This window comes from Methylophaga sp. UBA3192, assembly GCA_002363955.1.
In the GTDB taxonomy this organism is placed as follows: Bacteria; Pseudomonadota; Gammaproteobacteria; order Nitrosococcales; family Methylophagaceae; genus Methylophaga.
Window position 1 is genome coordinate 710074 of sequence record DEXE01000003.1, and the last position, 99610, is coordinate 809683.

Consider the following 99610-nt stretch of genomic DNA (forward strand, 5'->3'; position numbering starts at 1 on the left):
GTATCCTTCAGTTTGCAAAAAAGTTATGAAGTCGGTGGTCGGTCCTGGTCTTTTGTTGGTCAGCCTGATCAAGAGTTTGTCAGTACCATTTCACGCAATAACCGCTTAATAACCTGGCTAATCGGCAGTGTTATCTCGTTATTATTTGCTTTGGTGATTGCCGCAATTGCTAAAAGCCGTGCAAATGCCATTCGTATAGCCTCTCAAATGACTCAATCATACCGGCAGAATGCCCGGCGTCTGGCGCTGGCAACTGAAGCCGCTGAAATCGCGATTTGGGAGTGGGATGTGGAAACCAATGTCATACTGTTCGACAGTATGGCTAGCACGGTGTTTGGTTTGCCAGCCGGATCCGACCGATTGGACTACAGTGGCTTTGAGAAGTTGATTCATGAGGCGGATCTGCTTGCTTTTCGCGTTGCTGTAGAAAAAGCCATTCAACAGCATAAAGCGATCGAAATCCGTTTCCGAATTCATCATGGCGATGAGGTTCGGATGTTACACACTTCTGCAGAGTTGTATTTTAATGAGGCGGGTCAGCTTTTATCGTTGGTTGGCGTAAGCTACGACATCACCGAAGACTGGCAACATCAGAAATTGATTCTGGAAACCGAGCAACGTTGGAAACATGCTCTGGAGGGTAGCGGCGCCGGCGTCTGGGATTGGGATGTTGCCAATAATGTTGTGGTGTTTTCAGATAAATTACTGGATATGCTGGGCTATGCTCCGGGCGAAATCATTGGTGATATGGAGCATTGGATGAATTTAATTCATCCTGAGGACAACGAAAGGGTATCTGCTGATATCAACAGTATGCTCAGTGGTGCAAAACCGGAATATCGTAATGAGCATCGTCTTCTCAGCAAAGATGGCAGCTGGAAATGGGTGCTGGGAAGTGCCACGGTAGGTGAACGTGATGCGCAGGGAAATCCCATTCGTGTCATTGGTACCAAAACCGATATTTCATGGCGGAAACAGGCTGAGCTGGCACTGCAACAAAGTGAAGAACGGTTCCGTAATGCATTTGATACCGCAGCAATTGGTATGGCGATTGTCGGTCTGGATGGTCGTTGGGTAGAAGTAAATGGCGCGCTCTGTCGTATGCTGGGATACAGCGAAGAAGAGTTGATGGATAAAACATTTGTCGATGTTACCCATCCAGACGATCTGGACTTGGATATGGACTATGTTCGAAAGTTACTCAATGGTGAGCTCGAACACTATCAGATGGAAAAACGTTATTTCCATAAAACCGGTGATGTGATTTTTGTATTACTCAGCGTTTCGCTGGTTCGGAATGAAAAAGGCGAGGTCATTCATTTCATTTCACAGATTGAAGATGTAACCGCTCGCAAATCCGAGTCGGATCGTATTCGTCAAATGGCCTATCACGATACATTGACAGGGTTACCGAATCGTCGCTTGTTTGACGAGCGTATCAGCCATACATTAGCCCATGCCAAAAGAGTGGGATATCCCATTGCGCTCATGTTTGTTGATATTGATCACTTTAAACAGATAAATGATCAGCATGGACATGATGTGGGGGATGAGATCCTTAAATCGGTAGCCGACAGAATGACGCATTGTTTAAGGCAGACCGATACGTTAAGCCGGGTGGGTGGCGACGAGTTTGTGATTCTGTTGACAGAAATTAAAAAGCCGGATGATGCTAAAAAGGTCGCGGGACATATTCTGCAAGCGGTTTCTGAGCCGTTGCATGTGCAGACTCATGACTTTCGTATTTCACTGAGCATCGGTGTCGCGATCTTTTCAGGTGATGATCAAACCGAGACGGTCAGTGAGCTAACCAAAAAGGCTGATCTGGCTTTATATGAGGTAAAAGCTGCCGGACGCAACGGGGTGCAGGTATTTGGTTCAAATCACCTTTTCTCTCAACCGGGACTGTCAGAACAGTAGTGTTAATCGGAATCCTGTTCTGCTGTCAGCTTGGTTAATTTCCTGCGTAACAGGTTGGCGAACATATTCAGTTTGGGTTTTTCGTCACTGGAGAAAGCAATTGGCCGGATATGTTGCATCGCATGGATACCAATTCTGGCCTGATAAAGACCCACGCCAAATCCCTGTGCCACGCTGCCGAGAATTTTGCCGCCTAGTCCGATACCCACCTGTTCAGAGAAAAAGCTGATGCCGGCCTGACTGGCATAACTGCCCAAGGCTATTTTGGCGACGCGAAGGTTTAAACGCCATTGAGCCAGACGATTTAATCTTACGCCATAAACGATATTTATCTGATTGATCATTTTCAGTGTTTTCCAAACCACCAGTAACGAATCTACTACAGCGAGCTGGCTGACGGCGATCAGTGCGGCACTGCTTATGCTGGTTCGTTCAATAATGCTGATGGCCTGTTTATCGAGCTGTTTATAAAAATCCTCACTGATACGATTGACCACTTCGCTATCATTCAGATAATCCGGCAGCCTTTTAATACTAGGCGTTAACATTTCAGCCTGGGGTTGGTCCTGATAGAATTTTTCCAGCGAATGCAGCCATTTTTTTGCATTGCCAGTATGTTGTTCATGCTTTAATCGTGCAGCCTCTTCCCGAATCAGATCTGCCTGTTTAAGGTGTTTCTGGTTTCGGCGGAACACCAGTAATTGCTGCATCACCAAGCCAGCCAGAAACAGTGCAAAAGCACTGAATGTTATTCCAAGTACTTTACTTTGTTGCCACAGCATTTGAGCAAAATCAGCAATGTCCCACGCCAGCATAGTGATTAATACAATAAACAGCGTGATGATCAACCACTTTAAACCGCGGTTGCGCCGGGCTGGAATCAGCAAACTATCGTCAAAATCAAGCAATGGATCGGCTTCAACCGAATCGGGAAGTATCGTTTCGTTATTTTCAGCAATTACCTTGAAAAAAGTTTCGGTTTTATCCGAAGTGTGCGGTGCCTGTTGCTGGGGTCTGGATTTAAAATAATCGTCTGTGGAAGTCATTAAAATTTATCTCCAATCAGATCACGCAGCACTTTATCCATGCGGATATGCGCCAGACGGCCGCCAATCAACAAATCAGGATTTACAGGCGCTCTCAGAACAGGTGGATTCCATTGCGATAATTGCTGCCATTGCGTTGCATCAGGCAGTTGATCCGGAATAGGCGGATGACGCAGTTCACCATATTGACCATCCAGCAATCGGGCTGTCAGGTGATCACTGTGATCGTGGGTACTGCGAACAGCTGCAGCAATTTCGGTTTCAATTTCAATACGATTTCTGATCGATTGCGGGCAGATATGGCTGATGATTTCATCACATAGCCGACGTAAGGATTCGTGCTGATTCATTAAAATCCGGTCTGGTTTAGATGCCAGAAACAGAATTTTCTCTACCTGAGGGCTGAACAGTCGATTAAGGAATGCATTATTACCAACACGATAGCAGTCTATAATTCGACTGAATGCGATCACCATATCGTCGAATTTTTCCTTGCCACCGCTTAATGCTTTTAATACGTCTATCAATACTACCTGTCGGTCTATGCCACGAAAAAATGTTTTGTAAAAAGGCTGAACAAACGCTTTAAGGTAGGTTTTATAACGTTGCTCCATGACTTTGTATAAAGAGTCATCGGTCGCTTTATTCAATTGTTGTTCTGAAAGCGTTTGCAGATTAAATAATGGGATAAACACCGGAAAGTCTCTGCTGTCAGACAATAATGACCGTCCGGGTTGGATAAAGGTCAGCCCGGCTGTTTTACAGGTCACCAGAAAATTCCGGTAACGGACAAACAATTCATTAATCTGCTGCTCATCAAAGGTCGCGAGCGGATCCAGCGTATTCAATTCGGCTTCCAGATTTTCCGCCAGTCCGTGACGGATCCCTTTCGAACATAATGCGGCAGTGTCCAAACTCCATTGACGATAATCCTGTTGCAACATGGCGATATCCAACAGCCACTCTCCGGGGTAATCACGCAACTCCAGGGTAAATCGCCGGGTCTCTCCGGTAAACGTGGGCAACATGGATTTTTTTTTGTATTCAATGACCAGACGACAGCCACTTATATGCGTTGTTGAGGGCGGCCAGAGTGGCGGATCATCAGCTAATGCCCGGATGCCCTGCTGATAATCAAACAAAGGCAAATCATCCAACGCCTGTAACTCCACACCGAGTAAGCGTTCATCTCTGGCAGGCAGGAAACCACCTAAATGGGCATGATTGGAATATTTAAGCTGGTGAATAAGACTGGTGATAAAAGTGGACTTGCCACTACCGCTGAAACCAGTAATGCCAATACTCAGGTGTTTATCCAGGCTGCGCGCGACCCATTTACTGGCTTGCTGATCTATTCCATCAATGGTTTTATTGAGCCGCAGGCCGAGTTTTTCAATCTTTGAGTTCATAGTCATCAGCTTACATCAGTCTTTAATGCTCTGTCTGACTTAAGAAACAGACAACGAGGATGAGCGTTTATCATGGTACATATTGTTATCGGCATACAGAATCAGCCCATCGGCATCTTTACCATCATCCGGGTAACAAGCGATACCAATACTGGCACTAATCGTTAACATGATGCCTTCATTCAGTTCGTAAATAATCGATAAGTGCTGACGAAGTTTGTCGGTGACTTGTCGGGCTTCTTCAATATTGCTGTGACTGAGAATAACAGCGAACTCATCACCTGCCAGTCTGGCGGCTGTGTCTGACTCGCGAATTGTTTCCCGAATACGTTGTGCCACCAGAATCAATAACAAGTCTCCATTCAGGTGGCCGTAAGTATCGTTGACCATTTTGAAATCATTCAGGTCAATATAAAGCAGACAAAATGATTGCTGATACCTTGCAGACTCAACAATGGCTTGATTCAGACGATCATAAAACAATACCCGATTGGGTAATTGCGTCAGACTGTCATGCGTGGCTTGCCATTGCAGCGCATTTTCGGATTTTTTACGCTCGGTAATATCAATGACCACGACCAGCATTCTGTCCTGATTGATCGGGGATGTTCGCGCCATGAAAAAATGTTGCTGGCCCGATATATTCAGCTCATATTCGTAATAATCACCTTCCCCGGTACCCAGGGTTTTTTGCAGCGCCAGTAATGTCCGTTGTGCCAGAAAGTCAGGTAAAGTCTGGCTGATATGCTTGTTGATGAAGTCTTGTTCCGGTATCAGCAATGGCACCCCATCACCTTGTTCAAAATCAATGATGTTGCCATTTTTATCAATGGTAAACAGCAGATCAGGGATGGCTTTAATAATGGCCTGATTGCGCTGATAGCTCTGTTGAAGGGCGGCTTTACTTTCGAGAAGCTGTTGGTTGGTTTCCAGACGACGCCGGATTAACCAGGCAGAAGTGAGGATCAGCACAATTAATGAAAAAGCGGTCAGAGCACTGTTACGCAGATGCGAAAATCGGTAGTGAGCTATCAACTCATCTACTACGGCACGATTCTCACCAACAAATACGTGGAGCCGCCATTTAGGCAGTGTCTGGTATGCAAACTGATAATTGCTGCTGCCGTGCTGGTAAATGCCTTCACCAGTTAAGGGCAGGTTGTCTGTTTCGGTGTGTTCTTTAACATAGTCCATTGTTTGTCCGGCCTCAAAATCCCGGAACGGTACACGGAATACTATTTCACCTTCTTCATGCACAATCGATGAAAACAATTGGGCATTCACACTGATCCCACTGAGTGCAAGTGAAAAGGTTTTAATATCGATAACAGCGGCAATCACACCCTGAAATTTGTCATCAGAATCATAAAGACCACGACTGATAACCATGACCGGATCTTCATGTCCACGTCCGGGCAACATGGGTTTTGAGGTGAAAACACTATCCGTTTTTAAAGCCTGATGTACTTTAAAATAGTCGCGCCCCGATAAATCCAGCTGGCTACTCTGATGCTGGGGAAACCGTAACAAACCATCAGCATTAATATGCAATAAAGCCTGCATTTCAGGGTTGTTTCGGGAGTACTGCTCCAGCAGGTAGGTGTGGGGCTCTGGATGGTTTATAAAATCAGGATGCGAGCTGATCAGTTTCAGGGTTTGATCAATGGCTTCAAGTTTGGATTCCAGCAGCTGGGTCTGCATCAAAGCCAGCAATTGATTACGTTGAGCAATTTGTTGATTGGCCTGCGAAGAGTAAGCGGATAACTGTTGTTGATAATTGTTAAAAATAATCAGCAGCGTGAGGATAATCACCGTTACAGTGTAAAGCCATAATTTGCCGTTAATCGGGGAACAGAATCTGAAAAGGGATCTATCGGACATAGAACACCGTTTAAAGACTACATTGGCAAATGACAGAAAATAAACGCCGATCAGTGAAGAATTTTTGATAGTTACAAAACAATTGTGCGATCCCGGTCAGCAATAGGGTGAATTTCTGGCTCAAATATATCATTGAATTAAATAATGAATTAGCCTTGACATAGTTAGGTGGCTAACTATATGCTTACTTACATGTTACAAGTTAAAGATATTCCCAACGCTGAGATATTGCAGAAGTTTGCGGATCGTTACCCGCAAACTGATATTAAAAGTGTGATGACTTTTTTGAATCTGCTGCGTGTAGGTTCAGATCTATCGCATGGACTGAACAGCTATCTGGCTGGATATGACTTATTACAGGGTCGATGGTGGGTTTTGTTATTGCTTATGCGTGAGGATGATCTGAGTTCAACACCATCCTTGCTTGCTGAAAAAGCCGGTGTGTCGCGCGCTACGATGACGGGTTTGTTGGATGGTCTGTTACGCGAGAAATTAATCAGCCGGGTGCATGGCCGGCGGGACAGACGTCAGATTTTGATACGTTTGACAGCTAAGGGCCAGGCTAAACTTGATGAAGTGATGCCGGGGTATTATCAACGAGTCAATTTATTAATGCAGGCGCTGACCGAAACTGAAGCGCTTAACCTGATGTCGTTATTGGAAAAGATATATCAACGACGGCATGTTTTTGAAGATGATCCTATCTTGAATAAATAATCCACAAAGGAGTAACCATGAAAATATTAAATCGTTTATTACCACTGAGCCTGCTTATCCTGACGGTAAGTGCGTGCAGTAATCCAACAGCTGATTATGATGCGCAGGAAGTTGTTAATTCTGCGAATGAGCAGTGGAATGCTGCTTTTAATGATAGCGATATTGACGCGTTAGTTGATCTCTATGCTTCACAAGCCACATTATCCCCTGGTGACGGCAATGTACTAAACGGGCAGCAGGAAATCGCCGCATTGTTTCAGGGATTTTTTGACAATGGCTTGCACAACCATAAGATTACGACCATTGCCACTTATTCTTCAGCAGGTCAGGTTAGTCAATTAGCTAACTGGTCTGCCGATGTCGAAGGTGAAGAGGGCGAAACTATGACATTTAATGGTGTTTTAATGACTGTCCTGCAGCAAAGTGATCAGGGCGAATGGGAAGTCGTTTCACATATCTGGAATATGGCTGAATAAATTAAGTTGTATTTCTCAGAAGAAAAGAGCCAGTCATCATGTGACTGGCTTTTTTTATGGCTATCAGTGATTCGTTTCAAAAATTTGCTTAAGCGATAAAAGCTATGCTAAAAACCTTAATAAATATATGGTTTTAGTATAAGGATTTTATTTGTGAGCGCCTTACTTAAACATCAAAGACACTCGCTATTGGAACTGCTGTTTGATCGGGTGCATGAAGGCATTATTATCACCAATGCCGATAATATTATCGTGGATGTAAACGATACCCTATGCGAAATAACCGGTTACAGCAAGGACGAGCTCATTGGTCAGCAACCCAATCTGCTTAGCTCGGGTAAACAATCTAAAGCCTTTTACAGTGAAATGTGGCAAAGCCTGTCTGAAAACGGTTTCTGGCGCGGAGAGGTATGGAATCGAAAAAAAGATGGGTCGTTTTATGCCGAGATACTGACAATTCATCGTAGCATCGATCCGCTTAGCGGTGAATTGTTCCATCTTGGACTGGTTTCTGACATTACCATGCTCAAGCAGCATCAGGCCGAGTTGGAACGTTTGGCACATTACGATGCGTTGACAGCTTTACCTAATCGCAATCTGCTGGCAGATCGGTTTGAACAGGCCATCGCCCACAGCAACCGAACGCAGACTCTATTGGCCGTATGTTTCCTGGATCTTGATAATTTCAAACCGGTAAATGATGAACTCGGTCATAACGCCGGTGATGAATTATTGATTGAAGTCGCACAACGTATCAGGACAATGCTACGGCAGGATGATACGGTATCGCGTTATGGTGGGGATGAATTTGTCATGCTGCTTGGCGAAATTAAAAATCGCCAGGATTGTGAGCAATTACTGCACCGGTTAACCGACGAGTTGAGCCGGCCATATCAAATTGAAAATAAAACCATCCGCATCAGTGCCTCGATTGGCTATACCGTTTATCCGTTTGATCAGGGCTCCATGCAGACCTTGATAGAGCATGCTGATCAAACCCTCTATAAAGCCAAGCTGGATGGTAAGAAAACTTTCCGTATGTACGAAACAGGTAATGAAGCCTGGCGGGATGAAAAAAACGAACAGTTATATGCTATCCGGCGTGCATTGACTGAGAACGAATTTCAATTATTCCTGCAGCCGAAAATCAATATGTGTAGCGGTGAGGTGATTGGCTTTGAAGCATTAATTCGCTGGCAACATCCGGATAACGGACTAATGTTCCCACAAGATTTTTTGCCATTAATCAATGGCACCTCACTGGAAATACAGTTAGGAGAATGGGTCATTCGGCAGGCTTTACACTATTTACAGCAATGGCAGGCCCAGTCAAAACCATGGCATATCAGTATCAATCTGTCAGCTTATCATCTGGGGAGTAATGGATTTTTACAAAGACTTAATGAGATCATTGCTGAGTTTCCAACAGTGGATTTACAGTACTTCCAGTTTGAAATTCTGGAAAGTCATGCATTGGATGATCTCAGCCTGATTGTTGATGTGGTCCGCCATTGCCGTGAAGAATTCAATATCAAAACGGTGCTGGATGATTTTGGTACAGGTTACTCTTCCCTTAGCCATATCCGTACGCTACCAGTATCCGCTGTGAAAATTGATCAGACGTTTGTCCGCAATATGCTGGCCGATGTCGATGATTGTAAAATTGTGGAAGGCGTGATTGCTTTGGCCAGATCTTTTGATTTGGAAGTTATCGCCGAAGGCGTCGAATCAGTGCGACATGGGCAGATATTATTGTCCATGGGGTGCGAGCTTGCTCAGGGCTATGTGATTGCGAAACCGATGCCGGCTGCACACATTGCTGACTGGCAGCAGCAATTTACATTGCCTGAGGATTGGCTCAGTTACCGCGATAGTCGGCAACATATTAAATGGACACAATTAAACTTGTTTTGTCTGTATTTACAATTGAGTCTGGAAAGTGTCGAGCTTCGTTTTGAAGCGGAGCTGGATGATGTGAACTTATGTCCAATTATCTCGATCAAACAATCTCACTGTGGTGTTTGGTTGGACCGAACTGAAAACCTCCAATTAATTGATATGGAAAGCCTGCAAATTCTGAAAGAAAAATACAGAAGCTTTCATCATCTGTTAACCATGACTCTCAAACTCTACCAGGCTGGGAAAAAACAAAGTGGCCTGCAAAACCTGCATTCACTCAGATCACGTTACCAAGACATCTATGAATATATTCAATCGATTATGAGCGCTTTTCAACCTGGTGAGATAACGGCTTCAAAATCTCAATATGCAACAAACCATTAGAACTTGTTGATCTTTCATCTCCACCTTGTAAGACGGAAAAATAGCCGCCAGCAGTGGTGGATACGAAAGATAAATAAGCCCTAGGATTATGTTTGCAGATTCTCTATGATTGAAAACTTTGTTTTATAACGAGCCGCCAGGAATGCAGAATCGGAAACGACTTTTCACGCTGACAATCAGTTCACTGGTTTTGCTGGGGTTTATGGCAACGAGTCTGATTGGCTATTTCGTTGCCCGCGATTCCACCAGTGATCAGCTGCAAAAGCAGATGCTGCCGCTGACCAGTGATAACATCTATTCTGAAATCCAGCGTGATCTGTTACAGCCATTATTAATTTCTTCACTGATGGCGAATGATACTTTTCTGATTAACTGGGCCGAGACCGGTGAACAGGATCCCCAGCAACTTTCAGATTATCTGGCGCAGATTCAGCGTAAATACAATACGATTACCGCGTTTTTTGTCTCAGAAAAAACCCGTAACTATTACCATCCAAAGGGCATTATTAAGCAGGTTGATGAGACTGACCCGGCTGACAGCTGGTTTTTTAAAACCCGTCAGATCAATACCGATTACGATATCAATATCGACTGGGATACTGCAGAACCCAATCGTATGAGTATTTTTGTCAACTATCGTGTGATGAATCAACAAGGTGAGTTAGTCGGTGTCACCGGGGTCGGCCTGTCAATGGAATCGGTGGCACAGTTAATTGAAAACTATCAGCGACGCTATGGCCGGGAAATCTATTTTGTTGATCGTCAAGGCGAAATCACCTTGCGTAGCAGTCAGTTTCAGAATGATATCTACCTGCAAAATAAAGACGGTTTAGATAAGTTATTTCTGCAGATCCTCAGTAATCCCAGTGCTTCTGTAACTTATGCGGCCAAAAACGGTAACACTATTTATTTAAACAGCCGTCTGGTACCCGAATTTGACTGGTTCTTGATTGTTGAACAAATCAATGACCCGGCGGCCGATCGCATTGAAACCGCTTTATGGATCAATATTGCTGTGTCCCTGGCAATCAGCATCTGCGTGTTGCTGGTTGCCCATTTTACTTTACGCGGTTATCAGCGCCGTCTGGAGATGATGGCCACCAAAGATAAATTAACCGGAGCCACCAGCAGACAGGTATTTGACTGGGTATTCAATAAAGCACAAAAAACCGCACTGCGTAAGGACTGGTCTTTATCCATGATTGTGCTCGACATCGATCATTTTAAAATGGTCAACGATAAATACGGTCACCAGTTTGGTGATCAGGTGCTCAAGTCGGTCAGTCGACTGATAAAACAGAAAGTACGTGATGTTGATACCTTATGTCGCTGGGGGGGAGAAGAGTTTTTATTGTTGCTGGAAAACTGTGATCAGCAACATGCTGCAAGAGTGGCCGAAACAATACGTGAAGCTGTCAGTGAACATCAGATTCGGATTAAGGATGAAACTGTGAGTGTGACCATCAGTGCCGGCGTGGCCGAGTATCAATTGGGTGAAAGCATGGATAATCTGATTGAGCGCTGTGATCACGCTATGTACGAATCAAAAAATAAAGGTCGTAATCGTATTACCGTTTATTAAGCGATCTCTAATTCACCATCTTTGTGCGTAGTGCACCGTTTTGCACCACAAAGTTGCATCCTACTTACCTGTTTAAATTTAATTTTCAATAAAATCAAAAGGTTACTTGTTGGCACAGTGCTTGCTCAAGCATGATTAATCGAAATGCAGGAGCGATCCATGAAAGAAAAGTTAGTGCTGATAGGTAATGGTATGGCCGGTGTTCGTACACTGGAAGAATTACTGAAGTTAGCGCCTGAAAAATACGATATCACTGTTTTTGGTGATGAGCCTTACGGTAACTACAATCGCATCATGTTGTCACCTGTGCTGGCGGGCGATAAAACGATTGACCAAATCATGATTAATGACCGTCAGTGGTATGTTGATAATGGCATCACCTTGCATGCCGGTAAAAAAATTACCCATATCAACCGTGTCAAACGCCAGGTGGAAACCGCAGAAGGCGAAGTATTTGAATACGATCGTCTGTTGATGGCGACCGGTTCTCGTCCTTTCATGCTGCCATTGCCAGGCCGTGATCTTCCCGGGGTTATCAGTTTCCGCGATATCGCTGACGTTGATAACATGCTGGAGACGGCCAAATCTTATAAAAAAGCCGTGGTTATCGGCGGCGGTCTGTTGGGGCTGGAAGCGGCGAATGGTTTGATGATTCAAGGCATGGAAGTCACCGTGGTACATATCGCAGATGTATTAATGAATCAGCAATTGGATAAACCGGCATCAGATTTGATGTTAAATGAATTGCAGGCCAAAGGGCTTAACTTCCTGATGTCGCACGAAACAGCCGCGATTGAAGGTAAAAAACGGGTTGAAAAAGTTGTCTTTAAAAATGGCACAGAAATCGATACCGATCTGGTCGTTATGGCTGTTGGTATCCGTCCGAACATAGAATTAGCCCAGTCTGCCGGCATCCATTGCGAACGAGGTATTGTGGTCGATGACACCATGCAAACCTTCGATCCTAAAGTCTATGCTGTCGGCGAATGCGTGCAACATCGTGGTGCGACATTTGGCCTGGTAGCACCGTTGTTTGAACAGGCAAAAGTCTGTGCCAATCATCTAGCTCAAATGGGTATTGCCCGTTATGTCAGCTCCATTACGTCGACCAAACTCAAAGTCACCGGCATTGATCTGTTTTCTGCAGGTAACTTTATTGGAGATGAAAGCACTGAAGACCTGGTATTCAAAGATGCTGCCCGCCATGTCTATAAAAAGCTGGTCATTCAGGATGACAAACTGATTGGTGCCGTTTTATATGGTGATACGGTTGATGGTGCCTGGTACTTCCAGTTAATGCGTGATGGCACCGATGTGTCCAGCATTCGGGAAAACATGCTGTTTGGTCAGCATCATATTGGTGATTCCGGTCATGGTGCGACAAACTCTGTCGATGGCCTGCCCGATGATGCCGAAATCTGTGGCTGTAACGGTGTTTGTAAAGGCGATATCGTCAAAGCCATCAGCAAACACAGCCTGTTTACTCTGGATGAAGTGAAAGCGCACACCAAAGCTTCGGCATCATGTGGTTCCTGTACCGGTCTGGTCGAACAATTGCTTGCCTCAACCCTTGGCAGTGACTTCAATGACACACCGAGCAAAAAAGCTATGTGTGGTTGTACCAGCATGAGTCATGGTGAAGTGAAAAACGCCATTAAAGAACAGGAATTAAAAACCATTTCGGATCTGATGACCGCGCTGGAATGGAAAACTGCCGATGGCTGTCACTCTTGCCGTCCGGCGTTGAACTATTATCTTCTCAGCACCTGGCCGGATTATCAGGACGATCCGCAGTCACGCTTTATTAATGAACGGGTTCACGCCAACATTCAGAAAGACGGCACTTATTCGGTGGTACCCAGAATTTGGGGCGGGGTAACTAATGCCAATGAATTACGTGCCATCGCCGATATCTCCGATAAATATAAAGTGCCCACCGTCAAAATTACGGGTGGTCAGCGTATTGATTTACTCGGTGTGAAAAAAGACGATCTGCCGAAAATGTGGGCGGATCTGAGTGAAGCCGGTTTTGTCTCGGGCCATGCCTACGGTAAATCATTACGTACTGTTAAAACCTGTGTCGGTTCAGAATGGTGTCGTTTCGGTACACAGGATTCAACCGGACTGGGCATCAAGGTCGAAAAAATGACCTGGGGTTCATGGACACCGCATAAGTTCAAGATTGCTGTATCGGGTTGTCCGCGTAATTGTGCTGAAGCCACCATCAAAGATTTTGGTATTGTCTGTGTGGACTCAGGTTATGAACTGCATGTCGGCGGTAACGGTGGGATAAAGGTTCGTGCGACCGATTTCCTGTGCAAAGTCGCTACTGAAGAGGAAGCGATGGAATACTGCGCGGCCTTTATGCAGCTTTACCGTGAAGATGCTCACTATCTGGAACGTACCGCGCCATGGATTGAGCGTGTCGGTCTGAAAAGCGTACAGGCTAAAGTGGTTGACGATCACGATAACCGCAAAATATTGGCACAGCGTTTTTATGAGTCACAGGAAAAGTCACAGGATGATCCATGGGCAGAACATGCGGCCAAACAGCGTGAAAATTATATTCCCATCAAGCAAGTAGGTTGAACAGATGCAAAATTGGACTGAAGTAGGACCGGTAGAGAGCGTACCGAAAAAGGGCTCACGCGTGATGACCACACCGGATGGGGATGTGGCCATTTTTCGGACCAGCTCAGATGAGGTGTTTGCCCTGTTTGATCAGTGCCCGCACAAAAAAGGCCCCTTATCGCAAGGGATTGTTTACGACAAACGGGTCGCCTGCCCATTACATAATTGGGTTATTGATTTAAGCAGTGGGGAAGCTACTGGCCCGGATGAAGGCTGTACCCGTGCATTTGAAACCAAAGTCGAAGACGGCCTGATTTACATCTCACTCTGAGGATTGACTGTTGGCACAACAAGCAACACAAACAACTTGTCCCTATTGCGGCGTCGGCTGCGGCGTATTGGCTGCACCACAAGCTGACGGTGTAGTTGCCATAAAAGGCGATCCGGCACATCCGGCGAATTTAGGGCGTTTGTGTTCCAAAGGTTCTGCTTTGGGTGAAACCGTCGGGCTGGATAACCGTCTGTTATATCCTCAGATAAACGGCAAGCGGGTCGACTGGGATACCGTGCTGGATCATGTCAGTGATAAGTTGAAAAACATCATTGATGAACATGGCCCGGATTCGGTCGCATTTTATGTGTCGGGGCAAATCCTCACCGAAGATTACTATATGGCCAACAAGCTGATGAAAGGCTTTATTGGCAGCGGCAATATCGAGACCAATTCACGTTTGTGTATGTCCTCGGCAGTAGCCGCCCATAAACGGGCCTTTGGCAGTGATACCGTGCCATGCAGTTATGAAGATCTTGAGCAGACTGATCTGCTGGTGATTGTTGGTTCGAATACCGCATGGTGTCATCCGGTATTGTTTCAGCGAATTACTCAGGCCAAACAGAATCGACCCAATATGAAAGTGGTGGTGATTGATCCACGCAAAACTGCCACCTGCGATATCGCCGATCTGCATCTGCCATTACGTCCCGGTGCGGATGCATTTCTGTTTAACGGATTGTTGAATTATCTGAAACAGCATGACTGCGTGGACTGGCATTATCTTGAACAACATGTGGAAGGCTTCGCCTCATCATTAGACTCGGCCAGCAAAACAGCGGCGAACATCCCTCAGGTAGCACGCCAGACAGAACTGTCAGAAGAAGATGTGGCTAAGTTTTATCAATTGTTTGCCTCGACCGAAAAAACCATCACATTATTCTCGCAAGGCGTTAATCAATCGACCAGCGGTACTGATAAATGTAATGCGATTATTAACTGTCATCTGGCAACAGGTCGGATCGGCAAGGTCGGTATGGGGCCGTTTTCCATCACCGGACAACCCAATGCGATGGGCGGACGGGAAGTCGGCGGACTGAGTAATCAGCTGGCAGCCCATATGGAAATCGACAAGCCGGAACATCATGAACGCTTGTCACGTTTCTGGAACACCGATAGGCTCACCAAAACCGCCGGTCATAAAACCATTGAGATGTTTCAGGCGATCGAGCGTGGCGACATCAAGGCTGTCTGGATCGTAGCAACCAATCCGGTGGTGAGCATACCGGATGCCGATCAGATCAAAAGAGCATTAACACAATGCGAATTGGTTATTGTCTCCGAAATTGAAAAACAAACCGACTGTACCGAATTTGCCGATGTGTTGTTACCCGCTTTGGGCTGGGGTGAAAAAGATGGCACGGTCACCAATTCAGAACGCCGTATCAGTCATCAGCGGGCTTTTTTACCGGCTCCCGGAGAAGCCAAAGCCGATTGGTGGATGCTTAAAGAAGTCGGTAAACGACTGGGCTTTGCCGAGCAATTCCAGTTTGAAACGGCGGTAGATGTGTTTCGTGAACATGCGAGGTTATCGGCCTTTGAAAATGCGGGGCAGCGGGATTTTGATATCAGCGCGCTGGCCAATATCACCGAACAGGAATATGCCGCTCTGCAACCTATTCAATGGCCGGTGACCGATAATGCCCCGCAAGGCACCGCCCGGATGTTTACCGACAATCATTTTTATACAGCGTCCGGCAAAGCCAGAATGATTGCGGTGGAGCCACATTACCCACAAAACGAAGTGGATGATGTGTATCCGTTAGTGCTTAATACCGGTCGCATTCGGGACCAATGGCATACCATGACCCGCACCGGTCGGGCACCCAGACTAAATGCCCATATCAGTGAGCCGATGATTGACATGCATCCGGTAGATGCCGGGCATTGGCAGATCCAGAACAAGGCATTGGCACAAGTCGAGAGCAAATGGGGACGTTTGACCGGACGGGTCAATTTAACTCAGGAACAACGGCCGGGCAGTATTTTTGTGCCGATTCACTGGAATGGACAATTTGCTTCACAAGCGCGTGTCGATACCCTGGTTGCACCGATTACCGATCCGATTTCCGGTCAGCCCGAATCTAAACATACCCCGGTGAATGTACGACCCTTTTTACCACGCTGGCATGGTTTTATTTTGTCTCGCCAACCCTTGAGTCTCACTGAAACAGCCTATTGGGTGAAGGTCAAAGGCCAGCAGTTCTGGCGTTATGAACTGGCCGGTGAAAATTGGGTGGAACAACCACTTGAGTGGATTCAGAATCTTACCGAGCAACAAGGTGAATGGCTGGAATTCAGTGATCAGCGAGCGGGGCGCTATCGTGCCGCCAATATTCTCGATAATCAGTTACAAACGGTGATGTTTCTGGCGGCGGACCATCATCTGCCGGAGCGCGGCTGGTTGTCACAATTATTTACTGAAGAAACCCTGGATGGAGCTGCCCGGCAAAGCCTGCTGGCAGGCCGTCCGGGTCCCGGACAACAGGATAAGGGAAAAATGGTCTGTGCCTGTTTTGGTGTAGGTGAAACCACAATTAAAGACACAATCCGTCAAGGTGAGGCCAAATCTGTGGAAGATATCGGCCGTTGTCTCAAAGCAGGAACCAACTGTGGATCCTGCATTCCCGAATTAAAACAGCTGTTAGCAAACTCCTGACGGTTGTTGGCAGAGACTTGTTTCTGCCTGAAAAAATTGACGAGCGGTCTGCATTTACGATGATGCTTTCCACTCTGAACCGCCCTGCGCGTATGCAGCCACAACGACGTGGCAAATCAATCTTTATTTTTTGATATTTCGGTTGCCGAACCAAGGTTCCGCGACCCGTAAGTTAAGGAAAGATCATGTCAAAATTACCTACATATACTGCAACGACGTTGATGGCGAGCTTGATTGGCACATTACCAATCACAGCAGTTTCTGCAGAGAAAGACAGTTTTTTGGAAGCACTGACCGGCGGTAAAGTCAGTTTCTCCGCCCGTGCCCGTTATGAGTCAGTCAAACAGGATAATGACCTGAAAGATGCCGATGCATTTACCGTGCGTTCAACGTTGGGTTATGAAACCGGTCGTTTAAACGGTTTCGGAGCTTTTATTGAATTTGAGAATGTGACCGATTTAGGTGGCGATAACTACAACAGTACGACCAATGGAGAAACCGACTATTCGGTGGTCGCTGATCCGGATGGTACTGAAGTAAACCAGGCTTATCTGAGTTATCAGGGCTTTGATACCTTGGCAAAATTTGGTCGGCAGCAAATCACTTATCGTGATGCACCATTTCATCGTTATATCGGTAATGTGCTATGGCGGCAGAATCATCAGACGTTTGATGCATTTTCCATCCAGAACAAGTCATTACCTGATACCCAGCTGAGCTATGCTTTTGTAAATAAAATCAATACCATTTTTGGTGATGATCGTGATTTTGGCATCATTAAAAATGGTGTGATTGATGTGAAAGCACATCTGTTTAATGCCCAGTACAGTGGTCTACCATTTGGCAAGCTCGAAGGTTATGGTTATTTGCTGGAGTATGAAGATGCTGAGGCCACATCTTCTAAAACGCTTGGTGTGCGATTCAGTGGTGCCCCTGCGATAAATGATGCCTGGAATCTGATTTATACCGCTGAATATGCACGTCAGAGCGACTATAAAAGCGGGACGATGGATGATCAGGATTATTATCTGGCAGAACTCGGTGCCAAACATAAAGGCTGGATGGCCAAACTGTCTTATGAAGTTCAGGAAGGTGATGGTACAGACAGTTTTAAAACGCCGCTGGGCACCAATCATGCGTTTCAGGGCTGGGCAGATCAATTCCTGACTACACCGGCACAGGGACTCAAAGATACCTATCTGACCGTGGTTGGCAATGTATTTTTCGACGCGAAACTGATTGTTTCATATCACGACTTTGAGACTGATCAGGATAGTCTGGATGCCGGAAATGAGCTGGATATCCTGCTGGAAAAAAACTTTAATCAGCATTACACCGTGGGTGTGAAATACGCTGATTACAAAGCAGATAAAGAGTTTCCATCGCTGGTGGATACGGAAAAATTCTGGGTCTACGGACAAGTTAAATTCTGATATCTCCTCGGCTGATTGTTGGCCAGGCCAGCCCTGATCAGGGCTGGCTTTTTTTTGCCTTTATTCCAGGGTCTGTTGTTCTTTCAGATCAGTCTCTGTTGGGACTGAAAATGCACCAGTCAAGGCAGGAGCAATGCCGTTCATCCGGGGGGCATAAGTGTTGTATTTTCAGCCATACCCCGTAGGGCTGAGACGATTTTTTCGCCTTGTTCGACAAAAAAATAGCCTACGGCAGAGGTGGATCTGAAAGATCAGCAGACCCAGGGTTTTCGCACCAAAAATAAGCAACTCGTTGTTTATTGCAACCCATTTTAATGCATGGTGTGACTTGGGTGATTCTTAATATATTGAAAAATATAGTGTTTTCCTCTGGCACAGCTTATGCAATGTCTCTGGTGTTGCCACACAAAGAAGGAGGCTACAACCATGGGATACCTAGTTGATTTTTTCTATTTGATGAAAGAGTTTTTCAAACTGCTTTTCTTGGTGTTGATTTCTCCACTGGGCCTAATGGCTGGTTATCTTTTCAGCTGGGAATAATGGAATAAAGATTAGTTGAGAGTCAGACTATGATAGTCAACCCCACCATAGCAGGTGCATTAACGGTAGCGGCATGCTTCGCCGCTACCAAACAATGGACGGTAAGTGTTCGTGATCAACGGCGTGTAAAACATGCCATTTCACAATTGGTTCGTCTCAAGCAGTTAATTGACCTCAGTCAGCAACATCGCGGAACCAGCAGTGCGGTTTGTGCTGGTAATGCCTCCCTCGCAGGCAAGCTGGTTTTCCTGCAAACAGAAATTGATCAATTTATTCAGGCCAGCGAAAACACCGATATGCAAACACTGCCGCAATGGCTGTCGTTTGTCGATCACTGGCCGCGTCTTAAAAAGCAAATCCAGGAACGCAGACTCACTTCACATCAGGTTATTCGTCAGCACAATGCCATGATTGACGGGCAATTGTCGTTGTTTGATGATCTCAGTCGTTTATACAATCTGCATCACTTCATGCTGGATAACATCACCCGCTTGTCCGAACTCTGCCTAGATACACTGCGTGCGGCTGAAACCCTGGGACAAATCCGTGCTGTGGGATCAACCCTGTGTGCCCGTGGGCAGGGCGGTGGTGCTGAGACCATGATGTTGTCTTTTCAACGTTTAACTGCCAACGGCAGAATTGCTGAACTGCTTAGAGAAATGGGTGGGATTCGGAATAAGGATTTGTTAAAGATACTTGCGGGCCAAAGCGACAAAATTGAGCGTGATACTGCTCTGTTATTACAGACGATAGATCAACAAGTGCTGATGGAAGGCGCCATTACGTTATCAGCCGATGATTTTTTTAAAACGGCTACCCGTGCCATTGAAACGGTACTCAATGTGTTTTCTCTTATCATTAATTATGCTGCGGATAATCATGCGAAACTCAACTGACATCACAACACAAAGTTTTAATTCCACATTGGTGTGCGATCGGTCAGATATTGCACAGCAATTAGTCGAACAATTGAACGGCACCATGTTCGAGGTGACCAACCAGTCGGCTTCTCTTCCTAAACTTGCGATGAAACAACTCGAATTCACCGGCATGTTCATTCTGGCAGTGCGAAACTGCGACAGTGACATGATGGCGCTGGTTGATATGTTGCTCAGGCAGCAACCCATGCCGGTGGTGATCTTTACGGATACCTATGATGCACAGGTCGAAAAACAAGCCATTCAGCTTGGAGTCAGTGCGTATGTGGTTGATGGTTTGCAACCGCATCGGGTGCTGCCATTACTCAGCACGGCACGCAATCGCTTTTTGCAACAACAAACGATGCGTGAACAAGTGCAATCACTGGAAACCAAACTGGCGGAACGCAAGATTATTGATCGAGCCAAGGGTGTGTTGATGCAGCAGCGTCAGTGCAGTGAGGATGAGGCTTATCGTCTGTTACGCACTACAGCGATGAACCAGAACATGCGTCTGGCTATGCTGGCAAAACAGGTGCTGGCCACAGCAAACCTGCTGGAAACTCATCCCCAAACCTGAAGCAAATCAATAAATTTGTCTGGTGTTGCACCATCTGGGTGCCAGACATTTTAATTAGCCCCAAATCGACGCAAGTTGCAGCAATGAGCTATATAGGGATCTATTTTAACTAACTGAAATATATGATTTTTTAAATAGGTATGTAGTTGGCATATTAACTGCAATGTGGACTCAAGACAATCCAATGCTGGATTGAAAACTGTAACCGGAATGGATTTTTTCTGGTATCCGGGCAACGCCGCCGTTTTCTGTCCCATGACTTGTTTATTTCGCATCATCTTATTAACAGATGTCTGAACTAAACAGTTTTAAGTTGGAGCTAACTATGTCTTTACCCCATAAGAATTCAAAACCTATGCGTCGATGGCTGTCTGCCGTTGCGATAACTACTGCTATCAGTTTTTCCTCTGCATTAGTTGCCGCCCCCGGAGAACTGGAAAAAGAAGACCTTCGTCTGGGCTTTATCAAACTCACCGATATGGCGCCATTGGCGATTGCTCAGGAAAAAGGTTTTTTTGAAGATGAAGGTCTGTACGTCACCCTGGAAGCTCAGGCGAATTGGAAAGTATTGCTGGACGGTGTAATCAATGGTGCACTTGATGGTGCACACATGCTGGCCGGCCAGCCCCTTGGCGCGACAATAGGCTATGGCACCCAGGCTGACATTATTACGGCATTCAGTATGGATCTGAATGGGAATGCCATTACCGTTTCCAATAAGGTTTGGGAGCAGATGAAACCCCATATTCCCATGCAGGAAGATGGGAATCCACAGCATCCAATCACTGCTGAGGCATTGAAGCCGGTCATTGAATCATTCAGGCAACAAGGTAAATCATTCAATATGGGCATGGTGTTCCCCGTATCGACCCATAACTATGAATTACGTTACTGGCTGGCGGCTGGTGGTATCCATCCCGGTTATTATGCCCCGCATAAAGGTGACAGCAGCGGTCAACTCCAGGCAGAGGCTTTGTTATCTGTCACACCTCCACCGCAAATGCCCTCGACCATGGAAGCTGGCACCATTGATGGTTACTGTGTGGGTGAGCCCTGGAATCAGCAAGCTGTATTTATGGGGATTGGCGTACCCGTCATTACCGATTATGAAATATGGAAAAATAATCCGGAAAAAGTTTTTGGTGTTAGCCAGCAATGGGCTGATAAACATCCCAATACCCATATCGCCATGGTCAAAGCGTTGATTCGTGCTGCACATTGGCTGGATGCCGAGAACAATGCCAATCGTCCTGAAGCGGTGGAGATTTTGTCCCAGAGCTATTACGTCGGTGCCGATTATGATGTGATTGCCAATAGCATGACGGGTACCTTTGAGTATGAAAAAGGCGATAAACGCGATATTCCGGATTTCAACGTGTTTTTCCGTCACAACGCGACCTACCCATACTACAGTGATGCTATCTGGTATCTGACACAGATGCGCCGTTGGGGACAGATTCCTGAGGCCAAACCGGATAGCTGGTACACCGATATGGCCAAGAAGGTATATCGCCCGGACATTTATCAGATTGCCGCAATGGAACTGATTGAAGAGGGCAAGTTAAGTGCAGCCGATTTTCCTGATTTTTCGACTGAAACCGGTTTTAAGCCGGCACAGAATGAGTTTATTGATGGCATTGAATATGACGGGACAGCACCTAATGCTTACCTGGAAAAATTTGCTATTGGCCTGAAAGGAGAGGAGCAGGCGGATTAATCGCCTGCTTTTCATAACACGGACAAAGATGAACTCTATGAAAGATAAACTTATATATTTTCTGGAAATGACGGGGCTGAACTGGTTCGTACCACTGGCGAAAATCGCCGGTGGGGAACCGGCCGGGTTCCAGTTTCAACAGCTGGTCAAAATGATTGGTTTACCGTTACTGGCCATGTTGGCTTTTTTAATGTTCTGGCATGTAGGCGCGGCTAAAGTGGATACCAGTCTCGGACAATTACCGGGGCCGGTTCAGGTTTGGGAACAGGTTAAGGTGCTTAATCAGGAGCATCAGGCCGAACGTCAACGGGCCAGCGACTTTTATCAGCGTCAGGCAGAACGCAATGCGGAAAAGCTGGCCAAAAACCCGGAAGCTGAGATTCGGGTTCGGGACTTTACGGGAAGACCCACTTTTGTCGATCAAATCTGGACCAGTCTGTTTACCGTATTTGTTGGCTTTCTATTAGCCAGTCTGATTGCCATACCAATAGGGATTGTCAGTGGCCTGAGTCAGAATCTTTACAACGCCATCAATCCGCTGATTCAGATTTTTAAACCTGTATCACCGTTAGCCTGGTTGCCCATTGTGACCATGGTGGTCAGTGCGGTGTATATTTCTGCCGATCCGATGTTTTCCAAATCCTTTATTACCTCGGCGATCACCGTCATGTTGTGTTCTTTGTGGCCAACGTTGATTAACACTGCAGTCGGTGTGTCATCTATTGATCGTGACTTATTGAATGTTGGCAAGGTGTTACGACTAGGCTATTTCACCACGGTATGGAAGATCGTTATTCCTTCCTCTATTCCGATGATTTTTACCGGTTTGAGAATTTCTCTGGGTATTGGCTGGATGGTACTGATTGCTGCAGAAATGCTGGCACAGAATCCGGGCCTGGGTAAGTTTGTCTGGGATGAGTTTCAAAATGGCAGTTCCAATTCGCTTAGTCGGATTATGGTGGCGGTGCTGGCAATCGGTCTGATTGGTTTTGTATTGGATCGCATTATGCTCACACTGCAGAAATTTTTCTCATACGACAAAACCGCGAATATTCGATAGGAGAATATGAAAATGGCTAGTTATTTAAATATCGATCATGTCAGCATTGATTTTCCAACGGCTAATGGACCGTTTCGCGCGTTGGACAATGTGAATATCCAAATCAACAAAGGTGAGTTTGTCAGTATAATTGGCCATTCCGGCTGCGGTAAATCCACGGTGATGAATATTGTCGGTGGTTTGTATCAGGCGACAGAGGGGGGGGTGATTCTGCAAGGCAGGGAAGTCAATGAACCTGGACCAGATCGGGCCATTGTGTTCCAGAATCATGCCTTGTTTCCCTGGCTGACCTGTTATCAGAATGTCGAACTGGCGGTGAAATCAGTGTTTGGCAAAACCCGTAACCGTCAGCAGATTCGTGACTGGACCTCGCATAATCTGGAACTGGTGCATATGACGCATGCCAGGGATAAACTGCCAGCAGAGATTTCCGGTGGTATGAAGCAGCGTATCGGTATTGCCAGGGCATTGGCGATGGAGCCAAAAGTGTTGTTAATGGATGAGCCATTCGGTGCTTTGGATGCGTTAACCCGGGCGCATTTGCAGGATTCGCTGATGGAAATTCAGTCAGAATTAAACAACACCGTTATCATGATCACCCATGATGTCGATGAAGCCGTGCTCCTATCTGACAAAATTGTGATGATGACCAATGGTCCGGCGGCCAGTATAGGCGAGATTATGGAGGTAAAACTTCCCCGACCAAGACAAAGACTGGCACTGGCGGATAACCCTGATTACAACCATTATCGTTCTGAAGTGATTAAATTTTTGCATCAAAGGCATGCCAGAAAAGTCGCCTGATGCGTTTTGAATAAGCTATAAAACGCCTAGGCATGGATGCAAATGTGAATCACACCTGCCCAATTTGGGCAGGTGTGATATTTAACAAAACTTCTCGGTGAAATGGCCGCTATATATGTTGTTAAACACAGTTGTATTCCAATCCATGAATAAAGGTATGCCTATGCAGCAGTTGCATGATGCTGAACAAACCAGTCTGTATGTGACGGCTGATTTTCACCATTTAACGTTGAGCAGTCATTTTCAGCCTATTTTCAGCATCTCACATCGTCGACCGGTCGGCTATGAAGGCCTGATTAGAGCGGTTGACCCGCAAAAACAGCCACAAACGCCTCTGGAGTTACTGGCTATCCCCCAAAACGGCGTGGAAAACCTATCCCTGGATCGTCTCTGCCGCCGGCTGCATATGCATAATTTTGCCCGGCAACCGAATGGTGAAGCCTGGTTGTTTTTAAATCTGAATTCACAATGCCTTGTGTCAGAACGGCCGGATGCCGGCTTTATGAATGCGTTATTTGAACAGACTGGTATCGCACCACAACGGGTGGTTATCGAAATTCTGGAAAGTGAAATTGATGACCGGCAATACTTACGCAGTCTGATTCGCCACTTCCGTCAGCTTGGCTGTCTGATAGCCATTGATGATTTTGGTGCCGGGCATTCCAATTTTGATCGTATATGGGAGCTGGAACCGGATATTGTCAAAATAGATCGCAGCATGATTCGTGGCGCCGGGACTTCCAGCCGGGTCGAGCGTATTCTGACCGGTGTTGTCTCGCTGATCCATGAAGCGGGTAGTCTTGTGGTAATCGAGGGGGTGGAAACCGAACGGGAAGCGTTAGTCGCCATCGCAGCAAATGCCGATATGATCCAGGGCTTTTATTTTGCTAAACCACAGCAGCGTATTACGCCAAACCTCAAGTTTGCTGAAGACATTGATCATTTATTGAAAATACAGCAACGCCAGCGCTTTAAAAACAGCCACCAGATGAATCAGGATTTCAAAAAAATAGAGACACTGTTCCGTCAGGCGGTCAGTGAGTTTTCCATTACCAATGCGTTTGATACCAGCACCCATATTCTATTTAAGGAAAAACGCGCCGTACGATGTTATCTGTTGGACGAAGTTGGTTTTCAGATGGCACGTAATGTTTATTCCCCACATTATCAACAGAAAATGGACGCTCGTTTTACCCCTTTGCTGTCTGGTGATAATGCCAATTGGTCCCACAAACACTATCACTTCCGCGCGATTGAGCATCCCGGTGAAATGCAGGTCAGCCGTCCATATCTGTCGGTTGCTGACTCAAGAATGTGCATAACCGTCTCTCAAACGGTCGTGGTGCATAACAAACTGTACGTGTTCTGCTGTGATCTGGATTGGCAGGACGATTAATTCGGTCAACAAGTGGTGGCTTAATGAGCCGGCGAAAACAGGGGGAGGGGGGGAATGCTGGAGGTCATCAAAAAATACCGCTTTTTTTTACTGCCACTTGGTTTAGTAGCGTTTTTTGATATTACCCTGCTGGCAATGAACTACGGCCTTTCTGCTCAGCTTGAAGCCTCATCAATCAATATCAATATTGCCGGCAGACAACGCATGTTGTCACAGAAAATGACCAAGTCCCTTTTACTGATGCATTATCAGCAGAAACAGGGAATAGATACGCAAGCGGCACATCAGGAGCTGATGGATGCCATGGAGTTGTTTGACCAGACCTTAACAGCCATGCGCTATGGTGGTGAAACGCTTAGCGCTGACAGCCAGCCGATTCGGGTCAAACAATTCAACGAAACCGTTATTCAAAAAACGCTGATGCAATCACTGGCATTGTGGGAACCACTGTATCGTTCGATTCAACAAATGCAGCTCAGCGAATCAGCGTTGGAGGAACTGGTTAATGCGATGGTGGCGGATAATCTGCAATTGCTGGCGTTAATGAATAAACTGACCAACCAGCTGGAAACGGCTGCCAAACGCCAGACTTATCTGCTGCGAGGTCTGCAGACCATTATTGTTATCCTGATTCTGCTGTCATTTGCCATGGCCATTAACCGCTTGATACGCCGGGAACAGTATTTCAGCAAACTGATGGAAAAAAGCTCAGATATTGTTATCGGCATTAACTCCGCGACCAGCCGTATTACCTTTATCAGTGCGTCGGTGAAGTTACTTTTACAACGCGATGAAAGTTATTATCTGGGCCATCCTTATCACCGGTTATTTAGTCAGGAATCGGCCTCGCGTATTTCACATTTGCTACTGCTTGCCAAAAAGTTTCGCCCCTTGCCTTATAACCGCTGTGAAGTGCAACTGATTCGGGCTGATAATGCGTTAATTGATGCCGAAATGCTGTTGCAGCTTAATCGTAGCGAAGATGGCCGTACGATTGAGCTAAGTGCGGATATTCGTGACATCACCGAACGTAAAAAACTGGAACTGGCGCTGACTGAGATGGCCCATAAAGATAGTCTGACCGGACTGGCTAATCGGGCACAGTTCAGTTTAATGGCAGAGCAGGCCATTTTGCAGGCACAGCGTAAAAGCAGCTCGTTGGCCATGATGTTTATTGATCTGGATAATTTTAAATCAGTGAATGATATTTGCGGGCATCATGTCGGTGATGCGTTGCTGGTTGAAGTCGCGCAGCGGATAAATCAGCGCTTACGCGCATCGGATACGGTATTTCGAATTGGCGGAGATGAGTTTGTGGTGTTGCTGAGTGATGTGGCGCAGAATCAGCATTTGCAAACCGTTGGCGATAAAATCATAGCAGCGCTTTCCGAAAAAATACTGATCGATAACTGCCCTTGTCAGATAGGCGCCAGCATTGGAATTGCCCGCTATCCGGAAGATGGTGAAAACATAGATGCCTTGTTAAAGGCCGCTGATGAGGCTATGTATCGCGTCAAACAATCCGGCAAAAATGCTGTAGCTTTTGTTGCCTGATGGTCTGCACAGCTATGGTGCGCGTTCAGTCAGTTTGATTTAAACAGGTGCATTGGATACCTTTTTAACTGCTTGGATAACTATAAAATCAATAACTTAGAAGTTGGCATAATTCCCGCTTAAGTCGCTCACCAATGTTGGTCAAACGTTCTGAAGTGAGAACTCGATGTCTGCCTCAAATTTAAAATTTTTATCCTTCAGCGGTAACAGCCGCATCTTACATCTTAGCTGGATGGCCTTTTTTATCAGTTTTGTGGTCTGGTTTAACCATGCACCGCTACTGGTTTCAATTAAAGAAACGCTTGGCCTCACCGACCAGCAAATTAAAACCTTATTAATCCTCAATGTTGCTCTGACTATTCCCGCCCGGATTGTGGTGGGCATGCTGGTCGATAAATATGGCCCCAAAATCATGTATTCATTACTGCTGGGTATTTCCAGCATGTTGTGTTTCTTTTTTGCGATAGCCGACAGCTTTGAGCAAATGGCGCTGGCACGTTTTATGTTGGGTTTTGTCGGCGCTGGTTTTGTTATCGGTATCCGGATGATTTCAGAATGGTTTCCTGCCAAACAGGTCGGTCTGGCAGAGGGCATTTATGGTGGCTGGGGTAACTTCGGATCTGCAGCGGCGGCAATGAGTCTGCCGACCATCGCATTGATGTTTGGTGGTGATGAAGGCTGGCGCTATGCCGTGGCTTTGACCGGTTTTATCGCATTGGTTTATGCGTTTATCTATTACAACAGTGTGTCAGATACACCCAAAGGTTCAACCTATTTCAAACCGAAAAAATCCGGGGCGATGGAGGTCACCAGTAAAGGGGATTTTCTGCTGTTAATTCTGATGACCATTCCGATGTATGGCGCGCTGGGGTTGTTAGCCTGGAAACTGTCACCAAACGGGGTTTCATTACTGACTGAGTCGGTGACCATGTTGATCTATGGTGGACTGGTGTTACTGTTTCTCTATCAGCTTTATCATATCTATCAGGTCAACAAATCCATATTTCACACGCCTGTTCCAGAGATTCACCGTTATAAGTTCAAACAGGTGGCAGTGCTGAATCTGGCGTATCTGGCAACGTTTGGCTCTGAACTGGCGGTCGTATCAATGTTACCTTTATTTTTCAGCGAAACCTTTAATATCACTGTAGTGCAGGCAGGTTTGCTGGCCTCTGGTTTTGCCTTTATGAATCTGGTGTCACGACCTACCGGTGGTTATTTCAGTGATAAATTGGGGCGTAAACTGACGTTGACCATTTGTCTGGCAGGGCTGGCCGTCGGTTATTTTGTGATGGGTCTGATAACGCCGGAATGGTTTATTGTGTTGGCCGTATTGGCGACCATGTGCTGTTCGTTCTTTGTACAGGCAGGTGAGGGGGCGGTATTTGCCGTTGTACCTTTAGTACAACGTCGTTTGACCGGACAAATTGCCGGTATGGCGGGTGCTTATGGTAATGTCGGTGCATTGCTGTTTTTGACGGTATTGTCGGTAGTATCTGCTCAGTTATTTTTCTGGGTCATTGCGGCCACGGCCTTAGTCACCTTAATTGTGGTGCAGTTTATGGATGAGCCGCGCGGCCAGATGGCAGAAGTGTTACCGGATGGCACCGTGCAAATGATTGATGTGCATTAATAACGGGATAAGCTCATGCTGAAAGTCCGTTGTGGGCAATATTCTCAGGCTGGCGTAAAAGCTGAAAATCAGGATGCGATTGGTTTTTATGCCCCGGAGAATGCCTTACTGCTGGAGAGCAAAGGGGCCATCTGCGCGATTGCCGATGGCATCAGCAGCAGTGAGCAGGCACGTGAGGCCAGTCATGCCGCAATAACCGGATTCATTGCCGATTATTTCAGTACGCCGGATACCTGGTCGGTCAAGCAGTCAGGCGGTAAGGTCTTAACGGCGATTAATGTCTGGTTGTGCGGGCAGAGCCATCAGTTTCGGGAAATATCACGGGGCTTTGCGACCACATTTTCTGCGGTGATCATCAAATCGGTGACTGCACATCTGTTCCATGTCGGTGATGCCCGAATCTATCTGTTTCGCAACAATACGCTGGAACAACTGACGCAGGATCACCGCATCAAACTTGATGAAGGTAAAGAATATTTGGGGCGTGCGCTGGGTGTTGATTACGCGCTGGAAATTGATTACAAACATCTCAGTGTCGAGCAAGGCGATGTGTTTGTTTTGATGACTGATGGCGTTTATGAATTTGTTGCTGACAGTGTCATCAAACAGCAGTTGAGCGCAACCGAAGATCCTGAACAATCTGCCAAAATGTTATGTGAACTCGCGTTACAAAATGGCGGCCAGGACAATGTCAGTTGTCAGCTGTTTTGCATTGATGCCCTGGCTGATCCCAAACCGGATGAAGTCTATGCCAAGTTAACGGCGTTACCGTTTCCTCCCGAATTGTATGAAGGTGTCATCCTCGATGGTTATCGGGTATTGCGTGAATTGCATGCCAGTTCGACCAGTCAGTTGTATCTGGCCATTGATACCGAAACCAATCAGAAAGTGGTGTTAAAAACCCCATCCGTCAATTTCGAGGATGATCCGGCGTATCTGGAGCGTTTTCAGCTTGAAGAATGGATCGGCCGTCGAATTGATAACCCGCATGTGGTGAGAATTGTTGAACAGCCGCGTCCACGGCGTTTTTTATATTACGTAATGGAATATATCGCTGGCAAAACCCTGCAACAGAAACTGGATGATGAAGGACCGCTAAGTCTCGGTGAAGTCAGGCAACTGCTACCGCAACTAATTTCCGGACTCAGAGCCTTCCATCGACTGGATATGCTGCACCAGGATCTCAAACCCGGCAATATTATGCTGAGCGATGAAGGTGTGGTAAAAATCATTGATTTTGGCTCCACCCGCATCGCCGGAATTGCCGATGTAGCTTCGCCGATTAAACGCAAAAAATTACTGGGAACCCGGGAATATACGGCACCCGAATATCTGTTGGGTGAACAGGCCGGAGTACAGGCCGATCAGTTTGCCCTGGGATCAATTCTTTATAATCTGCTCAGTGGCCAACTACCTTATGGCAAGCATTTTGAAAAAGCCATTAATCGTCAGCATCTCAGTCGACTGAACTATCAACCGTTAACACAGCTGCAAGCAGAGATCCCGGTATGGGTGGATAAAGCCATTCAAAAATCCGTTCAGCTAAATCCGCAAAGACGCTATGAAGTTTTATCCGAGCTGCAAACAGATCTGACAAAACCTAACCCGGCATTTTTACAAGATGAATATGTCCCGTTGATTGAACGTCATCCGCTGCGGTTCTGGCAAATGCTCACTATTTTAAGTGTGCTGTTTAATCTGATATTGCTTTATCTTTTAGTGGGCTAATCAAATCAGCCTTAAAGCTGGAATTCAAGCTGACCAATCTTTATCAGCCGAGATACAAAAAAGCCGGGAATCATCCCGGCTTTTTGATTGCTTTGATTAAATTTACTTAATCGGCAGGAAATACAATTTTCCAGCTTTCATATCGGGCATCAGAATATGTTTGCCATCTGCTGATAAGGCAATATCGGCAGCGGATTCATATTCATCAGTGATAAGTTGGGGTGTCGCTTTGGGTTCAGCCAATTGCCACACCTGGCCACCTGCCCAGTCACTGATATACAGGAAACCATTGGTATCCCTGACCAGGCCATCCGCCCCGCCGAAGCCGCTGTTTACTTTAGTGGCTTTGCCGTTGGCGATATCCAGCTGGAATAAGTCACCGGTACCAAAGTCGGCTACCAGCATTTTGTTATAGCCATCCATCAGCAGACCATTAGGCCGTTTAATACCGGATTTGGCATTAATGATTTCGCTGACCTCACCTTCGGATGAAATTTGATAAATACCAGCATCTTTGCCGTCATCGTCACCACTGTCAGAGACATAGATATTGCCATGACCATCTATTTCAACATCATTCAGGAACACGGGTTTGCCGGGGAAGCCATCGGCTTTCACCATTATCTCGTGCTGACCGTCGAGACTGATTTTCACCAGTTGATCCACATCGGCGACAAACAGCGTGTTGTTAAACAGGTCGATACCTTTAGGATCATTAAGACCATCAACCAGTGTTTCAGTGCTGCCATCGGTATTTACAACAGTGACTTTGCCATCGCCTGGTTTACCAAATTCGCCGATTTCGGTAACAAATACCCGGCCATCCGGATGTGCGATAGCCGATTCGGGCATCACCAGTCCTTCCACTGTTTTGCTCGAATGAGCTGAGGTTGCGGTGCTGGCTGAGACAGTTTCTTCACCGTAACTGACACGGTAAATCACGCCATTAAAATCATCTGAAACCAGCACTGAACCATCGGGTAACTGCAGCACGTCTGTCGGGCGTCCCCAGGCTTCACCATCGATTAACCAGCCATCAATAAAAGTTTCGTGACCACTGACCTGATTACTATCATCAAAGGTTACACGAACCAATTCATAACCCACTGGCTCGGTACGGTTCCAGGAACCATGCTGGGCAATAATGACATCGCCTTTAAAGTCTTCTGGGAACATGTTGCCGGTATAAAACTTCATGCCCAATGCGGCTGTATGGGCTTGAAACTCGGCTACCGGAAAGGTGACATCTTTCGGCGGAGTTTTGTCTGCCCAGTCTTCGTGGCGTTCTTTACCACCGGCATAATATGGGAAGCCAAAGTGCATGCCTTTTTCGGGAGCGGCATTCAGTTCACCTGGCGGGATATCATCACCCATCATATCGGTATTGTTATCGGTGAAATACAACACGCCAGTGTCCGGCTGGAAATCCATGCCAACTGAGTTACGAATGCCTTCTGCATAGATCTCGGCATCACTGCCATCTGCATTCATCCGGATAATGGTGGCCTCGAAACCTTCGACATCACAGATATTGCAGGGTGCACCAACGGTGACATAAAGCTTACCATCAGGCCCAAAGTCAATATAACGCCAGCCATGATGGGCTTTGTCAGGCAGCTCTTCATATATGACTTCACGCATTTCCTTGAATGGCAAGGTCAGGTCAAAGCCGGGTGCAGCATAACGGGCAATGCGGTTCTGTTCGGCAATATAGAGATTCCCCTGGTGCATAGCGACACCATTGCCGACTTTAAGATCATCAAGAATCGTGACCACTTCATCGGCTTTACGATCCTTATTGCGATCCACAACAGCATAGGCTTTGGGGCCGCGGGTGCCGACAAATACGGTTCCGGTGGATTGGCCGAGAGCCATTTGGCGGGCACCGGGCACTTCGGCATAGACCTCAACTTTAAAGCCCTCTGGTACATTGAGTTTATGCAGATTTTTTTCGACATCTGCGGCACCGGCAAAGCTGCCTGTGCTGATTAGACCAAGCGAGGCAAGGGTTAAGGCACTTACGGTTTTGAGGTTAAACTTCATGGTGTTCCTCCATTGTGAAGATTTCAGATATTCGATGTGGTGACAATAATTTTGCCGACTTGTTGATTGGATTCCATGTATTGATGCGCAGCAACAATGTCATCCAGTGAAAATGTCTTGGCAATAATAGGTTTTAGATGGCCTGCAGCGAGTCCTTTTTCAATAAATTCCACTCCGCGTTGCAAGCGTTTGGCATCCTGGCTGATTTCGAACAGGGTATAGCCGCGAAACGTCAGTCCTTTTCCTAACGCAGCAAACAGCGGGAACGGGGAGCTTTCTGTACTGAGTGCGCCGTAAACGAAAATTTGTGCAAATTGGCCACAGGCATCGGCTAATTCATTCAATGCGGGGCCGGCAACGGGGTCAAACACCATATCTGCACCTTTGCCGCCCGTTATCAGCGTAACCTGCTCAGCGATTTGCTGGGATTCACTGACAATAACGTGTTTGGCGCCATGTTTTAGCAATAGTTCTTTTTTATCCGCGGTACGGGTAATCGCAACCGGGATCGCGCCTGCCTGATTGGCTATCTGGATGGCCGCCAGCCCGACACTGCTTGATGCGGCCGGAATTAACAATGTCTGACCTTCTGTTAGCTGACCAATATCAATTAATGCGCCCCAGGCGGTGAGATATTGCATCCACACTGCTGCAGCTTCTTCATCGGAAATATTGGCAGGTTGCCTGACCAGTGCGTGAATCGGCAACACAGCTTTTTCAGCATAGGTGCCGTATTGGTTCATTGAAAAAGCCGGGATGACATTCACCTTGTCGCCGATTGAAAACTGGCTGACATTTGGCCCCACCTGTTCGATGATGCCAGAAGCTTCATAACCCAGTCGGGCAGGGAGTTGAGGTGTTTCCAGATACTGGCCATTACGAAACATGACTTCAGCGCGATTAAGACCGATGGTGTTAACTTTGACGAGCACTTCATCGGCTTGCGGAGCCGCCAAATCCATTTCATCCAATTGTAAAACCTCTGGTCCACCCGTTTGGTGGAAACGAGCAACTTTGCTCATGCTCATATAAAAATCTCCATTAATTCTGTGGTTTTGTTAATACGTGTTGAAATAAGGTATCGATGAATGCTTGAAGCGGAGCGGTGCTGGAATGCATTTTGGCGCGAAGAACGGCACCTTGCCATCCGGATAACAGAAACTCTGCAAACTGTTCTGTATTGGTATTCCGGGGCAATTCACCACAATCAATTGCGGCCTGCAGGCAAACGATGAATTGTTGTTTCCAACCTTCAAAGACCTGATCAAGGCGGAGTCTGAACGTTTCATTCTGGCTGGATAATTCCTGGCCGAGCGTGCCAATCAGGCAACCACGTTTGCATTTTCCTTCGCGGATTGTGTCCAGACCGTTTTCCAGATAATCACGAATACGTTGTAGTGGTTGGACGTTTTCATTGGACAGAAAGGCATCAATTTTTTCGGCATAATCCAAAGCGAACTCATCAATCACCGCCAGCCCGAAATCTTCTTTACTGGCGAAATAATAATAAAAAGAGCCCTTGGGTACACCAGCCGTTTTCAACACCGTATTTAATCCGGTGGGATTAAAACCATGGCTTCCCAGCACTTCAGTGCCAACCTGACTTAACAATTTTTTTGTTTCTGTGCGTGTCATAATTAGACCAGTCGTCTAGTAAATTTCTGATCATAATAGACCGGTCGTCTAGTAAACGCAAACCATCACAAAATAATCCGTTTTGTGTTGCTGTTCTGATTAAATCAGCATGAACTAAATTTCATATAAAAAGCTCATAAAGGTTTAAGCTGGGTTTTTGTTTCAGAATTCAGCAAGCAAATAACAACAAGGAGATCGTAAATGGGCACTAAAACATTCAAATATCTGCCATTGGCATTGTTGCTAGGGATGGCTATCAATCCTGTTATGGCCGAGGAAAGAGAGAAGTCGACAGTCGAAAAAATTGTTGATGTGCAACATGATTTATTTAATGGGCCGCGTGAGGGTTTACGTTCTAATCACACGAAAGGTGTCGTGCTAACCGGTGAGTTTCATCCCGCTGAGTCCGCACGTCAAATTACTTCTGCAGCCCATTTACAAAAGGATCCATCACCTGTAGTTGTGCGTTTTTCCAATGCGACAGGTTTTCCGGATATCGCTGACAACGATCCTAAGGGACTGGCAAAAGGCATGGCGATGCGGATTGATCTGGGAGACGAGGAATACACCGATATGGTACTCAGTTCAGTGCCACGTTTTCCCGTGGCGACTCCTGAAGCCTTTCTGGAAATGCTCACGGCAGTAAGAGATTCTGCTACTTCAGATGCTGAAACCAAACCTATCCAGCAGTTTTTAGCTGATAACCCCAAAGCCAAACATTTTGTGGACTATCCCAAGCCACTTCCGGCCAGTTTTGCCAACCTTTCCTATCACGGCATAAATGCGTTTAAATTTACCAATACTGAAGGTGAGTCGGTTTATGGTCGCTATATAGTAATGCCACTGGATGGTGTTAAAACGCTGGAAAAAGCTGATGCCGAAGCACAAAACGCAAATTACCTGATGAATGAGATTCGTGAGCGATTACCACAGCAAGCTGCTAAGTTTCGCTTATCAGTGCAACTCGCTGAGGACGGTGATGAAGTAAACGATGCGACTGTAGTCTGGCCAGATGATCGTCAGGTGGTCGAGTTAGGTACTATCGTGATCGAGGCGGCGATGGCGGATGCTGCAGCTTATGAAAAAGCGACTATGTTCAATCCCTTGGCCTTGCCGGAAGGTATAGAGCCTTCAGCGGACCCGATTTTACTGGCCAGACCCGGTGCGTATGCGGTCAGCTTTCAACATCGTATGGATTAATCATTATTCAGAGCTGGCTAAAATTGCAAAAACGCACCCATTAAAACATTCAAAGAGGATTGTTATGACACAAGCATCACAAACGTTAAGAGAGATCGTAGGCTTAGGACATCAACCCGCCAAACTGAGTGATTCGGCGTTAATTATGATCGATTGTCAGAATACCTATCGAACCGGTGTTATGCAGCTGACCGGGGTGGAAAAAGCCATTGTTGAGGCTAAAGCGTTACTGGAGCGTGCAAGAGCACTGAATATTCCTGTTATTCATATACAACACGATGGCGGTGTTGGCTCACCCTACGATTTAACGACAGAGCTGGGACAGATATCCAACGAAGTTGCCCCCAGAGATGGGGAATACGTTATTACTAAAAACTTTCCCAATTCATTTATACAGACGGAACTGGATGAGCGGCTAAAATCATTGAACATTGAGAATATTGTGTTGGCCGGTTTTATGACGCATATGTGCGTCAATTCCACAGCACATGGTGGTTTTAATCTGGGCTATAAACCGACGGTCGTGGCCAGTGCCACGGCCACACGCCCACTGCAGGCTGCACATGGTAAGGTTATATCGGCTGAACTGGTTCAGGATGGTGCCATAGCATCAACCCGGGATTTATATGCCGCTGTGGTAGATAGCATTGCTGATTTGCCAGATTAAGCGATACTAAAAAGCCCGGTAGTGGATTTAACTACCGGGCTTTGTATTAGTTTTCAAAAGGGACTGGAACGGGGGTATTCGCTGTGGAAGGCGGCAATTGCGGAATGGCAAATTGCGGCTGATCGCCCGTCAGGGTTTTCAAAAATGCAGTGATATTTTTGATGTCCTGTTCTTTCAGTTCCTGACCTAACTGTAATCTGGCCATGACATCCACAGCATCTTCCAGTTTCCAATATGCACCATCATGGAAGTAGGGATAGGTCAGCTCGACGTTGCGTAAGGTGGGCACTTTAAATGAAAAACGGTCGGCATCTTTTCCGGTGACAGCAATACGACCTTCTGCAGGATTTTCGGTCTGGTAGGGCTCCATGATCCCCATCCTCTGGAATGAACTGCCTCCTACGGCTTCACCGTTATGACAGGCCACACAGCCGATTTGTTTGAACTTTTGATAACCGGCAATTTCCGTATCAGTTAACGCATTGTCGTTACCTTTAAGCCACAAATCAAAACGTGAATTGGGGGTAACCAGTGTTTCTTCAAAGGCGGCAATAGCATTGGTGACTTGATCCAGAGTAATGTCATCACTGCCATAAATTTTATTGAACTCAGCCACATATTGTGGAATCGAACGCAATACATCGATGGCCAGAGAGTGACTGAAAGCCATTTCCATGGGATTGGCAATGGGACCAGCAGCCTGTTCCTGTAAATCGGCTGCACGACCGTCCCAGAATTGTGCGAGATTCATACTCGAATTGAGTACGGTAGGAGAGTTAATCGGGCCTTGCTGCCAATTATGTCCAATCGAAGTTGGAAGATTATCACTACCACCCATACTGAGGTTGTGGCATGAATTGCAGGAAATAAAACCGGAACGTGACAGTCTGGGGTCAAAAAAAAGTTTTTTCCCGAGTTCAACTTTATCCGGTTCGGTAATAATAAATGTCTGGATGGGTTTGATTGGTTCATTTGCCAGACGATCAGCCATAACAGGAGATATATTCAGCATGCTGAACAGTCCCACTAACAGTATTTTATGCATCCCGCACCTCTATCCACCAATTATTGATAGTTTGATTGTAGGTGGAGCAATAATTTGCTGTAGGGTAAACGGGCACAGAATTGATCTGGATCAATAGATCCATCAATCATGATGAGGCATATCAGTTCGTTATTAATTGCTATCATGACAAAAAAATAATTATAGAGAGAAAAGAAAATGCGTTTAAAAGACTTCATCTGGATGGGAGGGTTGCTGGCGGGTATTTCCTTTCCGTTATTAGCTGCAGAACATGAATGGCCGGTCTATGGTGGAAATGATCTGCACCAGCGTCATAGCAAGTTGGTACAAATAAATAAAAGTAATGTGACGGGCCTGGTCGAAGCATGGGAGTTTGATACAGGTATCAACGATACCTTTCAGGCAACACCGGTAGTGCAGGATGGCGTAATGTACGTTTCCCTGCCATTCAATGACGTGGTCGCACTGGATGCAGGCAATGGAAAGCAGTTATGGCGTTATCAGCATGATCTGGACAAGGATTATCCTATTTGCTGCGGATCGGCTAATCGTGGGGTGGCCGTTGCCAATGGCATGGTATTTACCGGCACCATTGATGCGAGATTAATCGCTCTGGACGCTAAAACCGGTAAAAAACGTTGGGATCATCAGGTAATAGGGGAAAACACGGGTATCAGGGAAGATGTCAGCAAACTGGATGATACTGAGCTTGGTAGTGTTTCAGGGACCTCAGGTGCGGGTATTAATATGGCACCAATGATCTATCAGGATACTGTCATTATCGGCATCACGGGGGTCGGTTATGGGTTGCATCTGGATGCTACAGACTCTGACTCACCCTTGGGCACGGTTGTGGGTATTGCCGGAAAATTTGGTCGTCGTGGTTTTATGGCTGGCTATGATATTCATACCGGTGAGCAGAAGTGGCAGTTTGACACCATTAAATCAGAGAACTGGGAAGGAAACTTCGTTACCAAAACGGCTGATGGCATTGAATTACCTCGTGATATTGCCAAAGAAAAAGCGGCGATGAAAGAACATGCTGATGCCTGGCGTTATGGAGGGGCCTCGGCCTGGAGTACTCCGGTTATTGATCCCTATACCGGGATTCTGCATTTTGGTACAGGCAATCCTTCGCCACAAATGGAAGGCTCTTCGAGGCCCGGAGATAATCTCTACAGCAGCTCATTACTGGCACTTGATGCGAAGAGTGGTGATTACAGGTGGCATTATCAACAGGTGCCGCATGATAGCTGGGGCTATGATGTCGCCAGTCCACCGGTATTATTTGATATTACGATTAAAGGACAGCCTGTTCCGGCGATTGGTCAGGCAGGAAAAACCGGCTGGTTTTATGTGCATGACAGACGTAACGGTAAGTTTCTCTATAAAAGCGACGCTTTTGTCCCGCAGAAAAATATGTTTTCACTGCCCAGTGCAGAGGGCACTATTATTTATCCCGGCGTAATGGGCGGTGCGAACTGGTCACCTGTATCAGTGGATGCCCGCAGACGCCTGGTGTTTATTGCCGGTATTCACTGGCCGGTGGAATATAAACTACATCAACAAGCGGCGGCAGAGGGTAAGGAAGCCGTGCGTTACTCTTCAATGTCGCCATTAAACACCCCGGAAAAACACGGTTTATTGACAGCAATTGATTTAGATGACGGCAAAATTGTCTGGCAGGTTAAAACTGAAAATCCATTGATTGGTGGGGTATTAAGTACCGCCAGTGGCTTAGTGTTTACCGGTGAAGGCAGTGGTGAACTTATGGCTTTTGATGCTGATTCCGGGGACAAACGCTGGAGTGCTAAAACCGAAGCAGGCGTCAATGCGCCGCCTATTAGCTACAGTATTGATGGCAAGCAACATATTGCTGTCGCAGTAGGTGGTAACCGCTTATTTGGTTTTAAAACCGGACAGAAAATCAAGGTCTGGCGTTTACCCTGAATTGATACCTGTTTCACTATTGTCACCATATCTCTCAATAAGATTTTTATAGATGAATACATTTGGAAACTTTGAATAGATGAATGGTATCAAGGCCAGGGTGATCCTGCTTTGTACCAGCCTGATTTTATTAACGGCCTTCACTATGCAGCTCAGTCATGGTTGGTTTATTCATCAGCATAATCAACGGCAGATTCATGAGCAGGTTGCCAATGCCTCGCATTTCCTGCATCAATACATTGATAGTCGTGAAACCAGCTTGCGTTATTCAACTGAAATAATAATTCAGGATTTCGGCTTCCGGGAAGCCCTTGCTACCAAAGATTTACCGACAATCAGCAGTATGCTCACGAATCATGCTCAGCGGATCCAGGCTGACCTGATGCTGTTAGTTGATAATGAAGGAAAGCTGGTTGCAGCGAATGAACTGAATTTTCCGTTAACGGAACTGGTTAATCTCAATTGGTCTGCATTGCAAAAAGTTTCTGGTCAGGGTCAGTTTGCAGAGATCAATAACCGTTTATATCGTTTGTTCAGTCTGCCGGTAAAAGCGCCTCATCAAATCGCAATGGCGTTTATTGCGTTTGAAGTGACCATTCCTCTGCTCGAGACATTAAAGGTTAAGACAGGGCTGGATATTATTTTTCAGTCCTCTCAGTCGGAGTTGTTTTTAACGACATTAACCATAGATAAAACTGAATTTGAAGAATACTTACTAAAAGATACTTCGCCGAATCTATGGTGGAAAAGGTCGCAATATTTATTGGAGCAGTCGTTCCTGCAAAGCCCGTTGGATCAGCAAATTGAATTGTTTTTACTGGCAGATTTATCAGTTTTTTACCGGGTTTTGGACCGGTTAAATTACTCGTTACTGGCATTAACATTTTGTATCGTATTATTGGCAGTGATTCTGAGTACACTGCTGGCCCGTCGATTGGCAAATCCATTGTCCAGCCTTTATCAGGATCTTACTTATCGGGCAACGCATGACCATTTAACTAAACTGTTAAATCGACATGCTGCTATTGAACGTATTTCTGAAGAGCTGATACGTTCCTCGCGCAGTGACAAAATCTACTGTGTGGCTCTGTGTGATATTGATAACTTCAAAAAAATAAATGATACCTATGGTCATGCCGTGGGTGATGAGGTGTTACGCCGGTTTGCATCCCGTTTAAAAACCACATTACGTCATTACGATGTGCTGGGGCGGTTTGGTGGCGAAGAATTTTTAATTGCCTTGCAATTAAAGCCTGATGAAGCAACGGCATCTTTTGAACGTTTGAGAACAATTATCGACTCGGCACCGATTGTCGGTGGTTCACACTTAATTCCGGTTACGATGAGTTGTGGGGTGTGTTTATTGTGGCCGGAGGAGGCCGTGCCGCCGATAGATGTGATTTTGCAGGCTGCCGATACGGCTTTATATAAAGCAAAAGATCATGGCCGTAATCAGGTTATATTTACGCATGTTCCACAGTTTCCAATGGTCGAAGCAGCCATTGAAGATGAAGTGTAATTAAAGATAGATAATTTCTTTGCGTAATGGCGCGAGTCGGGCAATCAGCTGATTTTGAATACGGTGTGGAATGCCTTCAGTGTCCATGGCATTAATTAATAAATCCACCATATGGTTAAAGTCTTTTTCATTGATATTCATACCGGTATGAATATCCACCATGTTATCGCCGGTGTATTTGCATGGACCATCGCTGATTGCACAAAAATGCTCTATCAGGTTTTCCTTAAAACGACTGACACTGGCTTCAGCGAAATAATGAAATATTTGCTTGTCTTGTCCAATCTCCTGCACCAGGTTTTCCACGATATTCTCAATGCCAGACTCTCCACCTAACTTTTTGTATAACGTGGTATCTGGAGGGCTGGCACAAGCTGATATCATCAAACAAAGTGCGACGAGAACGCTATATCGATATTTTAATGACATCAAAAGTAACCTGTAACAGAAAAATACGGGCCTTTTTGGTTTTTTGCTCCGGCGATTTCACCTAAGTCCAGCCAGGCGGCAGTTACGCTGATAACCTTATTGGGAAACCAGGCGATAAAGACATTAGACCAATCATCTTCTTTTAAACCCAGATTATCGGGTTTTTGACGGTATTCAACGCCTAACGCTAAATGTCGGCTGAATAATATTGCAGTGGAGGCTTCCCAAAAAACTTCACGCTGATTATCTCGCCCAGCATTACCGAAACCTAACAATCCAGTTTGATTGGCTTCTGTGGAGCGGGCAGTGATATTCCATAGCCAGTTATAACCAGCTATCGCGCCAAGATGCAGCTTACTTGCCGACAGATAGATATCGGTACCGGAATCTTCATCAGCGCCTAACAGATACGCCACAGTCGGATCATCAAGTTTTTTATGCTGCATGCCCAGACTGATTTGCGGGAAACGACTGTAGACAATATCGCCATAAAGTCGTGCTTTAATGCCCAGGACGCGTTGCTTGATATTCAGATTTAAGGTATCAACATGAAATTTCTGTTTGGCGACAGAAAATTCAACGCGATCATAAAAAGACGCTTGAGCACCACAGACATGCAAGTCGTAATGATCAACATTGGCACCACTACAGAATACGTTGGCAGCAATTTCATCACGGCTGCCATATCCGGCCAACTGTGCCCATGGAACAAAACCACCCCCGGCAGAACCTTCAATTGTGGAAATTCCGGGGGTGGCAATTAATTTGCCATCAGCAGCATAGAGCTGACTAGTGAGTGTTAATGTCAGCAGGAACAGAATAAGTGGCATTATTTTCACCTAACCAAGCGACAAGATCATTGGCATCTCGTGGTTTACTAATTAAATATCCCTGCACGCTATCGCAATCCATTTGTGTTAATAATTCATAACTGGCGCTGTTTTCAACGCCTTCAGCGACCACTTTCAGGCCGAGAGAGTGTGCCAGAAAAATAGTTGAGGAGACAATTTTCTGATCGGTATGTGATGTATCCAGATTTCTGATGAAACTCATATCCAGTTTCAGTTCATCGACTGGCAGAATTTTCAGTTTGGACAAAGAAGACTGACCAATTCCGTAGTCATCAACAGCAATTTTATAGCCCGCTTTTTTAAGACTTTTAAGTACCTCAATACCTAATGCTTCGTCATACATGATATCGCGTTCAGTAATCTCAATGGTGACCAAGTCTGGCGGTATATTGTATAAACCGAATTGGGAATGCAGGAAGCGGCAAAATTCTGGATGTGCCAGATCTTCAGCCGAAACATTGATAGCGGCTTTGAGGTGTAACCCCATATCACGCCAGATGGCCAGTTGCTTTAGTGTTTGCTCGATGACCCAGTGACTGAGCTCAACAATCAGACCAGATTGCTCGGCGAGACCAATAAATTTATCCGGTGCGATGCGTCCTAGCCCCGGACGATGCCAGCGGATCAGTGTTTCAACCGTGTCAATTCTGCCATTGCTGAGTTCAACTTTTGGCTGGAAATTCAAGAATAATTCATTATTGCCGGGTTGTTTGAGTAAAGTTTGCAATGCTTCGATAATCGATAACTCTTCAAGATGTTCTTCATCTTCGCCCGGGGTATACACATGAATGGATGTGCGATTGATACGAGCATGATCCGCTGCAATCCTGACCCGGCGCAGCATGGTTTTGCTGTCAGTACCATCCGCAGGATAACAGCAAACACCAGCATAAAACTGAGCCGTCAAACTGATATTACTGATCTGAAAAGTCTGGGCCAGACTGTCCAGTAAAGATTCAACAATTTGCTTTGGACTTTGGCCTGGCATTAACTGGATCACTGATAAAAACTCGATACCTTCCAGTCGGGCATTGGTTTTATTTCCCGAGGTTTTGAACTGATTAAGGCGAGTTGCCAGTGCGTTGAGAAAAGCATCAGCGACTTCCGGTCCCAGTCGATCATTGATTTGCCTGAAATTTTGAATATACATCGCTACCACAATACACTGACTGTAGTCACGCATAATCGTGGTAAGCGTGCTGCGCATCGTGTGAATATTAAATAAACCGGTCAGGACATCATGTCGGGCTTGCCAGGTGACAACTTGTTCACGTTGTTTTATCTCTTCCCCCATATGGCGAAAAGCGACTGTTAAATCACGGACTTCACTGCTGGAGCGGCCTGGATCACGCCAGGCATCGTAATTCCCTTTGGCAAACTGGTGAGCAATTTCAACCAGTCGGGCTAAAGGTGTGGTCAGTTTGTGCGCGATGATCATACTGATAATAATGGCTGCCACTACTACCAGTAAAACAGTGAGCATGAGCTGTTTTGCCAGATCATCATATTGCTTATAGATCGGTCTTAAATCCGTGGTTAGCAGTATGCTGACAGGGTTTACGCTACTGGTGGCCGGTAACACTTCTGAATTGATAAAGGTTGGTCTTTGCAGCCCAAGCCATCTGCTTTGCATGGCATTCATCTTAGCAGCGAAATCTTCATCAGAATCAAGGCTATCCAGAGTGGAATAAACCGGCTGGTCGTTTTTAAGCAGGGTGATCTCCAGATCGGTAAGATGCTTCAGTTCATTCAGTGTGGTTTGATTCAACTCGAAACCAAGCAGACTAAACGCTATTGTTCTGGGGGCCATCACGGGCAACAGGATTAATTCATAGATTCGATCATTCAGCATCACAATATGTGCGACACCCGGTTTTTCCATCAGATCTTCCACTATCTGCCGTAGTAAGGTCTGATCGTAATGATTTGAACGACTGCTGGAAATCAACTGACCTGATAAATCGGTCAGTAACATTAAATCAGCTTTAATACGTGCGCCATGATTAGCCAGTACGCTGGCGATTGTATCGCTGTCACTGGATGCCACAGCCTGCTTAAAACCGAAATCTGCTGTCAGTACTCTCGCTGAATTCACCAGATTGTTTTCGTTGGAACGTATGTATTGACGCAGAATATTTTCTGCCTTGATGGTGTTCTGCTGTATCTGATGCTGATTAAACTTATTTGCAGACCACCAGGATATCGACTGAATAACCAGCGTCGACACCAGTATCAGTGAGAGGGCAAATAACAGAATTTGCGTGCGTAATTTAGTGATGCCCAGCCGCACCGAATGTATCCTCAAATGACTCGCGTGGGGGAGGAGGCGTCAACTCCAGCTGGATAATATATTCTCCCGGAGTATTTTGAATTAACGGATCTATTTCAACGGTTTTCCGGCTTTCGGCACCATTAGTTGTATATGGGTGCCATATACTTATCAGTGGCTTTGGTGCTGTTGTGTTAATAAAGGCGATGCCCTGCTCGGATGAGGTAACAACCGTTTCATGCTGGGCAACATAAATATAGCCGATCATGGCGTCATGAATATTGCAGCCGACCACAACTATGCCGGGGCTTTCAAAGAGTATTGGCTTTTCGGGTTTGTCCGCATAAAGCTTGAGTTCAAATGTTTTAGCTTTGGAAAATGAGTAAACGTGATGACGGATATTGTCACTGTTAGGAAAATCAACAGTCTCTCCCTGCTGAATAATAATCTGTTCAGGAACAAAGGTTTTATCTATCTGATCCATGACGGTTACAGAATCTGGTTCACCATGACTTTCAGAGGAACTAAGCACTTCAATTATGGCGTTGGGGACAGCCTGTTGATTCTGATCAATTATTTTTAACGTAATTGCATCAGCCCGTGCAGCCAGTGTCATTGATGTGAACAATATGCTCACAGAGAACAAATAAATGAGTCTCAAATTTAAACCCCATAGGTCTTATGTTAAGAACTGATTACAAGAACCTTATACCAGTCCCTGTTCGAGCATGGCATCCGCGACTTTGCGAAATCCGGCAATGTTGGCGCCAAACACTAGATTACATGGTTGATGAAACTCTATGGCTGTTTCTGCACAGCGTTGATAGATACCTTGCATAATCACCTGTAGTCGTTTGTCCACTTCAGCAAATGACCATTGGGTCATACTGGCATTTTGTGCCATTTCAAGCTGGCTGGTGGCGACACCACCGGCATTGGCTGCTTTAGCTGGAGCATAATGAATTCCGGCGGCGATGATTTCTGCCTGTGCATCAGCGGTACAAGGCATATTGGCACCTTCAACAATACAGGTAATGCCATTCTGACAGAGCGCTTTAGCATCTGCCGCCGAGACTTCATTCTGAGTAGCGCATGGAAAAGCGGCATCTGCTTTTAATCGCCATACGGCATGGCCATCTTTTGGATATTCTTTTATTGGAATAAATTGAGCATCCGGGTGAGATTCCAGATAGTTGATTAATGAAGTTCGTTGTGTTTCTTTTAATTCCCTGAGTAGAATCAGATCAATACCTTTCTCATGATAAATCGTCCCGGTACTATCAGAGCAGCTAACCGGCAATGCGCCACATTGATATAGCTTTTCGATGGTATGTATGGCTACATTTCCCGCTCCGGATACCAGACATCTTTTACCATCCAGAGTGTCATCGTTAGCTTGCAACATATTTTCAGTGAAGTAGACCAGACCATAGCCCGTTGCTTCAGGACGTACCAGTGATCCACCCCAGTTGAGCGACTTGCCGGTCAGTACACCTTCAAAATGACGATTCAAACGTTTGTATTGGCCAAAAAGATAGCCGATTTCGCGTTTTCCGACCCCAATATCACCTGCAGGGACATCAATGGTCGCACCGATATGACGATGTAATTCGGTCATATAGGCCTGACAGAAACGCATGATTTCGTTATTTGAGCGGTTTTTAGGATCAAAGTCCGAACCGCCTTTACCACCACCAAGCGATAGACCTGTCAAAGCATTTTTAAAGATCTGCTCAAACCCCAGAAATTTAACCGTGCTGGCATTTACCGAAGGATGAAAACGGATTCCGCCTTTATAGGGTCCGAGTGTAGAGCTGAATTGGACGCGATAACCCTTGTTGACCTGCACGTTACCTTCATCATCCTGCCAGACGACCCTGAACATGATCTGACGTTCCGGTTCGACAATACGTTCAATGATATTTTGTTGCAGATAGATCGGGTTTTTGTCGAGTAAGGGGCGAATAGACTGCAGGATTTCTTCGGTGGCCTGATAAAACTCGGGCTGACTTGGGCTGCTTCGTTGCAGCTTTTTCATCGTCGTCTCAATATAAGACATTCATACCTCTGTGTTTGGGGTTAGTGCTCAGTTATGGTGATAATTTAACAGAAGCAGCCAAGCTTTTCAGACTTGGTAAGGTGTCAAAGGTTCGTAATGTCGTAATGGATGGATAGTTTACAGATACAAACTAAATTTTTTATCAGCAACCTTTATCAATCTTGATGGCATCTTCAGTCGTCTCTTAGGTACAAGTTTTATGAATTAATCTACCAATTCATTATTTTTTCATGTAGATAAATAACAATGCATATCAAACTCACAGTGTTGAACCACAGGTTACACTTTCGCACTAAGTAATCGTTAAGTAGTAGATACCTGAAGTTGACTTATAAAATATGATCATATTACTCCAGGTAAATATTTATTTTAAGAATATAGGGTTAAATATAAAGATCGCATTTTTCTGAAGTAATGCTGGATCAGTTAATGAGGTTTAAAGATAAAATATTTCTATATTTTTAACTAAAAAATACGGCTGGTTTACGGTTTATTAAAATATATTAATTTAAAATATTTTTCTTATATTGGTTTTTTCTGTATTGAAATAGTAAATAATTCCCCAGCTTAAAAATATAAGAAAACTTGATTTCTAATCTGATTGGCTGGGGGGTGAATCTAAATACTGTTCTGAGCAGACAATGATTTTTCTGAATAATTATTATTGAAAGTATTTTGAAAATAGTTATCAGAAATTAAATTTTCAAAAACCATATGCCAATCTTCCATGGATAAATTGTTGGATATGAAGCTAAACTCAATTTCAGGCCCTGGTTGAACAAGCGGCTTATAACGTGTCCCTTTCATACAAAGTCCCGCCATAGATTCTGCTATGAAAGCAACACCTGTGCCCGCAGCAACAAATCCAAATATAGCATTACAGCTATCAGCCTCTATTATAGCGTTCGGGGAGAACTGGGCAGCCATGCAGCATTCAAGTATATGGTCATATAAGCTGGGGTTCTGGGGCTTTGGAAAGAGGATTAATGTTTCATATTGAAGTAGTTCGATCGGTATTTCATTTAGTGAGTTAAAAGGGTGGTTGTCCGGTATCATCAGCCCCATTTGTTCAGGGCGTATGTTTATAGTCAGAAGGGTTTCGTGCTTCGGTTGAGCCATAATGAAGGCACAATGGATGTTATTGTTAAGTACTTTATCAATCAGTTCTGTCGTATTCCCTTCAGAGAATATCAATTCATAGTTTTCCAGTTTATCTGTGATTTCGCGTATCATTTCAGGTAAAAAACTGCTCATTGCAGCACATGTATAACCTAATTTTAATTTTTTCTTTTTTGTTAATGAAGTGAGTGACTCTGTTATTCCATTCAGGCTTTCAAAAACTATTGGTAATTTATTTTTTAGCTCTTCACCTTCAGGAGTTAATTTAACAGTGTTATTTTCTCTGATAAAAAGTTGGCATTTTAATGCTTCTTCAAGTTGTGATATTTTTCGAGAAATTGCAGGCTGAGATATAAACAGATTTTCTGCTGCTTTGCTGAAACTTTTTTCTTTCGCTATTTCAAGAAAAGCTCTTAGTTGTTTCAGGTCATAATTGAACTGATAGCTTTTTGTTATACGTTGATTCATTTTTGGTATTAGACCTTTTGTTTAAAGAAAATATAGCCTTGGAGGGCGCTTAATTCTGTTTTAAATGCCAAGGCTATAAAATGAAGATTAATGAACCGGTTACGCAAGTTGAAGAATCTTATAAAAGTGATGCAAATATACTTACCACTACAAATAGTAAGGGAATTATTACCTATGTCAATCGGGATTTTGTCGATATAAGCGGTTTTACTGAAGAGGAGCTGGTTGGTAAAAGCCATAATGTAGTAAGACATCCCGATATGCCCCCTGCAGCCTTTGCTGCTTTGTGGGAAAAGGTAAAATCCGATAAATCGTGGATGGGGATGGTCAAAAACCGTTGCAAAAATGGTAACCACTACTGGGTTGACGCTTATGTCACTCCGATAATGAAAGATGACGGAACACGTGAATATCAATCAATAAGAAGAAAACCCCGAAGAGAAAATGTTGATCGTGCCTCCAGACTCTATGAAAAACTCCGTAAAGGCAAAAAAGTTGCAGAGCTTAAAAACTCCATTTCAATAATCTTCAAAATAACGGTATTGATATTTTTGCTGATGATGATCCAGGTTATTTCAAGTCTGTTTTTTCAGAGTTGGCTATCAATTACTATTATTTCGCTGGTCTGCATCACTATTGCCGTTGGCGGGGTATATATCCTGCTAAGCCCCTTAAAAAGCATTGTTTCCAACGCGCGGAAAATCATAAATGATCCTGTGGCAAGGTATATTTACAGTGGGCGGCGCGATGAACTGGGCGATATTGCGCTGGCCATGAAGTTTCTGGAATCGGAAACAGCTGGATTAATCGGTCGTGTTGCCGACAGTGCAGCAACCATGGGCTCAAACACTTCTACATTAGGTGGTGCGATCAAGGCTTCCAAAGGTTATGCAGAACAGCAGTTTAATGAAACGGAACAGGTCGCTGCAGCAATAAATGAAATGTCGGCAAGTATCCAGGAAGTTTCACGCAATGCCCAGAGCAGTACATTAATTGCCAACAAAGGTGTGGAGGAAGTCGAAACAGGCAAAAAGGTTGTGCAAATAAGTGTCGACCTGATGCAGACATTGCGTGCAGGAGTAGAGCAGGCTGCCGATACTATTAAAGCTTTGGAAAAGAGTAGTAATGATATCGCTATTGTTCTCGACGTCATTAATGATATTTCGGAGCAAACCAACTTGCTTGCATTAAATGCGGCAATTGAAGCTGCCAGAGCAGGGGATGCCGGGCGTGGATTTGCCGTAGTCGCTGATGAGGTTCGCTCTCTTGCCAGTCGTACACGCAGTTCAACAGAAGAAATTCGTGTAATGGTGGAGAATCTTCAAAATAATTCAGCGACAGCTGTTAAAGCAATGAATGATGGTTTGAAACAGGCAGAAACCTGCGTGGGTCACAATCAGGATACCGTCAATTCCTTTGCCAACATTTTAGATGTCATTCAGCAAATTAATGATATGACCATGCAGATAGCATCTGCCGTAGAACAGCAAAGTGCCGTTGCTGAAGAAATCAGTAAAAGCATTCACAACATCAGAGATTCATCAGGGAATAATGTGAAGGAAGCAGATAACACGGTTTCAATAAGTACACATATGTTGTCATTAGCAACAAACTTTGAATCACTGGCTGCTCAATTCTGGGCAAAACAAACTAATTCATAACTATCATTAATAACGGGGTAAGAAAATAGTCCGGAGTCCATTATGTTCGATCTGAAAAATCAAGGGTTTCTCTTGATGCAACTGTTTCAAAAAGCCCAGGAAGGAATGATTATTACGGATGAAAAAGCACGTATTCTTGCTTGCAATGAAGCGTTTTGCCAGATTAGTGGTTTTAGCGAACAGGAATTAATTGGACAAAATCCCAGCATACTCAGCTCAGGACGGCAGGACAAAGATTTTTACACGAACATGTGGCTCACTATTGAAGAAACCGGCTTTTGGGAAGGTGAGGTATGGAACAGGAAAAAAGATGGTTCTTTCTATGCTGAATTGCTGAGTGTTAATAAAGTCAGTGTTCCTGGTACTGATAATGTCCACTATCTGGGGATGATGTCTGACATAACAAAAATGAAAGAGCATCATGCAAGCCTTGAAAAGTTAGCCCACTATGACGCTTTGACCAGTTTACCCAACAGAAACTTGCTGGAAGATCGCTTTAATCAGGCTGTTGCCAAAGCAAATCGAAATCATGAAATGTTGGCGGTTTGTTTCCTGGATCTGGATGATTTTAAACCGGTCAACGATACTTATGGACATCATGTTGGCGATTTGCTGCTAATAGAACTGGCTGAAAGAATAAAATCCCAGCTGAGAAAAGAAGACACTGTATCCAGGTATGGCGGGGACGAATTTGTCATTTTGCTGAGCGAAATTCACAGTCGGGCTGATTGTGACGCGATACTTCAAAAACTTTTGCATGCTGTCAGTCAGCCATATCAGCTTGTTGAAGGACGTCAAATAACCATCGGGGCCTCGATTGGTTACACCCTTTATCCTTTTGACAAAGGATCTTTGGGGTCATTAATAGAGCATGCTGATCAAACCTTATATCAGATTAAAAATGCAGGTAAATCGGCTTTTTTAATGTATGGTGACACGGAAAAGGTTAAGGAAATTTCGAAAGGTTCGTATAGTCACGCGGCCATATTTTCAGCGATAGATGATGAACAGATGCGTTTGTTTTTCCAGCCGAAAATTGATATGACCTCTGGCGACATTGTTGGGTTTGAAGCGCTTGTTCGCTGGCAGCACCCATCAAAAGGTCTTTTATCTCCGATTGAGTTTCTGCCCTCTATAAATGAGTCTGAAGTGGAAGTTCGTTTAGGCCACTACGTTATAAGAGAGGCTTTAAAATGTCTGGCGAATTGGCATAGCTACGGTTTAAAACTTCGTGTCAGTGTTAATCTTTCTGCATATCATCTTGCAAGAAATTCATTTATAAAAAATCTTGAAGTTATTTGTAATGAGTTTCCAGACCTTGATTTGAGCTACTTTCAAATTGAAATACTGGAGAGCCATGCTTTGGATGAGTTATCCTCAATTCAGACAGTTATCTCGGAATGTGAAAAAAAGTTTAATATTTCGATGGCTCTTGATGACTTTGGTACTGGATATTCATCCCTGAGCCATATTCGAACGCTCTCTATAAAAACAATCAAAATAGATCAATCTTTTGTCCGAAATATGCTTAATGATGCTGATGATTATAAGATTGTTGAGAGTGTCATTTCGCTTGCGAACTCCTTTAATATCGAAGTGATTGCGGAGGGGGTAGAGTCGCTCAAACATGCTCAGATCCTTTTGTGCATGGGATGTAAGATCGCTCAAGGTTATGCTATTGCCAGACCTATGCCATCAGAGAGTGTGCTGGATTGGGCATGCAACTTTTATATGCCAGAAGTCATTGTTATTGAGAACAGGAAAAATGATTGTTTAAGAACTTCTCAATTAAGATTGTTTATGCATTTTCTTGAAATAGAAGTTGAATTTTTGAAAAGTAATATCAAGTCTAAAACCAGTAGCAATTTCCCCTTAATTTCATTGACACATAGCCATTGTGGATTTTGGTTAAAAAAAGCTAAGAGCATTCAGTTTATTGAAGAACTCCATGTGGAACAGTTGGAAAACCAATATTCAAAACTGTTGAAATTTATTTCCAATATCCATGTTTTATATCAATGTGGTGACAGGCAATCGGCACAGATTGCGTTTCAAGATATAGAAGAAGAATATAAAACTCTGATCGAGGCAGTAAATAATTTACGAAACAGATAAATTTCTTCGGGTATGCTTTGGCAGCCTAACAAGCCCTGGAGTGCGGCAGCTGAATAATTTTCAGCGGCAGATGGCAGAAAATTAACCATCTGTTCCGGATAGTTTATTCGCTAAAAGGATTAAAGAAACAGAAAAATGGTTTGGCACGTGGAAAAATCTTTTTGGATTAGCTTTTAAGATGAGAGAGTAAAATCCAGCAAAATTTCCGGAGCAAAAAAAAGCCTCAGAAGCGATGCTTATGAGGCTTTTTTTAATATATGGAGCCGGAGATAGGACTTGAACCTACGACCCACTGATTACAAATCAGTTGCTCTACCAACTGAGCTACACCGGCAACAAGAGGCGCATTATACAAACAGTCCGTGTGGCGTGCAAGCCTGAATCACGTGTTAAATAAAATGCTGAATCGATTATTTACTTACATTCGTATGAAGGTAAACAGGCGATTTCAATAAAGTGGGGTGAGTGATGGGGCTCGAACCCACGACCACCGGAATCACAATCCGGGGCTCTACCAACTGAGCTACACTCACCACAGAAATCTATTCAGAAAGTTACTCAAATAACTGGGTGACTTTCAGGAAGTCGACAATTGTACTGCCTTTATTTTTCTGGTCAAGGGAAATTGAGGTCTTAGGGGCTGTTTATCTTTCAGAGCCACAACTGAGGCCGCTATGAAAGCTCAACAGGCACTAAGCCAAATCCAGATCGATTTTCTTTTCATCCAGATCAACGCGTACCACTTTAACCCGAATCGAATCACCCAAACGATAGGATTTACGCGTTCTTTCACCCATTAATCGATGACCACTGGCATCAAACTGGTAATAATCATTTTTAAGGGCCGTGACATGAACCAAACCTTCTATATATATATCACTGAGTTCAACGAATAAGCCAAAGCCCGTTACCCCGCTAATGACACCTTCATGTACTTCACCAACACGATCACGCATATATTCGCATTTGAGCCAGTCAGCGACGTCACGAGTGGCTTCATCGGCGCGACGGCTGGCCATGGAGCAATGCTCGCCCAGCTGAACCATAGCTTCTTCGGAATACCGCCAGGCTGCCTTTTTTTGCCTGGAAATGGCATGTTTGATGGCTCGATGAACCAATAAATCCGGATAGCGACGAATTGGCGAGGTGAAATGCGCATAGGCTTCCAGACCCAAACCAAAATGACCGACATTGTCTGGAGAGTACACAGCCTGTTTCATGCTGCGTAACATGACCGTTTGCAACAAGTGCCCATCAGGACGTTTACTGACAGTTTTAAGTAATGAAGCATAATGACCCGGTTCAGGCTCATCACCGCCGCCTAAAAATAACCCGAGTTCACCCAAAAATTCCCGCAGGGCTGACAGTTTTTCAATTGAAGGCACTTCATGTACACGATATAAAACCGGTAATTTACTGGAGAGCAGATACTTCGCTGCAGCAACATTGGCCGCGATCATAAACTCTTCAATCAACCGATGCGCATCATTCCGTTTACGTGGTTCAATTGAAGCAATCTTCCGGTTTTCATCAAACAGGAACTGCGTTTCGGTCATTTCAAAATCAATTGCGCCGCGTTTATCACGGGCTTTGAGCATGATATGAAACAATTCATACATGGTTTCAAGACCCGGGAGCACATGAGCGAATTGTTCACGCAATGCCGTATCGCTATCTTGCAGGATGCTGGCAACCTGTTCGTAAATCAGCCGTGCCTTGGAGTTCATTACAGCCTGATGAAATTGATAGGATTCAATTTCACCATCCTGATTGATGATCATTTCGCAGGCCATGCACAAACGATCAACTTCAGGGTTTAACGAGCATAATCCGTTGGATAATGCTTCTGGCAGCATAGGAATGACCTGGCTCGGGAAATATACCGAGGTTGCCCTTTCCTGAGCGTCCTGGTCGAGATCATCTTCAGGTTTAACGTAATATGAAACATCGGCAATGGCGACCCACAGACGCCAGTTACCTGAATCAAGTTTTTCGGCGTAAACAGCATCATCAAAATCACGTGCGTCCGAGCCATCAATAGTGACTAAGGGCAGATCACGTAAATCCAATCTGTCTTTAATTGCTTCCTGTGGAATGGTTTCACCAAAGCTTTCTGCCTGGGCAAGTGCTTTGGGGGACCAGACATGAGGTAATTCAAAGCTGCGCAGCGCAATATCGATTTCCATACCCGGTGCCATGTGATCGCCAAGTACAGCAACAATCTTACCCAGAGGAGAGCGATGTTTATTAGGATGTTCGGTAATTTCGGCTTCAACGATTTGGCCGTCTTTGGCATCCATTAGCTCATGTGCAGGAATCATAATATCCTGACTGATACGACGATTATGCGGTATTAAATAAAACAGGCTGGCATCTGCCTGCAAACGACCCACCACAGTTTGATTGGCCCGCTGTACCACTTCTACAATCGCACCTTCTTTACGACCTTTACGATCAGTGCCACTCACACGGGCTAGTGCGCGATCTCCATGCAAAACCACACGCATTTCTCGTTCGCTGAGAAATAAATCTTCGCCGCCTTCATCGGGGATCAAAAAGCCAAAGCCTTCGGGATGACCCATTACGCGGCCACGGACCAGATTCATTTTGGAAACAATGCCATAGGCATTTTTACGATTACGTAATATTTGTCCGTCACGCTCCATAGCGCGCAAACGGCGGCGCAAAGCTTCAGTTTGGTCTTCCCCTTTAATATCCAGAAGTTTGGAAAGGTGTTTTCGGGAAAGCGGGGCTTTGTGTTCTTTAAGCAGCTCGAGAATAAATTCACGGCTAGGGATGGGATTGTCGTATTTCTCGGCTTCACGACCCTCAAAAGGGTCCGTTATGTTTTGTTCAGTCATTGACAGTTTTTATCTCGATCTATATGATGCGCGTCTTCTTGCCCAGGTGGCGGAATTGGTAGACGCGCTAGCTTCAGGTGCTAGTGTACGTATGTACGTGGGAGTTCGAGTCTCCCCCTGGGCACCATTCCGAATTTTCTAGCTTTCTCCCCATTATACTTTTTACCACTTAAACGCCCGCTGTTATTGGCTTTGCGGTGTTTTTTGCTGTTCTGCGTTTTACGTTTCCTTGCACAAATTTACCTAAAAAAGCGTATATTTTCACCCCTGACCGCTCCAAAATCGCACCAGGAGAAAACAGGGATGGCGAGTTTTATAAAACGTGGTACCCGCTGGAGAGCACAGGTTTATGTTCATGGTAAACCAAAAACGAAATCTTTTCCGAGTAAATCACATGCGCAGGCATGGGCACGGATGATGGAAAACGATGCGGCGGATTTGTCTGCCGGCATGATTCCGGACAAGACGTTAACTGATTTGTTTGATCGTTATTCGCGTGAAGTGTCTGTTCACAAGGGTGGTGAGCGGTGGGAGTATATACGTCTTAAGAAGTTCATGCGTGATCCAGTTGCTGAGGTTCGCACTCGAGTGCTGACACCGCAACACATTGCTGAGTGGCGTGATCGCCGGTTAATAGATGTATCAGGCGCATCGGTTAAACGCGAGTTAGGATTGATGTCGGCGGTGTTTAGCATGGCGGTGAAGGAGTGGGGCTGGCTGAAAATGAACCCGGTGGCGTTGATAAATAGCCCGAAATCGAGCCCGGATAGAACACGCAGGCCAACTGATGATGAGATTAATGCGCTGCTGCAGGCGATGCAGTTTGACGGTGATCCACCGGTGTCGGTTGGTCAGCGCCTGGCCTATGCGATGTTGTTTGCCATTGAAACAGCCATGCGAACCAGTGAAATTTGCCGGTTAACCTGGGGCGATATCTACGAAAAGCTGGCGCACGTCGCGAAATCGAAAAACGGCGATGCGCGTAATGTACCCCTGACAAATCGGGCGCGTGAGTTGCTGAAGGTGCTGCGGCCTGATGATCCGAGTGATGATGATCTGGTGTTTAATATGAAACCGAGCCAGGTGGATTCAAATTTTCGCAAAATGAAAAAGAAAGCGAAGATCGATGATTTGCATTTTCATGATTTCAGGCGGGAGGGAACTACGCGATTGGCCAAGAAAGTCGATGTGATGACCTTGGCCAAGATAACCGGGCATCGTGATGTGCGGATCTTACTGAAAGTTTATTACGCGCCTAAGATGGATGAAGTGGCGGATTTGTTGGATTAGATTTGCCTAGTGCCTGTGTACACAACCTCATAGGCGCTTGCTTGATCATAATTTCTAAAACCATCATTCCGGAACTCTATCGATATAGAATGATCTATTTGAATAAATTTTCTTAAATTCCAGGAATGATAATCATCGCTATCGTTCGTGGCGAAATTATCAGCCATATTTTTCCCTTCTTGAAAATCCTGGCCAATCCAAAAAATACCCTGATCATAAACACCTTCACGGACCAGATAATAAAAACATTTCATTAATCGATTCCTCTGTTTTCCAAAGCACTAATTTCAACAACATGAAATCCTTCTTCTTCAAGCATTCTACGAAGAATTAGTCCGGCATCAATGCTATCACCAACGCCTGCATGCCCATTTTGTTGTATTTTTTTAAACACATGCCCCATTCTGCTGGCCAGAACATTATCCATCATTGCCGTTAGCGGTTTACCATCAGACCAAATAGCTTTTCCATCAGAACTATATCCCCTTAATCCCATATTACCTCCACCAAAACGGGCATTCAATGTTGTTCTTCTGACAAAAGTCACTGATTGCGGCTTTTTCTGACGAACCAAATCCCATTGCTGAGTCACCGTATTTCTCAATAAAAATGAACACATCGTCGGTTTCATCCCAACAGGTCCACTGCAGATCGATTCGATCCACATGGGTTGAATGATGTGTGAAGATGTTATTCGCTTTTTTCCAGTCGGATAACTTGGCTTTTTGCTGGCCGATACCGTCGATTTCTAGTTGTTGTGGCATGGTCTTTTCGCCGCTGTTTTCAATCGTTTCAGATCGCCCATTTCACGCCAGTTGATTAAGTAATCTTTCCACGTGTGATTCTCTGGCCAAGCCCAAAAATCAATCTCTTTCCCTCCTGGCGTTATAAATATATCGATATTGTCTAACTCCCCACAGTCGTATGAAAAAACGACTTTCCATCCATCATCTGCATCCATCGTGACTTCACCACACCAATTTTCAGAATCACATGGTTGCACAGGCGGTGGGGTGGCACTTTCTGCTATTTGCAGGAGCTGCTCCCAGCACTTTATACCAAGGCTTTTTAATATAATAAATTCTGTAGTTGCATGCATATTGGTCTCACATTGTGTTGTCATATTCACCACTTTCATGAGCCCTTTCGCAGTCGTAACAGTAAGGCCAAATGCGCTGTTCACCATTAGGCTCCTTTAGAACGTAGCGACCAGAAGGAACAAATTTACCGCAGTAAATGCATCTTTTTAGGTATGTACACATATTCTTTTTATCCTTTAGACGCATCCAAATAAGTCATGATCGCTCGCCTGGCGTGTTCGATGGTCAGTTCGCGGTGTTGCTGTTGTGCTTCTTCCCACGTTAAGGTTGATCCAGCGGATTCGATGACCGATTCCCAGAGAACTTTTGCAGCTTTTAATAGTGCGGTTTCATCCATTGGGCTTTCGGTATTTGGAACCATGGCCCTATTCCGTACCGTTCGGAGAGCTTCTGGCAAAGAGCTGCTGTTCTGGTTGGGGTACCTTTCATAGCCAAGAATCAAGTTCCAAACTTTTATTAATTCAGAACGTGTTGGTGGGCTCCCTGCAGTAATACCTCTGTGTGCAGTTGGTATCATTGTGATCACCTTCTCTCAAGATACTGGGCGATGGTTTCCAGCGCATTGGCTGAGCGTTCTGCGTGGTCGATATATCGGCTCAGGCGTTTTTCTACCATTCGCTGATGCAGTAGTGTGATTTCCCAACGTTCATCGTCTTTGCTGTTTCCAGATTTTTTGAGTAGCGCCATGAGGACCAGGCCGACAAAAAAGCCAATTAGTGTGGCGGCGCTTGCGATTAATGCGATTTGCATGTTTATCTCTCCCGTTGTTTAACTAACCAGTTTTTAAACTCCTGCCGCATCCAGAACCGTTTCGCTCCAATTTTGATGGCTTTGGGGAAGTCGGGCTTCCTGGATAACTTTTCTTTAACATGCCGAGTGCTGTAATCGAGCTCGGCGGCGATTTCTTCGGCGGTGATTTTTTCTATCAGTTGTTGTGTCATGTGAACCTCAGATCAAATAATCAGTGATGACGGGTTGGGCGGTGAATATGGGGATGCATTGCTGGTTTCGTGGCAGCGTTGCTTCACATTCATCGATGGCGCTTTGCATTTGTTCTTCGGCCCATCGTGCATTTTCGTGTGCTCTGAGCACGATGATGGTGCTTAACCAGACCAGTGACATGATGCAGATAATGGTGACGATGGCGATCTTCATGGTTAGGCGTTCACGAAGATGACATCGATGGCGTTGGCGTGGCAGAATTTAATTTCTGCCATCACTCCGATTGATTTATCCCATCCATCCAGTGCCAGTACGATCATGCTGTCGGCTTTTTTGAGCATTGATATGCAGTGGTTTTGCCAGAAAGCAAAGTCGGTGGGCAGATCATGCTTTTGTGCCATGGCATGACCATGCACGATGGGGGAGTAAACCGGGACACCTTCTTTCATGAGCTCGGCGGCTTTGGCTTCAACAGCTTCAAATCGCTGCTGCATGATGTTTGGGTCAGTGTGACTGTATGGGCTTGCTAAATAAATCATGTTTTACCTCAAATAACGTAAGCACTAGGGAATCGGTTGAAGGGAATGTCATCGTCGTAATAGTCACCGCCATAGTCCTGCCCTGATTGCGCAGCTTGCTGTGGTGGTGAGGCGAATTGTTTTTCAGCCTGGCTTTGTGGGCTGTTCTGGTCTTTGGTGGTGTTGCGGCTGTCGAGCATTCGCATCATTTCGGCGATGATTTCGGTGGTGTATTGGTCCTGGCCTTGCTGGTTTTGCCATTTTCGGGTCTGAATGCGACCTTCGATGTAGATTTGTGAACCTTTGGTCAGGTATTGCTGGGCGATTTCACCGAGTTTGTTGCGTAGCACGACGCGGTGCCACTCGGTTCGCTCCTGGCGTTCACCGGTTTGTTTGTCGCGCCATGATTCTGATGTGGCTATGCGTAAATTGCAGATTGATCCGCCGTTGGGGAATGCTCGGCTTTCTGGATCGACTCCCAGTCGGCCCACTAATATGACTCTGTTGACGCTCATCGTGAGTACTCCATATCTTCCTCAGTTTTATAGGTGTTCCAGTCGATTTTGCATTTTCCTAAAACATAAAATTTCTGCTTACAGAAAGGGCAGTCGACTGCTGTTTCATCTTCATCTTTTGCCAGTTGATACATATCCACTGGCAACTTATTCATGTCATCAGCATCAAGGTGCATGCTGCAGTGTGGGCACGATAAAGTTGTCATGCGGCGTGCTCCTTTTGTGCTAAAAACTGGTGATAGGCGGTTTTGATATCGTCCCGGTTGATCCATTCAGTTTTCATCTCACCTTCATGGTCGCGGTCGTATACCAGGACGCACGATCCACGTGTATTTCCTGATACCTCATCGCCTTTTTTGTAGTGCTTATCGGGATTGCCGTTTTTGCCTTTTACGGTGAAATCTTCCGGTGCCAGATGGGCAATGCGTCCGTTGATGTAAATGATTGTTGATGCTTTGCCGAAGGCGTAATCTCGGAATGATTCTTCGCCGTTGGGGTTGGGGACATAAAAAACGGACGTGTAACCTTGCTGAGCTTCTGTCCAGGCTTTTTTCAGCCATGACTTGGGATCACTGTATGGTGGGTTGCAAAAGCCTGGTGACGGCAGTTTGTGCCAGTCCATGGTGAGTGCGTCTTGTTCTTTGCATAGGAACAATGGGAATTTCTCGATGCCGCGTTCAGCTGCCAGATCAATGGCAAAGTTGAACCGCTGGTCTAACCACCAGGTGATGAAATCAGGCGTTCTCAGTCTGTCTCTGATGTGTTTGGGGGTGGTTGATCGGGCTTGGGGGATCATTCGCATAACCCATATTCTGATGAACAGCTGATTTCAGCTTCTTCTGCAGCAAATAAGTCAAACATTTTTCCACCACGTGTGGTTTTGCTCCATTCAGCAACTTGATGTATCAACGGCATACTGGACACGATGTCGTTTTTTAAACGATCTTTTCCTTCTGGCGTTTTGTCAGCTGCAAAAAATGAGCTTTCTCCACGTTTACTGGCTAATCGAACTAATGTTTCCATGTGTGAAACCCGATCAATTTCATCTGGGAAACGATTTGCAATTTGTTTAAGTTCTGATTTTTTGCAGTGGATGCAAGGCATGCATCCGACTCGGCCCATTCCCTGGGTATAAAGTGGGTTTGGTTTTATTCCATGCTTATGGTGCATTGCAAATACTTCTTGCCATGTCCATTTTAAAATTGGTCGGTAATTCCACAGACCGCCACCAACATTTTCCAGCTCTGGCAGTTTAGCTCTGTCTTTTGATTCTTCAGCCCTGACACCCTGCCAGATGTATACCTCGTTACTTTCCAATTCATTAACAATCAGATCGCCAATAGGGTTATGTTTTAATTCAGAGGAACAAAACCGAGCTTTAGTTGACGGGAATCGGCCCTTTAACAAACAAAGATCTAAGAAGGGAATACCGGTTGGATGTAAAACATTTAATGCACGCACCCTTGCACGATTATTCCATCCGCGCACCCTAACTTTTTTATATTTTCCGGTGGCTTTGTTCTTTTTACGGACGTAATGAGCCTTAGTTGCTGCTTGTTTGCACAGGTTGGCCCTGCGAACACTAATTTCACGGGTAAAGTCTCTTTTTACTCGCTCAATGGTGATATTGAGTGCTGATTCTAGGTAATCAATATAATCATAGGTCTGCTGGTGCTCATGACCTGTGTCTGCAAAGACAAAGCGAAGGTTTTCAGTTTTTCTTTCGAGAGCAAGTAAAGCCATTGCAGTGCTGTCTTTACCGCCACTCATTGAAATTAGATTGACTCTCATTTCTGTTCTTTCCCGGCTCTGGCCATTAATTTGTTCATGGCGGGGTTTAACCTGAGAAACTCAGGCAGTGAGTGGGGGATGCCGTCACTCATCTTTTTGTCGTCGCATTTGGCACAGACCAGGCGCACACCGTAATCGATGTGGCCGTCTTTGAGTTGGCCAACTGGTTGCATGCAGCGAGAGCAGTGGAGTTCGGACATTGTTAAGCCTGTCTATCCAGTTTCTCAATCTCTGCAACAATGAGTGCTGCAGCTTTGATCAAACTTTGACGGGGTGTGGTTGGTTTGAACCATTTTTCATCCCAACACCAGCCGTCAGGGATTTCACCGTTTCGGAATGCATCACCTTGGGATTGTGGATGCAACGCATCTGCTGCGTGCATGGCATATGCTGCAGCGGCTCCTGATAGTTCGCCTGCATCGTGGTGATCGTCATGAAAGGTGTCGAACCCTTCATCATGTATTTGCCGAAGCCGTTCATTTTGGATTTCGAAACATATAGAACTGGCAGAGTGGTTTTGGTAATGCCGATCAAGTTTGAGGATGGATTCAATAAGCAGCATTCTGAGATCCTGCTTACCCCAGATTGTGATTGCACTTGAGTCATCATCGCCTGGATGGTGCATGAATTTTCCACGCGCCTGGCTTCCGTTTGGCATTGTTACCGGTAGATAAAGCGGTATTCTTAGCCCAGTGAAAACCTGACCTTCGATTTCTTTGCCTATAATTTCAACACTGCCTGTTTCGGGTAATTCTTCTGCATATACATTCACTCTCATGGTTTTCTCCTAATTAATTATCTGCGGTGGCCGGATTCGAACCGACTCATTCGTGTACAGGCTGTTGCCTCCTTCCCATTACCACCATGGCACCGCATTAGGCTGCTGACTGCCTCGCCAGAGGGATGACCGGGCACGTTTGGTCATCACGTCAGTCAGCAGCCTGATACGGGGTTCGTGACGTGAACCACTCGGCAGTTGCAGATCGGGAAAGGAAACGGAAACCCGTCGACTGCTGCAGACTGTTGCCCACCTGTCTGCTGGGGTCGTTGTGTGCCAGTAGTCACACAGCGATGCTTCATGCTTTGTTAACTGTTGCAGCGAGGCATTTGCGGCATTTGGTAAAGTTGCCGATGCCGAGGGGCTGCACACCGTTAGTAGTGACGGCTTTTAAGCCGCACTTTGATTGATAGAGTGCTTCACCTTCCAGATTGGCGTGGATCTGCTTCCAGTGGTGTGGGTTGCGCCGGAAGGGGATGATTGCCCACCCGGTGATAAAGTCAGCTATTGGGCCTCCTGAGAAGTGAATCATTGGTGTTCTCCATTCCAGATTTCACGTGCGTCGTAGGTGGCTGAGTAGAAGCTGCCCGGCTCAGTCTCGAAGCATGTCTGGGGGATGGTTTGAATGCCGCATTCACACCGGATAACGATTTGATGTTGCCGGGGTTCGTTTGGGGCGGGGTAGCCTATGATTTTTACATTTTCGGAGTGGCAAAACGCACAGGGCTTGAGGGGCAGAGCCTCCAGTTTTTGAATATTGTTCACTTCCGATTTCATCCGGTCGAGTTCAATACGCAGGTTTTGCTGGATATCTAAGAGGGGCTGCAGGATGTTCATACTGCACCGCCGTTTGTTTCAGACCATTTTTTCAGGCGGATATATTGTTCAACTGTTGTGATTCCGGCTTCTTTTAGCAGTTCTTTTGATGCAAACTTAAGCCCATCAACGCTATCAGCCTCAGCAAAAGCCCACTGAGGCTGGGTGGTTCTATCGCATAAACTCAATGTAAATTGAATATTGGGAGCTTCATTGTGACTATACTTCCATAGCCCAAACTCAACATAAATGTCACCCTGTGGAATGTATTTATGAAGCTCAGAAAGTGTATTTTTTAGCTCAGCCAATACATTACATTCATTAGGTATTTCGATATTCATGGACTGAGTCATTTAACACCGCCTTTTTTATATGATTGGCTACGTTGTTGACGCTGGCGTTTGCGTCGGCCTTTTTGGGATAGGGTGTTGGCTGATTTGATGCCATTGTTTTTTGGCGATGCTTTGATCAATGGTGCTTTTTCAAAAATGCGGAATCGACGATCTCCCATCGCTGTTGATAGCATCGACAAAGCTAGTTGTCCGGCCATGATAAATTTCATGATTCACCTCTCTGTGCCTGGTCATGTGCCTTTGCTCGGATGTATTGCTCCACACCGGTGATTTTCAGGCGCTTCATGAGTTGGTTAACGGAATCGGACGCACACAGGCCGTGTCCGGAGACTTTGATTTCGGGTTGGTTCATGAGCACGCTGGCTTCAAAGGCCATGAACAGGTTGTTTTGTGGCGTTTTATGAATGCGAACGGCAAGATCCGCGAGTGTGGTGGGAAATACACTGGCCAGCCGATGCAGTTGGGCATTCATTTGGGGTTCGAGGGCGGTGATGGGGGTCATGATTCACCTCCATCTGATTCAGGTTGATATTCAATAGCCAGTAGGGATTGAATTTGTTGATCAATCCGCTCTGCTTTTACGTGCGCCTCGGCAAGAATTTCCTGTTTTTGTTTTTTGAGTGATTCGATTTGAATGCTGGGGATATCGATATCGCCAACCTCAAAAGTTACTGTTGCCTTGCTCAGTACTTGATATCTGCCGTTGTGGTAATGAGATCTATCCTCTGGCAGTAAAGATAGGTGAGTTTCGATATGTTCATTTGCTGCAATTAAGGTAAGGAAAATCTCCATTTCCCATTTTCTTGGGAGCGGTTTTGGTAAGTCTTCTAAATAGATCACTGGCATATCTCCTTAATCAGTCAAATAGTCTTGAAGCTGGCCATTGGTTTGTTGCTTCAGTTTTCTAATGGCGGATTGTTCAAGGCCGTAAATAAATTGGGGGGAGCAGCCACATACATCGGCAATGAATCGGTAGGGCAGTGGCACACCATCCGGGCGGATGATGTCGAGCACGGCGAGTCCGATGTCGATGTTTGGGTTGCGTGTTTTTGGTCGGGTGTGCATTAGCCAATCCAGAAACAGGCGGTTTGTGAGCCGATGAACAGGGCGATCAAAAACCCGCAGTCGTTGATGGCTCTGGCGTTTCGTTTCAGGAACCGTTTCAGCGCGGCTTTCATTACGCGACCAGGGCGATAAAAAAGATCAGGATCGAGCAGACACCGATAGCGGTATCGATTTTTTGTTCCCTGGTGTAGAGCTCTCGATCCAGATTGTTTATTTCCATTGTGTTTTTCATATCACTTCACCTGCTCCTGTTAAATAACGTGCCCGGTCCTGAATTCTTGGTCGGATTAAAGTTCCGGGCACGACGCTTTTGGAGAGCGTGAAGCAAATATGAACCTCAAAGGTTCACTTGTCAACACCTAAAAGGTTAATTATTGATAGAAATGTTTTGTGTTTTTGTGATGTGTTACGTATTGATGGGTAGCAATACGTTGATTACTGCGGGTTTATGTCGATATTTAAACTGATGAAGTTGTGGTTCTGCAGGGTTATTTTTTCGAGCGTGATGGTGGCCTGGTTGCGGTCAATTTCGGCGATCAGGTCTTTATTGATGATGTGATTTAAGGCGGCGTTGTACCAGGTGGATGATTGTTGCCAGTTTGGAAACAGGTTTTCCAGCAGCTGCTGGTGAATGTGTATGGCTTGAAGATTGTTTTTATCGTCAGTGACACCGAACATGACGGATATGGCTTTGAGGTTGTCGGGCGGGCCGGTGAGTTCTCCGAGAATAATGCCTGATTCACTCTGGATAAGCATGCGGGGGGTGCCATCGTGAAGCGGGGCTGATTGGTAGGTGAGGTTTTTTAAATTGTGCGTGGCTTGTTCGGCGGTGATGCCAATCGGGTTGGCGGCGAGGGTGAAGGTGATCAGGATTAATGTGATTGTGAGGATCTTTTTCATTTTGGCTCCTTTGAAAACACTTGCCCCACGCAAGCTGTTTTCTGGCGGGTTATATGTTGTAAATGATCTGGGTGATAGTGCCCAGGCAGGTGTGTTTGTTGGTGAGTGTGATGGCTGGATATTGTGGGTTTAATGCCATCAATAGATGCATATCACCGTCCTGAACCAGTTTTTTGATCATGACGTTTTCTTTGTCATCTCTTACGGCAATGATTTTTTCTGGCATGGCTTCGATGGTGGGTTCAACAATAATAATTGAACCTGGGGGAATGCTTGGCCATCCTGTTGGGTTTACCATGGATTCGCCTTGCATAACGTAACCGAAGGCGGTTTCCGTGCCCAGATTGGTGAGCACGGTGGGGACGGTTTCATTATGTTCAGTCCCATATATTATTTGTTTGGCATTTAACACTGGAACGCTCCTTATTGTGGTGTCTCTCACTTCAGCGTTGTTGACGCTGCTCATTCCGGGAGCAATATCCATACCTTTATTGGTGTTATATTTTTGACTGGGTTCATTTACACCATGGGTGGTGTCCATCCATCCGTGTGACTTGTTGAAGACTTTTTCTACGGTTCGGGCCAATTCGTCACCGATGTTTCGTTTTTGGGCTGAGTCAGTTTTGATGATTCTGCTGAGATAGGTTGGTTTCATGTCCAGCCGATCAGCCATTCGCTTTTGTACGCCGTTGCATTCCTCTCTTAAAATCCGTTTTAGGTTTTCAAGACGTATCTCATTGATGGTCATTTGTTTTTTTCCTATTTTTTACGACTTTCATTTTCGCATTTGCTTAATTTTGTGGGTATTACCCTGAAAGGTGCATTTTTTGGTTGACAAATGAACCTCACAGGTTAATACTCCCCATCCATGGAACTAAATTCTTTCTTTTATGCGTTAAACGCGGATGACCGTCGTCGGTTTGCTGAGTCGATTGGTTATTCAGTGGCTTATGTTCGCAATCATTTAATCCCCAAAAATGCAGATCCTGATCGCTTGCCACCTTTGCCGAAGTTGAAAAAAATTGCTGAGGCTTCTGGTGGGAAGGTTTCGTTTGATCAGGTGTGTTCGCATTTTGAGCGGGTTGAGGCTGCATGATGTTTCTCTCTCCTATCCTTTTGTCATTTGGGGGGTGGGTTGGCGGTTGGTTTTTACAGCCGCCTTTTTTATTCCTGTGGTGCTTAGTGTGATCTGGTTTCTGATGAATTTCTTCGATCATTACTATGAAAAAGGATCTTGTTATGGATATTGATATTGAGGTGGATGCCAGCAAATCAGATCTGACGAAAAAGCAAAATGAGTTGCTGGCGATGTTGCCGACCGGGTTAACGCTTCCAGAAATTGCTGATTCATTACACCGCACACTGGCAACGGTGAATTCGCATCATCATGCCATGCTGGGAAAGTTGGATGCCAAAAACCGAACTCATGCGATTTCGATTGCGGTGGCAAAGGGTTATCTGAAGATCTCCCCGAAAATTATGTGTTTGTGCCTGGCGTTTCTTTCTGCCCAGGGCGCTGTTTTTCCCACTCCGAGTTTTGCTGATTCGCCCATGACGCGCACGCGTACACGGGGGGGATCGACACTTCGGTTATCCAGTGGTGCATCACGATTACGGCAATCCTCTAAACGGTATGGGTTGGGTGAGTTGGATCGGGCTTTTTATTTTGAGGTGTCCAGTGAAGAAGAGTGACGATGAAACGTGGATCGGTATTTTCTTTGGTTATTTGGCCATTGGTGTTTTTTCTATTCTGGCAACCATTTTCAGTGGTTTGATGGCGTTGTTTACATTGCCAGCGCGCACACCTGAATTGTGGAGCAAGTGTGTTCGGTGGTGTCGTGAGAATTTCTGAGGCGTTGGCGCATGTTCAGTCTTTGGGGCTGATCGTTGATGAATTGGTGACTGATGGTGCTGTGCATCGTGTACCTGTCACAGGTAAGACCAGTGGAACCCGAAGCGGGGCGTATTGTTTCAGTGAGTTGGTGATTCCGGATGTTCGCACGGAGTTGTGTGGTTTTGTCTGTAATTGGTATGACCGGCGTTTTGATTTTTTGAAGCCGGACATGGTGGATGATGATCCGTTCGAGTCGATGTATGAATCCTTGCAAGTTTTTACCGATATGCAGGCCATGCAAAAACAACATGAAGATGAGGTGCGAATTGAAGCCTCTCATCGTGCTGCTGAGATTTTTGCAAAATTGCCTGATCGCGGTAAAGCGCCGTTTTTATTCAACAATCATATCGGGGGGTATGGCCTGCGATATAGCAAAAAGACGGTGGTGATTCCGATCAGGACGATTGAGGATGAATGGCGTGGTTTGCAGTTTATCGATGAACATGGTCAGTCTCGATTTTTGACCGGTACCGATTATTCAGGCGCGTTTCATTTGCTGGGTAAGGTGAAAAAGGAGCTGGCGATTGTCCGGGATTATGCATCGGCAGCGGTTATTCATAAAACGATGAATTGGCCGGTGGCCGTGGCGTTTGATGATGAAAACCTTCGTGCCGTTGGTAAGGTGTTTCGCAAGAAATATCCGAAGATTTCAATTTTGATTTGTGGATCTGGGGACGGTTCCAAAGGCAACGAGGAAACCACTCAGGCGGCGTTAGCTGCTTTTGATTGCCAGGGTGAATGTGTTTATCCGTTTATTGGGAAAACAGTATGAGTCAGGCGTTTATCGATTTGGCCTTGCAGCAGGGTCCGGAGGCGGTCGCTGCAGCAATTCGGCAACAGTTGGAGAAGAACGAGAAGGTCACAAAGAAGCAGATTGAACAGTATGAAGTGCCCGATACCCCGGAGAAGCCTGCGGCGGAGTTGTGGAATAAGCGACTCAAACGAACCGATAAGGGAATCATTCAGAACAATGCATTCAACATCCGTTTGATCCTCGATAACGATCCGGCATGGAAAGATGTTCTGGCTTATTGTGATTTCTCTTATCGCATCCTGAAGCGAAAAGAACCTGGTGTGAAGGAATTCAAGACCGGGGAGTGGGATGATGGTGACACGGCCCGTTTGCGTATATGGCTGAGTGATCGCTATAACTTTAATGCTCCCCGTTCTGAGGTGTTGGATGCGTTGCTGGCTTCCAGTCAGTCAAAACGATTTCATCCGGTGCGTGAGTATTTATCATCGCTCGTTTGGGATGGTGAAAAGCGCATTGATAATTGGCTGGAAGGCTGTCTCGGCGCGAAAGCTGAGGCGGGGTCTGCTTACCTGCAGTTGGTCAGTCGTTACTTTCTGATTTCTGCTGTGGCCAGAATTATGCCACCACTCAAATCCGATGAAATCAACAAGGTTGATACGGTGTTGATCCTCGAAGGTAATCAGGGGATCAAGAAGTCGACAGCGGTGAAGACGCTCTTTGGTGAGTGGTTTTCAGATGCTCCCATCCCGATTGGCGATAAAGATGCCTATCAAAACATTACGGGGGTGTGGGGCGTTGAAATGGCCGAACTGGATGCCTTTAACAAGGCAGAAAACACGGCGGCTAAGATGTTCTTTTCTCAACAGCGTGACCGATATCGACCGAGTTACGGCACGTTTGCTCATGATTTCCCCAGGCAATGTGTTTTTGTCGGTACCACTAATCAGGATGAATACCTGAAAGATTACACAGGGAACCGACGTTATTGGCCGGTGATGTGTACAAAAATCAATGTGCAGGCGTTAGCTGATTTTCGCGATCTGTTATGGGCTGAAGCCTTTCATGCCTATCAATCGGGTGAACGGTGGTGGGTAGACGGCCCGGATGAGCTTGCTCTGTTCGAGAGTGAGCAGGATAACCGGATGCAGGCCGATCCATGGGAATCAATGCTGCAGGACTTCCTCGATTCGACAACAGATGAATATTTCACAGCTGCGGATTTGTTGATCAACTGTATCAAATTGGACGGGGGGCACATGACCCGTGCCCACACTAATCGCCTGGCACCCATCATGAAAGCGTTGGGATGGAAGAATGTTCGGCGGTGGATTTTAACCGGAACTTCAGTCAAAAAAGTACAGCGGCGAGTGTATGTCAGACCTGAAAATAATGAGGCACCTTTCTGATGTTGGCTGAAATCAACCAATTTTGTGACAACCGTGACAACCTAGTGACATCCGTTTTTTCTGAGGTTGTCACGCCGAAAAGCCGCGCCATTACTCGTTTTAAGAGATTTGTGACAACCGTGACAACCTCCTTACGTGACACGTGGGCGCACATGCGCGCACATACATGCGCACGTGATTACGTTGTCACATACGTCACATCATGTTTTTTAATAAATAAATCAGATAGTTATGTTGTGACAACCGCTTTTTTTTCGGTTGTCTTCGGTTGTCTTGGTTGTCACAAGGCTTTTACTTCATGGGGGTGGGTATGAATCGTGACGTTCGGGTGAACACTAAATCATTGTTGTATCGATGGGGACAGTGGGCCAGCCGTGATGGCATGTCTCGTTTGGATTACCCACCAATGTCTGCGGAGCAGATGGATCACATCAAAATCCATGAGGGTGATTTCCCGACTGAGCAGCGTGTCGAGGAAGCGTTGACTGAGTTAGGCCGCTTTGATGATTTAGCACTGCAGGCAACAAAACTGTATTACACCGAAGATAAAGAAACCGGGGGCATGCTCAGTTGGGATGAAGTCGCTGATCGGTTGAAGTGTGGAAAGAAACGCATCAAAGCTGCTCATGATTTCACAATCGGTTTTGTTGCCAGTGCACTACGTGACCTGGTATCTAACTGATGGAGCTCAATCTTTCCCGACTAGATCCAGAACGTAAGGTGTTTGCATGGAACTGGATCAAGGAAAACAAACCGGAGGTGGCTGCATTAATCGAATCAGCGTTCGTAAAATCAGCGCAAAAACACTTTGCAGGTGAAATCATTGTGAACGTCAGCGCCAGTGATTTAGCGGACATGAAAGAAAAGTTTGCAAAGGGACCCCAAATTGTTATATAAATCTGCACATGATTCCATAAATGCCTCTAGCGCTTGCGTTAGAGGCTTTTTTTATGCCCAAGATTTAGGTGACAGCATGAACTTGAGTGAAATCCTCAATCGTTTTTTTGAAACTATTTCTCTCGGCTCATCAAAAGTCGTTTATTTCCTCAGTTGGTTGGGCTTATTAATTTCTGGATTGACCGCTGAACAAATAACCGGGGGAGTCGTGGCAAGTATCTCGGTCATTTCAATGATTGTTGCAGGCATCTTGAATTACAAATTGAAAGTCCGGTTGATTCGGATTGCGGAATCAAACTTAAACAATCAAGACGCTCATGAAATGTTTTTGGAGCAAACCCGTGAGTAATTTACCCTACAAAACGTTTGGGTCCTTACTCGGGGGTGGGGCGCTTGCGGCTCTACGTTCCCGCTGAAAAATTTGAAGTGGTGGTGCATGTGGGGTTGTAACTGGCTCATATCAACACCTTAAACCACTAACGATCACACTATGAAACTTGACCTCAACCAACCAGCTAACCAAAGCCATATCGCGCTTGCTGTTGGAAAGTCACAGCAGGCGGTTTCAAAGTTGGCCGCGAAAATAGGCGTTGCCGAAAATCTCACGAATGGTCAGCTGCTGCAGGCATTGTTTCAGCGATTAACTGATGAAGCCGCTGGGCGTGGAGGTGCTGATCAGGCAGAACTGACCCGAATGCGAATCCGAGAATCCATGGCAAAAGCCATTGCGATGGAAACGCAGAACCTGAAAGACCTGGGTTTATTGATATCAGTTGAAGATCTGGAACCGATGCTGGAGCAGTGGGCTACCGTCAGCCGGTCGGAAGTTTCCAATGCGCTAATGAAAATCGTGGCCGATATTGAAGGGGAACACGATATTGCAGTAAATCAGGACATGGTAAATGGCCATATTTCAGCCGCCTACAAACTCATCGGTGACTATCCCGGACGATATCAGGAAGATTCTGAAAGCGTCATTGCTCTCGATGATGAGCCGGATCGCAAAGAAATGGATACCGCCGAAGAATAGAGCAACACTGGAATGGATGCGGGCGGAGTTTATTCTCCCCGAAGAATCTGGGGATTTAGCGGGCAAATATAACGTCGATTACGTTCCGTATTTGTGGGGCATCTTCAACGTTTTGGACATGCAGCATATTCGCATCGTCGTGATGATGAAGGCTGCCCAGATTGGTTGGACCTTTGGTCTGGTCGGTTACCTGGGCAAGCGGGCCGAATGCCAGCCCGGCAATATACTGCTGCTGTTTCCTAAAGAGGGTGCAGCCAAAGAATTCAGCGATGAAAAGCTGGTACCGAGCATCCGCTCCACGCCAGCCATGTCGCGATTGATTGATGTGACCAAAGTCCGCAAGGATGGCCAGCGGAACCTGTTTAAAAAATTTCCGGGCGGCTTCCTGAAAATGGTCGGTTCCAACTCGGTGAGCAACGTCAAATCCACACCGGCTCAACTGGTCGTTGCTGAAGAACCAGACGACACCAGTGAGAACGTCAAGGATCAAGGCGATGCCATCCGGTTATCGCGTGAACGGCTCAAGCGTCAGCGCAGCGGCAAGCTGGTGCTGGGTGGCACACCCTCGGTCGCAGGCGTTTCACGGGTTGAAGAATTTATCAACCTGTCGAATCAGATGGTGTTGCCGATCCGTTGCCATGATTGTGATGAAAAGCATGTCCTGAACTGGGACAACGTATCGTGGGGTTTTCGCTCTGACAATATCACGCACACTGTGTTTGGCAACAATGATCCAGATTCGGCCATTTATGCCTGCCCACACTGTGGCAGCGCCTGGGATGACTGGCAGCGTAAAAAGAATATTTTCGATACCGTCAAAGCGGCCTATGACGAAGGTGATCCGCTTTGTGGATGGGAACCGACTGCTGATTCAACCAGCATTTATGGTTTCCGGGATCTGAATGAACTTTATGTCTGTTTGCCTGGTACCAGCCTGGCTGATGTGGTTAGAGATTATTTAGAGGCCAAATACGACGCTGATCGTGGCGATCAAAGTGGACTGATTGTTTTTACCAACTCGAAACTGGCCCTGCCATACGAGTATCAAACCGACGCACCCGATCCAGACCAACTGGCGGAACGTGGCGAAGATTATGAAATCTTCACCGTTCCCCATGGCGGCCTGATCCTGACGGCTGGTGTGGACGTTCAGCATGATCGCGTGGCCATTACCATTTGGGCATGGGGTCGTGGTGAGGAAATGTGGCTGGTTTACTGGGATGAACTTCCAGCGAAAAGCACCACAGTCGATGAGAACGATCCGGTTTGGTCAGAACTCGACAAGATTTTGTTCCGGCCAATGCGCCATGCTGCAGGATGGCAAATGCAGCTTAGTGCGGCCACGATAGATTCATCAGACGGTCAAACTAATGATGCCGTTTACAGTTATGTAAGGGCAAGGCAAAACCGAGGGCTGATGGCCGGTAAAGGCTCATCGAATGATTACGGTACCCGTGAAATATTCAGCCTGCCGAAAAAGCTGGATCAGAAAACCAAAACCAAGATCAGCAAGTACGGTCTGCGGGCCTACATGGTCGGCACCTATAAAGCCAAAGAGTTATTGATCGGTGATAAAGGCCGGGTGACGCTTCAAGGCAGTGGCCCTGGCCGAATGCACTGGTATAAAACTGTCCGTGCTGATTTTTATGAGCAGCTCATGTCTGAGGTGCTGGTTCCGGATCGACGCGCTCGCCGGAAAAAATCCTGGCAAGTGAAATCAGGTGTGCGTAATGAGGCTATTGACTGCACGGTGATGGCATTGCATGCCGGACGTTCAGTCAAGATCCACACCATGACACCCGGCCAATGGGATGCATTGGAAGCGAAACTGGCCCAGTCAGATTTGTTTGATAATTTGCCAGCCGATGAAGCCGCTTATGCCGTTATTGATAAACCAAAAACACGCGGTCGCCGCGTGATTAGCAGTGGAGTTTGACACCATGCCCGGAATAACACTTGAACAAGCCGAAGCAAAACTGGCTTTATGGATGGAGGCAGATGACAAGGTTTCACGCTCACAATATTACATGGTTGATGGCCGTCAGCTGACCCGTGCCAATGCCGTTGAAATCCGTAAAAACATCGACTATTGGCAAAAGAAAGTCAGCCGGTTATCACGTGGCGGCATCAGTATTTCGCGAGGTTATTTCGGTGGCTAAACCTGTACCCACACAATTTGGTAATTTCCTGTTACCAGCCAACGTGGCACGTGAGTTAGCGGAGGAACGGATCAATTCCGCTTTGGCTGGAGGGTATGAAGGAGCCAGCCGCCGCAAAAACTCGATGCGTGCATGGCGTGCCAGGCAGCTGGATGCTGATACCGCGTTGGGCTATGACTTGCCCACACTGCAGGATCGTTCCAGTGATTTGATCCGCAACAATCCGATAGCTGCAGGCGCGATCTCGACTAAGGTCACCTCGGTGATCGGGTATGGCTTATGGCATAAATGCTCCATTAATCGCGAGTATCTGAATATTTCTGAGGATCAGGCTGAAGCATGGGAATCGCGAGTTGAGTTTGAATTTCAGGCGCTATGTAAGGACATCGGCTATGACGGTGAAACCTTAGCCGAGCTTACCGGTACTGCATATCGTTCTCATCTTGAAAAAGGTGATGTGTTGGGATTACTCACCAATCGCGAACGCAAAAACCTGCCGTATCAACTGGCCGTGCAGCTGATTGAGTCAGACCGGTTATGTAACAAGGATCATAAGCAAAACACCGAAACCTTGCGAAACGGCGTGGTCAAAGATGCCAATGGCCGAACCATTCAATATCAGGTTTTAAAAAGTCACCCAGGCTCATCCCGTGGCGCATCAGCGCAATGGATTGAATACGATGCGTTTGATGAAAACGGCAATCCACACGTTTTGCATTTATTCAAACGACTTCGTCCTGGACAATCACGTGGCGTGCCAGATCTGGCACCGGTGATTGAAACCCTCAAGCAACTGAGTAATTACACCGAAGCCGAATTGCAGGCAGCGGTGCTGGCTGGATTGTTCACCGTTTTCATTAAAACCGAAGGTGATGATGCTGTAGCACAAACCGCCAATGACGTTGATTTAAAAATGGGTACCGGCAGCATCCTGAGTCTGGATGTGAATGAATCCATCGAAACTGCTTCACCGGGTCGACCAAACGCTGGGTTTGAGAATTTCTGGGTGGCCGTGGTGCGTGAAATTGGTATTGCCATTGAGTTGCCTTATGAAATTCTGATCAAACACTTTTCATCCAGCTATTCCGCTTCACGGGCCGCAATACTTGAAGCCTGGCGTTACTTTACCAAAGAGCGCAAATGGATGGTGTCACGGTTCTGTCAGCCGATCTTCGAATCATTTGTTGATGAAGGTGTGGCACTGGGTCGTTTCGCTGCTCCGGGGTATTTTACCGATCCGTTTATCCGGCAAGCCTATTTGCAGTCGCGCTGGCATGGCCCGCCACGCGGCCATATTGATGAACTTAAAGAAAGCAAGGCGGCTGAGATTTACGAACGCATGGGCGTGAAGCCGTTGGATGAGATCACCATGGAAGTCACAGGCGGTGACTGGGAGCGGAATCATACTCAGCAGGTTCGCGAACGACGATTGCGAATCAAAGATGGACTACACCAAGAAGCCGGCTCAGATGCCGGTTTTTTATTGCCCGGAGAAGATGATGAAAACAGCAATTGATTTTATTGCCAACGGGTCACCCTGGGCGATAACCGACAGCATGATGGACACCATCATGGCCATTGCCGAACGCAACACTGATCCACAGGCCATTGCAGCACAACTGGGGCGACCATTAAACAATACCCGCATGGCCACCGAGCGTGATGGCGTGGCCATCATTCCGATGGATGGTCCGGTATTCCCGAAAGCCAATATGTTCACTGAAATCTCTGGCGCACATAGCGTCAGTCAGGTGGCGCTGGATTTTAATGCGGCTCAGAAAAACCCAGCTATTCACAGCATCGTGATGCACTTTGAAACGGCACCAGGCGGCAACGCTGTAGGTATTCATGAGTTTGGCGAAATGATGCGGGAATCTGAAAAGCGCGTTATCGCGTATGTCGGTGGTATGGCGGCCAGTGCTCACTTTTGGTGGGCATCTTCAGCAGATGAAATCATTATAGATGCGACTGCCCAGGTAGGAAACATTGGTGTGGTCACCGGTCGCAGACTGAATCCAAATACCGGAAATATTGAAATTGTAAGTTCTCGCGCACCAGACAAACGGCCCAACGCCGCCACCCCCGAAGGGCTGGCAGTGATTCAGGCCGAAGTGGATGCGCTGGAAGATGTATTTCTCTCCAATGTCGCTCGAAACCGAGGCATGACAGTGGAAGAAGTGGCGGCCCATCGTGGCCGTATATTGATTGGTGAGCAGGCGGTGAAAGCAGGCTTTGCCGACAGACTCGGATCATTAGAGTCAGTAATCGCCGGGTTGACCGGTAATCGTAATATAAACGGAGGTCGTATGACTACGAGCAAAAGTACTTCTCCGGCTGATAAACCGGAACTAACCGTCGCGGTGTTGAAAGCAGAGCATCCCGATATTTATCAATCTATCCACGACGAAGGATTCAATGCCGCAAAAGAAGGGTTTACTTCAGGCAAGATTGAAGGCTTCGATATGGAAGCCATCAAAGCTGAAGCCCGTGCGGAAGGCGCTAATACCGAACGTGAGCGTATTCAGTCGGTCGAGGCTCAGTCAATTTCAGGCCATGAAGCGCTGATCAATACGCTGAAGTTCGACGGTGAAACCACGGGCGAACAGGCTGCGGTCAAGGTGCTGCAGGCTGAACGCACATCACGTGAGTCGGCTTATCAAACAGTTGTCACGAAGCGTCCTGAACCGGCTCCAGCGGTTGCTGAAGAACAACAGGCTTCAGCTGATACCGGTGACATTGAAGCCGATTGCAAGGCTAAGTGGGATTCCAATGCAGATCTTCGCAAGGAATTCAGTTCTTTTAATGCCTTTGTTGCTTTTTCAAAAGCGAAGTCAAAAGGCAAGGTTCGTGTTTTGGGGAGTAAACAATAATGGCGACATTAGCAAAAGACACACCTCGCGATTATCAGCTGGGTGACATGGAAGAATATCCGGTCATTGCATCGGACATCATCTATGAGGGTGCTGCAGTCGGTGAAAATGGCAGTGGTTATGCACGGCCATTGGCTGCAGGCGATAAGTTTCTGGGCTTTGCAACACGCAATGCAGATAACTCTGGCGGTAGTGCTGGAGATATCCGCGTCATTGTCCGCAAAAAAGGCAATGTGCGTTTGGCAATTTCGGCCCTGGCCATTACGGCCAATGATCGTCCTGCTGTTTATGCAAGTGATGACAACACGTTTACGTTGACATCGGAAAGCAACAGCCTGATCGGCAAGGTGTCACGCTGGGTATCCACCGGCGTGGCTATCGTTGAATTTGATGCGATGGAGGCATAATCGTGGAAAAGTTAATTACTAGCCGATCTATTATCGGCGATTTTTATTTGGCACTTGAGCAAAACTTGGGTGCTTCCTGGGTTGATCCCATTTCTCAAAAGTTTGACTCAGACCAAGAGTCAGAAGAATACGCTTGGTTGGGCCAGGCTCCTGCGATGCGTGAATGGGTCGGTGGTCGTCAGGCCAAGGGCTTGCGTGAAAATGGCATTGTGGTGAAAAACAAAAAGTTTGAAGCCACTCTGGAAATTCCTGTGGACTGGATGCGTCGTGATAAAACCGGTCAAATTCAGATGCGGATCAATGAAATGGCACGCCGTGCAAATGCACACTGGGCCGGATTGTTATCTCCATTAATTTTGAATGGTGCTGCATCGGTTTGCTATGACGGACAGTATTATTTTGACACGGATCATGCAGAAGGTGATTCCGGACAACAATCCAACAGTGTGGGTGCTTCAGCATCATCTGCCACTGCACCGACAGCAGCTGAGTTTGAAACGGCTGTGCTGAAAGGCGTGGAAAAAATCATCGGACAGAAAGATGATCAGGGTGAGCCGATGAATGAGGAAGCCACACAGTTCCTGATCATGGTTCCTGTATCGATGATGGCATCGGCTGCAGCGGCATTGAAAAACCCGGTGATTGTTGATGGTAGTGGTTCTCGCACTAACACATTAACTAACATTGGCGGATTCAATTTCGAGTTGGCGGTTAATCCTCGGTTAAGTGCATGGACAGACAAATTTGCCATGTTCCGTACCGATGGCGGCGGTGCTCCGCTGATTCGTCAGGAAGAAGAAGATCTGATGGTGTCAGCGATTGCTGAGGGCTCTGAATTGGAGTTCAACGAAGACGTGCATCACTATGGCATTAAAGCCATGCGAAACGTCGCGTATGGCTACTGGCAGCATGCGTTGTTAACCACATTCAGCTGATAGGTGATTTGATGAAACAAACACTCGGACAGGCAATTACTATTCCTGCCGGTTTATCAGTCAAGTTGACCGGGGAGCAGGCGAAAGTCCGCTCCCATCTTCTTGGTTCATCAAAAGCCGGTACCTATAAACTGAAAGAAGAACTGCAGTTCAAGGCAGGTGAAGAAATCGAGATCGTCGGCAAAATTCCGAAAGGGATTCTCCCGGCTTTTTTGCTCGATGAAAGCGAAGATGGCGAAGTCACTGTTCAACAAGTTGCCAACGCAATTACGGCACTCAATGGTGAAACTAAAGTGGCTGATCTTGGTAAATATTTAAAAACCAAAATTACAGCCGCGATGCGTGATGAAGCTGTAGCATTTTTGGAACAGCAAACATCTGGTGATTCAGAAAATGCCACGCTCGAAGAAGTTGTTCAGGCGATGCAGGATCTGGATGAAGAAGATGAAACGTTGTGGGTTGATGAAAAACCAAACCGCGACATCATCACAGAAAACATCGGCAAAACTATTACCGATGAAATCTATGATGAAGCCTATTCAGCCGTTTTTGAAAGTGAAGACGAATAGGTAAAAAGTCAGAAAAATGTAGCAACCAAAAGGCCGGGACATCCCGGCCTTTTTTTTGAGGAATAAACATGGGCTTACTGGATGATATTCGTGATGATATCCATGTGAATTTTCTGGATGAAGCAGATTTCGCCTCACAGCTTGTTTATCAGCCTCTGAATGGCACATCCACCACGATTCCATACATGCCTTTGTCGAGCATGGATGATGAGGTCGACGAGTCAGATGGTGTTTGGCGTATTCGTCAAATGCAATTATTAATCAGCAGCGATCCGGTGAAAGGCATTGTAAAACCGGATGTTGTTGATGTGGTGACTATTAACAGTGAAGTGTGGGCATTGACCCGGTTTCAATCGGACACGATATCGTGTCACACCATTACTGTTGAACGTCGCGAACTTATCAAGAAAACAAGGCGCTAATCATGCCGCAAATACCAGCCAATGGTTTGAGTTTACCACTCAGCCACATGCAAGATCTGCTGGCAGCAACAGACGCTTTTCAGCAGTGGACAGACAGTGCGGATGCGGATGAAGCCAAAGAACATATTTACCTGGTCAACCTGCCACAGTCAGACCTGCAGCGGCCCTTTGCCCTGATTGGTTTTTCAGATAAATGGAAACGCGAAAAAATAGCGCAGTTTCAGTATCAAGCCACGGGCGAACTGTACATGGCTTTTGAAGCTGATGTGGCTGAAGCAGACCAGGCAAGTGAATCCGATGCTGTTTTCGGATTCATGAACCCACTCGGTGCGGTGATTGATGAAATTATCGCCATAGCCGGTACCGATAATTACCTGAACGTGATTCAAATGGAAATGCCTTCGCTGCCAATACGCACCAATTCAGAAGAAGCTGAAATGGACGAAGACTATTACCAGGCTGAATTTATGGTTGTGTGGAGCGGAATATGAAGATGCGACCATCCACTATCGTGCTGGTGCATGGCTTTAATGTCAGGGATGGCGGGGCGAGCACCATTGATCGGCTGAAACCTTACCTTGATGGCCACCAGATCATTGAGGCGGATTACGGATGGATCGGCCTGCTGGGTGTTCGGTTGTTTAGTAAAAACCTGATCAACTTGCTGGCAGGTATGACACCAAAACACTCCATTGGCATCGGTCACAGCAACGGCTGTGCAAAGTTGGTGGCGGCCTGTGAAAAGGGCGCACCATTTGACCGATTGATTTTGATTAATCCGGCGCTTGATCGGGATTACAACTTTCCGTTGCAGCTGCAGCGGGTTGATGTGTTTCACAACCTCGACGATACCGCTGTGGCATCTTCGCGATTTTTACCCTTTCATATCTGGGGTGATATGGGCCGCGTGGGTTATATGGGCACAGATCGGCGCGTTCATAACCATGAAACAAAAAGCCTGTTTGGGGTTTCTGGCCACAGCACCATTTTTTCACGAGCAGCCAGCCTGGTCGGATATATGCGCGACAAACTCGGCTTAGACCAGCACTGTTCAAATTGCGGACGGATCTGATGGCGATACGTGGCACGATCACTTACACCGGGATGGAAGGATTGAAACCTCAGGAGTTGCGGCGGGCCGTCAAAACTCAGCTACAAGCTACGGTTGATGAGTGGCACAGCAATATTCTGCCCAGACATTTTGCACGAGGTGCCCGGCAGCGATATGGCTACCAGGAACGTAAACCGCGTTATAACAAAATGAAAGAAAAACGTTATGGCCATCGTCGCCCTCTGGAACTGACTGGACAGTTGAAACGGATGGTATTGCGCAAGGCGCGGATCACCGGCACCAGCAAGCGCGCTACCGTGAGCATGGATGCACCACGATATATGTATCAGTACAAACCCGGCGCGCCCGATAAGGCTGCTGAAATTACTGCTATCACCAAGGATGAAGCGCAACAACTCGCGGCCTATCTAAACCGCAACCTGGTTCTCAGTATTAACTCTGACAAGCGATCACGCACTGTAAAGGTATAAAGCCATGGCATTTAACGCATTTTCAATCTACGCGATTAAGATCAACACAAAGGGCACCACGAATGATGTGTTTCTTGATCAGATCCTGAATCAATCACACAACTTTAATCAGAGCATTATCAAGATGATGTCGGATGGTGCCGCTGACCCAACGTTTTCAGCGGTGGGCAAACTGAACTCCGACATTCGATTCAGCACCAGCAAGGTGGCCACCGCACTTTCAAAAGGCGGGATCAGTGGTTTTGTAATTGATTCGGATGAAACCAATCCAGGCGCGGAATTTTACCTGCAGCAGCATCAACCGGGCGGCACCCGCAAAACCGGTTCGACGCACATGAAAGCGACACTGGCCAACGGCATTCTGGTGCCGATGTCACTGTCAGCCGGTAGCGAAGAAATGGCCCGAATGGAGTTCATGGCGGTGGGCGTTTATGACGGCACCAATGCACCGATTTCCTATACCGCTTCACAGGCATTGCCAGCAGACACACTGACCGTTGATCAAATGTTTTTCAGTGGTCCGGTGAACATCAACGGTACCCAGTTTGAGGGCGTGCAATCCTTCAATGTGGATTTCGGGGTCAACCTGAACCGGCGTGGCGGTGATGGCCTGCCTTATGACACCTTTGTGAACATTGCCAACCGGGTGCCCATTATTAAATTCACCACGCTCGATGTAGAAAAAGCCATGACGCTGGTTGGTGCCAATGGTGTTGGCCACACAAACGATAATTGTGAATATTATCTGCGTAAAGCCGCTAATGGCGGCACTCGCGTGGCGGATGCGACTGAGGAACATATCAAACTGACCAGCTATAAAGGCACGATTCTGGTCAAGGAACTCTCAGGTGATTCGGGTGAAATCATTGGCGCAGAGGTAGAAGTGCATCCGGTTTATGATGGCACCAATGCCGTGATCGCGGTCAACACAGCCAGTGCGATTGCCTGATGGCGGCGTTTCTCTATTACTTACCTGGTCGGCGTGATGTGACCCGTGAATCCGTTCAGGCAGCGGGGATCGCCGCACTGGATGACCTGAGTTCTGTCAGTTTCTGCGAAACAGAACGGGGTCCTGATGGCGGTGCCGGAATCATCTTCGGCGTGGAACCAAAAGCCGACGGTGGCAAACTACCTAAAATCGGCCACTATCCCAAAACACAACACTGGCAAGCATTCAACAAAGGTAAATACTGGATCGGCTATGTTCAAGCCTTACCGCCATTCCCGGCAGATCTTCGCAAAACCGAAGTGATCGACGGTCACATCGCCCAGTTGGATGATGGAAATGACTGGCTGATCCCGATTGCCAGAGTGTTTGGCACCGGTTCGGCATTACCACAATCATTGATACTCGGCCCGGATGGTGAATTGGTCACTGAGTCGATGCCAGCGTTTTCAAAGTTGAGCAAACAAGGGGAACGTGTTTATTCAGCATGGCTTGACGATGGTGAAGATCTAACGCTGCAGGAATGCTGGAATATTGCTGTAATAGCTTTGCAACAAAATTATCGGTTAAGCGGGCCTGAAATATCTCTATTGAAATTGCTGAACACGAACAACGTTCAAACAGTTATAGGGCACCTGATTGATATGCCAACAATCAGAGAAGCAGTTCGCAATCAAAAAAAAAGTCAAGAAGATACCGAGACTATGAAAGATGGCGATCTGGACTGATTAAAGATTATTATCCATCCTTTGCTGATATTTTCTGGATGTCATAAAGGTGTTTTTATGGATAAAGACAAACTGGCAACTCTGCCTCAAAAACTATTGATGATGGAGTTAGGCTTAAAAAAACAGGTTGGCCTGACAAAGATTGATGCGGCCAGGTTAATCGAAAAAGCGTTTAATGATGGTGCCACACCACAATCCTGGCACCGAGAACCTGCATCTCAAAAACAGATTGATCAAATAAGTTCACTTAGCGGATATGTTTGGAAGGGTATAACAAAAGCGGATGCAAATAAATTCATTCGCATATTAATGACCGTTCATGATGCGAACGACTTATATGATTGTCGAGCCTGCGGAGATAGATCAAACTGGGCAGATGTGACATGTAAAAAATGTGGGCAGAAATTGAATAGTGGACGAGTTCTTTTAAAACCCAACTTTAACCCAACGTCATATCATCCAACCAGGGATTTGATTTGCTCAATAATGTTGGGTTTGTTTGTTACGGTATTAGTGATTCTTTTCTTCGCTTTCATAGGAACGATTGATTAATTTTTTGTGAAAAGTTGACATCATTTACATGCAGGCTATTTAACAGGCGCCCATCGTGGCGCCTTTTTTTTGGGCATAAATATGGCAAACGTTAAATTTAATCTGGAAGCTGATGAAGCCAAAGCGGTTCAAGCATTTTTGCGTGTTGTAGATGCTCAGAAAAAAGCTGAAGGCCAATTCCGAAGAACAGCCGATGAAGGGAAAAAACAAAGCCTGAGTTTTGATAAAGGTGCCATGGCTCTAGCTAAATATGCAGGTGGTTTTTTCACATTGGGAACTGCAATTGGTGTCGCTAACAAAGCATTACAGTTTCATAATGCCGAAATAGATAAAGCGAGTAGTCGAACTAGAAATTCAGAATATGGATTGGCAGCGCTTTCCCAGCTGGCAGGCGGCGATGAAAATGAAATGCAAAGAATGGTTGATGAGGCCAAAAAAACAGTTGCGACGGCAGGCATTGATCGCACCGCCGCCGCAAAACTTCAGTTTAATCTGGAGTCCTTTGGTATTGCAGATCAAAGGGAGATGTTTGCAGAACTAATTGGAACCATCGCAGATCCCAGTGCATCTGCCGAAGCGGCTGTTACTCTGCAACAAGCCTTTGGTAAAGAAGAAGCTGGCAGTATTCGATCTATCATGAACAAAGGCTTTGCTGGTTCTGCTGTAACCAAAACTGACGTTAATGCACTGTTAAGTAATTCTGCTCAAATTGCACCGGGTGTTGCGGCAGTTGGCGGTACAGATGAAGAAGCGATTTCATCACTTGCAGTTTTATCAAAAGCCCGACGATCTGCTGAAATAGCGGCATCTGAAATAAAAGCATTAACCAGAACCTTAATGCGACGAGGTATGGATAAAGATGGTCTTTTTGCTGGTATGGATCAGATCGAAAAAGCCACAGCGAATATGTCCGGTGAGGATAAACTTAAGTTTTTTGGTGACGTAGAAGGCTTCCAGGCTTACTCCACATTGCAACAATCCCGCGGCGAATTAATGAGTGCTTATGAATCCACTCAGAAAGGCAATGAAGTTGGGGAGAATGATCAAGTGGCTGGTGCAATCCGTGTTCGTCGCGCACAACCTGAGATTTATTCTGCCGAACAATTACGCATAGCAGAACAAGCAGCTGCGGAGGCAGGTGTTGAACGTTTCGGTGTTATGGGCAATCAACGGCTTAAGGCTTTGCAGGATATCGAGCGGGAATCGTTGGAGAGAAATGAAGATCCTTTGACCCGAATGGCCCGTGTGAACCTTGGTAAAGGGGCTAAATTTTTAGGTGGCGATGAAGAAGATATTCGTAATGTCGCGGATTTTGAAGGCAGCATCACTGATCAAGCGATTGATAAAGCCATCAGTTTTAGATTGCTGGATATGTTGAATCCTTTGATTGATGCCCTTAAGGACAACACTGAAGCCACCAAAAAAACCGCACCCGCACCGGGTATGTCTCGCAATAATGCCGTGGTGGAATAATGGCCACACCTGAATTCTATTTTGAAAACCTGACTTTCGACTTTGTGACACTGACCGGGGATATGAATCCTGGCACCGGACACCAGGTTGAAGAATTATCTCGACCAGGTGTGGATGGTGTGTCCTATCGCCGTATCGGTCGACGTGGTCTGCCTTTTCAAATGAAATCAGTGCGTGATGTTATCAATATTGCCGATGCCTACAATCTGGTGCATTCCTATAAAGATCTGCAGGGTCAGATCATTGATATCTTTGATGAGCGCGGTGTGGATTGGTACAACATTATGGTGTTGCGGTGCCAGCCCCGTGCGCCACGATATGTGGATGCGATGGCGGGCGGTTTATCCGGTGCGGCCAATGGCTATGTGGTCGAGGTTGAGTGGTTGTTACAGATGACGGAAACCGAATGGCTGTCAGCATAACCCAAACAGAACGGGTCGGCCCGAACGGATGGCGGGTGAGTTGGTCGAGTGATCTGGTTTCGCCTGTGTTTTATGTATATCAGGATGGTCGGCTGGTTGATGTGACAACAGCAGGCAGTGGCACGTTTAATGTCCCATCGGGCGAAAGTCTGGTGCTTGAGGTGCTGGATGATCCCAACATCAAACCGGAAGCAGCCTTTCCCGGAAAACTGACGCTTGGCTGGTATCCGGTGCCCGACACCAAAGCCTACCGCATCGATGAGTATCTTTCAGGGGAATGGAAGGAACAGAAGCGCATCAGCGAAACGGGTCAGGGGTTTTATCAATGGAAAACCCGCTGGCTTGAAGATTCTCAGACACATCAGTTTCGCATTGTGCCGATTGGCACGAACGGCAATGCCGGTACGCCGCTGACCTTTTCGGTGCTGATGGTGCGCCATCCCGATCCGCCTGATGTGAATTTCAGTTATAGCGCTGACACGCAGACAGTCACAATCAGTTAATTACTGGCCCCGAAAGGGGCTTTTTTATTTGAGGGTTTTCAAATGCCAGATCAAAAAACGCACGCCGATTCCATTCGGTTATATCTTACCGGCGCGGCATCACAGGGTGCTGCTCAGGCTGATCCTAATCTCTCTTTGGGTGGTTTTCGCAGCAGCTCTGAAATCACCCATCTGGCGTATTCAGTCAGCAGCCCGATTGCGAATCTGACGATTGATTTTCTGGCAGGTGCAAATGGTACCGGTACCGGCACGATTACGGTGACAGGCAGTGACACACTGACCTGGACACCACCGGGCGGCAGTGCGGGTCCGGCTGTAACCATTTTGAATGGTGAAACCAAGATCCTCGAAGCGGCAGGCGCTCCGGAAAAATTCATCCGTATCAGCCGAACCAGTGCAGATGCATTGACCGGCACGGCCACACTGACATTGACCGATCAGTTCAATAATGTGATCGGTATGGATAACGTGAGCTCTGCCGAAGCCGCTGCGGGTGATACAGAGTATCGCGCCATCATGCTGAAAAATGAAGCGGCCACCGAAGTGAAGAATGTGAAAATCTACATTGGCACATTGGGCGCTTCCAAAACCAGTGGCGGTGCTCAGTTGGGTGCGTCAGGCGGTGGCAGTATCGGCCTGGCAGCAGGCAACTTTAATGATTGGCCGGATTCGGGTTTTGCCCGCATTGAAACCAACGGCGGCACGTTACGTGAAATCGTGTACTACAGCAGCCGAACCGCCACCACTCTGACGGTTCCCGGTGCTGGGCGTTCGTTGTTGGGTACTTCAGCCCAGGCAGGCGCATCCACTGATGTGATTTATCCTGTACCGGGTTTACGCATTGCCACGGAAGTACCTGTGTCAGATGAAATTCAGGAAGTCGCAGACGAATCCACACCACCAACAGGACTCACATGGCGCACTGCAATTACCGCTGCAGGGGGTATTGATGTGGGGGATATGGGGGCAGATATCGAATTGGGTTTGTGGTTTGAACGCAGTGTAGTGGCCGGTGCAACCGCTGAAGCGTCTGTGTTGAATATGCTGAAATTCAGCTTTGATGCCGCATGAATATTTTTAAATTTGACAATAATGTGCTGTCGTCGCTGGCGAACAATGTCAGCGCGGGTGCCTCATCGATATCGGTGAGCGCGGCGACGGGGGTCAATAAGCCACCGCCTGATCCAGATGGCGGGATCGCGATGTTGACGCTGGTCGATAACCTGGCCAATCCCACCAAGATGGAGATCATTTATTACACCGGTCGCACGGGCACCGGCCCGTACACACTGACCGGCTGTTTGCGTGGACGGGAAGACACGGACGATCAAAGCTGGTCGGCTGGTGAGTTTGTGTTTCAGGATCTGACCGTGGGCGCGATGTATGGTCCATTCATGCATCCGCAGACCATTGAACAGAATATGCACGTGCCAGCTGGATTCAATGCTGCTTTGGTGGGGCCCGTTGGCCCGGCTGAGGGCAAAGAATTTACCGTTGCTGAGGGCGCGAATTTAGTTATTTTAGGTGAACTGACATGAGCACATTGATAGCCAATAAACTGCAACCACTCACTGGTGATGAAATCGACGTGCAGGGCCACGAATTGGTAAACCTGAAAGCCAGCAACGTTTCCGAACCGGTTTTCACTGCTGACTTGACCTCTGGTGTCGTCACGCTGGATTTTGAAAACGGCGGTATTCAGGTGGTGAACCTGACTGAAAATGTCACCAGTTTTACACTGACCAACTTCACGGCTGGCAAAGCATTGACCGTGTATTTTGTCCAGGATGAAACCGGTGGCAGAACAGTCGATTTTACTCAATTCCGCACAGCGGGCGGGGAAGGTGTCGCCCTATCGGATGCAGCAGATGCCATTGATGTGGTGGTGATGCTGACGATTGATGGCACTAATTATGATGCAGGTTTATCCATGGGGGCGCTGGCATGATGGGGGCGGCTTTGCGTGCTTTGGTCGCTACCATCCATCGCGATTCAGTTATTGATGGAGACTGGTTTGGAAATATAGATGCTGCTATAGCTGATGGCTTTTATGCAGTGGGAGGCCCTGGCGATTGCTTTTTAGATAGTACGGGGACACGTTTTTACAGTGTTTTTCCAGCTTTAAATAGAATTAATTATTATACATTATCAACACCTTGGGATATTACTACTGCAGTTTACCAGCATAGGGATGGCAGCCTTATCGGGACATCTGAGTCTGTTCCAACCGGTGTATTTATTAGTCCCGATGGGGAACATTTTTACCTGTGCGGTACAGGCACTGACCAGGTAAGAGAATTTGCACTGGAAACACCGTGGACTATAAATTCAGTGGGGACAACACAAACAGCTTCTCTTAATGTTGCAAGCAAAGAATCAAACCCGAGCTCTATTTTCTTTTCGCCAGATGGAACCCACTTGTTCGTTTCTGGTTATACACAAGACGAAGTTCATAGATATGATTTGACAGATCCATGGAGGATTGCAACAGCAAGTTTTGTACAGTCAACCAATTTTATTTCAGCGATTGAGTCATTAAACCGTGCAATTTTCATAGGCAATTCAGGACTGAAACTCTATATTGTAGGCTCAACAACAGATAAAGTTTATGAGTTTACAATGAGCTATCCTTGGGATCTTTCATCATTAAATCCAACACCCTCAAAAACACTTAACCTTTCCGCTATTGATAATGAACCAAGAGGTTTGTTTTTCAACACAGATGGATCGTTGATGTATGTTCAGGGGGATCAGAATGATCGAATATATCAATTTGTAACGGAATAGCGAATGTTCAATCGCTCCCCGATCAATATCCGGCCCATCAACAGCGCGGGCAATGTCGAGCTGTCGTTTAATTATAAGGTTCAGCTATCCGGGCAATTCAATCAGTATGCTTCCTTTGATGGATCGGCGTTCGGGCATTACGGCATCGTTTATCTTCGTTTTGCCGATATTGAGGCGCGTGGCCATGCTTCATTGTTGCGGGATTTTTCTGCCGAGAAGCGTGGCCGTTATGGTTTAGGGCTGAATCGCTACTGGGTTGATCTGACCGGTGTCAGTCGCTGGTATATCAATTATACCGGCACAGCATCCGGTAAGGCGCTGTTACTGCAAACGGTTAATGGTGAAATTGCCCGTGGTGCCTATGGTATCAGTGGGGCAAATTATACTCAGGTGATGTCTGGTCGGTTTGATGTGGGCTATGCATCCTATCAGGCACAATTCAGTGGCGATTATGCGTTATATGGTTTTGTGCAAACCGGCATCACACTGCGTGGCCGTTCTCGCTTATTGCGTGATTATCAACTTCATCAGCGCGGGTTGTCTCGTATTGCCAATGATGATTTGATCGGTTTTGAGTTGTATCTGGGGGTTGATTCGGAACCCGACTTTTCAGCCGTGCCTCTGGCCGTGTTTGAGTCGTTACCGTATGAAACTGGTGAACTGTCACCCGGTGCAAACTATCACTTTGTGTTGCGTCAGCGTAATGCGTGGGATTTGCAGTCTCGAAACGTTCGTTCCTGGACGGTGAAAGTGGATGCTGCAGGCGATATCAGCACACCACCGTTGCCGGTTTTGGAATCCACGCTGAAACCAGCCGAAAATGGACGGGTCAGAGTGCAGGCGTTTTATGATTACAGCCTTGATCCGTATCCAGCCGATCAGTTTGTCATTTATCTGGTCGACGGTGGTGATGACCCCGATCCAGATATCGACACGCCGGTTTTTGTCACGATGCGCAAAGCATCGGGCAGGGCATCACTTGACTATATTTCACTACCGTATGCCAATGGCACCACCGTGAAAGCAATTATCCGCACGCGTAATTCACTGACAAATCAGTTCAGTGCGTCGAGCAACATCTTAACAGCAACCACCACAACAGTTGGTCCGGTGGCACCGATTGGCAGTGCATTATTCGGCAAGATTGCCGGTCAAAAATAATTCCGAGGTTTTATGGCTTCCATCCAACTCACTGGCGATACAGGCGCGTTTGTGCTTGATCCTGAAAATCTGGTGGTGCAAGTAAAACGCCGATGGGCTGACGATTGGACAACGGAAAATTACCTGCAGCCGATTTCAGCAAACCTGAGTATTGCACCTGATATTTCGGCTGCGTCGTTTATTTACCATTATGGTGAAATCAAACGCGAAGATCTCAACGAATTTACAGTATTTGATCCAGCCAACCTGGCGAATCAATATGTTCGTATTGTCGTGGATGATCAGCAGGTATTCATTGGTGTGCTGATGGATGACCAGTTTGATCTGATGGGTTCACTGAACGGCAATCCTTCGGGCGATCAATCGATGACCGCTTATGGTCTGGAACATTTACTGGACCGGGCAGCGGTGGCGGGAGCAGAAACGGCCACCGGTATCATTCAGTTCAGTCCGGCATTTAACCTGGCTGAAAAATACGGCGGCATTATTTCAGGTAATCGTAGTGCTGAGCCGACTGAAGACGGTTATTACGTGTTTGATAACAATGATGCCCGCTGGTCAAATCTGGATATTCTGCGTTATATCATCAATGTGCATTCTGATTTTGGGTTTACGCTGGGCCTGTCTGGCCAGTTTGATGTGCTGGCTGATGTGTATGGGGTTTACTGGTTTGAGGGACTGACCATTCGTCAGGTGATCGATAAGCTGGTTGATCGCCGTCGCGGCCTGGGCTGGTATTTGTGGTCAAACGGTGAAAATGTCAGTGTGCATATCTTTACGGTGTTTGAACGCGATATCGGTTTTGCCAACGTATTGATTCCCGGTAACCCGGATCAGTATGAATTCAACATGGATTCACTGGACGTTCAAAAAGCGACGATCTCACAATCACAAAGCCAGTTATATGATCGCATCCTGGTGCAAGGGGCGCGGGCGCAGACCGTTTTCACATTGTCCGTTTCCGAAGGGGATCTGGTACCGGCATGGAATGAGCAGGATAAACAGGCTTATATCAATGTTGAAGGTGATACCAACGAAGCGAAAGACGATGAGCGTCAGTCTGATCGATTTGAAGCCGTATTTCAGCGTTTTATGCTCTCAACTGACTGGGATAGCCGGGCAGGCAATGGCAACGGTGGCCAGCGCTCACCTGTGCTGCCACTGCTGGATTCAAAAGCCAATATTATTGCCGAAAGTGCAGATAAGGTTATGCAGATCCGCCGTCCGTTTTTGCGATCATTGCCGTTTATGGATAGCAAAGGTCAAACAATACCGCCACTGGTGCTGGTCAAGTTGCAGGTGGATGGTGCCGATAAATGGTTTCAGATTGATGCCGGAAGTAAAGCCTTAAAAACAGCAAAATCCTCAGTGCGTATGCTGGATGATGAACCGGGTTTTACCTTGAAGCCCGCGATCAATCATGCATTGGCTGCAGGTAATTTTTTTGCCGATACCGATAACAGTGAAACCGATGCTGTGGTCGATTATGAAACATTGACGGCTACCGTTTCAATCGAAACAGACACCCGTCCCACCGTTGTGGTCGATATCACACCGGATTCTGACAACACGCGCACGCTGGTGCTGACTATTTATGATGCGGAATTCTGGTACGCCACACCCAATACGGTGACCGGTGTAAAAGATGGCAGGTTTGAACAGCATTCAGGTGGCGTGCTGCGGGACGACACGGACAAATTACGTTACCTGGCCGCATTAGCAGCTGGATGGTATTCACAACGCCGATCTGCAGTCACATTAACCACGAACAATCTGATGGCCTCATTACGCCCAGGCATATTGATCACATCCGCAGCAACGTCCTGGCACAAAGAACCGGTTGGCACCGTGCTGAGTCGAATCAACTTCGATTTTGAAAACCGCACCACCACATTGATGACTGGCCACGCTGAACTGGATCTGCAAATCCTGCTCGATATCCCTGGCATGAGTGATTTCCGTTCGGTTGGTCGAGCTTTTAACCGGCAGCAGGCCCAGATAAAGCAACTCAGTGACCGACTTGGTTTTATGCCGGTTCGACATGCCACAGCATCACTGCCATTCGATCCGGCTGCAGAACAGGAATTGCCTGCTGTCGACTTTATTGTTGATAATTTTGATCGGGGTGATGCTGATAATTTGGGATCTTACTGGGAAGATAATGCACAGAATATTTATTTAATACGTTCTGGTGCGGCAATCTCAAACAAGTTAGTTCAAGACGTGCGGAATACTGTCGCCGGAGATGGTTTTTTAGTTGCGAGTGGATCGTTAACTGGTCATGAAATAATAAGCGAATCTTACGCCAGATTAACGGTCGGTGGGCAGGTTTTTAGTGAAACAACTAATCTCGGTAGCGTAACCGCAGTGGCAAATGCACGGCTTAGAAACCCTTATGCTGTTAATTGGGCATTCGGAGATATTATTCACTATAAAACACCAATAAAAAAATGTAGCGGCATATATCTTGAGTTATTGGTTGATGTTCCCGACCTTGATGTCGTTAAGTTTTTTTATGAAGTACCTGGGAAGTGGAAAATCTTTCCCATCATTCAGGAGGTTTTGCACGGCATATTTTTTGGCGGCTCAATTTCAGAGGGTAATTTTGATGGAGAGTCATTAGCCTTTCGAGTGGCAAATTTTTATAAAACTCTATTTTATGTCGATGCAGGCGCAGCAACTAACTCTTCAAAAACGGTTACTGTAAATGCGTCTCCGGTCGAGCACTCGATACTTAACAACGAGGGGTTAGCGACTCATGTTATTTACAAAACGATTGCTGGTGAAAAAATTTCACTATGCACTGATAGTGAACATGTTTCAATAGATAAGATTGTCAGTAGTGACATAAATGATTCTGCGGATTTATACAGTCAATCATCAGTAACAGGTATTGATGTTTTATCTAGTGGTCACGCCGAACTTTCTGGTCAGGCAAAAATGCTATTCCACATATCAAACGATGTGGTGTCTTTGCACCTAAATAACAATTTGATATTTAATGTGAGTGTTTCGCAAAAAACTGATTTTTCTGGATTAATTGCCTTGGCACCATCAATGTCGATGCTTGAACAGTTCGGTGAATATTTTCACGGTATTAAGCGGGTTAGGGTTTGGCGAGACGATATCCCTGAACCACCTGACTCTGAATCGGGCCATGGTTATTACAACAATGAAACCGAAACCTTTCAATATACTGACCGTTATCACTCCATCGATGAGGAAGGTGAAGCGGTCTACGATCCCACGGCGCTGGATGACTGATGATTATCAACGTCATCGCCACTGGTGATGATGGAAAAACGATACTGATCCCTTGTACGTGTGATTCATTAGTCGATTTTTATCGCGGTTTTTATACTGATTTTGAAAACGCTCCACCAGTTTTCCGGAGTCGTTACAGTATGCACCACCATTACCAGTCAGGTTATCAGCACTGGAAGCGTCAAAACCCTGAAAAACTCAGGGCGCTGCTTTTAAGTAAACGCACAAATTCCCAAATATAAACGAGGTGATGTATGCATAAAGCATGGATATTACTGTGCCTGATAGTTATGGCAACAAGTGTTCGGGGGGCAGAGTGGCCAGATATGGATCATCTCGACTGGGATGATCCTGTTTGGTATTCCGTCGATGGTCAAACCTGGTATCGGGCAAACTTTTTATTTGAACATACCGGGCCATATTGCACGAATGGTGGTGTGGATGCTTCTGGATTTCCAATTCCAGCCGACTGCAGCAAAACAAAATCACAGGTGGGTTTGATTTGGTATGACAAACCACAACATCCGGACGGCATGCAGATCACACATTTACGAACTGCGGCAACTGAACCAGGTGAACCCGATCCGGTGGAGCCTGATCCGCCTGTAATACCTGATCCAGATCCCGAACCTGAACCAGTTGAACAGCCAAGTAAACAAGCTGTGCTTGGTGTGCTGACACGTCTTGAGAACCTGATCAATTCAACCGAACCGGCATCTGCTTTTTCAACGGCCAGAGGCATGATGGCTGATCGCGAAACACTACAGCCACGCATCGATGCATTGAAAGACCTGATTAATGAACATTACTAATATCGTCATTGACCGGTTTACATCAGATCACGAATCAACAATCAGCCTGCTGTCACTTGATGGCCAGTTTGTCTGTTTTGGTCTGGAAGATGAGCACCGGACCAAAAAGGTTTATGGCGAAACGCGAATTCCTGCTGGCGTATATGATGTGCGCGTTCGTACATGGGGCGGGTTTCATGAACGATATTCAAAACTTTTTGACTGGCACCAGGGGATGCTTGAAATCTGCAAGGTTCCAGACTTCACGGATATCCTGATCCACATCGGCAACACCGAGGAAAATACAGCAGGGTGCCTGCTGGTTGGCATGGGGTGCTATTCCGCTGCAGGCAACATGTCTTTGCAGGCCAGCGCCGTTGCCTATGAGCTGTTTTACAAAAAAGTGATTAACGCGGCCCTGACAGGCCGGTTACGCATTCACATTATCAACAATGATGCAGCTGTTTAATTGCATTAATCCCTGACAAGCTCTATATTTTCTCGCCTAATTTCCAGGTGAGAAAATGTGCCAGGCCATCCGCTTTACCATCCACAATCAATCAATAACGGTAAATTTTACCGATCCAAACCCTTGCGTGCCCATTCTCATGCGCAACGGCAATCTGCAGATCATGCCCTGGGGTAACCCATCCGAGATCCATTCTTTCTATCCACCTGGTGCGACTATTCACATTGATGAACTCCGGATGAATAAGTTCCGTCATCATCATCCACGATCTGTATCAATTTCATGTAATGCCTATATGCTCATCGATGAAAAAAATCAGCACAGATGGTTTGAACTAGACGGCAAAAGCCAGCAGGGACTAAAGGCTGTAACGGCAACGGTTATTGATAAAGATCGCATCTATATCCTAATGCGCACATCAGAGCTTTTGGATCAGGAAGGCTTCAAGGAATGGCCAGTGCCAACTTTTCTCGGCGGATATGTGCATCCGAAAAACAGGAAGTGAATCGCGCACCACAAAAAAAGCGTTTTGAAATGTGACCTTACAAAATCGCGCCACAATGATTTAAGTTATTGAAATCATTGCTCAGAATTGTCTCCCCCTGGGCACCATTCCGAATTTTTTTCTCTTTGTCACCCGACCATTTTAACTGCTTTGGTCGTTCCGGGTGAATGTTTCTCGCTTTAAAATTCCCAGAATCCTATTATTGCTGCTATTGAACCGCATTTAAGGTTACGATATTGTGCAACTTATACCGTGTCAGGTGCATCTTGATTGTGCCCAACGGATTATTAGCTTTTGCACAGTGAGAACGGACATGGCAACTTTTATAGATTCAATCGACGAACGCACCCAGCTTGCGGGCACCAATCACCTGGAAGTATTACTGTTCAGCCTTGGGACAAATGATGATACCGGTCGTAATGAGCTATTTGGTATCAACGTTTTCAAAGTCAGAGAAGTCCTTAATATTCCCGAAATTACCGGTGCTCCGGAAATGCCTGATGGTATTGAAGGTTTTGTCAGTTTGCGTGGCGATATGGTTCCTATCATCAATCTACAAAAGTTTTGTAAATTAAAATCACAGGAACCTCCTAAAATTCTGATGATAACGGAATACAACACTCACGTTCAGGGCTTTTTGGTGACTTCTGTCGATACCATCCAGCGATTAAGCTGGCAGCAGGTTAAAGAACCACCTCCATTAATTTCCAAACGTTTAGGCGGTTTAGTGACTGCGGTTGCTGAATTACAGGATAAACGTCTGGTGATGATCATGGATGTTGAGAAAGTGTTAGCTGATACCGGCGATTTCTATGATGATACTGCGTTTGAAGGCATCGAAAAAATGGAGAACGGTAAAAAGTATAAAGTGCTTTATGCTGATGATTCCAATGTTGCACGCAAGCAAATTACCCAGACTCTGGACAAGCTTGGGGTGAACCATACGGGTGTTATTAATGGCGCACTTGCCTGGAAAACGCTTGAGAAACTGGCTACTCAGTGCGAAGAGGAAAGCCGGGACATTACCACGGAAATCCAGGTTGTTTTAACCGATGTTGAAATGCCGGAGATGGACGGTTATGTACTGACCCAAAAAATTAAATCTGATCCACGCATGGCGCATCTGCCAGTGATTATGCATTCATCCTTGACTGCGGTAGCGAATCAGGCAATGGGACGAGGGGCAGGTTCTGATGCCTATGTATCAAAATTCCAACCGCTTGAATTAGCCGCAACGATTCGTGGTTTTATTGAAAACAAACATTAATAGGTAGGTCTACGCCATACTGATCTGAATTATGTTCGATAATGCTGATGCTTTTCGGCGCTCCGTTCTGATAAAGGCAAAACACTAATGCAACACCGTCATAGCAGTATACGAATTGTTGACAACCTTGCTGAAATTACCCGACATCATGATCGGCAGGTTTTGGAAAAAAGTCTGCTAAAAACGTTAAATGAATTATTTCCGGCACAATCCTTACGCTTGTTTCGGGTACGACGTCATGATCTGGTTCACGATATCAGCCTGTTGGCTTTCTGTGTGAATGACGTCATTTCGTCTTCTGACCAGCATCCCAAGCTGAATTCAGAAACGGCGGATGAACTGAGCGCTGCCATGACAGAAGCGATTGATAGAGAAGATATTGTTTCTTATCGTCAATCCGGGACGACAGGTTGGAATGTCATTTATCCCGCCTATGATTCACATGGCGAAATCTTTGCCAGTCTGGTTCACCATTGTGAAGAGTTGCCGTCACCCATTGACCAACGACTGGTCCATGGCATCCTGAGGGTGTATGCCAACTATCTGGCGTTAATCGATAAATCCCAACGCGATAAATTAACCGGTTTATACAATCGGGAAACGCTCGATGAGCAGATTACTAAAATTCTGGTCAATCAAAGCAGTGAACTGAATAAACTGATGGCTTCACCCAATGATTCCCGACGTCGTCGATATGCCATTAAACATTGGTTGGGCGTGGTGGATATTGATAAATTCAAAGTGATAAATGACACCTATGGTCATCTTTATGGTGATGAAGTGATTATTCTGGTTGCCCGGTTAATGACATCCGGTGTGATCCGCGACGACGATCTGATTTACCGTTTTGGTGGAGAAGAGTTTGTGGTATTGCTTAAAGCCGCTAATGAAACAGATGCCATGCAGGCATTTGAACGAATTCGTAAGGTGGTGGCAAATCATAATTTTCCTCAACTTGGCCAGGTCACGGTCAGTATTGGTTTTGTTGAAGTTTCGGCTCAATTATCGCCAACTGATGTTATCGGTCAGGCCGATGAGGCTTTATATAACGCGAAAAACGAAGGACGAAACCAGGTACAGAACTACCATCATCTGCTTGCTGAAGGTAAAGTCACTGAGCCAAAGAAAATGACTGGCTCGGATGTAGAATTATTCTGAATTAACCCAGGAAAAATATGAGTTTCCGTAATCTGTTATTAACCGACAAAGTTATTATCGAATTGGATAAAGCATTAACGACTGTTTTGGGGGCACCGCCCTCCAGTGGCCGTGAGACTCCTGCCATGAACATTGATGATACGCCTCTTAACGATAGTGAACGTCGACAGTCAGTTGCTTTGATGCGGGTAAATCACGCTGGTGAAGTGTCTGCCCAGGCGCTGTATCAAGGGCAGGCATTAACTGCGAAATTAACCAATGTACGAGAAGCGATGCAGCAAGCTGCCGCTGAAGAAAATGATCATTTGCTGTGGTGTGAACAACGTATTCATGAACTGGATGGCCGTACCAGCTTGCTCAACCCCCTCTGGTATGTCGGTTCGTTTATGATTGGTGCTGTGGCTGGGAGAATCGGTGATAAATGGAGTTTGGGGTTTGTTGCTGAAACCGAAAAACAGGTAATTGAACATTTGGATGAACATCTGGATAAGATGAGTGAGGACGATCTGCGTAGTCGGTCAATTCTGGCGCAAATGCGTGAAGATGAGCGCCATCATCAGGATACTGCTTTAGCTGCTGGCGGTGCCGAACTGCCCTGGTTGGTTCGTAAAATCATGCAGCCCATGTCCAAAGTGATGACCCATAGCAGTTACTGGCTGTAAACCGGCTTAATATATTGTCGTAAACTTTACCGAAATGTTGAATTTTCCGGGATGTTCATCTAATGGCTGAACTCGGACCACTTCAGCTTCTGCGACAAAGTCAGCAAGCTCAGGGTTATGACTTTTTATACTGATTTGCAGTATTTCGCCCTCAATTACTGTTTCATCCGAAATCAAACTTAACCCACTCGCACTTAAATCCAGCCCTTCAGCGTGAAAAAATTCAGCTTGATCCTGACGTTTAATGTTGACCGGACCATTGACACGCATTCGGAAAAAATCGCGCTTCTCTTCATAATCCTGACCTGTCATAAGCTTGATTCCTTTTAATATGCAGTTGCCTATCAGATGTGCCTAGCCTAAGCTAAGTTCTGTTCATTCGTCCAGAGATATCCATGCCTGTTACTCAACTTGCTGCGTCACAACTTTACCATGCCTGTAATCCGGCTGATCTTCCCTTCAAAACTACGGCTACTGTCGAGCCTTTAACAGGGTTGATTGGTCAGGAGAGAGCTCGCGAAGCGATTGACTTTGCAGCGAATATTCAGGCTGATGGTTACAACCTTTACGTAATGGGTGAGGCGGGTATGGGGAAAAAGTCACTTGTCAGTGAATTTCTCACCAAACATAGCGCCAGCCGGCCAGATGCAAAAGACTGGGCCTATTTGCATAATTTCGATCTGCCCCAGCAACCCAAAGCTTTGTCATTACCTGCCGGAGAAGGTGCGCAACTTAAGCTGGATATTGAGCGTGTCATTAAAGAGCTGCAGCAACAATTACCGTATGCCTTTGATGATGAATATTATCGGGGACGGCTTCGTGCCATTGAGGAGGCCAGTCGTCAGCATCGGGTGCGTTTATTCGGAGCTTTGCAGATTGAAGCGGATAAACATGGTGTCGTGTTACTGAGAATGGAAGATGGTGCATATGCCTTTGCTGCACAACATGAAGGTGAACCTTTATCGGGAGAAGATTTTGAAGATCTTCCCTATGCCAAAAAAATGGAAACCGAAGAAGCCATTGCTAAATTGCAGGTGGCGATGCAGGAAACGTTGAGCGAAATTCATGAATGGGAACATGACACAGCAAATAAAATTACTTCGCTCAATGATCAGGTGGCCTTGGAAGTGGTTACCCGGCAAATAGATTTTTTACGCCACGCATATCCGAAATCCCAGCTATTACAGAATTATTTTGATGATATGCAGTTTGATATCCAACGCAATATCGAGATGTTTCTGAAAAATGAAGAGCGTCAGGAAGAGGTTCATGTTGATAATTGCCTGAAACGTTATCAGATTAATCTGATTGTGGATAATGCCGAACTGCATGGCGCACCGGTGGTGTATCTGAATCAACCAAATCATCAGAGTCTGTTGGGGTGTGTTGAGAACATGGCGATGATGGGGGCTTTGGTTACCGACTTTACTTTGATCAAAGCTGGCGCGTTACATCGGGCCAATGGTGGTTTTCTGATTGTGGATGCCGAAAAGCTGTTAGAACAGCCTTTTGCCTGGGAAGGCTTGAAAGCCGCTTTAAAAGCGGCTGAGATCCCGCTGGAAAATCTGGAGCGTACCTACAGTTTAGTGGCAACGGTGTCACTTGAACCTGAACCGATCCCGTTATCAGCAAAAGTTATATTGTTGGGAAATCGTGATCTGTATTATCAGCTTTATGAATGGGATCCTGAATTTGCAGGGTTATTTAAAGTGCTGGCTGATTTGGAAGATGAATTGCCGCGTACAGCAGAAACGCATATGCAAATGGCTAAATTGATTGCCTCAACCGCAATGAATGAACATTTGCCGGCCTTACAGCAAGGGGCAGTTGCATTGATGATCGAATATGCGGCCAGATCCATCAACGATGGCCAGCAGTTGTCATTGCATATTGGGGATATGACCGATCTGTTACGTGAATCGGCTTATTGGGCAAGAAAATACCAACAAGCGGAAATCACCGCTGATGCCGTCGATCATGCCTTGCAGCAACGTCTCAGAAGGGTTGATAGGGTGCGCTCTGTGGTTTATCAGCAAATCCAGCGGCAAATCATTCAGCTGGATGTGCGTGGCAAACGTGTCGGTCAGGTGAATGGTTTATCCGTTTTAAGTATCGGTGGCTTTCACTTTGGTGAACCCACCCGAATTACCGCCAGTTGCCGCTATGGCGATGATGCCATAATCGATATCGAACGTGAGGTAGAATTGGGTGGCAACCTGCATGCAAAAGGTGTAATGATTCTGGCGGCTTATCTGGGGGCATTTTACGCAGCGGACAAGCCACTATCCATGGCGGCCAGTATTGTGTTCGAACAGAACTATGGTGAGATTGACGGAGACAGCGCGACAGTCGCTGAATTATGTGCCTTATTATCGTCCATTGCTAAAATTCCGTTGAAACAATCCATGGCAATTACCGGTTCAATGAATCAGTTTGGTCATGTTCAGGCAATCGGCGGAGTCAATGAAAAAATTGAAGGGTTTTATGATGTCTGCAATCTGGTGGGATTAACGGGGTCACAGGGAGTGATTATTCCGCGCAGTAACATGCAGCACTTGATGTTAAAGCCTGAGGTGAGACAGTCTGTCGAGAATGGGTTATTTCATATTTATGCCGTTGATGATATTGCTGATGCAATCAATGTGTTAACTGATCACGAAGTTGGCGTGGCAGATGAGCAGGGAAATTACCCTGAAAATAGTTTTAATGCGGCTGTAGCAGCAAGATTGGCTAATTGGGCTGAGTTGCATAAACATGATAAAGAGTCTAGTCACGAAGCCAGTGATTAGGCTTTAGTCCGGGATATGTCTGCCGTTAACCAGATTAAGCAAACACGCTTATTGAAAGGTATGCAATTATGAAAAATCAATTTTTAATTAAACTGCACAGTCTGGTATTTATATTGATAGCTTTTCCGGTGCAGGCCCTAACACCGGTGCCTGTTCCAACAGAGCCCATTTATTACGAGCCACCCGTAGTTGAAATTACGGACGAAATTCGTAAGCATAGCTGTGTTGAAATTGATGGTGCGATTAATCAGCTTCATCCATACCGATATAGTTACAAACCTGGCTTTTATGACGATGGCAGTAACAAACTGGCTGCTACGTTAATTGTTTTTGATACGATTCCGGTTGTCGAAGGATGGTTGGGATTGGCTTATCTGGGTTATTCATCCCTTGTCGATGAAAAAGAAGCAAGACGTACGCAACAGATTGAGCAGAAAATTGCCATGTTGCAAAGGGTAAAAGCTGAAAAGCATTGCTTTGAATGAGATCTGTTTTCTATGCGTCATCGCATGGTTTTACTTGTAGTACGCTTTAGTTCTGGGGTAGTATCGAATTGTAAAACTACCCTGAGAGGTAAACACAATGAGTAGCACAATAGATATTAAAACAAAGTGGTACGAGACCAATCACGCAACGATAACCAGCATTAAAGCTAAGTTGCAATCCGCAAACGCAGTGAGAGATAAAATGAAAAAACTGCCTTGGTACAAAGCGGCGCAGAATCCTGTTAAGCATTCTGATCGTCCATGGTATGAAGCCAATATGGTGAAACATCTTGATACCAAGAAAAAATGGTATGAAGCCAATTTGCGTAGTGCTGTTGAAACAGTGCGGGCAAATCGTCATTGGTATGAAGCGAATCTGGATAATACGCCCACTGAAACGCATTGGTATGAGTTTGCCGATTCACAATACAGTGATCTGAAAAAACGCTGGCAACAGGCCAATCTGGCTAAATTCCGTGAGCAGCATCATAAATGGTATGAGGCCAACCTGGATCAAACACCAACGGACAAGCACTGGTATGAATTCAGCGATGAACAGACTGCCAGTGATAAAAAATGGTATGAAGC

General features: G+C 46.0%; 103 protein-coding genes, 3 tRNA genes and 1 pseudogene (1 of these 107 cut by a window edge). 68 read left to right on the plus strand and 39 right to left on the minus strand.

Features of this window, described 5'->3' with window-relative positions; translation table 11 throughout:
* Positions 1 to 1920, plus strand: partial view of a sensor domain-containing diguanylate cyclase gene (locus B2337_RS05095; RefSeq protein ID WP_292414270.1) — the 3' portion only. 843 nt of this gene lie to the left of the window's left edge; only the last 1920 of its 2763 coding nucleotides appear in the window; its start codon lies beyond the left edge, outside the window; it ends in the stop codon at positions 1918 to 1920.
* Between the two features lie 2 nt (positions 1921 to 1922).
* Here B2337_RS05095 and B2337_RS05100 read toward each other — a convergent pair whose 3' ends face one another.
* Genes B2337_RS05100 through B2337_RS05110 form a run of 3 tightly spaced genes read right to left on the minus strand, consistent with a single transcriptional unit; the run spans position 1923 to position 6256 of the window.
* A complete protein-coding gene (locus tag B2337_RS05100) occupies positions 1923 to 2966 on the minus strand; it encodes a TIGR01620 family protein (protein ID WP_292362581.1) in 1044 nt (347 codons plus the stop codon).
* Positions 2966 to 4375 (minus strand): YcjX family protein, encoded by a 1410-nt coding sequence (locus tag B2337_RS05105; RefSeq protein WP_292414269.1) that lies wholly within the window; start codon positions 4373 to 4375, stop codon positions 2966 to 2968. The genes B2337_RS05100 and B2337_RS05105 overlap by 1 nt, the downstream gene beginning before the upstream one ends.
* Positions 4376 to 4414: 39 nt before the next feature.
* Positions 4415 to 6256, minus strand: coding sequence for a sensor domain-containing diguanylate cyclase (locus B2337_RS05110; RefSeq protein ID WP_292414268.1), 1842 nt, complete (start codon positions 6254 to 6256; stop codon positions 4415 to 4417).
* 192 nt (positions 6257 to 6448) lie between these two features.
* Here B2337_RS05110 and B2337_RS05115 point away from each other — a divergent pair, with 192 nt between their 5' ends.
* The 17 genes from B2337_RS05115 (at position 6449) to B2337_RS05195 (ending at position 30237) form a co-directional block, all read left to right on the plus strand.
* Positions 6449 to 6973, plus strand: coding sequence for a MarR family winged helix-turn-helix transcriptional regulator (locus B2337_RS05115; protein ID WP_292362584.1), 525 nt, complete (start codon positions 6449 to 6451; stop codon positions 6971 to 6973).
* 17 nt (positions 6974 to 6990) lie between these two features.
* On the plus strand, positions 6991 to 7449 hold the full coding sequence (locus B2337_RS05120) for a YybH family protein (RefSeq protein WP_292362585.1): 459 nt from the start codon (positions 6991 to 6993) through the stop codon (positions 7447 to 7449).
* Positions 7450 to 7602: 153 nt separating this feature from the next.
* Entirely contained in the window at positions 7603 to 9732 is a 2130-nt protein-coding gene (locus B2337_RS05125) for a putative bifunctional diguanylate cyclase/phosphodiesterase (protein WP_292362586.1), read from the plus strand.
* A gap of 142 nt (positions 9733 to 9874) precedes the next feature.
* Positions 9875 to 11314, plus strand: coding sequence for a sensor domain-containing diguanylate cyclase (locus B2337_RS05130; protein ID WP_292414265.1), 1440 nt, complete (start codon positions 9875 to 9877; stop codon positions 11312 to 11314).
* A 159-nt stretch (positions 11315 to 11473) separates the two neighbouring features.
* A complete protein-coding gene (gene nirB, locus B2337_RS05135; protein WP_292362588.1) occupies positions 11474 to 13903 on the plus strand; it encodes a nitrite reductase large subunit NirB in 2430 nt (809 codons plus the stop codon).
* Positions 13904 to 13907: 4 nt separating this feature from the next.
* Positions 13908 to 14216, plus strand: a complete 309-nt coding sequence (gene nirD, locus B2337_RS05140; protein ID WP_292362590.1) for a nitrite reductase small subunit NirD — start codon at positions 13908 to 13910, stop codon at positions 14214 to 14216.
* Positions 14217 to 14226: 10 nt separating this feature from the next.
* Positions 14227 to 16875 carry a nitrate reductase gene (locus tag B2337_RS05145; RefSeq protein WP_292362591.1) on the plus strand — a complete coding sequence of 883 codons (2649 nt, stop codon included), beginning with the start codon at positions 14227 to 14229 and terminating at the stop codon, positions 16873 to 16875.
* 185 nt (positions 16876 to 17060) lie between these two features.
* Complete coding sequence (locus B2337_RS05150) at positions 17061 to 18308, plus strand: hypothetical protein (RefSeq protein ID WP_292414264.1); 1248 nt, start codon at positions 17061 to 17063, stop codon at positions 18306 to 18308.
* A gap of 569 nt (positions 18309 to 18877) precedes the next feature.
* Positions 18878 to 19744 carry a nitrate- and nitrite sensing domain-containing protein gene (locus tag B2337_RS05155; protein WP_292362593.1) on the plus strand — a complete coding sequence of 289 codons (867 nt, stop codon included), beginning with the start codon at positions 18878 to 18880 and terminating at the stop codon, positions 19742 to 19744.
* Positions 19728 to 20345 carry an ANTAR domain-containing response regulator gene (locus tag B2337_RS05160; protein ID WP_292362594.1) on the plus strand — a complete coding sequence of 206 codons (618 nt, stop codon included), beginning with the start codon at positions 19728 to 19730 and terminating at the stop codon, positions 20343 to 20345. The genes B2337_RS05155 and B2337_RS05160 overlap by 17 nt, the downstream gene beginning before the upstream one ends.
* Before the next feature lie 325 nt (positions 20346 to 20670).
* Positions 20671 to 22062: a CmpA/NrtA family ABC transporter substrate-binding protein gene (locus B2337_RS05165; RefSeq protein ID WP_292362595.1), complete on the plus strand. Its 1392-nt coding sequence runs from the start codon at positions 20671 to 20673 to the stop codon at positions 22060 to 22062.
* A 37-nt stretch (positions 22063 to 22099) separates the two neighbouring features.
* Positions 22100 to 23122, plus strand: coding sequence for an ABC transporter permease (locus B2337_RS05170; protein ID WP_292414263.1), 1023 nt, complete (start codon positions 22100 to 22102; stop codon positions 23120 to 23122).
* 12 nt (positions 23123 to 23134) lie between these two features.
* Positions 23135 to 23926, plus strand: a complete 792-nt coding sequence (locus B2337_RS05175) for an ABC transporter ATP-binding protein (RefSeq protein WP_292362598.1) — start codon at positions 23135 to 23137, stop codon at positions 23924 to 23926.
* Positions 23927 to 24089: 163 nt separating this feature from the next.
* Positions 24090 to 25322, plus strand: a complete 1233-nt coding sequence (locus tag B2337_RS05180; RefSeq protein ID WP_292742491.1) for an EAL domain-containing protein — start codon at positions 24090 to 24092, stop codon at positions 25320 to 25322.
* Between the two features lie 54 nt (positions 25323 to 25376).
* The gene (locus tag B2337_RS05185) at positions 25377 to 26876 is read left to right on the plus strand and encodes a diguanylate cyclase domain-containing protein (RefSeq protein ID WP_292414262.1); all 1500 of its coding nucleotides are present in this window, start codon (positions 25377 to 25379) and stop codon (positions 26874 to 26876) included.
* Positions 26877 to 27042: 166 nt separating this feature from the next.
* The gene (locus B2337_RS05190) at positions 27043 to 28509 is read left to right on the plus strand and encodes a NarK family nitrate/nitrite MFS transporter (RefSeq protein ID WP_292414260.1); all 1467 of its coding nucleotides are present in this window, start codon (positions 27043 to 27045) and stop codon (positions 28507 to 28509) included.
* 15 nt (positions 28510 to 28524) lie between these two features.
* Positions 28525 to 30237 (plus strand): bifunctional protein-serine/threonine kinase/phosphatase, encoded by a 1713-nt coding sequence (locus tag B2337_RS05195; RefSeq protein WP_292414259.1) that lies wholly within the window; start codon positions 28525 to 28527, stop codon positions 30235 to 30237.
* Between the two features lie 102 nt (positions 30238 to 30339).
* On the opposite strand, the gene B2337_RS05200 is transcribed toward B2337_RS05195, so the two are convergent.
* Genes B2337_RS05200 through B2337_RS05210 form a run of 3 tightly spaced genes read right to left on the minus strand, consistent with a single transcriptional unit; the run spans position 30340 to position 33915 of the window.
* Positions 30340 to 32280: a PQQ-dependent sugar dehydrogenase gene (locus B2337_RS05200; RefSeq protein WP_292414258.1), complete on the minus strand. Its 1941-nt coding sequence runs from the start codon at positions 32278 to 32280 to the stop codon at positions 30340 to 30342.
* 23 nt (positions 32281 to 32303) lie between these two features.
* Entirely contained in the window at positions 32304 to 33308 is a 1005-nt protein-coding gene (locus B2337_RS05205; RefSeq protein ID WP_292414257.1) for a zinc-dependent alcohol dehydrogenase family protein, read from the minus strand.
* 13 nt (positions 33309 to 33321) lie between these two features.
* Entirely contained in the window at positions 33322 to 33915 is a 594-nt protein-coding gene (locus tag B2337_RS05210; RefSeq protein WP_292414256.1) for a TetR/AcrR family transcriptional regulator, read from the minus strand.
* A gap of 201 nt (positions 33916 to 34116) precedes the next feature.
* Here B2337_RS05210 and B2337_RS05215 point away from each other — a divergent pair, with 201 nt between their 5' ends.
* Together B2337_RS05215 and B2337_RS05220 are read left to right on the plus strand one after the other, a co-directional pair.
* Positions 34117 to 35115, plus strand: coding sequence for a catalase family peroxidase (locus tag B2337_RS05215; protein WP_292414255.1), 999 nt, complete (start codon positions 34117 to 34119; stop codon positions 35113 to 35115).
* A 64-nt stretch (positions 35116 to 35179) separates the two neighbouring features.
* Positions 35180 to 35782: a cysteine hydrolase family protein gene (locus B2337_RS05220; RefSeq protein ID WP_292414253.1), complete on the plus strand. Its 603-nt coding sequence runs from the start codon at positions 35180 to 35182 to the stop codon at positions 35780 to 35782.
* Positions 35783 to 35828: 46 nt separating this feature from the next.
* Here B2337_RS05220 and B2337_RS05225 read toward each other — a convergent pair whose 3' ends face one another.
* A complete protein-coding gene (locus B2337_RS05225; protein ID WP_292414252.1) occupies positions 35829 to 36827 on the minus strand; it encodes a cytochrome-c peroxidase in 999 nt (332 codons plus the stop codon).
* Positions 36828 to 37004: 177 nt separating this feature from the next.
* Here B2337_RS05225 and B2337_RS05230 point away from each other — a divergent pair, with 177 nt between their 5' ends.
* Both B2337_RS05230 and B2337_RS05235 read left to right on the plus strand, forming a co-directional pair.
* Positions 37005 to 38756 carry a pyrroloquinoline quinone-dependent dehydrogenase gene (locus tag B2337_RS05230; protein ID WP_292414251.1) on the plus strand — a complete coding sequence of 584 codons (1752 nt, stop codon included), beginning with the start codon at positions 37005 to 37007 and terminating at the stop codon, positions 38754 to 38756.
* 79 nt (positions 38757 to 38835) lie between these two features.
* Entirely contained in the window at positions 38836 to 40275 is a 1440-nt protein-coding gene (locus B2337_RS05235; RefSeq protein WP_292414250.1) for a sensor domain-containing diguanylate cyclase, read from the plus strand.
* Here the strand turns inward: B2337_RS05235 and B2337_RS05240 are convergent, their stop codons facing one another.
* The 6 genes from B2337_RS05240 to B2337_RS05265 all read right to left on the minus strand — a co-directional run bounded on the left by B2337_RS05240 (position 40276) and on the right by B2337_RS05265 (position 47470).
* Positions 40276 to 40704: a group I truncated hemoglobin gene (locus tag B2337_RS05240; RefSeq protein WP_292362612.1), complete on the minus strand. Its 429-nt coding sequence runs from the start codon at positions 40702 to 40704 to the stop codon at positions 40276 to 40278. It lies immediately after the preceding gene.
* Entirely contained in the window at positions 40704 to 41534 is an 831-nt protein-coding gene (locus tag B2337_RS05245) for a DUF3034 family protein (protein WP_292362613.1), read from the minus strand. Before B2337_RS05245 ends, B2337_RS05240 begins: the two co-directional genes overlap by 1 nt.
* Entirely contained in the window at positions 41494 to 43845 is a 2352-nt protein-coding gene (locus B2337_RS05250) for a GGDEF domain-containing protein (protein WP_292362614.1), read from the minus strand. Before B2337_RS05250 ends, B2337_RS05245 begins: the two co-directional genes overlap by 41 nt.
* Positions 43826 to 44440, minus strand: a complete 615-nt coding sequence (locus B2337_RS05255) for a methylamine utilization protein (RefSeq protein ID WP_292362616.1) — start codon at positions 44438 to 44440, stop codon at positions 43826 to 43828. The genes B2337_RS05250 and B2337_RS05255 overlap by 20 nt, the downstream gene beginning before the upstream one ends.
* A gap of 90 nt (positions 44441 to 44530) precedes the next feature.
* The gene (gdhA, locus tag B2337_RS05260; RefSeq protein ID WP_292414249.1) at positions 44531 to 45883 is read right to left on the minus strand and encodes an NADP-specific glutamate dehydrogenase; all 1353 of its coding nucleotides are present in this window, start codon (positions 45881 to 45883) and stop codon (positions 44531 to 44533) included.
* 618 nt (positions 45884 to 46501) lie between these two features.
* On the minus strand, positions 46502 to 47470 hold the full coding sequence (locus B2337_RS05265; protein WP_292414248.1) for a LysR family transcriptional regulator: 969 nt from the start codon (positions 47468 to 47470) through the stop codon (positions 46502 to 46504).
* Positions 47471 to 47550: 80 nt separating this feature from the next.
* Here B2337_RS05265 and B2337_RS05270 point away from each other — a divergent pair, with 80 nt between their 5' ends.
* Positions 47551 to 49131, plus strand: coding sequence for a methyl-accepting chemotaxis protein (locus tag B2337_RS05270; RefSeq protein ID WP_292414247.1), 1581 nt, complete (start codon positions 47551 to 47553; stop codon positions 49129 to 49131).
* Positions 49132 to 49173: 42 nt separating this feature from the next.
* A complete protein-coding gene (locus B2337_RS05275; protein ID WP_292362620.1) occupies positions 49174 to 51246 on the plus strand; it encodes a putative bifunctional diguanylate cyclase/phosphodiesterase in 2073 nt (690 codons plus the stop codon).
* Between the two features lie 258 nt (positions 51247 to 51504).
* On the opposite strand, the gene B2337_RS05280 is transcribed toward B2337_RS05275, so the two are convergent.
* From B2337_RS05280 to rnr, 3 genes are all read right to left on the minus strand, one after another.
* Positions 51505 to 51580: transfer RNA gene (locus B2337_RS05280), tRNA-Thr, on the minus strand.
* A gap of 123 nt (positions 51581 to 51703) precedes the next feature.
* Positions 51704 to 51779: transfer RNA gene (locus tag B2337_RS05285), tRNA-His, on the minus strand.
* 159 nt (positions 51780 to 51938) lie between these two features.
* Positions 51939 to 54107 (minus strand): ribonuclease R, encoded by a 2169-nt coding sequence (rnr, locus tag B2337_RS05290; protein WP_292362621.1) that lies wholly within the window; start codon positions 54105 to 54107, stop codon positions 51939 to 51941.
* Positions 54108 to 54147: 40 nt separating this feature from the next.
* Here rnr and B2337_RS05295 point away from each other — a divergent pair.
* Positions 54148 to 54234 (plus strand) — tRNA-Leu (locus tag B2337_RS05295).
* A gap of 176 nt (positions 54235 to 54410) precedes the next feature.
* On the plus strand, positions 54411 to 55397 hold the full coding sequence (locus tag B2337_RS05300; protein ID WP_292414246.1) for a tyrosine-type recombinase/integrase: 987 nt from the start codon (positions 54411 to 54413) through the stop codon (positions 55395 to 55397).
* Here the strand turns inward: B2337_RS05300 and B2337_RS05305 are convergent.
* The 22 genes from B2337_RS05305 to B2337_RS05410 all read right to left on the minus strand — a co-directional run bounded on the left by B2337_RS05305 (position 55394) and on the right by B2337_RS05410 (position 64923).
* Positions 55394 to 55651: a hypothetical protein gene (locus tag B2337_RS05305; protein WP_292414245.1), complete on the minus strand. Its 258-nt coding sequence runs from the start codon at positions 55649 to 55651 to the stop codon at positions 55394 to 55396. The two genes, B2337_RS05300 and B2337_RS05305, sit on opposite strands and share 4 nt — an antisense overlap.
* Positions 55651 to 56028, minus strand: a complete 378-nt coding sequence (locus B2337_RS05310) for a hypothetical protein (RefSeq protein ID WP_292414244.1) — start codon at positions 56026 to 56028, stop codon at positions 55651 to 55653. The genes B2337_RS05305 and B2337_RS05310 overlap by 1 nt, the downstream gene beginning before the upstream one ends.
* Positions 56029 to 56145: 117 nt before the next feature.
* Positions 56146 to 56583, minus strand: a complete 438-nt coding sequence (locus B2337_RS05315; protein WP_292414243.1) for a hypothetical protein — start codon at positions 56581 to 56583, stop codon at positions 56146 to 56148.
* Positions 56584 to 56666: 83 nt separating this feature from the next.
* Positions 56667 to 56858, minus strand: a complete 192-nt coding sequence (locus B2337_RS05320) for a hypothetical protein (RefSeq protein WP_292414242.1) — start codon at positions 56856 to 56858, stop codon at positions 56667 to 56669.
* 161 nt (positions 56859 to 57019) lie between these two features.
* Entirely contained in the window at positions 57020 to 57247 is a 228-nt protein-coding gene (locus B2337_RS05325; RefSeq protein WP_292414241.1) for a hypothetical protein, read from the minus strand.
* Positions 57248 to 57249: 2 nt separating this feature from the next.
* The gene (locus B2337_RS05330) at positions 57250 to 57438 is read right to left on the minus strand and encodes a helix-turn-helix transcriptional regulator (protein ID WP_292414240.1); all 189 of its coding nucleotides are present in this window, start codon (positions 57436 to 57438) and stop codon (positions 57250 to 57252) included.
* A gap of 7 nt (positions 57439 to 57445) precedes the next feature.
* Positions 57446 to 57652: a hypothetical protein gene (locus B2337_RS05335; protein ID WP_292414239.1), complete on the minus strand. Its 207-nt coding sequence runs from the start codon at positions 57650 to 57652 to the stop codon at positions 57446 to 57448.
* A 2-nt stretch (positions 57653 to 57654) separates the two neighbouring features.
* Positions 57655 to 57978, minus strand: coding sequence for a DUF1937 family protein (locus B2337_RS05340; RefSeq protein ID WP_292414238.1), 324 nt, complete (start codon positions 57976 to 57978; stop codon positions 57655 to 57657).
* A gap of 8 nt (positions 57979 to 57986) precedes the next feature.
* Positions 57987 to 58472, minus strand: a complete 486-nt coding sequence (gene ssb / locus B2337_RS05345; RefSeq protein WP_292414237.1) for a single-stranded DNA-binding protein — start codon at positions 58470 to 58472, stop codon at positions 57987 to 57989.
* Positions 58469 to 58678, minus strand: coding sequence for a hypothetical protein (locus B2337_RS05350; protein WP_292414235.1), 210 nt, complete (start codon positions 58676 to 58678; stop codon positions 58469 to 58471). Before B2337_RS05350 ends, ssb begins: the two co-directional genes overlap by 4 nt.
* Complete coding sequence (locus B2337_RS05355; protein WP_292414234.1) at positions 58675 to 59274, minus strand: DNA N-6-adenine-methyltransferase; 600 nt, start codon at positions 59272 to 59274, stop codon at positions 58675 to 58677. Before B2337_RS05355 ends, B2337_RS05350 begins: the two co-directional genes overlap by 4 nt.
* Positions 59265 to 60263 (minus strand): phosphoadenosine phosphosulfate reductase family protein, encoded by a 999-nt coding sequence (locus tag B2337_RS05360; protein ID WP_292414233.1) that lies wholly within the window; start codon positions 60261 to 60263, stop codon positions 59265 to 59267. Before B2337_RS05360 ends, B2337_RS05355 begins: the two co-directional genes overlap by 10 nt.
* 202 nt (positions 60264 to 60465) lie before the next feature.
* A complete protein-coding gene (locus tag B2337_RS05365) occupies positions 60466 to 61041 on the minus strand; it encodes a hypothetical protein (RefSeq protein ID WP_292414232.1) in 576 nt (191 codons plus the stop codon).
* Between the two features lie 298 nt (positions 61042 to 61339).
* Positions 61340 to 61573 carry a hypothetical protein gene (locus tag B2337_RS05370; protein ID WP_292414231.1) on the minus strand — a complete coding sequence of 78 codons (234 nt, stop codon included), beginning with the start codon at positions 61571 to 61573 and terminating at the stop codon, positions 61340 to 61342.
* Positions 61570 to 61878, minus strand: coding sequence for a hypothetical protein (locus tag B2337_RS05375; RefSeq protein ID WP_292414230.1), 309 nt, complete (start codon positions 61876 to 61878; stop codon positions 61570 to 61572). Before B2337_RS05375 ends, B2337_RS05370 begins: the two co-directional genes overlap by 4 nt.
* Positions 61875 to 62210: a hypothetical protein gene (locus B2337_RS05380; RefSeq protein ID WP_292414229.1), complete on the minus strand. Its 336-nt coding sequence runs from the start codon at positions 62208 to 62210 to the stop codon at positions 61875 to 61877. Before B2337_RS05380 ends, B2337_RS05375 begins: the two co-directional genes overlap by 4 nt.
* The gene (locus B2337_RS05385; RefSeq protein WP_292414228.1) at positions 62207 to 62419 is read right to left on the minus strand and encodes a hypothetical protein; all 213 of its coding nucleotides are present in this window, start codon (positions 62417 to 62419) and stop codon (positions 62207 to 62209) included. Before B2337_RS05385 ends, B2337_RS05380 begins: the two co-directional genes overlap by 4 nt.
* Positions 62416 to 62712 (minus strand): hypothetical protein, encoded by a 297-nt coding sequence (locus tag B2337_RS05390; RefSeq protein ID WP_292414227.1) that lies wholly within the window; start codon positions 62710 to 62712, stop codon positions 62416 to 62418. The genes B2337_RS05385 and B2337_RS05390 overlap by 4 nt, the downstream gene beginning before the upstream one ends.
* On the minus strand, positions 62709 to 63050 hold the full coding sequence (locus tag B2337_RS05395; protein ID WP_292414226.1) for a hypothetical protein: 342 nt from the start codon (positions 63048 to 63050) through the stop codon (positions 62709 to 62711). Before B2337_RS05395 ends, B2337_RS05390 begins: the two co-directional genes overlap by 4 nt.
* A gap of 12 nt (positions 63051 to 63062) precedes the next feature.
* Complete coding sequence (locus B2337_RS05400; RefSeq protein ID WP_292414225.1) at positions 63063 to 63275, minus strand: hypothetical protein; 213 nt, start codon at positions 63273 to 63275, stop codon at positions 63063 to 63065.
* Between the two features lie 435 nt (positions 63276 to 63710).
* The gene (locus B2337_RS05405) at positions 63711 to 64175 is read right to left on the minus strand and encodes a hypothetical protein (protein ID WP_292414224.1); all 465 of its coding nucleotides are present in this window, start codon (positions 64173 to 64175) and stop codon (positions 63711 to 63713) included.
* A gap of 49 nt (positions 64176 to 64224) precedes the next feature.
* A complete protein-coding gene (locus B2337_RS05410) occupies positions 64225 to 64923 on the minus strand; it encodes a LexA family transcriptional regulator (protein WP_292414223.1) in 699 nt (232 codons plus the stop codon).
* Positions 64924 to 65043: 120 nt separating this feature from the next.
* On the opposite strand from B2337_RS05410, the gene B2337_RS05415 reads away from it, so the two are divergent.
* From B2337_RS05415 to coq7, 39 genes are all read left to right on the plus strand, one after another.
* Complete coding sequence (locus B2337_RS05415) at positions 65044 to 65271, plus strand: hypothetical protein (protein ID WP_292414222.1); 228 nt, start codon at positions 65044 to 65046, stop codon at positions 65269 to 65271.
* Positions 65272 to 65414: 143 nt separating this feature from the next.
* A complete protein-coding gene (locus B2337_RS05420; RefSeq protein WP_292414221.1) occupies positions 65415 to 65867 on the plus strand; it encodes a helix-turn-helix domain-containing protein in 453 nt (150 codons plus the stop codon).
* The gene (locus B2337_RS05425; RefSeq protein WP_292414220.1) at positions 65854 to 66027 is read left to right on the plus strand and encodes a hypothetical protein; all 174 of its coding nucleotides are present in this window, start codon (positions 65854 to 65856) and stop codon (positions 66025 to 66027) included. The genes B2337_RS05420 and B2337_RS05425 overlap by 14 nt, the downstream gene beginning before the upstream one ends.
* The gene (locus tag B2337_RS05430) at positions 66014 to 66841 is read left to right on the plus strand and encodes a hypothetical protein (protein ID WP_292414219.1); all 828 of its coding nucleotides are present in this window, start codon (positions 66014 to 66016) and stop codon (positions 66839 to 66841) included. Before B2337_RS05425 ends, B2337_RS05430 begins: the two co-directional genes overlap by 14 nt.
* Positions 66838 to 68229 carry a virulence-associated E family protein gene (locus B2337_RS05435; protein WP_292414218.1) on the plus strand — a complete coding sequence of 464 codons (1392 nt, stop codon included), beginning with the start codon at positions 66838 to 66840 and terminating at the stop codon, positions 68227 to 68229. The genes B2337_RS05430 and B2337_RS05435 overlap by 4 nt, the downstream gene beginning before the upstream one ends.
* A 310-nt stretch (positions 68230 to 68539) precedes the next feature.
* Positions 68540 to 68911, plus strand: coding sequence for a hypothetical protein (locus B2337_RS05440; protein ID WP_292414217.1), 372 nt, complete (start codon positions 68540 to 68542; stop codon positions 68909 to 68911).
* On the plus strand, positions 68911 to 69126 hold the full coding sequence (locus B2337_RS05445; protein WP_292414216.1) for a hypothetical protein: 216 nt from the start codon (positions 68911 to 68913) through the stop codon (positions 69124 to 69126). Before B2337_RS05440 ends, B2337_RS05445 begins: the two co-directional genes overlap by 1 nt.
* Positions 69116 to 69475, plus strand: a complete 360-nt coding sequence (locus B2337_RS05450) for a hypothetical protein (protein WP_292742492.1) — start codon at positions 69116 to 69118, stop codon at positions 69473 to 69475. Before B2337_RS05445 ends, B2337_RS05450 begins: the two co-directional genes overlap by 11 nt.
* A gap of 141 nt (positions 69476 to 69616) precedes the next feature.
* Positions 69617 to 70156 carry a hypothetical protein gene (locus B2337_RS05455; RefSeq protein WP_292414214.1) on the plus strand — a complete coding sequence of 180 codons (540 nt, stop codon included), beginning with the start codon at positions 69617 to 69619 and terminating at the stop codon, positions 70154 to 70156.
* A gap of 16 nt (positions 70157 to 70172) precedes the next feature.
* Complete coding sequence (locus B2337_RS05460; RefSeq protein ID WP_292414338.1) at positions 70173 to 72092, plus strand: phage terminase large subunit family protein; 1920 nt, start codon at positions 70173 to 70175, stop codon at positions 72090 to 72092.
* Between the two features lie 4 nt (positions 72093 to 72096).
* Positions 72097 to 72315 (plus strand): DUF6148 family protein, encoded by a 219-nt coding sequence (locus tag B2337_RS05465; protein WP_292414212.1) that lies wholly within the window; start codon positions 72097 to 72099, stop codon positions 72313 to 72315.
* Complete coding sequence (locus B2337_RS05470; RefSeq protein WP_292414211.1) at positions 72308 to 73831, plus strand: phage portal protein; 1524 nt, start codon at positions 72308 to 72310, stop codon at positions 73829 to 73831. The genes B2337_RS05465 and B2337_RS05470 overlap by 8 nt, the downstream gene beginning before the upstream one ends.
* Entirely contained in the window at positions 73812 to 75185 is a 1374-nt protein-coding gene (locus B2337_RS05475; RefSeq protein ID WP_292414210.1) for a S49 family peptidase, read from the plus strand. The genes B2337_RS05470 and B2337_RS05475 overlap by 20 nt, the downstream gene beginning before the upstream one ends.
* Complete coding sequence (locus B2337_RS05480) at positions 75185 to 75592, plus strand: hypothetical protein (RefSeq protein WP_292414209.1); 408 nt, start codon at positions 75185 to 75187, stop codon at positions 75590 to 75592. Before B2337_RS05475 ends, B2337_RS05480 begins: the two co-directional genes overlap by 1 nt.
* 2 nt (positions 75593 to 75594) lie before the next feature.
* Positions 75595 to 76527 carry a Mu-like prophage major head subunit gpT family protein gene (locus tag B2337_RS05485; protein ID WP_292414208.1) on the plus strand — a complete coding sequence of 311 codons (933 nt, stop codon included), beginning with the start codon at positions 75595 to 75597 and terminating at the stop codon, positions 76525 to 76527.
* A gap of 11 nt (positions 76528 to 76538) precedes the next feature.
* A complete protein-coding gene (locus B2337_RS05490) occupies positions 76539 to 77096 on the plus strand; it encodes a hypothetical protein (protein WP_292414207.1) in 558 nt (185 codons plus the stop codon).
* Between the two features lie 68 nt (positions 77097 to 77164).
* Positions 77165 to 77518 carry a hypothetical protein gene (locus B2337_RS05495; protein WP_292414206.1) on the plus strand — a complete coding sequence of 118 codons (354 nt, stop codon included), beginning with the start codon at positions 77165 to 77167 and terminating at the stop codon, positions 77516 to 77518.
* Between the two features lie 2 nt (positions 77519 to 77520).
* Positions 77521 to 78009 (plus strand): hypothetical protein, encoded by a 489-nt coding sequence (locus tag B2337_RS05500; RefSeq protein ID WP_292414205.1) that lies wholly within the window; start codon positions 77521 to 77523, stop codon positions 78007 to 78009.
* On the plus strand, positions 78006 to 78590 hold the full coding sequence (locus B2337_RS05505) for a hypothetical protein (RefSeq protein ID WP_292414204.1): 585 nt from the start codon (positions 78006 to 78008) through the stop codon (positions 78588 to 78590). The genes B2337_RS05500 and B2337_RS05505 overlap by 4 nt, the downstream gene beginning before the upstream one ends.
* Positions 78590 to 79060 carry a hypothetical protein gene (locus tag B2337_RS05510; protein WP_292414203.1) on the plus strand — a complete coding sequence of 157 codons (471 nt, stop codon included), beginning with the start codon at positions 78590 to 78592 and terminating at the stop codon, positions 79058 to 79060. The genes B2337_RS05505 and B2337_RS05510 overlap by 1 nt, the downstream gene beginning before the upstream one ends.
* A 4-nt stretch (positions 79061 to 79064) precedes the next feature.
* Positions 79065 to 80009 carry a hypothetical protein gene (locus B2337_RS05515; RefSeq protein WP_292414202.1) on the plus strand — a complete coding sequence of 315 codons (945 nt, stop codon included), beginning with the start codon at positions 79065 to 79067 and terminating at the stop codon, positions 80007 to 80009.
* On the plus strand, positions 80009 to 80734 hold the full coding sequence (locus B2337_RS05520) for a hypothetical protein (RefSeq protein WP_292414201.1): 726 nt from the start codon (positions 80009 to 80011) through the stop codon (positions 80732 to 80734). Before B2337_RS05515 ends, B2337_RS05520 begins: the two co-directional genes overlap by 1 nt.
* Before the next feature lie 57 nt (positions 80735 to 80791).
* Positions 80792 to 81286, plus strand: a complete 495-nt coding sequence (locus tag B2337_RS05525) for a hypothetical protein (RefSeq protein ID WP_292414200.1) — start codon at positions 80792 to 80794, stop codon at positions 81284 to 81286.
* A gap of 81 nt (positions 81287 to 81367) precedes the next feature.
* On the plus strand, positions 81368 to 82759 hold the full coding sequence (locus B2337_RS05530; RefSeq protein WP_292414199.1) for a hypothetical protein: 1392 nt from the start codon (positions 81368 to 81370) through the stop codon (positions 82757 to 82759).
* On the plus strand, positions 82759 to 83181 hold the full coding sequence (locus tag B2337_RS05535; RefSeq protein WP_292414198.1) for a hypothetical protein: 423 nt from the start codon (positions 82759 to 82761) through the stop codon (positions 83179 to 83181). The genes B2337_RS05530 and B2337_RS05535 overlap by 1 nt, the downstream gene beginning before the upstream one ends.
* The gene (locus B2337_RS05540) at positions 83166 to 83684 is read left to right on the plus strand and encodes a hypothetical protein (RefSeq protein WP_292414197.1); all 519 of its coding nucleotides are present in this window, start codon (positions 83166 to 83168) and stop codon (positions 83682 to 83684) included. The genes B2337_RS05535 and B2337_RS05540 overlap by 16 nt, the downstream gene beginning before the upstream one ends.
* A gap of 42 nt (positions 83685 to 83726) precedes the next feature.
* Positions 83727 to 84755: a hypothetical protein gene (locus tag B2337_RS05545; RefSeq protein ID WP_292414196.1), complete on the plus strand. Its 1029-nt coding sequence runs from the start codon at positions 83727 to 83729 to the stop codon at positions 84753 to 84755.
* Positions 84752 to 85222 carry a hypothetical protein gene (locus tag B2337_RS05550; RefSeq protein WP_292414195.1) on the plus strand — a complete coding sequence of 157 codons (471 nt, stop codon included), beginning with the start codon at positions 84752 to 84754 and terminating at the stop codon, positions 85220 to 85222. Before B2337_RS05545 ends, B2337_RS05550 begins: the two co-directional genes overlap by 4 nt.
* Positions 85219 to 85632 (plus strand): hypothetical protein, encoded by a 414-nt coding sequence (locus tag B2337_RS05555; protein ID WP_292414194.1) that lies wholly within the window; start codon positions 85219 to 85221, stop codon positions 85630 to 85632. Before B2337_RS05550 ends, B2337_RS05555 begins: the two co-directional genes overlap by 4 nt.
* Positions 85629 to 86471, plus strand: coding sequence for a YncE family protein (locus tag B2337_RS05560; RefSeq protein WP_292414193.1), 843 nt, complete (start codon positions 85629 to 85631; stop codon positions 86469 to 86471). The genes B2337_RS05555 and B2337_RS05560 overlap by 4 nt, the downstream gene beginning before the upstream one ends.
* A 3-nt stretch (positions 86472 to 86474) precedes the next feature.
* Positions 86475 to 87632, plus strand: coding sequence for a hypothetical protein (locus B2337_RS05565; RefSeq protein WP_292414192.1), 1158 nt, complete (start codon positions 86475 to 86477; stop codon positions 87630 to 87632).
* A gap of 12 nt (positions 87633 to 87644) precedes the next feature.
* Positions 87645 to 90896, plus strand: coding sequence for a hypothetical protein (locus B2337_RS05570; RefSeq protein WP_292414191.1), 3252 nt, complete (start codon positions 87645 to 87647; stop codon positions 90894 to 90896).
* Positions 90896 to 91138 (plus strand): hypothetical protein, encoded by a 243-nt coding sequence (locus B2337_RS05575; protein ID WP_292414190.1) that lies wholly within the window; start codon positions 90896 to 90898, stop codon positions 91136 to 91138. The genes B2337_RS05570 and B2337_RS05575 overlap by 1 nt, the downstream gene beginning before the upstream one ends.
* A gap of 48 nt (positions 91139 to 91186) precedes the next feature.
* Positions 91187 to 91708 (plus strand): hypothetical protein, encoded by a 522-nt coding sequence (locus B2337_RS05580; RefSeq protein ID WP_292414189.1) that lies wholly within the window; start codon positions 91187 to 91189, stop codon positions 91706 to 91708.
* The gene (locus B2337_RS05585) at positions 91695 to 92156 is read left to right on the plus strand and encodes a DUF5675 family protein (RefSeq protein WP_292414188.1); all 462 of its coding nucleotides are present in this window, start codon (positions 91695 to 91697) and stop codon (positions 92154 to 92156) included. Before B2337_RS05580 ends, B2337_RS05585 begins: the two co-directional genes overlap by 14 nt.
* Before the next feature lie 55 nt (positions 92157 to 92211).
* A complete protein-coding gene (locus tag B2337_RS05590) occupies positions 92212 to 92661 on the plus strand; it encodes a hypothetical protein (RefSeq protein WP_292414187.1) in 450 nt (149 codons plus the stop codon).
* Between the two features lie 313 nt (positions 92662 to 92974).
* Positions 92975 to 93928 carry a chemotaxis protein gene (locus B2337_RS05595; RefSeq protein WP_292362622.1) on the plus strand — a complete coding sequence of 318 codons (954 nt, stop codon included), beginning with the start codon at positions 92975 to 92977 and terminating at the stop codon, positions 93926 to 93928.
* An 87-nt stretch (positions 93929 to 94015) separates the two neighbouring features.
* Positions 94016 to 95086, plus strand: coding sequence for a GGDEF domain-containing protein (locus tag B2337_RS05600; RefSeq protein ID WP_292362623.1), 1071 nt, complete (start codon positions 94016 to 94018; stop codon positions 95084 to 95086).
* A gap of 17 nt (positions 95087 to 95103) precedes the next feature.
* Entirely contained in the window at positions 95104 to 95748 is a 645-nt protein-coding gene (gene coq7, locus B2337_RS05605) for a 2-polyprenyl-3-methyl-6-methoxy-1,4-benzoquinone monooxygenase (RefSeq protein WP_292362624.1), read from the plus strand.
* A gap of 6 nt (positions 95749 to 95754) precedes the next feature.
* Here the strand turns inward: coq7 and B2337_RS05610 are convergent, their stop codons facing one another.
* Positions 95755 to 96060: a PilZ domain-containing protein gene (locus tag B2337_RS05610; RefSeq protein ID WP_292362625.1), complete on the minus strand. Its 306-nt coding sequence runs from the start codon at positions 96058 to 96060 to the stop codon at positions 95755 to 95757.
* Between the two features lie 83 nt (positions 96061 to 96143).
* Between B2337_RS05610 and B2337_RS05615 the strand changes: the two genes are divergently transcribed.
* From B2337_RS05615 to B2337_RS05625, 3 genes and pseudogenes are all read left to right on the plus strand, one after another.
* Positions 96144 to 98537 (plus strand): Lon protease family protein, encoded by a 2394-nt coding sequence (locus tag B2337_RS05615; RefSeq protein ID WP_292414186.1) that lies wholly within the window; start codon positions 96144 to 96146, stop codon positions 98535 to 98537.
* Between the two features lie 68 nt (positions 98538 to 98605).
* Entirely contained in the window at positions 98606 to 99022 is a 417-nt protein-coding gene (locus B2337_RS05620; protein ID WP_292414185.1) for a hypothetical protein, read from the plus strand.
* A gap of 202 nt (positions 99023 to 99224) precedes the next feature.
* A pseudogene (locus B2337_RS05625) lies at positions 99225 to 99610 on the plus strand (hypothetical protein); the annotation flags it as partial.

Bases quoted from the DNA above. Each gene is read 5' to 3' on its own strand.
- B2337_RS05490 (WP_292414207.1), top strand. From the start codon at position 76,539: ATGAAACAAACACTCGGACAGGCAATTACTATTCCTGCCGGTTTATCA.
- B2337_RS05305 (WP_292414245.1), bottom strand. From the start codon at position 55,651: ATGAAATGTTTTTATTATCTGGTCCGTGAAGGTGTTTATGATCAGGGT.
- gdhA (WP_292414249.1), bottom strand. From the start codon at position 45,883: ATGTCTTATATTGAGACGACGATGAAAAAGCTGCAACGAAGCAGCCCA.
- B2337_RS05355 (WP_292414234.1), bottom strand. From the start codon at position 59,274: ATGCGAATGATCCCCCAAGCCCGATCAACCACCCCCAAACACATCAGA.
- B2337_RS05270 (WP_292414247.1), top strand. From the start codon at position 47,551: ATGAAGATTAATGAACCGGTTACGCAAGTTGAAGAATCTTATAAAAGT.
- B2337_RS05550 (WP_292414195.1), top strand. From the start codon at position 84,752: ATGAATATTTTTAAATTTGACAATAATGTGCTGTCGTCGCTGGCGAAC.
- B2337_RS05215 (WP_292414255.1), top strand. From the start codon at position 34,117: ATGGGCACTAAAACATTCAAATATCTGCCATTGGCATTGTTGCTAGGG.
- B2337_RS05320 (WP_292414242.1), bottom strand. From the start codon at position 56,858: ATGGTTCCAAATACCGAAAGCCCAATGGATGAAACCGCACTATTAAAA.
- B2337_RS05445 (WP_292414216.1), top strand. From the start codon at position 68,911: ATGGAGCTCAATCTTTCCCGACTAGATCCAGAACGTAAGGTGTTTGCA.
- B2337_RS05535 (WP_292414198.1), top strand. From the start codon at position 82,759: ATGGCCACACCTGAATTCTATTTTGAAAACCTGACTTTCGACTTTGTG.
- B2337_RS05235 (WP_292414250.1), top strand. From the start codon at position 38,836: ATGAATGGTATCAAGGCCAGGGTGATCCTGCTTTGTACCAGCCTGATT.
- B2337_RS05150 (WP_292414264.1), top strand. From the start codon at position 17,061: ATGTCAAAATTACCTACATATACTGCAACGACGTTGATGGCGAGCTTG.
- B2337_RS05180 (WP_292742491.1), top strand. From the start codon at position 24,090: ATGCAGCAGTTGCATGATGCTGAACAAACCAGTCTGTATGTGACGGCT.
- B2337_RS05385 (WP_292414228.1), bottom strand. From the start codon at position 62,419: ATGAAATTTATCATGGCCGGACAACTAGCTTTGTCGATGCTATCAACA.
- B2337_RS05595 (WP_292362622.1), top strand. From the start codon at position 92,975: ATGGCAACTTTTATAGATTCAATCGACGAACGCACCCAGCTTGCGGGC.
- B2337_RS05380 (WP_292414229.1), bottom strand. From the start codon at position 62,210: ATGACTCAGTCCATGAATATCGAAATACCTAATGAATGTAATGTATTG.
- B2337_RS05560 (WP_292414193.1), top strand. From the start codon at position 85,629: ATGATGGGGGCGGCTTTGCGTGCTTTGGTCGCTACCATCCATCGCGAT.
- B2337_RS05190 (WP_292414260.1), top strand. From the start codon at position 27,043: ATGTCTGCCTCAAATTTAAAATTTTTATCCTTCAGCGGTAACAGCCGC.
- B2337_RS05465 (WP_292414212.1), top strand. From the start codon at position 72,097: ATGCCCGGAATAACACTTGAACAAGCCGAAGCAAAACTGGCTTTATGG.
- B2337_RS05255 (WP_292362616.1), bottom strand. From the start codon at position 44,440: ATGACACTGGCTGCACGGGCTGATGCAATTACGTTAAAAATAATTGAT.
- nirB (WP_292362588.1), top strand. From the start codon at position 11,474: ATGAAAGAAAAGTTAGTGCTGATAGGTAATGGTATGGCCGGTGTTCGT.
- B2337_RS05565 (WP_292414192.1), top strand. From the start codon at position 86,475: ATGTTCAATCGCTCCCCGATCAATATCCGGCCCATCAACAGCGCGGGC.
- B2337_RS05620 (WP_292414185.1), top strand. From the start codon at position 98,606: ATGAAAAATCAATTTTTAATTAAACTGCACAGTCTGGTATTTATATTG.
- B2337_RS05435 (WP_292414218.1), top strand. From the start codon at position 66,838: ATGAGTCAGGCGTTTATCGATTTGGCCTTGCAGCAGGGTCCGGAGGCG.
- B2337_RS05555 (WP_292414194.1), top strand. From the start codon at position 85,219: ATGAGCACATTGATAGCCAATAAACTGCAACCACTCACTGGTGATGAA.
- B2337_RS05610 (WP_292362625.1), bottom strand. From the start codon at position 96,060: ATGACAGGTCAGGATTATGAAGAGAAGCGCGATTTTTTCCGAATGCGT.
- B2337_RS05545 (WP_292414196.1), top strand. From the start codon at position 83,727: ATGCCAGATCAAAAAACGCACGCCGATTCCATTCGGTTATATCTTACC.
- B2337_RS05440 (WP_292414217.1), top strand. From the start codon at position 68,540: ATGAATCGTGACGTTCGGGTGAACACTAAATCATTGTTGTATCGATGG.
- B2337_RS05350 (WP_292414235.1), bottom strand. From the start codon at position 58,678: ATGACAACTTTATCGTGCCCACACTGCAGCATGCACCTTGATGCTGAT.
- B2337_RS05520 (WP_292414201.1), top strand. From the start codon at position 80,009: ATGGCGGCGTTTCTCTATTACTTACCTGGTCGGCGTGATGTGACCCGT.
- B2337_RS05585 (WP_292414188.1), top strand. From the start codon at position 91,695: ATGAACATTACTAATATCGTCATTGACCGGTTTACATCAGATCACGAA.
- B2337_RS05300 (WP_292414246.1), top strand. From the start codon at position 54,411: ATGGCGAGTTTTATAAAACGTGGTACCCGCTGGAGAGCACAGGTTTAT.
- B2337_RS05160 (WP_292362594.1), top strand. From the start codon at position 19,728: ATGCGAAACTCAACTGACATCACAACACAAAGTTTTAATTCCACATTG.
- B2337_RS05580 (WP_292414189.1), top strand. From the start codon at position 91,187: ATGGCAACAAGTGTTCGGGGGGCAGAGTGGCCAGATATGGATCATCTC.
- B2337_RS05185 (WP_292414262.1), top strand. From the start codon at position 25,377: ATGCTGGAGGTCATCAAAAAATACCGCTTTTTTTTACTGCCACTTGGT.
- B2337_RS05155 (WP_292362593.1), top strand. From the start codon at position 18,878: ATGATAGTCAACCCCACCATAGCAGGTGCATTAACGGTAGCGGCATGC.
- B2337_RS05590 (WP_292414187.1), top strand. From the start codon at position 92,212: ATGTGCCAGGCCATCCGCTTTACCATCCACAATCAATCAATAACGGTA.
- B2337_RS05170 (WP_292414263.1), top strand. From the start codon at position 22,100: ATGAAAGATAAACTTATATATTTTCTGGAAATGACGGGGCTGAACTGG.
- B2337_RS05375 (WP_292414230.1), bottom strand. From the start codon at position 61,878: ATGAACATCCTGCAGCCCCTCTTAGATATCCAGCAAAACCTGCGTATT.
- B2337_RS05275 (WP_292362620.1), top strand. From the start codon at position 49,174: ATGTTCGATCTGAAAAATCAAGGGTTTCTCTTGATGCAACTGTTTCAA.
- B2337_RS05210 (WP_292414256.1), bottom strand. From the start codon at position 33,915: ATGACACGCACAGAAACAAAAAAATTGTTAAGTCAGGTTGGCACTGAA.
- B2337_RS05475 (WP_292414210.1), top strand. From the start codon at position 73,812: ATGATGAAAACAGCAATTGATTTTATTGCCAACGGGTCACCCTGGGCG.
- B2337_RS05330 (WP_292414240.1), bottom strand. From the start codon at position 57,438: ATGACACAACAACTGATAGAAAAAATCACCGCCGAAGAAATCGCCGCC.
- B2337_RS05315 (WP_292414243.1), bottom strand. From the start codon at position 56,583: ATGGTGAACAGCGCATTTGGCCTTACTGTTACGACTGCGAAAGGGCTC.
- B2337_RS05240 (WP_292362612.1), bottom strand. From the start codon at position 40,704: ATGTCATTAAAATATCGATATAGCGTTCTCGTCGCACTTTGTTTGATG.
- B2337_RS05360 (WP_292414233.1), bottom strand. From the start codon at position 60,263: ATGAGAGTCAATCTAATTTCAATGAGTGGCGGTAAAGACAGCACTGCA.
- nirD (WP_292362590.1), top strand. From the start codon at position 13,908: ATGCAAAATTGGACTGAAGTAGGACCGGTAGAGAGCGTACCGAAAAAG.
- B2337_RS05575 (WP_292414190.1), top strand. From the start codon at position 90,896: ATGATTATCAACGTCATCGCCACTGGTGATGATGGAAAAACGATACTG.
- B2337_RS05500 (WP_292414205.1), top strand. From the start codon at position 77,521: ATGCCGCAAATACCAGCCAATGGTTTGAGTTTACCACTCAGCCACATG.
- rnr (WP_292362621.1), bottom strand. From the start codon at position 54,107: ATGACTGAACAAAACATAACGGACCCTTTTGAGGGTCGTGAAGCCGAG.
- B2337_RS05265 (WP_292414248.1), bottom strand. From the start codon at position 47,470: ATGAATCAACGTATAACAAAAAGCTATCAGTTCAATTATGACCTGAAA.
- B2337_RS05230 (WP_292414251.1), top strand. From the start codon at position 37,005: ATGCGTTTAAAAGACTTCATCTGGATGGGAGGGTTGCTGGCGGGTATT.
- B2337_RS05365 (WP_292414232.1), bottom strand. From the start codon at position 61,041: ATGAGAGTGAATGTATATGCAGAAGAATTACCCGAAACAGGCAGTGTT.
- B2337_RS05105 (WP_292414269.1), bottom strand. From the start codon at position 4,375: ATGAACTCAAAGATTGAAAAACTCGGCCTGCGGCTCAATAAAACCATT.
- B2337_RS05615 (WP_292414186.1), top strand. From the start codon at position 96,144: ATGCCTGTTACTCAACTTGCTGCGTCACAACTTTACCATGCCTGTAAT.
- B2337_RS05525 (WP_292414200.1), top strand. From the start codon at position 80,792: ATGGATAAAGACAAACTGGCAACTCTGCCTCAAAAACTATTGATGATG.
- B2337_RS05310 (WP_292414244.1), bottom strand. From the start codon at position 56,028: ATGAAACCGACGATGTGTTCATTTTTATTGAGAAATACGGTGACTCAG.
- B2337_RS05130 (WP_292414265.1), top strand. From the start codon at position 9,875: ATGCAGAATCGGAAACGACTTTTCACGCTGACAATCAGTTCACTGGTT.
- B2337_RS05495 (WP_292414206.1), top strand. From the start codon at position 77,165: ATGGGCTTACTGGATGATATTCGTGATGATATCCATGTGAATTTTCTG.
- B2337_RS05480 (WP_292414209.1), top strand. From the start codon at position 75,185: ATGGCGACATTAGCAAAAGACACACCTCGCGATTATCAGCTGGGTGAC.
- coq7 (WP_292362624.1), top strand. From the start codon at position 95,104: ATGAGTTTCCGTAATCTGTTATTAACCGACAAAGTTATTATCGAATTG.
- B2337_RS05410 (WP_292414223.1), bottom strand. From the start codon at position 64,923: ATGACCATCAATGAGATACGTCTTGAAAACCTAAAACGGATTTTAAGA.
- B2337_RS05390 (WP_292414227.1), bottom strand. From the start codon at position 62,712: ATGACCCCCATCACCGCCCTCGAACCCCAAATGAATGCCCAACTGCAT.
- B2337_RS05415 (WP_292414222.1), top strand. From the start codon at position 65,044: ATGGAACTAAATTCTTTCTTTTATGCGTTAAACGCGGATGACCGTCGT.
- B2337_RS05460 (WP_292414338.1), top strand. From the start codon at position 70,173: ATGCGGGCGGAGTTTATTCTCCCCGAAGAATCTGGGGATTTAGCGGGC.
- B2337_RS05510 (WP_292414203.1), top strand. From the start codon at position 78,590: ATGGCGATACGTGGCACGATCACTTACACCGGGATGGAAGGATTGAAA.
- B2337_RS05405 (WP_292414224.1), bottom strand. From the start codon at position 64,175: ATGAAAAAGATCCTCACAATCACATTAATCCTGATCACCTTCACCCTC.
- B2337_RS05340 (WP_292414238.1), bottom strand. From the start codon at position 57,978: ATGATTTATTTAGCAAGCCCATACAGTCACACTGACCCAAACATCATG.
- B2337_RS05530 (WP_292414199.1), top strand. From the start codon at position 81,368: ATGGCAAACGTTAAATTTAATCTGGAAGCTGATGAAGCCAAAGCGGTT.
- B2337_RS05220 (WP_292414253.1), top strand. From the start codon at position 35,180: ATGACACAAGCATCACAAACGTTAAGAGAGATCGTAGGCTTAGGACAT.
- B2337_RS05225 (WP_292414252.1), bottom strand. From the start codon at position 36,827: ATGCATAAAATACTGTTAGTGGGACTGTTCAGCATGCTGAATATATCT.
- B2337_RS05195 (WP_292414259.1), top strand. From the start codon at position 28,525: ATGCTGAAAGTCCGTTGTGGGCAATATTCTCAGGCTGGCGTAAAAGCT.
- B2337_RS05110 (WP_292414268.1), bottom strand. From the start codon at position 6,256: ATGTCCGATAGATCCCTTTTCAGATTCTGTTCCCCGATTAACGGCAAA.
- B2337_RS05400 (WP_292414225.1), bottom strand. From the start codon at position 63,275: ATGCACACCCGACCAAAAACACGCAACCCAAACATCGACATCGGACTC.
- B2337_RS05570 (WP_292414191.1), top strand. From the start codon at position 87,645: ATGGCTTCCATCCAACTCACTGGCGATACAGGCGCGTTTGTGCTTGAT.
- B2337_RS05455 (WP_292414214.1), top strand. From the start codon at position 69,617: ATGAAACTTGACCTCAACCAACCAGCTAACCAAAGCCATATCGCGCTT.
- B2337_RS05420 (WP_292414221.1), top strand. From the start codon at position 65,415: ATGGATATTGATATTGAGGTGGATGCCAGCAAATCAGATCTGACGAAA.
- B2337_RS05245 (WP_292362613.1), bottom strand. From the start codon at position 41,534: ATGCCACTTATTCTGTTCCTGCTGACATTAACACTCACTAGTCAGCTC.
- B2337_RS05325 (WP_292414241.1), bottom strand. From the start codon at position 57,247: ATGCAAATCGCATTAATCGCAAGCGCCGCCACACTAATTGGCTTTTTT.
- B2337_RS05165 (WP_292362595.1), top strand. From the start codon at position 20,671: ATGTCTTTACCCCATAAGAATTCAAAACCTATGCGTCGATGGCTGTCT.
- B2337_RS05120 (WP_292362585.1), top strand. From the start codon at position 6,991: ATGAAAATATTAAATCGTTTATTACCACTGAGCCTGCTTATCCTGACG.
- B2337_RS05335 (WP_292414239.1), bottom strand. From the start codon at position 57,652: ATGAAGATCGCCATCGTCACCATTATCTGCATCATGTCACTGGTCTGG.
- B2337_RS05175 (WP_292362598.1), top strand. From the start codon at position 23,135: ATGGCTAGTTATTTAAATATCGATCATGTCAGCATTGATTTTCCAACG.
- B2337_RS05540 (WP_292414197.1), top strand. From the start codon at position 83,166: ATGGCTGTCAGCATAACCCAAACAGAACGGGTCGGCCCGAACGGATGG.
- B2337_RS05370 (WP_292414231.1), bottom strand. From the start codon at position 61,573: ATGATTCACTTCTCAGGAGGCCCAATAGCTGACTTTATCACCGGGTGG.
- B2337_RS05600 (WP_292362623.1), top strand. From the start codon at position 94,016: ATGCAACACCGTCATAGCAGTATACGAATTGTTGACAACCTTGCTGAA.
- B2337_RS05115 (WP_292362584.1), top strand. From the start codon at position 6,449: ATGTTACAAGTTAAAGATATTCCCAACGCTGAGATATTGCAGAAGTTT.
- B2337_RS05205 (WP_292414257.1), bottom strand. From the start codon at position 33,308: ATGAGCATGAGCAAAGTTGCTCGTTTCCACCAAACGGGTGGACCAGAG.
- B2337_RS05515 (WP_292414202.1), top strand. From the start codon at position 79,065: ATGGCATTTAACGCATTTTCAATCTACGCGATTAAGATCAACACAAAG.
- ssb (WP_292414237.1), bottom strand. From the start codon at position 58,472: ATGAGCGTCAACAGAGTCATATTAGTGGGCCGACTGGGAGTCGATCCA.
- B2337_RS05200 (WP_292414258.1), bottom strand. From the start codon at position 32,280: ATGAAGTTTAACCTCAAAACCGTAAGTGCCTTAACCCTTGCCTCGCTT.
- B2337_RS05100 (WP_292362581.1), bottom strand. From the start codon at position 2,966: ATGACTTCCACAGACGATTATTTTAAATCCAGACCCCAGCAACAGGCA.
- B2337_RS05505 (WP_292414204.1), top strand. From the start codon at position 78,006: ATGAAGATGCGACCATCCACTATCGTGCTGGTGCATGGCTTTAATGTC.